Here is a 113,639-nt window from a genome sequence, read left to right as displayed (position 1 = left end):
ATATGGTCGGCATTCGGCACGGTCGAGCCGGGCCAGGCGATCACCCGTCCGACCGGACGGTCCCAGACGCCGAGCACGCAGCGCGGCACACGATGGTCCGGCCGTGCCTCACGCAGCCGCACCGCATTGCGCCAGGCACCCACCTCGGCCGGATCGACCAGAGCGCAGCCGCGCAGCCCGAACAGGATTTTTACCCCGCGCGGCCGGAAGCCGGTCAGTCGGCACAGCGTCTCAAGCGCCCCGGCGTCGAATACGAAGGGCGTCTCGGCGAAGGGCGCCCGGAGATGGGCGTAGTTGGGCGAGCGGTCGTCATCGTGCCAGGCAGGCGGCATTCGGGTCATCGGCCGAGCAACTCCAGCAGCTTCGCCCCGAAGGCCGGCAGGAAGCGGTCGTTCTGCGCCATATGGGGGCCGACGGTGTAGATCGCGGCAACGGCGCTGCGGCCGGACGGGGTCTCCAGATAGGCCATGTCGTGCCGGGTCTCGCTGGTCCAGCCGGCCTTCGACCACAGCCGGATGTCGCGCGGCAGGCCGCCGCCGAGGAAGCCGCGGACCTGGTCGCGATAATCCGGCCCCAGCACCGCCGGGTCGCGCTCGGGCTCGCGGTCCAGCAGGTCCATCATCCGGCCACAGGCTTCCGGCGAGACCAGCTGCCCGGCAGCGATGCCGTGCAGCAGCGCCGCCGCCGCGCGCGGTGCGATCAGGTTGCCGCCATGGGCGCGGGCGGCCTTCTCGCGGCCATAGGGCGAATCCTCGTAGGTGCTGTGCCACAGCCGCAGCCGCGCGAAGTCCGGCCAGGCCCAGCCCTCGAAGAAGCGCTGGATCTCCTGCCGCCGGTCCCACCACGCCGCCATCTCGGCCTCCGGCAGCGGGCCTCCCGGGGTGGTGCCGGTCATCCGGCCGAACAGATAGGTGGTGGCGTCGTTGCTGGACTGGCGGATCATGGCGGACAGGGCCCGCAGATCCTCGGCATCCGGCTGCAGCCGCCCGGTTTCGACCCAGTGCTGGAAGGCGACGAGATAGAAGCTCTTGCTGGTGCTGGCGGGGTAGACCGCGACCTCGTCGCGATAGCCGAACACCGGACCGTCGGAATAGCCGCCGGCGGCGCCGTCGCGCAGCCGGCCGGGATAGAGCCGGAAGGTCAGGCCGAAATCCTGCGGCCCGACCTCGCCCTCGAACTGGTCGAGCAGGTCCCGGACCAGCTGCGGCCCGGCCGCCGCGGCGGCGCTTTCACAATCGGTCATCGGATCCTCAGGCGGCGCAAGCGGCGACGAAGGCGGCAAGGATGGCGCGGTCGGCCTCACCGCGCAGATATTCCGGGTGCCATTGCACACCGAGGCAGAAGCGTTGGCCGGGGTGTTCGATCGCCTCGACCACCCCGTCCGGCGCGGTGGCGGAGACGATCAGAGTCGGCCCGGCCGACTTCACCGCCTGGTGGTGCGAGCTGTTGACGCCGAAGCTTGCCACCCCGGTGATGCGGGCCAGCAGGCTGCCGGGCGCCACCGCGACCTCATGCGCCGCCACCGACCCCACGGGGTCGTGCACCTTGCGCTCCGGGCTGTGGTCCAGCGCGTTCTCGATCTCCGCCGGGATGTGCTGCACCAGGGTGCCGCCCAGCACCACGGCCAGCAGCTGTTCGCCGCCGCAGATGCCCAGCACCGGCAGGTCGCGCGCGATGGCGCCCTGCACCAACGCCCATTCGAACTGGGTGCGCACCGGCTTGGTCTTCACCGTCTCATGCACCGAGCTGGCGCCCCAGAGCGCGGGGTCGACATCGAAGCCGCCGCCGGTGACGACCACGCCGTGGCACAGGTCGAGATAGCGGTCGACCGCGTCGACCAGATGCGGCAGGGCCAGCGGCGCGGCGCCGAACTCGGCCAGCGACCCGCAATAGTTCTGCCGCAGCGCGTACCAGGGCGCGGAGGAATAGCCGCCCGGCTGCTCGGCATCCAGGGTGACTCCGATGACGGGCTTGGCGCTGGGCATGGCAATCCTGCGGGGTCTGGCGGGTCCCTCGGTGATGCCCCTCGCTCCAGCCGCTGTCAAATTCCCGCCGGTTATGCGGTCCGCACCAGATGTTATCTCCCCGCTGAAGGCAAAGGCTGCGCCGGCGCAGCCTTTGCCTTCAGCGACGAGCGGAGCGGGTGCGGCGGGTCGGCTGCCCGGTGAGGTGGTCGAGGAACAGATGCGCCGAATGCGACAGCGGGTAGTTCTCGTGGTGCAGCGCCGTGATCGGCAGCGTGATCTCCGGCACGATGGCGCGGACCGCGACGTCGGGCACCGCCCAGGCCTGGGCGGTGTGCTCGTCGACGATGGCCGAGCCGGTGCCGTAGCGCACCAGCGGCAGCGCCAGGTAGTAGGTCTGGATCAGGTTGCGCGGGGCGTAGCGGATGCCGGCGGCGGCGAAGGCCTCGGACAGGGTCATGCCGATCGAGGTGTCGGGGTCGACGCCGATCAGCGTGTCGACATCGATGCGGTCGAGGGTGATCTCGGCCGCCTCGCCCGGCGCCAGCGGCACGGTCGACAGATGCACCAGCCGCGACGTGCCGATCGGCACCTTGCGCATGCCGGGCGGCAGCACCGGCTCATGCGCGATGGCGAGGTCGAGGCTGTTGGTCGCCACCAGCTCCAGGATCTCACGGGTGTGGTGGGTGCGCAGGTCGAAGCTGACGCCGGGATGCAGGCGGTGGAACTGCGCCACCTGGTCGGTCATGAAGCCGAAGCCCAGGCTGGGCAGGCAGGCGACGCTGACATGGCCCTCGCGCCCGCGCCGCAGGTTGGCGGCGATGCTGGAGATCCGCTCCAGCCCGGCGAAGGTGCGGTCGATCTCGACCTCCAGCAGCTTCGCCTCGCGGGTCGGCACCAGCTTGCCCTTCACCCGTTCGAACAGGCGCAGGCCCAGCTGGTCCTCGGCGTGGCGCAGCAGCTTGCTGACCGCGGGCTGGGACACGTTCAGCAGCTCGGCCGCGCCGGTGATCGACCCCGCCTTCTGCACCGCCTGCAACGCCTCGATGTGCCGCAACCTGATGGTCATCGTCGCCCCCTTGGGGCCGATCCGGCCCGGACCCGGGATCGCACAGCGGCGCGGGCATGACAAGCGCGCCCCGTCCGTGCGAGGGTCCGACCACCATGATCCGCATCACCGCCCGCACCCAGATCGACGAGCGCGACATCGAGGAGAGCTTCATCCTCGCCTCGGGCCCGGGCGGCCAGAACGTCAACAAGGTCGCGACCGCGGTGCAGCTGCGCTACCCGATCGACCGCGCCGACATGCCCGAGGACATGCGCGCGCGGCTGGTCACCCTGGCCGGGCAGCGCCTGACCAAGGACGGCGTGCTGGTGCTGACCGCGCGGGAGTACCGCAGCCAGGAGCGCAACCGGGCCGAGGCGGTGGCCCGGCTGGTCGATTTGTTCCAACGCGCGGCGGTGGCGCCGAAGAAGCGGCGGCCGACCCGGGCGACGCTGGGCAGCAAGATCCGGCGGCTGGAGACCAAGGGCAAGCGCGGGACGGTGAAGCGCCTGCGCGGCAGCCCGGGCGAAGACTGAAGCACCGTCCCGCCATGCGCGGCGCCGAAGCCTGACCGGCGCCGGCCGCGCCGAAATTCGCTTCAAATTGCCATGATCTTTGCTGCTTATGGCGGAATTGCCCTGTGCCTGCGGCGAGACCGCCTGCGCCCGGGGGACTGGCTATTGGGGGGATAGTCATGGGGTTCGCTGTTTCGCCGCGCGTGGCCGCGGCCGTGGTGGTGCTGGCCTGGGCCGGCGCCGCCGCCGCGCAGACGCCGACATCGAACACGACGCCGGCCGATCCGGCCGCCGCGATCAAGGCCGAGCAGGAAGCCGCCTGGGTCGCCGCCGACAAGGCCGCCCAGCACGGCCCGAAGGACATCCCGCTGATCGACCAGGGCACGCTGGCCCTGCCGGCCGGATACACCTTCGTGCCCAAGCAGGAGGCCAACCAGATCCGGCACGCCTGGGGCGGCAACGCGGATCCGGACCTGATCGGCATGGTCTGGTCGGACGCTGCGGGCGAGGACTGGTACGCGCTGATCGACTTCACCAAGGAAGGCTACATCCGCGAGGACGATGCCAAGGACTGGAATGCCGACGAGCTGCTGAGCAGCCTGAAGGACGGCACCCAGGCCGGCAACCAGGACCGCATCGCCCGCGGCTTCCCGCCCCTGGCGGTGACCGGCTGGATCGAGGTGCCGCAATACGACGCCGCCACCCATCGCTTGGTGTGGTCGGCCAAGGTGGTCGAGACCGACAACGCCGCCGACGAGGGGTCGGCCAACTACAAGACCTATGCGCTGGGACGCGAGGGCTATATCGGCCTGAACATGGTCACCTCGACGGCCGCGATCGAGGGCGAGAAGAAATATGCCCGCGAGTTGCTCAATTCGGTCAGCTACACCACCGGCAAGCGCTACGAGGATTTCACCGAAAGCACCGACCGGGTCGCCGAATACGGGCTGGCGGCGCTGGTGGCCGGCGTGGCGGCGAAGAAGCTGGGGCTGATCGCCATCGCCGGCGCCTTCGTGCTGAAATTCGCCAAAGTCATCATCATCGCGCTCGGCGCCTTCGGCTTCGGGCTGACCAAGCTGTTCCGGCGCAAGCCGCGCGACGGCGGCACCGCGTGAACACCGTCAGGCCCTGCCCATGATCCGGACCCTCCTGCTGCTGGTCGGCTTCCTGAAGTTCGGCAAGATCGGGCTGACCGGCGGCACCATGCTGCTGTCGCTGGCGACCTACGCCCTCATCTTCGGCTGGGGCTATGCCGCCGGCTTCGTCCTGCTGCTGCTGATGCATGAGATGGGGCACTACATCGCGGCCAAGCGGCGCGGCCTGGATGTCGGGGCGCCGACCTTCATCCCCTTCATCGGCGCCTGGATCGAGCTGAAGCAGCAGCCGATGGATGTCGAGACCGAGGCCTATGTCGCCTTCGCCGGCCCCTTCATCGGCACGCTGGGTGCCTTCGTCGTCTACTTCTGGGCGCGCGAGGTCGACAGCCGGCTGCTGCTGGCCGTGGCCTATTCCGGCTTCTTCCTGAACCTGATCAACCTGCTGCCGGTCTCGCCGCTGGATGGCGGCCGGATCACCGCGATCCTGTCGCCGAAGGTGTGGCTGCTGGGCGCGCCGATCATGCTGGGCCTGCTGCTGTGGCGGCCCAGCCCGGTGCTGCTGCTGGTGGCGCTGATCGCGGCACCGCAGGTGCTGAAGGCTTGGCGCCACGACCCCAACAGCCCCGAGGCGCTGGCCTATTACAACGCACCGCTGGAGGCGCGGATCGAATACGGTGTGCTGTATCTCGGCCTGACTGCGCTGCTGGCGATCATGACCTACAGCGTGCATGGTATGCTGGAGGGCACCCGCGCCTTCTGAAAGCCGGCATCCGGCACGGCCCTTGCGTCCCCCTCCTTCGGTTTGCGACCACCGATCGGAGAGGATGCCGCGATGAAGCGTGAGGACCTGACCGAGAAGATCCTGGACATCAAGCGCGAGAAGGGCTGGAGCTGGCGCGAGATCACCGCCGCGATCGGCGGCCATTCGCCGGTGCTGGTCACCGCCGCCCTGCTGGGCCAGATGAAACTGACCAAGCCGCAGGCAGCCGAGGCCGCCACCCTGTTCGGCCTGACCGCGGCGGAGCAGCGGATGCTGAACGAGCCGCCCTATCGCGGGTCGTTCCAGGCGCCGCCGACCGACCCGCTGATCTACCGCTTCTACGAGCTGGTGATGGTCTACGGCACCACCTGGAAGGAGCTGATCCAGGAGGAGTTCGGCGACGGCATCATGTCGGCGATCGATTTCGACTTCGAGATGGAGCGCCTTCCCGATCCCAATGGCGACCGGGTGAAGCTGACGATGTCCGGCAAGTTCCTGCCCTACCGCTATTACGGCGCCACCGGCAATTCCCCGCGATTCGGCTACCGGGAGGAGTGAGGGGGCTTTCCCCCTACTCCGCCTTCCATGTCCCCCACAGGATCGGCTTGCCGCCGGCCCAGGGGTGGTAGCCCCTGAGCTTCGGGCCGGACGCGTCGACCACCACGTCGTAATACAGGCCGAGGGTCGGCACCTGCTGCGCCATCAGCGCGTGCAGCTGGTGCAGCACCGCCTTGCGCGCCACCGGGTCGTCGGTCTGCACCGATTGGGCCAGCAGCGCCGCGGCCTGCGGGTCGTCCCATTGCGAAGTCGGGGTGTCCGCCTTGCTGCCCACCAGGATGCCGTACATCAGCGACGGGTCCAGCCGCGCCGAATAGCTGAAGGATTGCAGCTGGAACTTGCCCGCCGTGTAGTTGTCGAGCTGGGTCGCCCAGTCCAGCACCTCGAGCCGGGCATCGATGCCGACCGCGGCCAGCATCGCCTGCACCAGGAGGGCGTTGTTGTACATGCCGTCATAGCGCTTGTTGGTCTGGATCGTGATCGGCTGGCCCTTGTAGCCGGCCTCCTGCAGCAGCGCCTGGGCCTTGGCCGGGTCGTAGTCCGGCCAGGCCAGGAAGCCGTCGTCGAAGAAGGCGCTGGCCTTGGCCACGCCGGAGGGGTTGGCCTCCGCCAGCCCATAGGTCTGGGCCTGGGCGATCTGCTTGATGTCGATGGCATGGGCCAGGGCCAGCCGCATCCGCAGGTCGGACAGCAGCGGATCGCTGGTCTGCACCAGGATCGCCGACCAGCCGAGGCCCGAGGCGGTCTCGACCGTGCCGCCATTGGCCTTCACCTCGTCGATCTGCGACGGCGCCAGGCTGGGCAGCAGGTCGACCTGGCCGGCGGCCAGCGCCGCCTCCGCCGTCGACGGGTCGGGCACGATCTGGAAGCGGATGGTGTCGGCATAGGCGATGCGGGCGCCGGCATAGCCGCTGCCGGGTTCGGACAGCGGCTTGTAGCCGGCGAATTTCTGCAGCGTCACCGCCTCGCCCCGCTTCCACGCGGCCAGGGTGTAGGGGCCGGTGCCGATCGGTGTATTCCAGCTGCCGTCCGGGTTCAGGCTGTCGGGGCTGATGGTGCCGCTGGCGAAGCACTGGAAATTGGCCAGCTGCGCCAGGAACAGCGCGTTCGGCGCGGCCAGGCGGAAGCGGATGGTCTGCGCGTCCGGCGTCTCCACCGCGTCGACCTTCAGCCCGGTGGTGCCGTCGAAGATCCGCCGGCAGGACCAGGCGGCGTCGGCCCAGCGGCGGTCCCAGCTCCACTTCACCTCGGCCGAGGTGACCGGCTTGCCATTGTGGAACAGCGCGCCCTGCCGGATCTTGAAGTCATAGGTCCGGCCGCCATCGGACACGGCCCAGGATTCGGCCAGCGCCGGGCCGACGGTCAGATCGTTGCGGTAGCCGACCAGCGATTCGACCACATGCTGCAGCACCGTGTCGGTGTTGCCGTCGCGGTTGATGCCGGGATCGGTGCTGCGGATGTCGGCGTTCAGCGCCACGGTGATGGTGCCGCCCGGACGCGGCGTGTCCTGCGCCGCGGCGGCCGCCGCAAAGCCCAGGGCCAAGGCGAGCGCCAGCCCCCCGATTGCCGTCTTCATACCTGCCCCCTGTCGGTTTCGTTTTTGGTTGTCTCTCCGGCCGTGGCCGGTCTCAGGCTGCTTTCCGCCGGTCGGTCAATACATCGGCGAAGAAGCGCTTCACCGCGTCGAGCATGGTGCGGTCGTCATGGCCGACGCCCGGGATGGTGTCCTGCTGCACCGCGACGCCCTGCGCCTCCAGGCTGCGGCGCAGCGACCGCATGCGGTCCTGGCGGTTGGCCCCGGCGATGCCGGCGCCCGGCATCCACCAGGCGTTGCCCGGCTCGATCGTGATCTCCCAGGTCTGGGTGTCGTCGCCGCCGACCAGCATGTGCACCGGCACGCGGCGGATGGCGTCGAGGTCCAGCTTCTTGCCGAACACCGCCTCGAAATTGCGCACGCCGACCCACCAGTCATGGTCGAAGTCGAGCAGCGTGACCACGCCGGGCGCGCCGATCGAGGCGCCCAGCAGCCGGTCCGGGTGCAAATAGAGGAAGCGGTGGGTGAAGTGGCCGCCGCCGGAGAAGCCGTACATCAGCACCCGGTCGCCCGCGACCCGGTACTTGGCCTGCATCTCGGCGATCATCGCCAGCAGCACGGCGTCGTAGTGCAGGGGGCCGGCGCGCATCAGCTTGTAGCTGGAGAGGTCGCCGGGTTCGGTGATGCCGACCGGGAACAGCGGCGCCAGCACGATGACGCCATGCCGCTCCGCAAAATCGGCGAAGCCGTCGCGATAGGCCTGCATGCCGCGTTCGGTGCCGTGCACGATCACCGCCAGCGGCCAGCTGTCGCTGCCGTGCTCGTCATAGGCCTCGGGCACATAGGCGCAGTAGCTGAAACGCTGGTCCAGGCCGCAGGCGAACACTGTGGTCGCCCCGAAATCATAGGATGCCAGCCGCGTTCCATGCCCGTGCGGTCGCGCCATGATGCCCCCTTGTGCCTGTTTGACGGAAAGTGAGACATGTTTTTGTGATCATGAAAAGCACAATCTGACGAGTTTTCCTCACAGCGGCGATGTTCATGCTCAGGAAACGCAGCAGCCGGCCCAATTCGCAGAAATCGTGAGCCATCGCGCCGCCCGAACATTTCCCTGTCGCCGAAAACCGGCCGGCGCTTATGGTGGCGGCCCGGCCACATCGCCTGCGACCATGACCGACCCGAAGCCCAGCCTGGGCGAATGCCTGCGTGACCTGCGCCGCCGCAACGACTGGACCCTGGCCCAGGTCAGCGCCATGACCGGCCTTGCCGTCTCGACCCTGTCCAAGGTCGAGAACAACCAGATGTCGCTGACCTACGACAAGCTGCTGCAGCTGGCGCAGGGCATGAAGGTCGACATCGCCGAGCTGTTCGGCACCCGCGCCCCCGCCGGCTCGGCCGGTCGCGGCCGCCGCGCCCTCAGCCGCCAGGGCGAGGGCCGGGCGATCCAGACCCGGACCTACGACTACCTCTATGTCTGCGCCGAGCTGTCGCGGAAGAAGATGGTGCCGATGATCGGGCTGGTGCGGGCCCGGTCGATCGACGAGTTCGAGGACCTGATCCGCCATCCCGGCGAGGAGTACACCTATGTGCTGGAGGGCGAGCTGGACCTGCACACCGAGCTGTACGCCCCGACCCGGATGAAGGCCGGGGATTCGATCTATTTCGACAGCACCATGGGCCATGCCTATGTCAGCGTCGGCGACCGGCCGGCCCGGATCCTGTGCGTCTGCACCATGACCGAGCAGGACCTGACCGCCGCGGTGCTGGAGGCCGAGGGCATCGAGCCGCTGCCGGCTTGAGGACGCCAGCCAGGGACATGGCGATATAAAGATGTCTTTATATCAGCATTGACGCGCGCGCCCCGCCTGGGCACACTCCGCCGGTTCGTGGTTCTCCGGGCCCATTCGCGGGCGCCGGAGCTAAGAGGGAATCCGGTGAGCCGCAGGGCGATGCCGGAGCTGCCCCCGCAACTGTGAGCGGCGAGCCGAGGTCCATCTTGCGTCACTGAAGCCGGAAGGCTTCGGGAAGGCCGGACCGGAGCGACGACCCGCAAGCCAGGAGACCTGCCGCGAACACGCACGTCCCTGGGCGGGGTGTCCCGGTGGTTCGCCTGCGATCCTGCCGGCTGCTCGCCGTCGGGACATGCCGCACGCGTCCGCTCGGCCTTTGCCCCCAATCTTTGGGGTTCAAGCCGATGTCTTCCCTCTCTCTTCCCGTTGCCGCTCTCGGCACGCCGCGGATCGGTCCGCGCCGCGAGCTCAAGACCGCGCTCGAAAGCTTCTGGTCGGGCAAGTCCGACCAAGCCGCGCTGCTGGAGACGGCCGCCGCGCTGCGCGCCGCCAACTGGGCGCGCCAGCACGCGCTCGGCGTCACCGTCATCCCGTCGAACGACTTCTCCTTCTACGACCAGGTGCTGGACACCAGCGTCATGGTCGGGGCGATCCCCGCCGCCTATGGCTGGGCGGGCGGCCCGGTGCCGCTGACGACCTATTTCGCCATGGCCCGCGGGTCCCAGGCGGATGTCGGCGACGCCGCCTGCAGCCACGGTCCTGCCCATGGCCACGGCGTGCCGGCCCAGGAGATGACCAAGTGGTTCGACACCAACTACCACTACATGGTCCCTGAATTCGCCGAGGGGCAGCGCTTCGCCCTGTCCTCGCTGAAGCCGGTCGAGGAGGCCCGCGAGGCCAAGGCGCTGGGCTACCAGACGCGCCCGGTGCTGCTGGGCCCGGTCACCTTCCTCAAGCTCGGCAAGGGCGTGACGGACCCGCTGTCGCTGCTGGACGGCCTGCTGCCGGTCTATGCCGAAATGCTGCAGCGCCTGGCCGCCGAGGGGGCGGAGTGGGTGCAGATCGACGAGCCCTGCCTGGTGCTGGACCTCGACGACGCGGCCCGCGCCGCGCTGCGCCGCGCCTATGCCGCGCTGGCCCAGGCGGCGCCGTCGCTGAATCTGATGGTCGCGACCTATTTTGGCGGCCTCGGCGAGAACCTGTCGACAGCCGTGTCCCTGCCGGTGGCCGGGCTGCATCTCGACCTGGTGCGGGCGCCGAGCCAGCTGGCCGCCGCGATCGACAAGGCCCCGCGCGACCTGGTGCTGTCGCTGGGCGTGATCGACGGCCGCAACATCTGGCGCGCCGACCTGCCGGCGCTGCTGGGCTGGCTGGAGCCGATCGTGGCCGCCCGCGGCGCGGACCGGGTGCAGATCGCCCCATCCTGTTCGCTGCTGCACGTGCCGATCGACCTGGACCTCGAGGACGAGCTCGACGCCGATGTGTGCAGCTGGCTGGCCTTCGCCGTGCAGAAGATGGCCGAACTGTCGACCATCGGCCGCGCCCTGGCCCAGGGCCACGGGGCGGTGGCCGACGCGCTGGCGTCCTCCGCCGCGGCGTCCGCCGCGCGCCGGACGTCGCCGAAGGTGCATGACAGCGCGGTGGCCGGCCGCATGGCCGCGGTCACGGCGGCGATGGCCCGGCGCGGCAATGCCTTCACCACCCGGGCCGAGACCCAGCGCCGGCGCTTCGGACTGCCGCTGTTCCCGACCACCACCATCGGCTCGTTCCCGCAGACCGCCGAGGTGCGGAAGGCCCGCTCGGCGCATGCCAAGGGCGCGCTGACCGATGGGCAGTACGAGAGCTTCCTGAAGGAGGAGACGGCCCGCACCATCCGCTGGCAGGAGGAGATCGGCCTCGACGTGCTGGTGCATGGCGAGTTCGAGCGCAACGACATGGTGCAGTATTTCGGCGAGCAGCTGGCCGGCTTCACCTTCACGAGGCATGGCTGGGTGCAGTCCTACGGCTCGCGCTGCGTCCGCCCGCCGGTGCTCTACGGCGACGTGTCGCGCCCGCGCTCGATGACCGTGGGGTGGTGGAGCTATGCCCAGTCGCTGACCGGGAAGCCGGTCAAGGGTATGCTGACCGGGCCGGTCACCATCCTGAACTGGTCCTTCGTGCGCGACGACGTGCCCCGCAGCGAAGCTTGCCGGCAGATCGCCCTGGCGATCCGGGACGAGGTGCTGGACCTGGAGGAGGCCGGCGCCGCGATGATCCAGATCGACGAGGCGGCCCTGCGCGAGGGCCTGCCGCTGCGCCGGTCGGACTGGAAGGCCTATCTCGACTGGGCGGTGGAGAGCTTCCGCCTGTGCGCCTCCGGCGTCCGGGACGAGACCCAGATCCACACCCATATGTGCTATTCGGAGTTCAACCAGATCATCGACGCCATCGCCGCGATGGATGCCGACGTGATCTCGATCGAGACCTCCCGCTCCAAGATGGAGCTGCTCGACGCGTTCACGACCTACCGCTATCCCAACGAGATCGGGCCGGGCGTCTACGACATCCATTCGCCCCGTGTGCCGGAGGTCGAGGAGATCACGGCGCTGCTCCGGCTCGCCCGGCAGCGGCTGTCCGACCGGCAGATCTGGATCAACCCCGATTGCGGCCTGAAGACCCGCGGCTGGGCCGAGGTGCGGCCGGCCCTGGTCAACATGGTCGCCGCCGCGCGCGACCTGCGCCGGGTGGCCGCGGAATAGCGTCCCGCGCCTGGGACCGGGTAGCGGCGCCGGCCGCCACCCGCTTCCGCTCTCAGCCCGCCCGCGGCTTCGGCGGCTTCTTCCACAGCACGGCGCCGCCTTCCAGCCCGGCATCGTTCGAGGCGATGCTGACGCCCTTCGGCAGGTCGAAGTCGATACGCTTGGCGTTGCCGCCGCTGATATGCAACCGGTCCGGATGCATCAGGATCTCGACGATCTCCAGCATCCGCTGCACCCGCTTGTTCCAGCGCTTCTTGCCGACCTTCTCATAGGCGGCGTTGCCCAGATACTCGTCGTAGGTCTTGCCCTTGTTGGACAGCGGGTGATGCGCCAGCTCCAGATGCGGCGTCAGCTCGCCGTCGCGCAGCACCGCGGTGCCGACCCCGGTGCCGAGGGTGACGACCAGTTCGAGGCCGCGGCCGGTGGCCAGCGCCAGCCCCTGCATCTCGGCGTCGTTGATCATCCGCGCCGCCGGGCCGCCCAGCCGCTTCGACACCGCGTCGGCCAGGCCGAAGCCGGCCCAATCCTCGGTGCCAAGATTGGGGGCGGTGATCACCTTGCCGTTGCGCACCACGCCAGGAAAGCCGATGGCGATGCGGTCGAAGGCGGGCAGCGGCGCCACCAGCGCGGCCAGGGTGTCGAGGAACAGCTTCGGCGGGCAGGGATGCGGCGTCGGCACGCGCTGCCGGTCCGACCGCATCCGGCCGCGATCGTCGATGACCGCGGCCTTCAGCCCCGTCCCGCCGACGTCGATCGACAATATGCCGGGTTTCACGGGCGCTTCTCCCTCGTTTGTCTGCAGCACCATGGCGAGCGCCTTCCGCCAGCGTCAAGCCGCGTGGCCGCTCAGCCGCCGGCGTGGCTGGCGGCGACGCCGGTCTCGCCATCGACCAGGACGGTGAAATCGGCGCCTTCCCAGCGATCGCCGTCGCGCCAGCGGAAGGTGAAGCGGATCACCGTGCCGCTGGGCACTGCCGCGGTCGGCAGGTCGACGACGTGCAGGCCGAAGGCATTCGCCGCGGTGGCGTCGTCATGCGTCGTCGCCCAGCCGTCGATCGTCCAGTGCACGATGGCCGCGTCGGGCAGCTCGATCCGCAGCGCCTTGCCGGCCGGCAGGGCGCGCCGCTTCTGGTTGAAGCGCCAAGCGCGGAACGGCGCGACCACCTTGTCGACCTGGTAGCGCCGCACCGGCTGCGGTGGCAGGTCGAACACCCGGCCGTCGCGCAGCGACCGCAGCAGCTTGATGTGCTCGGAATGGGCCCAGACCAGCGGCATGGCGCTGCCCGAGGGGCGGCCGCGGACCAGTTCGCGCTCCGGGATGTCGTCGTCGTCCCACACCTGTTCCGGCAGCAGCCCGCCGTCGCCGGCCGACTGCTCCAGCGTCGCCAGCAGGGCCTTCGCCGCCGCCACCCGCCCGGCCGCCAGCTCGTAATGCGCGCGCTCGCCGGTCAAGAGCGGCCAGGGCCGGCCGATGCCGGTGCCGTCGAACGGGCCGCCATCGGCGTGTTCGCCATAGCCGTCGTCGTTGTAGCGGTACCAGACCGGACCCTGCGGCAGGTCGGCCTTCAACGTGGCGTCGATCGCCTTCACCGTGTCGACGATGCGCGGATCGTCAGCCGCGCGCAGGCCGAAGCGCACCAGCGCCAGGGCGTCGGGGCTGATCAGCAGGCTGGCCTTGCGCGCATCGTCCCCCGGCGGCCGGTTCTTGACCGGCACGAAGCCGTCCAGCGGCGAGGCCACGTCCGCCGTCTCCACCGGCGCGATCCGGACGTAGTAGCCCTTGAGGCCGAGCCGGGTGCAGATCGCGGTGCCCTCGGCGAAGGTCCAGCGCTCGACCTCGTCGTTCCACACATCCGCGGTCTCGCGGATATAGGCGGCCTCCGCCGCGCCGCCCGACGGCTCCAGGATGTCGGCCGCGGCCAGCAGCGCCGCGATCTCCACCGCCAGGGTGAACGGGGAATAGCCGGCATCCTCCTCCCAGCGGTCCTGGCCGGTGACCGGGCCGTTGCGCAGCACGAAGCTGGCGGCACGCCGCACCATCGGCACGAATCGCTCCAGCTCGGCGTCGGTGAGGTGCCCGCCGCGGCGCAGCATGTCGGCCAAGAGGATCGGGAAGGCGCATTCGTCCATCTGCACCCCGTCCCAATAGGGCGCGCCGTCGAGCCAGACATTCTGCGACCAGTGGCCGTCCGCCTCCTGGATCACCTCGAGGTAGCCCAGGATCGCCTTGGCCTCTTCCACCGCGCCGGCGGCGAGGAAGCCGCCCGCGGTCTCGACTAGGTCGCGCGGCCAGACCAAATGGTAGCCGCCGAGATCCTCGTCGCCCTTGTTGAAGCCCCAAGGGATCGACAGGCTGGCGATCACCGCGCCGGCGAAGCCGAACGGCCGATGGGCGGCCAGGACCGACGTGCTGGTGCGGTAGGCGTTGGGGCCGGAGCCGGCGATGCCGTCCAGCGGCACCAGCCCCGCCTGCCAGCCGCGCCAGGCCTCGACATAGGGGTCGTGCGAGGCGTCGAAGCCGTTCTGCAGGCTGGCCAGCGCATGGTGCGCCGCCTCCTCCGGCCGCACGCCGAAGCCCAGCGCCAGCAGGATCTTGCCGTCGCCGGCCGCCGCCAGGTCGAACTCCCCGGTCAGGGCGACATTGCCATCCTCGGCCCGACGATAGGCCTGGTTCAGCTCGCCACGCTCCGACAGCTCACGCCAGCCATCCGACACGCCGACATAGCCGACCGAGCGGGCGCGCCACGGCACCGAGGCGACCAGGGCCAGCGACACGCCGTTGGTACCGCGGGCGAACAGCATCGGCGTGCCCTTGTAGTCCTCGACCCAGCCGGTGTTGTCGGCGCCGGCATTGACCAGGTGCGGCGCCAGCAGCGCGAACAGCCGGTGGTCGGCCCGCTCACCCTCATGCACGGTGAAGCTGATCTGCTGCAGCAGCACCGGCCGGCGCGGGTCGGTCAGCACCGTCTTCTCGATGCGGTAGCGGCCGTCCTCCGAGGTGTTGACCAGATGGAAGGCCGGCACCCCGGCCTCGATCATCCGGATCTCCGACCGCGTGGCGCGCTTCTCTTCCGAGAAATAGCCGTCGGGCCCGGTGACGATCAGCCCGAGGTCGCGGACGCAGGCGGTGTCGATTCGCGGGAAGTAGACCTCGTTGAGCACGCCGTGGCTGAGCGTGAACCAGATCCGGCTGGCCCCGGTCAGGGCGGTGCCGACGCCGGCCTTGGCGCTGGACGTCCACCGGGCCGGGCCGCCGGGCGCGCCCGGCGGCGTCTGGTCGTCTCGGTCCATTGCGTATCCTCCCTCGGCGCCCGATCGCCGCATCCCCTGTCATTCAGACTCGAAACCGGCGCGATGCGGGCGCACCATCGACGCGTTGATGTGCTGCTAGGCTAGCACCACCGCACCGGAAGAGAACGAAGAGGATCGAGGGTATGCAGCTCGGGGTGATCGGACTGGGCCGCATGGGCGGCAATATCGCGCGGCGGCTGATGCGCGCGGGCCACCAATGCGTTGTCTTCGACCGCAGCGCCGACGCCGTGAAGGCGCTGGCCGGTGACGGCGCGACGCCGGCGACGGACCTGAAGACCCTGGTGGCGGGGCTGACCGCGCCGCGCGCGGTCTGGGTGATGCTGCCCGCCGGCGGGCCGACCGAGGACACGGTGAACGCGCTGGCCGGCCTGCTGAGCCCCGGCGACATCATCATCGACGGCGGCAACAGCTTCTACAAGGACGACATCCGCCGCGCCGCCACGCTGGAGCCGAAGGACCTGCACTATGTCGACGTCGGCACCTCCGGCGGCGTCTGGGGGCTGGAGCGCGGCTACTGCATGATGATCGGCGGCACCAAGGCCGCGGTCGACCATCTCGATCCGATCTTCTCGGCGCTGGCGCCGGGCATCGGCACGGTCGAGCGCACGCCGGGCCGCGACGGGCGCGATCCGCGCGCCGAGCAGGGCTACATCCATGCCGGGCCGGCCGGTGCCGGGCACTTCGTCAAGATGGTGCACAACGGCATCGAATACGGGCTGATGCAGGCCTATGCCGAGGGCTTCGACATCCTGAAGAACAAGGATTCGACCGAGCTGCCGGAGGCGGAGCGCTATACCCTCGACGTCGCCGACGTCGCCGAGGTGTGGCGCCGCGGCAGCGTGGTGTCGTCCTGGCTGCTCGACCTTAGCGCCATGGCGCTGGCCGAGAATGAGAGCCTGTCGAACTACACCGGCTCGGTCGCCGATTCGGGCGAAGGCCGCTGGACCATCATGGCGGCACTGGAGGAGGCGGTGCCGGTCGACGTGCTGTCGACCGCGCTGTACGCCCGGTTCCGGTCGCGCCAGGAGCACACCTTCGGCGAGAAGCTGCTGTCGGCCATGCGCAACAAATTCGGCGGCCATATCGAGCGGCCGGCGGGCGGCTGATCCATGGCTGCGCTGATCTCTCCCGCCTTCGAGAAGCCGGCCGGCACCCCGGCCGCGCCGCCCTGCACCTTCGTCATCTTCGGCGCCTCGGGCGACCTGACCGGGCGCCTGCTGACCCCGGCCCTCTATCATCTGATGCGCGAGGGGCTGCTCGACCCCGGCTTCGAGATCCTCGGGGTCGACCGGGTCGAGAACAACGACGAGGGCTTCCGCAAGACCCTGGGCGAGGCCCTGCACACGCTGGGCGCCGACGCCCAGAGCGGCATCGACGAGGATGCCTGGGGCCGCCTGGCCGCCGGCATCCACTACCTCACCGGCGACTTCGCCGACCCCACGACCTATGAGGGGCTGGCAGCGCATCTGGCCGGGCGCGACAAGGCCACCGGCCACGCCAACGCCATCTTCTACCTGGCGGTGGCGCCGCGCTTCTTCGCCCCGATCGCCACCGCGCTGTCCTCTGCCGGCCTGCTGCAGGAGAGCGACACCGCCTTCCGCCGGCTGGTGGTGGAGAAGCCGTTCGGCACCGACCTCGCCTCCGCCCGCGATCTCAACGCCAAGCTGCTGGCGGTGGCGTCGGAGAAGCAGATCTACCGGATCGACCACTATCTCGGGAAGGAGACGGTCCAGAACATCATGGCCTTCCGGTTCGGCAACGGCATCTTCGAGCCGATCTGGAACCGGGACCATATCGAGCATGTCCAGATCACCGCGGCCGAGACGGTGGGGGTGGAGCGGCGCGGCCGCTTCTACGACGGCACCGGCGCCCTGCGCGACATGGTGCCGAACCACCTGTTCCAGCTGCTGTCCATGGTGGCGATGGAGGCCCCGAACTCCTTCGACGCCGACGCGGTGCGCACCGAGAAGGCCAAGGTGGTCGAGGCGGTGCGCAACCTGACGCCGGAGGACGCGGCCCGGGTGGTGGTGCGCGGCCAGTACGACGCCGGCACCGTGCTGGGCAAGCCCCGCGCCGCCTACCGGCAGGAGCCGGATGTGGCGCCGGACAGCCGCACCGAGACCTTCGTCGCGATGAAGCTGGCGATCGACAACTGGCGCTGGTCCGGCGTGCCGTTCTACCTGCGCACCGGCAAGTCGCTGGCGGTGCGGCGGACCGAGATCGCGATCCAGTTCAAGAAGGCGCCGGCGGTGCTGTTCCGCGACGCGGTCAACGCCCCGACGCCGAACCTGCTGGTGATCAGCATCCAGCCGGACGAGGCCATTTCGCTGCGCTTCGCCGCCAAGGTGCCGGGGCGCGAGATGCGGCTGGGCCAGGTCGAGATGGATTTCCGCTACGCCGAGCACTTCAAGGCGGAGCCGCAGACCGGGTACGAGACGCTGATCTATGACTGCCTGACCGGTGACCCGACCCTGTTCCAGCGGGCCGATAACATCGAGGCCGGCTGGTTCGAGGTGCAGGCGATCCAGAACCTGTGGGCCGGCCTGACCACCCCGCCGGACCTCTATCCGGCCGGCAGCGACGGCCCGGCCTGCGCCGATGAGCTGCTGGAGCGCGACGGGTACCAATGGCTGCCGCTGAACTGACCCCGGCCAGGCCCGCCGCCGGGCGCATCGCCCTGCTGATCTCCGACGTCGACGGCACGCTGGCCGACCCGGACAAGGTGGTGACCCCGGCGTCGGTGGCGGCCGTGGCCCGGCTGCGCGACGCCGGCATCGGCTTCTCGATCGTCTCCAGCCGGCCGCCGCGCGGCCTTTCGGGGCTGATCGGGCAGCTGGGCCTGACCGTGCCGCTGGGCGGCTTCAACGGCGGCACCATCTTCCGGCCGGACATGAGCGTGGTGTCGGCGCTGACGGTGCCGGAGGCGGCGGCGCGGCTGGCGCTGGAGACGCTGCGCCGCTTCGGCGCCGACCCCTGGGTGTTCGCCGACAACCAGTGGATCGCGACCGATCCGGACGGCGAGTATGTCCCTCTGGAACGGCGCACGGTGGGGTTCGACCCGACCATCGTCGCCGATCTCGACCCCTATCTCGACCGTGCCGGCAAGATCGTCGGCGCCTCCGGCGATTTCGACAGGCTGGCGCGCTGCGAGGCGGAACTGCAGGGCCTGCTCGGCGGCAGCGCCATCGCCGGCCGGTCGCAGCGCTACTACCTCGACATCAACCATCCCGAGGCCGACAAGGGCCACGCGGTCGGCCGCATCGCCGCCGCGGTGGGGCTGGACCCGTCGGAGGTCGCGGTGATCGGCGACGCCGCGAACGACATGCCGATGTTCCGCGCCGCCGGCCTGTCGATCGCCATGGGCAACGCCATCGACGAGGCCAAGGCGCTGGCCGATGTCGTCACCGCCAGCAACGCCGAGGACGGCTTCGCCCAGGCCGTGGACCGCTTCGTGCTGCCGCGGGGGCGGCGAGTCGAGTAGGTTGGGTTCGCGTCGCGAACCCAACGACGACCTCACCGGAAACGCCGACAGGGCAAATGCAGGAGGCGGATGTGCTGCGGGTCTATTGCGACCCAATGACGGCACAGAGGACGGTCGCTATTGGATCCTGCTGTACGATGGCAAGCCACTTGAGGACCAAGTGGCCCAACTCGGCCTGAAGGAGGGCGATCGCATTCTCCTCTATCAGGAAGAGGATTTTGAGATCGAGGCCACCTTACTGTTCAAGCAGACCCACGCCTATTTTCTCGGGGAACAGCTCTGCGCCCTTGTCGACGACAGCACCTTCCGGAGGCTCTGACGGGCGGCAGGAAAATTTCAGAGCAATGCCGCGCTCTCTTTCTCTGTCAAGCCGGGCAATGACAGGAAGAGGTGAGCAGTTGGGTTCGCCAACGCGAACCCAACCTACGTCTTGGGGATCCCGCTCTCACCCAGATCCCAGAACAGCCCGGTCATGATCTGCAGCCCCTCGCGCGCGATCGGGGCCAGCAGGTGCTCGTCCGGACCGTGCTGGCGGCAGCCGCCATAGGAATGCGGCACCCAGATCGTCGCCAGGCCCAGCGTGTCGGTGAACACCTCGTTCGGCAGCGACCCGCCGACATTGGGCAGCACCATCGGCGCCGTGCCCACGGTCGCGGCGATCGAGGCGGCGGCCCAGCGCGCCCAGGGGTCGTCGGGGTCGAGCCGCGTCGCCATCATCGGCGTGCCCGACTCGGTCACCACGATGCCATGGATGCCCTGCGCCTCGAGATGACGGGAGATGGTACCGGGCAGGTCCGACACATCGGTGCCGACGACGAAGCGCAGCTGGCAATGCGCCCGCGCCGCCGGCGGGATCGCGTTCAGCGGTGCCGCCGGGTTGCCGGTGGTGAAGGCCAAGACCTCCAGCGCGTTCCAGCCGAACACGCGCTCGGCCGGGCTCAGCCCCGGCTCGCCCCAGCCTTCCGCCAGCGTCTCGCCCTCGGCGTCCCGTTCGATCGGGATGCCGGCCAGGGCGCGGCGCACCGAGTCCGGAATCGCCGGCGGCCGCAGCCTCGGCACCCGGATGGCGCCGCGGGCATCGACCAGCGCGGCGACGGCGTTGGCGATGATGGTGCCGGGGTTTGGCAGCAGCCCGCCCCAGTTGCCGGAATGGTGGCTGCCCTCGCGCAGCGCCAGGGCCAGGTCGAAATTGATCACGCCGCGGGTGCCCAGCGCGATCATCGGCCGGGCGCGGTCGAGCCGCGGCCCGTCCGACGCGATCAGCACGTCCGCGGCCAGCAGGTCGCGATGCGCGGCGCAGATGGCGTCGAGCCCGGGCGACCCGATCTCCTCGCTGGTCTCGACCAGGAAGGCCATGTTGAAGCCGAGGCGCCCGCCCCGCGCGGCCATCACCTGCTCGATCGCGGCGATGTTGATCGAGTGCTGGCCCTTGTTGTCGGCGGTGCCGCGGCCGTACCAGCGGTCGCCCTCGACCGTGATCCGCCAGGGGTCGAGCCCCGACCGCCACTGCGCCGGCTCGCCCAGCACCACATCGCCATGGCCGTAGCACAGCACCCCGGGCAGGCCGTCGCCCTCCTGCCGCCGGGCGATCAGCGCCGGGGCGTCGGGCGCCGCCGGGTTGGGCACGACGTGCAGGGCGAAGCCGAGCCGGGCCAAAGTGGGCCCGATCTCCTGTTCGAGATAGGCGGCCAGGGGCGCACGGTCGGCAGCCTGGCTTTCGGTGCGGAAGCCGATACGGCGGTCGAGATCGGCACGGTAGCCGCCCTCGTCGAAATAGCGCGCCGCCCCGGCGATCGCCCGGTCCCGTGACATGCCCTGCCCTCCGCTGCTGGCCGGGCGCTCACGGCCCGGCCCCCATTGGTCGCAAATGCCGGACGGGCCGCCAAGCCCCTGCGGCGTTCTCACACCTCAACCGTTGAAGCGCGGCCTATCCCTTCGCCGGCCCGCTGCCGGTGGCCGCGATCGCTGCGGCGGCCAGGGCCGGATCGACCTCGCCGCCGTCATGGCTGCGCACGATGACGTCGCGCCGGGCCAGATGGATGCCGGCGGCGTCGAACTCCTCGAGGATGCGCTGGTACAGCTGGCGGCGGATCATGAACTGCTCGCCCGGCCGCGACATGAACTTGATGCCGACCACCATGTTGAACTCTTCGATCTGGCGCACGCCCTGGGACTTCGGCGCGTCGAGCAGATGCGGGCCCAGCACCGGATCGGCCGCGATCTCGGCGCCGATCTTCTTCACGATCTTCTTCACCTGGTCGACATCGGTGTCGAACGGCACCCGGAACTCCATCTTCATCACCACCCAGTCGCGGCTGAGGTTGGTCATGGCCCGGGCCTCGCCGAACGGCACGGTCTGCAGCGCGCCGCGCTGGTGGCGCAGCTTGAGCGAGCGGATCGAGATCGCCTCGACCGTGCCCTTGAGGTTGCCGATCTCGACATATTCGCCGATACGGAACGCGTCCTCGAGCAGGAAGAAGGCGCCGGAGACGATGTCCTTGACCAGGGTCTGGGCGCCGAAGCCGATGGCCAGGCCGATCACCCCGGCGCCGGCCAGGAGCGGCCCGATATCGATGCCGAGCGAGGACAGCACCACCAGGATCGCGATGGTCAGCAGGGTGATGAAATAGGCGTTGCGGAACAGCGGCAGCAGGGTCTTCAGCCGCGCCTGGCGCACCACGTCGGAATGCGACATGGCGGTGGTCGACCGGCTGAGCCGATGGTCGATCAGCGCCCGACCGAGATGCCACAAGAGGTCGACCACGATCAGCGTCAGCACGATGCGCAGCGCGCCGCGCAGCACCATGGCGCCCGGCTCCTCCGCCGCCATCATCGCCTGCATCGATTCGAAGCCCCAGCGCCGGGCCAGGAAGGCCAACGCGCCCAGCAGGACCACCGCCTGCGACACCCGCTCGACCAGCATGGCCAGCGGCTTGTCCTTGCCCTCGATCGATTCCGGCGAGGCCACCGACCGCGCCGCCTCGCGGATCTGGCGCAGGCCCCAGGGCAGCAGCGCGACCACGAAGACGGTCATGGCCAGGCGCACGGCGCCGAGCGCGACGAGGACGGCGACCACCACCATCGCCACGGTGACCACCCAGCGGCCGAGATCGTGCCGGATCCCCGCCCCTTCGGCCGGCGCGGCCGCCCAGGCCCGGCGGCGCCAGGTGAAGGCGACGACCAGGCAAAGCACGACGAACGAGGTCAGCTCGCGGATCAGCAGCGCCGCATCCTCCGGCGCGTCCAACCGCCGCATCAGCCGGGCCAGGAAGACGCCGCCGATCATCACCGTCGGGATCGCCACCAGCCAATGGATGGCCGCGGGGATCATCCGCTCGTCGATCGCGATCAGCCGCAGGTCCGGCCGGCCGGGAGCCAGGCCCAGCCGCAGCACCGCCAGCGCGAGACGGGCGACCAGCACCGTCGCCAGCAGGGCCACGACCAGCAGTTCGAAGCCCTTCGGCCAGGAGAAGGCGAGGAAGATGCCGAGACTGCCGATGCCGAAGGCGACGACATCGCCGACGGCGAAGACCAGCCGCGCGGCGAACACCGCGAGATGCTCACCGATCGCGGCCCCGGGCGCATGGATCAGCCGGCGCCGGATCGACCCGGTCAGGCGGCGGAACAGGAATTCGACCAGGATGCCGACGCCGACGAAGGCGGCCACGGCCAGGACCAGGCCGAGCACGCCGATCATCGCCAGGGCGGCGGCGAGCTTGGCCCCGACCCCGGCCATGATGCCCGGCAGGTCGCGCGCGGTCTCGGCATACCATTGCAGCTTGGTGCGGGTGCGGTCCCGCATCATGTCGATCTCGTCGGTCTCCATCGACCCCGGCATCGGCGCCGGCGCCACCGCGGCGGGCTGGGCCTGCTGCTGCTGGGCCAGCCAGCCCTGGACCTGGGGGTTGCGCAGCAGGTCGAGCAGCTGCTGCACCGGCGCGGGCGGGGCCTGCTCGGTCGTCGGCGCCGGCGCCGCGGGTGTCGCCTGCTGCGCCCATGCCCCCGCCGCGCCGAGCTGAAGCAGCACGGCGACCACAACCCCCGAAAGCCAGCGCATCCCGCCCCTCCCCGCCATTGCCCGCATGCTGTCCCGCAGCGCGCCCCGTGGCAACGGGCTTTGCAGGAAACCGGCCCTTATCGCCCCGGGCGGGCCAGCCGCCGTTCCAGCGCCACCGCCGCCAGGGCGATCGGATAGCACAGGGCGAAGTAGAACAGGGCGACGAAGCCGTAGGTGCGGGCGGAATCGAAGGTGGCGTTGACGATGATGGTGCCGGCCTTGGTCAGTTCGACGAAGCCGATCACCGAGGCCAGCGCCGTGCCCTTCACCACCTGGACCAGGAAGCCGACGGTCGGCGCCACCGCCACCCGCAGCGCCTGCGGCAGCACCACCAGGCGCAGTTGCTGCGGCCAGGTCAGGGCCAGGGCCCGCGCCGCCTCCCACTGGCCGCGCGGCACGCTGTCGATGGCGCCGCGCCAGATCTCGGCCAGGAAGGCGGCGGCGTAGAGGGTCAGGGCGATCGCCGCGGCGGCCAGGGGCGGCAGGTCGAGGCCGACCAGCGCCAGGCCGAAGAAGCACAGGAACAGCTGGATCAAGAGCGGCGTGCCCTGGAACAGCTGGACATACAGCTTGGCCAGCCGCTGCGCCCAGCGCCGGTGCGACAGGCGCAGCAGCAGGATGCCGGCGCCGGCCAGGAAGCCGCCGAGGAAGGCGATCAGGCTGAGGGCCACGGTCCAGCGCGCCGCCAGCAGCAGGTTGCGCAGGATGTCCCAGGTGGTGAAGCCGGTCATGCCGGCACCTGGCGATGGCGGAACAGCCGCCGCGCGACGAGGTCCGACAGCCGGCGCAGGCCGATGGAGAGCAGCAGGTAGATCGCGCCGACCGTCAGATAGGTCTCGAAGCTGAGGAAGGTGCGGGACTGGATGAAGCTGCCGGCGAAGGTCAGTTCGGGCACCGCGATCTGCGACACGATCGAGGAGCCGAGCATGATGATCACGAACTGGCTTGCCAGGGACGGATACACCTTCTCCAGCGCCGGGATCAGGATCACCAGCCGGAAGGTGCGCCAGCGCGACAGGCCGAGGCTGGCCCCGGCCTCCCACAATCCGCGGCCGACCCCGTCCAGCCCGGCGCGCACGATCTCGGTGGCGTAGCCGCCGAGGTTGACGATCATGGCCAGCACCGCCGCCTCCAGGCTGCCCAGCCGGATCCCCAGCCGCGGCAGGCCGAAGAACACGAAGAACAGCTGGACGATAAAGGGCGTGTTGCGGATCAGCTCGACATAGGCGCCGACCGCGATCCGCACGGGCGCATGGCCCGAGCGGCGGCCGAGGGCGCCGAGCACGCCCAGCACCAGCCCGCCGGCGATGGCGATCAGGGTCAGCAGGATGGTCAGGCCGATCCCGCGCAGGATCAGCCCGCCATAGCCGAGCAGGTCGGCGAAGTGGAAGGTCAAGGGGCCGGGGCCTTTGCGGTCAGACCGGCAGGTCGCCCGGCAGCGGGGCGCCGAGCCACTTCTTGCTGATCGCCTCCAGCCGCCCGTCCTGCTTCGCCGCGGCGATGATGGCGTTGACCTTGGCCTGCAGCTTCGGCTCGCCCTTGTTCAGGCCGATGAAGCACGGCGACTGGCTGAGGATGAATTTCGGCTCCGGCTTCACATCCGGGTCGCGCGCCAGGATCGCGGCGGCGACGACGTTGCCGGTGGCGATCAGCTGGGTCTGGCCCGACAGGAAGGCGGCGATGGTGGTGTTGTTGTCCTCGAAGCGCTGGATGTCGGCATCCGCCGGCGCGACCTTCGAGATCGCCAGGTCCTCCAGCGCGCCGCGGGTGACGCCGATGGTCTTGCCCGAGAGGTCCTCGGCCTTCGCCACCGCCGCGTCGGCCGGGCCGAACACGCCGGAGAAGAACGGGGCGTAGGCGCTGGTGAAGTCGATCACCTTCTCGCGGTCGGCGTTGCGGCCGAGGCTGGAGATGATCAGGTCGACCTTGTGGGTCTGAAGATAGGGCACCCGGTTTGCACTGGTGACGGGCACCAGTTCGACCGCCACGCCCAAATCCTGGGCAATCAGATTGGCCATGTCGATGTCGTAGCCCTGCGGCTGCAGGTCGGGCCCGGCCGAGCCGAAGGGCGGGAAATCCTGCGGCACGGCGATGCGGATCACCTTGGCGGCCAGCACGTCGTCCAGCCCGTCCGCCGCCGCCGGCAGCGCCATCGCCGCCAGCCCGGCCGCGACCACCAGGCCCAGCAGCCCCCGTCCCCAATCCACCAGCGCCATCCGACTGTTTCCATCCGTGCCGGCGCGCCCGCCGCGCCCATCGGGTCCCGGGTCAGCAAGCGGCGTGCCAGAAGCGATCGGGCGGGATTGATGCTCGCGGAACCATGTCGCAGGCTGGCGGCAGGAGAGTCGGCGGAGCGGGCCATGGACAGCGTTGCAACCAACCCGCAGGTCTATCTGCACATCCGGGTCATCATCGGCATCGTGCTGGGCCTGTGCATCACCCGGCTGCTGACCGGCTTCGCCCGGCTGGTCCAGCATCCGGGGCGGCAGCGGGTCTATCCGGTCCATCTCGGCTGGGCCCTGTCGCTGCTGCTGGCCGTGGCCCATTTCTGGTGGTGGGAGTTCCGCTTCGCGGTCGCCAGCTGGACCTTCGGCCTGTACCTGTTCATCATCTTCTACGCGGCGCTGTTCTTCCTGCTCTGCGTCCTGCTGTTCCCCGACGACCTGACCGACTATGCCGGCTACGAGGACTATTTCCTGTCCCGCCGGAAATGGTTCTTCGGCATCCTCGCCCTGACCTTCGTGGTCGACGTCTTCGACACGCTGCTAAAGGGGGCGGACTACCTGCGCGGCTTCGGCTATGAATACGAGCTCCGGATCTCCGGCTATCTGCTGCTGTGCGGCATTGCCATCGCCACGCGCAACCGGTTGTTCCATCTCGTCTTCATGGTCGCGAACATCGCCTATCAGCTGTCCTGGATCCTGCGCCTCTACGACACGCTGGGGTGAGCCGCGGGCGAGGCGGCAGCCGCGCCGGGCAACATTCCGTTACACCTCCGGCCTTGCCCCCGGGCGGCGGAGGGGACTAGGCAAGGGCTGGATCCACTGCCGGGCCCGGTCCTTGGTCACGCTGCTGTACGTCCTCGCCTTCCTCTGCCCGCCGCTCGCCGTCTATCTCGACATCGGGGCGGGGCCGGAGCTGCGGCTGAACATCATCCTGACGATCCTGGGCTGGATCCCGGGCATCATCCACGCGCTCTACATCCTCTCGATCCACCCGCCGCATTGAAACGCCCGCCGCTTTCCCTTCGGCCGTCATTCCCGCGAAAGCGGGAATCTCTCGCCGGTGAGAGCGTCACGAGATCCCGCTTTCGCGGGATGAGGGTGGGGGGAGGGCCCCAGGCTGCCGCCTCACTCCGCCGCCGGGACCAGCTCCGGCTCCGCGACCGGCACGGTGCGCGACAGGAAGCCGAACACCACCACGGCCGAGACCACGGTGATGGCGGCCAGCACGAACAGCAGGCCGTGGAACGCGTCGCCATAGGCCTGAACCAGCAGGGCCGGCCCGGCCTGCGGCAGGGTCGCCGCGGCCTGGGCCAGGTCGCCCATCGCCAGCCGCTGGGCCGCCAGGGTCAGCGTCGCCGGGTCGACCGGGCCGGACACCGTCGCCAGGCCGGTCCTGACGAAGCCGGCCAGGATGGCGCCGACCACCGCCAGGGCGATGCCTTCGCCGGCCACGCGGGTGGTGCTGAAGATGCCGGCGGCCATGCCGGCGCGCTCCTTCGGCACCACGCTGACCGCCAGCGCGTCCATCAGGCCCCAGGGCAGGCTGATACCGAGGCCGATCACCAGCAGCGGCGGCACCATCGCAGCCGCGGCCATGCCCGGCGGCACCTGGGACAGCAGCACCAGCCCGGCGGCGGTGACCAGCAGCCCGGCGCCGCACAGCACGCCGGCGGAGAACCAGCGGGTCAGCAGCGCCGCCAGCATCGGCACCACCAGCATCGGCCCGCACAGCGCCATCATCATCCAGCCGGCGCCGACGCCGCCCCAGCCCTCGATGCCGACGAAGCGCAGCGGCAGCAGGATCAGCAGCACCACGAAGGAATAGGCCGGCGCCGCAGCCAGCAGCTGGACGCCGACGAAACGCGGAAAGCGGAACAGCGTCAGGTCCAGCATCGGCCGCGCCGCCCGGGTCTCGATCCGGATGAACAAGGCCGCCAGGGCCACGGTCCCGGCCAGCAGGCCGACCACCCAGGCGCTGCCCCAACCCTCTTCCGGTGCCAGCAGCACGGCATAGGTCAGCAGCGACAGGGCGGTGGTGAAGCTGGCGGCGCCCGGCCAGTCCAGCCCGGCGGCGCCGGGGTCGCGCGATTCGCGCATGAAACGCCAGCCGAAGCCGAAGGCGATGGCGCTGAGCACGGCGGTGCCGAGGAAGATCGCCTGCCAGCCCACGGTCTCGACCAGCAGGCCGGACAGCAGCGGGCCGAAGGCCAGGCCGATTCCGAAGGTGGTGCCGATCAGGCTGAAGGCGCGGGTCCGGGCCTGGCCGTCGAATTCCTGCGCCAGCGCCGCGAGGCCGGCGGAGAAGGCGCCGGCGCCGGCGCCGCCCTGCAGCGCCCGCAGCAGGTCGAGCACCAGCAGGTCGTGCACCACCGTCAGGGCCAGCGAGGCCAGCAGGAACACCGCCTGGCCGATCAGGAACAGCCGCTTGCGGCCGTAGCCGTCGGCCAGCGCGCCCGCGATCATCAGCGAGCTGCCGAAGCACAGCATGAAGGCGTTGGTGATCCAGTTCAGCGCGATCGGGTCGCCGCCCAGCGATCGGGCGATGGCGGGCATCGCCACGGCCGGTCCGGTGAAGTTGAACGGCAGGGCCAGCAGCGACAGGCACACGGCGGCCAGCACCAGCAGCTTCTCCATCCGGCCATGGCCGGCGGAAGACGCGGACGGCGCCGCCGCGGAATCAGGATTCCGGGGCATGGGCAACTCTGATGTGAGGGGGCCGCGTTCCCTCGCGGCGTTGCATGAAAGATAATCCGGCCGTAATGATCGCCCAACCGGCACAAATTCCGCTGTGAACGGAATTCCAGTCCGCAATCGGGATCTTGCAATGGACAACCTGAACGGCCTGGCCGCCTTCGTCCGCGCCGCCGAGACCCGCAGCTTCGTCGCCGCCGGCCGCCTGCTCGGCATCTCCGCCTCGGCAGTGGGAAAGAGCGTGGTGAGGCTGGAGGAGCGGCTGGGCGCCCGGCTGTTCCACCGCAGCACCCGGCGGATCACCCTGACCGCGGAAGGCGCGCTGTTCTACGAACGCTGCCAGCGCATCCTGGGCGACGTGGCCGACGCCGAGGCCGAGCTGCAGCACGCCATGGAGACGCCGCGCGGCCGGCTGCGGGTCAGCGTGCCGGCGGCCCTCCACCACCTGGTGGTGCCGGTGCTGCCGGAGTTCATGCGGCTCTATCCCGAGATCGAGCTGGACCTCGACTTCAACGACCACATGGTCGACGTCATCGCCGAGGGGCTGGACGCGGTGATCCGCAGCGGCACGCTGACCGATTCCCGGCTGATGGCCCGGCGGGTCGGGCCGTTCCGCTTCCACATCGTCGGGTCGCCCGACTATCTCGAGCGGCGCGGCGTGCCGCAGCACCCGGCCGATCTCGAGCACCATGCCTGCCTGCGCTACAAATACCCGACCGCCGGCACGCTGCAGGAATGGGGCCTGCGGACCGACCCGGCGACCCCGCCCTGGCGACTGCCGGCGACCCTGGTGTGCAACAGCGCCGAGGCGCTGATCTCCGGCGCCCAGCGCGGGCTGGGCCTGATCTACATGGCGGATTTCGCGCTGCGCGACACGCTGGCGAGCGGGGCGCTGCGCCCGGTGCTGGAGCCCTATGAGGCGGCGCCGGGCGTGTTCTGGCTGCTGTGGCCGTCCAGCCGCCACCTGTCGCCGAAGCTGCGGGCCTTCGTCGACTTCATGTGCACGAGGCTGATCCCGGCCCCGGAGGGCTGAGCCGCCCGGTCGCCGGCTAAAGCACCATATCCGCCGCGACCAGGCCGATCGTGCCGGTCAGGACGACGGTGAAGTCGGCGACGCCGTCGCCGTTCACGTCGCCGTTGACCGCGGTCAGGCCGCCGCCGCTGACGGCTTGCAACTGGCCGGCCACGCCGGTGAAGGCGCCGGCGCCGATGAAGGCGAACGCCTGGTCGCCGGGCACCGCGGTGCTGGCGTCGATCGCCGAGAGGTCGATCCTGTCGCCCTGGGCATGGCTGAAGTCGCTGATCCGGTCGCCGGAGCCACCCACGCCGGTGTCGCCCGCGGCGAACACGAACCGGTCGGCCCCGGCGCCGCCCGCGAGGAGGTCCCGCCCGGCATCGCCGTGCAGGATGTCGGCCCCGGCGCCGCCCGCCAGCCCGTCATCGCCGAGGCCGCCGGCCAGGGTCAGCCCGATCCGACCGGCCGCCAGGCCCCCGGCGTTGATCCCGTCATTGCCGGCGCCGCCGTCGATGACCAGCCGGTCGCCGGTTTCCGAATGCGTGATCGCGACCACGGCCTTGAGGCCGCCAACGCCGATGCTGGCGGACGAGGACGCGACGGTGACCCGGTCGGCGCCCGCGGTGCCGTCCACCGCCACCGTGTCGGCCTGGCCGTCGCCGGCCGCCGGGTTCGACCCGGCCAGATCGACCCCGACCCGGATGATGTCGGTCCCGGTCAGGTCGTGGACATGGATGGTGTCGGCCCCGCCGAGCGTCTTGATCTGGAGGCGTTCGACGCCGTTCAGGTCCAGGGTCACGGACGCCACGTCGCGGACCAGGGTCGCCCGTGCGCCATTGGCCGAGATGTCGAGAATCTCGTTGACGGCGGCACCGAGGAAGCTGAGGTCGTCGGTGCCGTCCTGACCCTCGACGATGTCGTTGCCGTCGCCCGGCGCCCAGGCGAAGGTGTCGTTGCCGGCGCCCAGCAGGGCAAAGTCGCTGCCGCCGCCACCGATCACGACATCGTTGCCGTCGCCGCCCTGCACCAGGTCGGACACGGCGCCGTCGATCAGGATGTCGTCGCCGGCGCCGCCGTCGAACCTCAGGATGAGCGGCGACGTGGTCACCGCCCGCGCGTCGATCCGGTCGTTGCCGCCCAAGCCGTTGATCGTCAGCTGGTCGACGAAGTCGACATGGTCGACCACCAGCTGCGCCGCCAGTCCGGTCGCCACCACCTGCGTGCCGGACTGGGTCAGGGTCACGGTGTCGGCGACGGCCGAGCCGTTCAGGATCACCGTATCCGCCTGGGCGTCCCCCGCCCCGCCGTTCAGCACGCCTTCCAGGTCGACGGTCACCCGGGTCACGTCGGTGCCGGTCAGGTCGTTGACGGTGATGTGGTCGGCCCCGCCCAGCGCATGGAATTCGATGTGCTCGACATCGTTCAGATCCATGGTGATGGCGGCCACGTCGCGGAAGAACCGCGCCCGTCCGCCATTGGCCGAGATATCGATGTTCTCGCTGATGTTCGCGCCGGCGAAGTCGAGCGTGTCGGTGCCGGCCTGGCCCTCGATCGTGTCGTTGTCATCGCCCGGCGACCAGCCGAAGACATCGTCGCCGGCCCCCATCAGGGCGACATCGTTGCCGTCCCCGCCGGTGACCTGATCGCCACCGACGCTGCCGATCAGCACATCGGCGCCGAGGCCGCCGAGCAGGGTCAGCCCGATGCGGCCGGCGGCCAGCCCGGAGGCGTCGATCACGTCGTCGCCGGCCTGCCCCTGGACCGTCAGCCGGTCCAGCGCCGCCTCGGCATGTTCTACCACGACCGACGCCGCCAGCCCGGTGACCTCGACGGCGGCGGCCGACGAAGTCACCGTGACCACGTCGTTGCCGAGGGTGCCCAGCACGCCGACCGCATCGGCCTGGCCATCGCCGGTGCCGGAATTCTGGGCGGCCTCCAGGTCGACGGTCACCCGGGTGACGTCGGTCCCGGACAGGTCGTTCACGGTGATCCGGTCCGCGCCACCGAACGCGGCGAACTGGATCCGTTCGACATCGTTCAGATCCATGGTCACCGCGGCGACATCGCGGAGGAACAGCACCCGCCCGCCATTGGCCGAGATGTCGATACTCTCGCTGGCGTTGGAGCCCCGGAAGACCAGCGTGTCGATGCCATCCTGGCCCTCGACCACGTCGCTGCCGTCGCCAGGGCTCCAGGCGAAGATGTCGTCGCCCGCGCCCAGCAGGGCCACGTCGTCGCCGCGCCCCCCGACCACGACGTCATTGCCGTCGCCGCCCAGCAGCGTATCGGCCCCGGCACCGCCGAGGAGCGTGTCGTTGCCGGCGCCGCCGTCGAAGGTCAGGCCGATCGCCGCCGTCGCCAGCGGCCGGGCATCGATCCGGTCGTTGCCGCCCAGGCCGTTGACCACCAGCCGGTCGGTGGCCTCGGCGTGGTCGATCAGCGCCTGCGCCGCCAGCCCGACCGCCACCACCGCCGTGCCGGACAGGGCCAGGGTCACAGTCTCGGCCGCTGCCGAGCCGTTCAACGTCACCACATCCGCCTGGCCATCGCCGGCCCCACCGTTCAGCACGCCTTCCAGATCGACCGTCACCCGGGTCACGTCGGTGCCGGTCATGTCGTTGACGGTGACCCGATCGGCCCCGCCCAGGGCATGGAATTCGATGCGCTCGACATCGTTCAGGTCCTGAGTGACGTTGGCGACGTCGCGGAAGAACCGCGCCCGCCCGCCATTGGCCGAGATGTCGATGTTCTCGCTGATGTTCGCGCCGGCGAAGTCGAGCGTGTCGGTGCCGGCCTGGCCCTCGACCACGTCGTTGCCATCGCCCGGCGACCAGCCGAACACGTCGTCGCCCGCGCCCAGCAGGGCCAGATCGTCGCCCCGGCCGCCGGCGACGATGTCGTTGCCGCCGCCGGCGGAGATCACATCGGCCTCGGCGGAGGGCGCCGGCTGCCCGCCGACCGCCGTCACGGTGGGGGACACGAAGCCGGGCGTGATGGTTTCCGGGGCGTCGGTGCCGGTGAATGTGGACATGATCCTGAAATCCCCTTCCGAGAAGGGCCGAGGGCCCCTCCTCTCAATCAGAATGGCGGGACGATGCCGCGCCGCAGGAAAATCACGTCGCCAATATCGGAGCGCCGGCTGCCACTGCGGCCGACCGGCGATCGTTGCAATATAGCCTAAATTCGAGGCGAACGCAGCGGCCGCCCGGATGTTGGCCCGGGCGGCCGCCCCCTTACCGGGTCAGAGGACGAAGTCGCCCGCGGTCAAGACGACCGCGCCGGTCAGGACGACGGTGAAGTCGACGACGCCGTCGCCGTTCACGTCGCCGTTGACCGCGGTCAGGCCGCCTCCGCTGACGGCCTGCAACTGGCCGGCCACGCCGGTGAAGGCGCCGGCGCCGATGAAGGTGAAGGCCTGGTCGCCGGCCACCGCGGTGTTGGCATCGATCGCCGAGAGGTCGATCTTGTCGCCTTGGGCATGGCTGAAGTCGTTGATCCGGTCGCCCGAGCCGCCCAGGCCGGTGTCGCCCGCGGCGAACACGAAGCGGTCGGCCCCGGCGCCGCCCGCGAGGAAGTCCCGCCCGGCATCGCCGTGCAGGATGTCGGCCCCGGCGCCGCCCACCAGCGCGTCGTCGCCGGACCCGCCGGCCAGGGTCAGGCCAAGCTGGCCGGCACCCAGGCCCGCGGCGTTGATCGTGTCATTGCCGGCGCCGGCGTCGACCGTCAGGTGGTCGATCGTCTCGGAATGCGTGATCGCGACCACGGCTTTGAGGCCGGCGATGCCGACGGTGACCGCCGAGGACACGACGGCGACGCGGTCGGCCCCGGCCGTACCGTCCACATCCACCGTGTCGGCCGCGCCGTCGCCGGTCGCCGGATCCGCCGCGCCGGACAGATCGATCCCGACCCGGATGAGATCGGTCCCGGTCAGGTCGTGGACGTTGACGTGATCGGTGCCGCCGAGCGCCCTGAACTGGATGCGTTCGACGTCGTTCAGATCCATGTTGACCGCGGCGATGTCGCGGAAGAACGTCGCCCGATTGTGGTCGGCCGAGATGTCGATGGTCTCGGCGGCATTCGCCCCGAGGAAACTCAGATCATCGGTGCCGGCCCCGCCTTCGACCGTGTCGCTGCCGTCGCCCGGCGCCCAGAAGAAGGTGTCGTTCCCGGCGCCGAGGAAGGCGGTGTCGTCACCCTTGGCGCCGACGACGACGTCGTTGCCGTTACCGCCGATCAGGACGTCCGCCCCGGCGCTACCGATCAGGGTGTCGTTGCCCTCGCCGCCGTCGAGCACGAGGGTCATGGACACCGGCAGTGCCCGCGCGTCGAGCCGGTCGTTGCCGCCGAGCCCGTTGACCGAGAGCTGGTCGTCCGCATCGAAATGGCCGATCGTCGTCTGCGCCGCCAGGCCGTTCACCTGCACGGTCGTGGCCGCGCCGGTGCCCGACAGCGAAAGCGTGATCACATCGCTGGCGGCGGCAGCAGCGCCGTTGACGATCACCGAATCCTCCACGCCGTCGCCGACGGTGCCGCCGGGCGTCCCGGCCAGGTCGATCGCCACCAGCTTGACGTCGGTGCCGGCGAGGCTGTTGACCGTGATCGAATCCGACCCGCCGAGCGCGGCGAAATCGATGCGCTCGACATTGTCCAGGGTCATGGTCACCGCGGCGATGTCGCGGAAGAAGGTCGCCTGCCCGGCATTGCCGAAGATCAGGATGCTCTCGTCGGCATTGGCGCCGTCGAAGTCGAGCGTGTCGGTGCCGTTGCCGCCGTCGACGAAGTCGCTGCCGTCGCCCGGATCCCAGCCGAAGCTGTCATTGCCGTCGCCGAGGTTGGCGATGTCGTCGCCCTTCTCGCCTTCGACCACGTCGTTGCCGCCGAAGCCGTTGATGGTGTCGGCGTCGTCCGTACCGGTGAGAATATTGTTGCCATTGTCGCCATTGATGACGGCCATGATAATCGCTCCCTCTATCGAGGCTGGCCGGGCGGCCGGCCTCCTGGTGAAATCACGACAAAGGTGCCGCACCCCGGGCCGATCCGCGTGTTACCGAGGTCACTTCACGGCGAATTCGGCCGGGCCGGGCAGGAGGCGGGGATGGAGGGGCGATGCGCGAGCTGACGATGCACCAGGTCGATGCCTTCGCCGACCGGGTGTTCGGCGGCAACCCTGCGGCGGTGCTGGTCCTGGACGACTGGCTGCCGGATGCGGTGCTGCAGGCGATCGCCGAGGAGAACAACCTGGCCGAGACCGCCTTCGCCCGGCGCGCCGCGGCCGGCTGGGACCTGCGCTGGTTCACCCCGGTGCACGAGGTCGATTTCTGCGGCCACGCCACCCTGGCCACCGCCCATGTGCTGGCCGCCGAGCTGGGCGAGGCCGGAGAGCTGGCGTTCCACACCCGGGTCGGCCGGCTGGCGGTGACCCGGACGGATGACCGCTATGTGCTCGACATCCCGGCCCTGCCGCCCGAGCCGGCCGACCCGCCGCCATCGCTGGTGGCGGAGCTGTTCGGTGGCCAGGTGCAGGCGGTGTTCCGCAACTTCGAGAACCTGTTCGTCGAGCTGCCGGACGAGGCGGCGGTGCGGGCGGTGGTGCCCGACCTGCTGCGCATCGCCGGGCTGCACCCGCTCGGCCTTGTCGTCACCGGCCGCGGCGCCAGCGCCGACATCGCCTCGCGCTATTTCGCGCCGAGCTACGGCATCCCGGAGGACCCGGTGACCGGGTCGATCCATGCGACGCTGGTGCCGTATTGGGCGGCCAAGCTGGGGCGGACGGTGCTGAGCGCGGTGCAGTGCTCGCGCCGCGGCGGCCGGCTGGGCTGTCGGCTGCAAGGCGACCGCGTGCTGCTGTCCGGCCAGGCCGTGACCTTCATGCGCGGGGTGGTCCGACTGCCGGGGTGACCTAGTCTGTGTTCCAATGCCGCGTTGGTTCAGGAGTCCCGCCATGCTGAAGCAGATCGATGCCGGAGTGCTGACCGTCGCCTATGAGGAGACCGGCGACCCGGCCGGCTGGCCGGCGGTGCTGCTGCACGGCTTCCCCTACGACATCCGCAGCTACGACGCGGTGGCGCCGAGCCTCGCCGCCCAGGGCGCCCGGGTGATCGTGCCCTATCTGCGCGGCTACGGCCCGACCCGGTTCCGGTCGGCCGACACGCCGCGGTCGGGCGAGCAGGCGGCGCTGGGCCATGATCTGCTGATGCTGCTGGATGCGCTGGAGATCGAAGCGGCGGTGCTGGGCGGCTATGACTGGGGCGGGCGGGCCGCCTGCATCGTCGCGGCGCTGTGGCCGGAACGGGCGCGCGGCCTGGTCTCGGTCAACGGCTACAACATCCAGAACATCGCCAAGTCGGGCGAGCCTGCGTCCCCCGAGGCCGAGCTGCGCTACTGGTACCAGTACTATTTCCATGGCGAGCGTGGGCGGCTGGGGCTGGAGCGCAACCGGCGCGACCTGTGCCGCCTGCTGTGGCGGCTGTGGTCGCCGGAATGGCGCTTCGACGACGCCACCTACGACCGCAGCGCCGGGGCCTTCGACAACCCCGATTTCGTCGCGGTGGTGATCCACTCCTACCGCCACCGCTACGCCCTGGTCGACGGCGATCCTGCGGTGGCGGCGGTCGAGCGCCGGCTGGCGGCGCAGCCGCCGATCACGGTGCCGGCGCTGACCTTGGACGGCGACGCCGACGGGGTGATGGCGATCGGCGGCACCGCCGGGCACGCCCCGCACTTCACCGGCCGGCACGAGCACCGGGTGGTCACCCCAGGCATCGGCCACAACCTGCCGCAGGAGGCGCCCGCGGCTTTCGCCGATGCCATGCTGACGGTGAAGGGCTGGGCCGGCTGACGATTGACCGAACGACCGGTCAGCGAATTCCGTACTGCGCGTCGTGCAGCCGGCGATAGATGCCGCGGGCCGCGACCAGGTCCTGGTGCCGGCCCTGTTCGGCGATGCCGCTTTCGTCCACCACCACGATGCGGTCGGCGTCCTGGATGGTCGCCAGGCGGTGGGCGATGACCAGGGTGGTGCGGCCCTGCGACAGCTCGGCCAGCGACTGCTGGATCGCCTTCTCGGTCTCGGTGTCCAGCGCCGAGGTGGCCTCGTCCAGGATCAGGATCGGCGGATTCTTCAGGAACATGCGGGCGATCGCCAGGCGCTGCTTCTGGCCGCCCGACAGCTTGACCCCGCGTTCGCCGATCACCGTGCCCAGGCCTTCGGGCAGGCCGGCGATCATGCCGTCCAGCCGGGCCCGGCGCGCGGCCTCGGCGATGTCGGCGTCGCTGGCGCCGAGACGGCCATAGGCGATGTTCTCGCGGATGGTGCCCGCGAACAGGAACACGTCCTGCTGCACGATGCCGATCTGGCCGCGCAGCGAGGCCAGGGTCATGTCGCGGATGTCGATGCCGTCGATGGTGATGCGGCCGGCCTGAACCTCGTAGAAGCGCGGCAGCAGCGAGCAGATGGTGGTCTTGCCGGCGCCGGAGGGGCCGACGAAGGCGATGGTCTCGCCGGCATGGATGGCGAGGTCGATGCCGCGCAGCACCGGCTTCTCGGCGCTGTAGCCGAAGCTGATGCCCTCGTAGCGGATCTCGCCGGTCAGCCCCGAGACGGCGACGGCGCCCGGCCGGTCGACGATGTCGGGCTCGGTGTCCAAGAGCTGGGTGTAGCGCCGGAAGCCGGCGATGCCCTTGGGATAGGTCTCGATCACCGAATTGATCTTGTCGATCGGCCGGAAGAACACGCCGACCAGCAGCAGGAAGCCGACGAAGCCGCCTTCGCTGAGCTGCCCGGTCAGCACGAAATACGCCCCGGCGATCATCACCACCATCTGGGTCAGCCGCATGCTGAGATAGCTGAGTGAGGTGCTGGCCGCCATGATCCGGTAGGCGTCGAGCTTGGTGCGGCGGTAGCCCTGGTTGTCCTCGGCGAACAGCCGGCGCTCGTGGTCCTCGTTGGCGAAGGCCTGGACCACGCGGATGCCGCCGACATTCTCCTCGATCCGGTGGTTGAAGTTGCCGACCCGGCCGTACAGCGCCTGCCAGTTGCGGGTCATGCGGCCGCCGTAGCGGGTGGTGACCCAGGCGGTCAGCGGCACGATCGCGGCGGTGATCAGCGCGAGGTGCAGATTGACCGAGAGCATCAGCGCAAAGGCGCCGATGAAGGTCATCACCGCGATGAACAGGTCTTCCGGCCCGTGATGCGCGACCTCGCCGATCTCCTCGAGGTCCTTGGTCAGGCGGCCGACGAGATGGCCGGTCTTTTGGTTGTCGAAGAACCCGAAGGACAGCTTCTGCAGATGGTCGAAGGCCTTTCGCCGCATCTCGGTCTCGATGTTGATGCCGAGCATGTGGCCCCAATAGGTCACGATCGCCATCAGCCCGGTGTTGGCGACGTAGATCGCCAGCAGGCCGACCGAGGCGAGCACGATCAGGGTCCAGTTCTGGCTCGGCAGCAGGCTGTCGACGAAGACCTTCACCGCGATCGGGAAGCCGAGCTCGAGCAGCCCCGACACCACGGCACAGGAGAAGTCGAGCACGAACAGCCGGCGATAGGGGCGGTAATAGGCGAAGAAGCGCTTCAGCATCGGATCATCTTATCGGCAAAATCAGGCGCCGCCCTGCCACGCCCGGACCGAGTCGAGCGGGTGGACCAGCATCAGGATGTTCAGGGCCAGGTTGTCGCGGATCAGCCAGCCGGTGAACAGTTCGAAGAAGATGGCGATCGCCACGGTCAGCCACAGCGGCGCCCGCGAGGCGAAGAAGAAACCGAGCAGCATGAAGGAGATGTCGGAGACCGAGTTGATCACGCTGTCGCCGGTGTAGCCCAGCGCGATCGTCGCCTCGCGGTAGCGGTCGATGATGACAGGGCTGTTCTCGGCGATCTCCCAGGCGCATTCGACCAGGATGGCGATGATCGCCCGGGCCTTCACCGGCAGGCGCCGGGCCACCAGCCACAGCAGGCCGAAGAACAGGAAGCCGTGGATGATGTGCGACGGCGTGTACCAGTCGGCGATGTGCTGTGAGTTGTCGGAGCTGAGCACGTCCGACGTCCACAGCTTGACCGTGCCGCAGGTGCAGATCGGCACCCGGCCCATGGCCAGCAGGATGGCCGCCGTCGCCGCGATCAGGCCGAGGCCGATCAGCAGGTAGGCACGCCGCGGCAGCCGGTCGAACCAGGTCACGCTTCGAGACTCCCCCCAGGATGGAACAGACATAGCACGTCCGAATGGCTGCGAACCATTCGCAATGGACGAATCGAACCACCCCGGAGGGCATGGCAGCGTCCTAGAGGTACGGCGAGGCCAGCCAGACCGCGCGGTTGCGGATCCGCTTCAGCAGCGGCCGGGCCCGCAGCGTCGCCAGGGTCTCGGCCCGGGCCGAGGCGATGCGGCGGCGGATGCCGGCGTCGATCTCGCCGGCAATGCCGCGGTCGTAGATCTCGACATCCAGCTCGAAGTTCAGGCGCAGGCTGCGCGGATCGAGGTTCGAGGACCCGATCAGGGCCCAGGCGCCGTCCACCGCCATCAGCTTGGAATGGTCGAACGGGCCGGTCGCCCGCCAGATGCGGCAGCCTGGCGCCAGCAGCTGGTCGAGCTGCGCCGTCATCGCGTAGTCGACCAGGGTGAGGTTGTTGGCGTCGGGGATGACGATGTCGACCGCGATGCCGCGCCGTGCCGCGACGGCCAGCGCGCCGACCAGGATCTGGTCGGGCAGGAAATAGGGCGAGCAGATCCGGATCGACTCCTGCGCCACCGCGATCGCCCCCATCACCAGGCTGTGGTTGGAACCGAGGTCGTGGTCCGGGCCCGACAGGATGGCGCGGGCCAGCACCGATGCGGGCGACCCTTCCGGCGGCGCCGGCACCTGCCAGGCCCGGCCCGACAGCCGCTCGCCGGTGGTGAAGCGCCAGTCCTGGACGAAGGCGGCGTGCAGCGCCTGCAGCAGCGGCCCCCGGATGCGGGCATGGGTGTCGCGGGCCGGCTCGCCGTCGGCATGGGCGGTGGTGAACGCGGCCCGGATGTTCATGCCGCCGGTGAAGGCGGTCTCGCCATCGACGATCAGCAGCTTGCGGTGGCTGCGCAGATTGGCATAGGGCAGCTTCAGCCCGATGATGTTGCTCATGAACCGCGCCGTGGTCACGCCGCCGCCCCGCAGCAGCGGGATGATGGGCGGCCGCGAATAGCGCGCGCCGATGGCGTCGATCAGCACCCGCACCTCGACCCCGCGGCCGCGCGCCTCGATCAGCGCCTCGGCGATCTCGCGCCCGACCGGGTCGTTGTCGAAGATGTAGCTCTGCAGCGCGATCGAGGATTGCGCGCCGCGGATCGCCGCCAGCATCGCCGGATAGGTCTCGTCGCCCCCGTGGAGCAGCACCAGGTCGTTGCCCGGCGTCACCACGAAGGGCGAGATCCGGTCGCCGACCCGCTGCAGCGACGCGAATTGCGGGGCGGAGGCCGGGACGACATCCGCGGCCTGCGCATCCGGCCCGCGGCCGCCCGCCTCGGCGCCGGCCCGGCGCCGGCGGCGCACGATCGCGGCGCGGCGCACCCGGTTGATGCCGATCACCAGATAGATGAAGGCGCCGAGGATCGGGCTGAGCAGGATGACGCCGACCCAGCCGGTGGCGGCGCGCACATCCTCCTTGGTCATCGCCGCATGGATCGCGGCGCCGACGCCGACCACGATGCTCAGCGCCAGGGTGATGTGCGGCCAGTAGGTCGTCCAAAAGGCATTCATCGCCGCTCAAGGTCCTCCGGTTCGCCCTATCCCTCCCAGTATCGGCGGCGCCGGGCAAGGGGCTGCGACGAACGCCCGCTTGACGGTCTCCGCTCGCACCGATAGTTTGGATCCATGGATCCAAACCTGATCGTCGACATGTTGCGGCACGACATCGAAACCCGGGCCCTGCCGCCGGACACGGTGCTGCGGCAGGAAATCCTGGCGACCCGGTTCGGCGTCAGCCGCCAGCCGGTGCGCCAGGCGCTGGACCGGCTGCTGGCCGAAGGGCTGGTGGTGCGCCGGTCCGACCGCGGCCTGGCCGTCGCCGGCCTGTCGGCGGAGGACGCGCGGGAGCTGGCGGCGCTGCGCATCCTGGTCGAGGGCGAGGCCCTGCGCCTGTCCCTGCCCCGGCTGGACGCCCGCGCCCTGCGCCGGGCGGAGCGGCTGGCCGAGGATCTGGTCGAGGAGGAGGACCCGGCGGCGATCGAGGAGCTGGACGTCGCCTTCCACGCCGCCCTCTACGCCGCCTGCGGCAATGCCCGGATGCTGCGCCTGGTCGATTCGCTGCGCCGCGAGGGCCGGCGCTCCTACACCCTGCAACCCCCGGGCTCGGTCTTCCGCGCCACGATGGCGGCGCAGCACGAGAGTATCCTGGCGGCCTGCCGCGACGGCGACTCCGCCGCCGCAATCGCCGCCCTTGCCGCCCATCTGCGGGCAGCCGTCGATCTGCAACCGGGAGACACCCCATGAGCCACTATCAGGCCACCGTGCTGTGGCAGCGCCCGCCGGACATCGCCTTCACCGACGGCCGCTACAGCCGGGTGCATCTCTGGCGCTTCGACGGCGGCGTCGAGGTGCCGGCCTCGGCCTCCCCGCATGTCGTGCCGCTGCCCTTCTCGGCCTCGGAGCCGGTCGATCCGGAGGAGGCCTATATCGCCGCCCTGGCCAGCTGCCACATGCTGACCTTCCTGTCGATCGCGGCCAAGCGCCGATTCGTCGTCGACAGCTACAGCGACACCGCCGAGGGGGTGATGGAGAAGAACGGCGACGGCCGGCTCGCCGTCACCCACGTTGTGCTGAACCCGCGCGTGACCTATGCCGGGACGGCCCCCGACCGCGCCGCCGAGGAGGCGATGCACCATGCGGCGCACGACCAGTGCTTCCTGGCCAATTCGGTGAAGACCGCGATCGAGACCCGCCTGGACTAGAGACCGTCTGTAAATGCTACTGGCGCGGCCGTCTGACGGCGGTTTCTCCGCTTCCGGTGCTCACGCACCAAACGTGCGCTGCGCTCCGGTTCTCGAAACCACCGCCAGCCGACTCACGCCAGCGCATTTCCAAACGGTCTCTAAGGCCGCCGCGCCGTCGCTTGCAGGTGGCGACACGCCCCCGCATCTTGGGCCGCGTTGGCTGATGGGGGATTCGGAGCATCCATGCGGGTTCTGGTGATCGGCGGCTACGGGCTGATCGGCGGCTATGTCCTCAGCCGGCTGCACCGGCAGGGCCATGCCGTGGTCGGCGCCGGGCGCGAGATCCGGATGGCGGCGCGGCGGTTCCCCTATGCGCGCTGGGTCGCGGCCGATCTGGCGGCGATGCGGCGGCCGCAGGATTGGGCCCCGCATCTCGCCGGCATCGACGCCGTGGTCAACTGCGCCGGCGCGCTGCAGGACAGCCCGCGCGACGACCTGCGCGCCGTGCATGTCGACGGCGCCCTGGCGCTGTACCGCGCCTGCGCCGCGGCGGGCATCCGCCGGGTGGTGCATGTCTCGGCCGCCGCCGTCGGCGCCGGGCGCGAGACCGCGTTCAACGCCACCAAGCAGGCGGCAGAGGCGGCGCTGGCCGGCCTCGACCTCGACTGGGTGGTGCTGCGCCCCGGCCTGGTGCTGGCGCCCGCCGCCTATGGCGGCACCGCCCTGCTGCGCGGCCTGGCCGGCTTTCCCGGCATCATCCCCGCGGTCCATGCCGACAGCGTGGTGCAGCTCGTCTCGGCCGAGGATGTCGCCGAAGCCGTGGGCCGCGCCATCGACCCCGCCGCACCGGCCCGGATCGCGCTCGACCTGATGCATCCCGATCCGGTGCGGCTGGCCGAGCTGCTGGTCGCGCTGCGCGGCTGGCTGGGCCTGCCCCCGGCGCCGGTGCTGCGCCTGCCGACGGGGCTGGCCCGGATCTCGGCCGTCGCCAGCGATGCGATCGCCCGGCTGGGCTGGCGCAGCCCGATGCGCAGCACCGCCCTGGCCCAGCTGCGCATGGGCATCGCCGGCGACGGCAAGACCTGGCAGCGGGTGCTCGGGCTCCGCCCCCGATCCCTGGCCGAGATGCTGGCCGGCTGGCCGTCGGGGGTGCAGGAGCGCTGGTTCGCCCGGCTCTACTTCCTCAAGCCGTTGGCCTTCGCGGCGCTGATTCTGTTCTGGCTGGCCTCCGGCCTGATCGGCCTGGCACGCCTCGACCAGGCCGCCGCGGTGCTGCGCGACGCCGGAGTGCCGGCCGGGCTGGCCGTCGCAACGGTGGGCATCGGCTCGGCGGTCGACCTGACGCTGGCGGTCCTGGCCTGTTTCCGGCGCAGCGCCGGGCCGGCGCTGCTCGGCATGGTCGCGGTCTCCGCCGCCTATCTGCTCGGCGGCACCCTGCTGCGCCCCGACCTGTGGGCCGACCCGCTGGGCCCCCTGGTCAAGGTGATCCCCGGCGCGGTGCTGGCCCTGGCCGCCCTGGCGATGCTGGATGAGCGCTGATGGATACCTACGAGCTGCTGAAGACCCTGCATGTGATCGGCGCCACCGTGCTGTTCGGCACCGGCGCCGGCATCGCCTTCTTCATGGTCATGGCGCACCGCACCGGCGACGCGGCGCTGATCGCCCACACCGCCGGGGTGGTGGTGATCGCCGACATGCTGTTCACCGCCTCCGCCGTCGTGGTCCAGCCGATCACCGGCGCGCTGCTGGCGCGGACCGCCGGCTATCCCCTGTTCGAGGGCTGGATCGGGCTCAGCCTCCTGCTCTATCTCGTCGCCGGGGCCTTCTGGCTGCCGGTGGTGTGGCTGCAATGGCGGATGCGCAACCTGGCCCGCGATGCCGTCGCGCGCGGCGCGGCGCTGCCGCCGGAGTACCGGCGGCTGTACCACATCTGGTTCGCCTTCGGCTTTCCCGCCTTCGCCGCCGTGCTGGGCATCCTGTGGCTGATGGTGGCCAAGCCGGAGCTGTGACGGAGCGGCCGGGCCCGCCGATGCCATCCGTTGCATTCGCCCGGCCATTGCCGGCAGGTTGCAGCGTCGGCCTCGTCGCCGGCGGGGCGGGATGCGGGGACCAGGGCAGCGGTGGCAGTCGATGATCGGCCAGGCATGAGCGGCCAGCGCCCCGAGGCGACGCCGACGATCCGCGACATCGCCCGGTTGGCCGGAGTCTCGACCGCCACCGTCTCTCGCACGCTGATGCGGCCGGCGATGGTGGCCGAGGAGACCCGGGCCCAGGTGCTGCGCGCCGTGGCCGAGGCCGGCTACACCCCCAACCTGCTGGCCCGCGGCCTGCGCCGGCACGAGGCGGGCGCCATCCTGGTGCTGGTCCGCGACATCGTGAACCCGTTCTACCCCGAGATCTTCCGCGGCGTGGAGCGGACGGCGCGGCGCCTGGGCTTCAACGTGCTGATGGGCAACACCGACGACGACCCGGCGCAGGAGCGCGACTATCTGCGGCTGGTGCTGTCGCGGCGGGCCGACGGCATGATCGTGCTGACCGGGCGGATCCCCGACCTCGACGACCCTGCCGTGCGGCGGGTGCCGATCGTGCTGGCCTCCGAACCCGTGCCCGGCCACGACCTGCCGATCGTGCGGATCGACAACCGGGCGGCGGCGGCCGAGATCACCCGGCACCTGATCGGCCTGGGCCATCGCCGCATCGCCCATGTCACCGGGCCGCTGGACCAGGCCATCGCCCGCGACCGGCTGGACGGCTGGCGCGCGGCGCTGCGCGATGCCGGGCTGCCGGCCGGGGACGACCTGGTCGCCCCGGGCGATTTCCGGGTGCCGTCCGGGGCGGCCGCCGGCCGGGCCCTGCTGGCCCTGCCCGAACCGCCGACCGCGATCTTCGTCGCCAGCGACGAAGCCGCCATGGGTGTGCTGAGCGCGATCCACGCGGCCGGGCTGCGGGCGCCGCAGGACATCTCGGTCGCCGGATTCGACGACATACCCTTCGCCGAGGCGTTCGATCCACCCCTGACCACGGTCCGCCAGCCGCGGCTGGCGATGGGCGAACAGGCGATGATGATGCTGCACCTCCTGATTGTGGGCGACGCGCCGGCGGAGCGGGTCGTGACCCTCCCGACCGAGCTGATCATCCGCGGTTCCACCGGCCCCTGCCGGTCGCGCTGAGCACCCGATTCGCGTGTATCCGTGGAATTGGGGCGTCGCCTCCGGGGGATTTCATGATGGAAACCTGGGGGACAGCCCGCGAATCACGCCGTTCGGCCCCATACTATGGCATGTGACGCCCGCATGGCGCATATGCAGAAAGCGCATTTAAGAGATATATAGCGCTCAGTTTCGGAAATTAAATTTCCCGCCCTGGATGCTTCCGGAGCTCAGGCCCGCCATCCATTCGCACTTCGCAACGAAGCCGCTCCCGCATGAGACAATTTTCTCCTGCCATGGCATTTCACGAAATAATATTCCTTTCACCAGAAATTATAAAATACTCTGCAGAAATTTTTCACCGAGAAATCGCAATCTGATAATCAAAGCTCCTGCAAATCTTGTCCAAGCAAACAGACCTCCTCCTTTTGTCATGATCCTTTAAGTTGTGTAGCAGCGATGATTTTGTGATCGTAGGTCGAGAAGCGGCGCCGTCTGCCGGCAGCGCTAGGTCACGGTACTAGAACGCGATAGCGGAGAACGATTATGGCACTATCTTTGGACCTCCTGGGGCTGCTGGGCATCAATCTCGAGGACAGCAACGACGACGTCCTCACCGGCGGCAACATCATCGATTTTATCAGCGGCGGTGACGGCAACGACGTGATCGAAGGCAAGGGCGGCGCCGACGTGCTGAGCGGCGGCGACGGCCTCGACACCCTGAGCTACCAGACCTCTCCCGCGGCGGTGAATGTCAGCCTCGAACCCGGCCTGCTCGGCCTGATCAGCCTGTCGAACGGCGGCGACGCCACCGGCGACCTGGTCAGCCTCGGCTTCGAGAACGTGGTCGGGTCGGCCTTCGCCGACAGCATCACCGGCGACGCCACGGCCAACACGCTGGCCGGCCTGGCCGGCGACGACACCATCTTCGGCGGCGCCGGCAATGACCTGCTGATCGGTGGCGCGGGTGCCGACCGGATGGATGGCGGCACCGGCATCGACACCGCGAACTACGTCGAGTCGAGTGCGGGCGTCACCGTCAACCTGACCAGCGAGACGGGTTCCGGCGGCGATGCCCAGGGCGACACGCTGATCGCCATCGAGAACGTCATCGGCTCGCGCTTCAACGACCTGCTGATCGGCAGCGCCGCGGTCAACATCCTCTCGGGCGGCAACGGCGACGACACCCTGGTGGGTGGGGCCGGCGGGGACACGCTGGATGGCGGCATCGGCAGCGACACGGCCAGCTACTCGAACTCCAACGCCGCCGTCTCGGTGAATCTGAGCACCGGCATCAACACCGGCGGCCACGCCTCGGGCGATGTGCTGATCGCCATCGAGAACCTGACCGGCAGCATCTTCAACGACAAGCTGACCGGCGACGGCAACGCCAACACCCTGAACGGCTACAACGGCGACGACGTGATCAATGGTGCCGGCGGCAACGACACCATCGTCGGTGGCGCGGGCGCCGATGCCATCGACGGCGGCTCCGGCATCGACACCATCTACTATTCGAACTCCCACGCCGCCGTGACCGTCAACCTGGCCACCAACATCAACACCGGTGGCGAGGCAGCCGGCGATTCGATCGTCAATGTCGAGAACGTCGCCGGCTCCGCCTTCAACGACGTCATCACCGGCGACTCCCAGGCCAACCAGCTTGGCGGCCTCGCCGGAAACGACATCCTCAACGGCAACGAAGGCGACGACTACCTGGTCGGTGGCGCCGGGGCGGACGTGCTGAACGGCGGCGCCGGCACCGGCGACACGGCGAGCTACGAGAAGTCCTCGGCCGCGGTGAGCGTCGACCTCTCGACCGGCACCGGCATCGGCGGCGACGCCCAGGGCGACACGCTGAGCGGCATCGAAAAGCTGATCGGCTCGCACTTCGCCGACACGCTGACCGGCGACGCCAGCAACAACCAGCTGCGCGGCGGCGACGGCAACGACGTGCTCAGCGGCGGCGCCGGAAATGACGACCTGCGCAGCGGCCTGGGTGCCGACACCCTCAATGGCGGCGCCGGCATCGACACGGCCTACTACTACGAGAGCAATGCCGGCGTGCAGGTGAACCTGACCACCGGCCAGGGCATCGGCGGCCATGCCCAGGGCGACATCCTGATCGATGTCGAGAACCTCGGCGGTTCGAACTTCAGCGACGTGCTGATCGGCGATGCGAACGCCAACTCGCTGCGCGGCTACAACGGCGATGACGCGCTGCGGGGCGGCGGTGGCCGCGACACGCTGGTCGGCGACGCCGGGGCGGACCACTTCATCTACGCTTCGGTCAGCGACAGCACCGGCGCCACCGCCGATCGCATCGTCGACTTCGCGACCAACCAGGGCGACAAGATCGACCTGGCGGCGGTCGACGCCAACAGCGGCGTCGCCGGCGACCAGACCTTCAACTTCATCGGCAACTCGGCCTTCAGCCATGTGGCGGGGGAGCTGCGCTACGAGATCAGCGGCGGCAACACCACCATCCAGGCCGACGTCAATGGCGATGGCGTGGCGGATCTGACGATCCATGCCGACGGTTCGATCAACTTCGCCGCGACCGACTTCGTGCTGTAACCCAGCCGAAATCTGCGCATCAGCAGGGCCGCCCGGTGGGGCGGCCCTTTTCTTTGCCCAGTCTTGCTTTGCCTAGTCGCCGGCGGCCCGCCGCCGGGCCTCGTCGGTCGCACGCCGGAACCGGACGAGCCGACGCGCGGAGCGGTCCGCACGCTCCGGCCGCGGCCGATGGACGGCGCCGATCCGATCCGGCGGCGTCGGCCAGCCCAGCGTCGCCGCGGCGATGCGATAGCCGCCCATCGCCGTGGTCGCGGTCGGCAGGTCGGCGCATTCGACCGTGCGGCTGCAGGCGTCGGCGATCAGCTGCGGCCAGATCCGGCTGGCGCCGCCGCCGCCGGTCAGCCGGATCGGGCCCGGCACCGCCGCCATCGCGTCGAGATTGTTGCGCAGCGCCAGCGCCACCCCGTCCAGCACCGCATAGTGCAGGGCGCCGCGGCCCTGGGTGATGTCGAGATCGAGCAGCGCGCCGCGCAGCGCCAGGTCGACGAAGGGCGAGCGTTCACCCTTGAGATAGGGCAGGAACAGCGTCTCCGGCGGTGCCGCATCCGCCGCCGCCGCCTCGGCGTCCAGCACCGCCAGATCGGCCCCGGCGATCCGGCCGAACCAGCCGGCGGCGTCGCCGGCGGTGAGCAGCGGCGCGATCTCGAGCGCCCAGCCGGCCCGCGGATGCGCCAGCGTGGTGAAGGCCCGCGGCGGCACCGCGGGATCGAGCGGCCGGCTGCGCGCGACCCAACCACTGGTGCCGAGATAGACATGCAGCTGGCCGTCGGCGGCGGCGCCGACGGTCGAGGCTGCGGCGTCGCCGCAGCCATTCACCACCGGGCAGCCCGGGGACAGACCGAGCGCCGCCGCCGCGTCCGGCCGCAAGGTGCCGATCACCGTGTCGGCCGGCCGGATCGGCGGCAGCAGGGCCGGATCGAGGCCGGCCGCTTCGACCAGGACGGCCGACCAGTCGCGCCGCGCCAGGTCCATCAGCCCCACCGTGGTGGCGGCGGTGGGGTCGGTGACGATCTCGCCGGTCAGGCGCAGTGCCAGATAATCCTTCGCCCCCGGCAGGATGGTGGCGACCCGCCGTGCCGCCTCCGGTTCGGCCTGCTGCAGCCAGAGGAATTTGCACAGCGTGTTCAGTGGCCCGGGCGCGTTGCCCAGCACGGCCGCACTGCCCGTGGCCAGCAGCCGGTCGCGGATCGCCGGGAACACCGACCTGCTGCGCCCGTCGCTGTACAGCAGCGCCGGCCGCACCGGCCGGCCATCGACGTCGAGCGGCACCAGGTTTTCCATGGTGCCGACCAGCGCGATCGCCCGGACCGAATCGCGCATCGCTGCCGGGAGACAGGAGCAGGCGGCGGAGGCGGCGTTCCACCAATCCTCCGGATCCTGCTCCTGCCCGCCATCGGGCGTCGCCCGGGTGGGGTATCGCACTTCGACCTGCTGCGCCGGGCGGCCGTCCTCGGCGAAGGCAACCAGCTTCAGCGCGGTGCTGCCGAGATCGAAGACCAGGAGGACGCTCATCGGGCCGCCGCCATGCCGAAGCGGCGCAACATCACCGCGGCGATGATGATCGCGCCGGTCACCATCTTCTGGAAGAAGGGTTCGACATTGAGGATGGTCAGCCCGTTGGCCAGCACCGCGATGATGGCGACGCCGACGGCGGTGCCGAGCATGTTCGGCCGGCCGCCGCGGAACGCGGTCATGCCGAGGAACACGGCGGCATAGGCCGGCAGCAGCAGGCCTTCACCCATGGTGTGCTGGACGCTGCCCAGCCGGGCCGCCAACAGCACCCCGGCCAGGCCGGACAGCCCCGCTGCGATGGCGAAGACGGCGACGATCGGCCGGCCGATCGCCACGCCGGAGAGGCGCGCCGCCTCGCGGTTGCTGCCGATCGCGATCAGCCGCCGGCCGAACACGGTCGCGGCCAGGGTGCCGCCGGCGGCTAGCAGCACCGCCAGCATCCACAGCGTCAGCACCGGCACCGGCCCGGCCGCGGCCCGGGCCAGCACGGTGAAACCGGCCGGGATGCCCTGGAACAGGCTGGCGCCGCCGGACAGCCAATAGGCCAGGCCGGAGACGATGGTGCCGATCGCCAGGGTGGCGATGAAGGACGGTGCGCGCAGCCCGTGCACCACCAGCCCGTTGACCGCGCCGACCGCGGCGCAGGCGCCCAGCGTCAGCAGGATCGACGGTGCCACGCCGAAGCCGGCGGCGAGCAGCTTGACCACCAGCACGCCGGCCAGGGAGGCGACGAAGCCGACCGAGAGGTCGAATTCGCCGATCACCATGACGAAGGTCGCCGCCGTGGCGACGATCGCCAGGATCGCCATCTGCTGGGTGACGGCGAGCAGGTTGGCCGCGGTGGCGAAGGCGTCCGGCCGCGCCAGGCCGAAGCCCAGCGCGATCAGGGCCAGCGCCGCCGGCGTGCCGAAGCGCTCGACCAGCCGGGTCGGCGCCTCAGCCCGCATGTCCCACCCTCCGCCCGGCTGCCAGGGTCACGGGCAGGTCACGCCGAGGCTCTCGCGCGTGATCAGCGTGCCGGGGGCGTACAGTTCGGCCGCATCCGGCGCCGCCCCGGCGAAGACCTTGGCCATCTGCTCGACCGTGATCCGCGACATGTCGGCGAAGTTCTGCCGCACCGTGGCGATGAAGGGCGTGCATTGCCGGATCAGGTCCAGCGCCTGGGGGTTGCCGTCGATCCCGGTGATGACGATGTCGCTGCGCCCGGCCGCCTGCAGCGCCAGCAGGGCGCCGATCCCCGGCTCGTCCCAGGCCGCCCAGACCGCGTTGATCGCGCCCGGCGCCGGGTTGGCCGCCAGCATCGCCTCCATCGCGTTGCGGCTGTCGTCGATCTGGCCCGGCACCTGGACGTAGTGGTCGGCCACCTGGCGGATGCCCGGCGTGGCCTGCAGCGCCTCGTCGAGCGCAATCTCGCGCTGATGCACGCCGGGATGGGCGGAGAAGAAGAAGCGGACGATGGCGCCGTGGCCGCCCAGCCGGCCGAACAGGTAGTCGGTCATGGCCTTGCCCAGGGCGTGGTTGTCCGAGGTGACGTTCAGCGTCACGCCCGGCCCGGCGGCGCCGTCGATGGTGAAGACCGGGATGCCGGCGGCCGCGGCCTTGCCGACCTGGTCCTGGATCTGCGCCGGGTTGAGCGAGACCAGCACGATGGCGCTGGTGCGGGCGTTGACCACATCCTCGACCCGGCTGGCCAGGGCACCGAAATCGCCCGCGGTGTCGACCACCGAGACGGTCCAGCCGCGCGCCGCGGCGTCGGCCTTCAGGGTTTCGACCATCTCGCCGGTCGCGACCGCGGAGAGGTAGGGCGTCAGCACCGACACCGTCTCGGCCGCCGCCGGACCTGCGAGGCCCGCTGCCAGCACCGCCGCCACCATCGCGGCGCCACCCCGTGCCGATCCCCGCATCATCCCCGCCTCTCCCGAAGGTTTCGTCCTGTCTAGCCTCTTTCGACCGGGGCTGACAACGACACCGCCATGCATCGCGCCGGCGCCGCCATCGCTTGCTTCACACCCGCCCCAGCCGGCAGTGTGGCGGCCGATGCGACCGACCCGGAATTGGGGGATGACATGGCCTTCCACAGCGCGCCGCGGGCGACGCCGACCGTGCAGCAGGACGATGATGTCGTCCGGATCACACGGTGGGATTTCGAACCGGGCGCCGCCACCGGATGGCACGAGCACGGTCATCCCTATTTCGTCGTCATGCTGAAGGCCGGGACCCTGCGGATCCACGATGGCGAGACCGAGACGGCGGTGCCGCTGGCCGAGGGCCAGTCCTACCGCCGCCCCGCCGGCATCCGCCACGATGTGATGAACGGATCGCCGCACCCGGTCGCCTTCGTCGAGATCGAGATCAAGCGGCCGGAGGCGCTGGATGGCCGTGCCGTCTGACGCCGGTCGGGGCAGGCCCCGCATCGCCTTCCGGCTGGAAGCGTCGGCCGCGATCGGCGGCGGCCATGGCATGCGCTGCCTGTCGCTGGCCCGGGCGCTGGCGGATCGCGGGGCGGACTCGCTGTTCCTGGTCAACGCGGCGGCGCCGGCGACGGTGCCGGCCCTCGATTCCGCCACGGTCCGCATCGTCGGCCCCGGGCCGGAGGAGACGGTGGCGGCGATCCGGTCGGAATGGCCGGATGGCGCGGATGTCGTGGTCTGCGACCTCTACCGCTGGACCGCCCCCGAGGAACAGGCGGTCGCCGCCGCGGCGCGACGCGTCCTGGTGATCGACGACCTGGTCGCGGCGCCGCATCGGTGCGACCTGCTGCTGAACCAGAATTTCGGCACCGATCCCGCCGCCTACGACCCGCTGCTGCCGGCGGGCTGCCGGCGCATGATCGGCCTGGACTACGCGCTGCTGCGGCCGGATTTCCCGGCGCTGCGGCCGGCGGCGCTGGAGCGGCGGCAAAGCCCCTCGCCGGCCAGGACCCTGCTGGTGTCCCTCGGCCTGACCGATGTCGGCGGCATCACCGGCCGGGTCTGCACCGCGCTGGCGACCATCCCGGATTTCACCCGCGCCGACATCGTGCTGGGCCCCACCGCCCCGAGCATCGCCTGGGTGCGGACCATCGCCGCCGCCGATCCGCGCCTGCGCTGCCATGTCGGGCTGGAGGACATGGCGCAGGCGATGCTGGAGGCGGATGCGGCGATCGGCGCGATGGGCAGCAGCAGCTGGGAGCGGTGCTGCCTGGGCTTGCCCACCCTAGCCTTCATCCTGGCCGACAACCAGCGCCCGACCGCCCAGGCGCTGGACGAAGCCGGCATCGTCGCCCTGGCCGGCGACGCGGCGGCGCTGGACGATGCCGCGATCCGGGACGCGGTCGCGGATTTCCTCGGCGACCCCGACCGGCTGCACCGGCTGTCCCTGGCCTCCGCCGCGCTGTGCGACGGCCACGGCGCCGAACGGGTCGCGGCGGCGATGCTGGCCGGGCTGCACTGACCGGCTGGCCTGAACCAGCCCGGCCGGCGACGCGGCAATCAGCCGAGCGGGGCGGTGCCGGGCAGCTTGTCGTCGTAGCGGAAGCCGAGGCGCACCACGACCTGGTAATGGGCGACCTTGCCGTCCTTGATGTGGCCGCGCATCTCCTTGACCTCGAACCAGTCGAGATTGCGCAGGGTCTTCGACGCGGTGGCGATGGCGCCCTGGATCGCATCCTCGAGGCCCAGTTCGGATGACCCGGCCAGCTCGGTGATGGCGTAGACGTTTCCCATGATCGCTTTCCTCTTCTGTTCGTCTCTTCCGGGGAATGGACGGGTGAAGGTCGGTTCCGCCGCTAGACTGTGATCGCATCGGCCGCGAGGGCCAAGTCCTTGACGAACTCGGCATAGGCCCGCTGCCGCGCCTCCGCGCCCGGCATCCGCAGCAGCGCCGACGGATGCGTGGTGATCAGGCCGCGCCGGCCGTCCGGGAGATCGATGACCTGCCCGCGGCTGCGGGAGATGGTGACCGGCCGCCCGGTCAGCGCCCGCGCCGCGGTGGCGCCGAGGGCCACGGTCAGACACGGCCGGATCGCCGCCAGTTCGCGGTCGAGCCACCATTTGCAGCGGTCGATCTCATAGCTGTCGGGGGATTTGTGCAGCCGGCGCTTGCCGCGCGGCACGAACTTGAAATGCTTGACCGCATTGGTGACGTAGACCCGGTCGCGGGCGATGCCGGCCTCGGCCAGGGCCTTGTCGAAGATGGTCCCGGCCGGGCCGACGAAGGGCCTGCCCTGCCGGTCCTCCTGGTCGCCCGGCTGCTCGCCGACGAAGACGATCGTCGCATCCGCCGGCCCTTCCCCGAACACCGTCTGCGTCGCGGCCCGGTAGAGCGGGCAGCGCTCGCAACGGCGCGCCTGGGCCGCCAGGGTCTTCAGGGATGGCGTGGCCATGCCTGGACAATGGCGAGGCCGCGCGGCCGGTTCCGCGATCAGGCGGGCGGCGGATCCGGCGGCGACGGCGGAAACCGCGGCAGCGACCAGCCGAGCCCGATCGCCAGCGCCCGCAGGCCGAAGGCGGCCCCCGCGCCGAGGCAGGCGGCCAGCAGGGCATCACCGAAGGTGAGCCGCGCCAGCACGTAGACGGTGGCGCCGAAGGCGGCGGCGGTGATGTAGATCTCGCCGCTGACGATCAGCGTGACCTGGCCGATGATGACGTCGCGGATGATGCCGCCGAAGGTGGCGGTCATGGTGCCGAGCACGATCGCCGAGACCGCCGGCGCCCCGGCGCCCAGCGCCTTCTCGGCCCCGGTCACGGCGAACAGCGCCATGCCGACCGCATCGGCCCAGACGATGACCCGGCGGCGGCGGCCGTCCCCGGCCCGGATCGGGAAGGTCGGGTGGCCGAAGAAGACCACCATGGCGACGCCAACGCAGATCAGCAGGTCGACCGGATCGGTGATCCAGAAAACCGGGCCGGCCCCGAGCAGCAGGTCGCGCAGGGTGCCGCCGCCGATGCCGGTGGTGGTGGCAAGGATGGCGAAGCCGATCGGGTCGGCCTGCCGGCGCGCGGCGACCAGCGCCCCGGTGAGGGCGAAGACGGCCACGCCGATCCAGTCCAGCCAAGCCCCGATCGTACCGAGCATCCCATCCGCCCCCCGATGGACTGCGCCATCCGCTTCCGGTGCGGCGGCGCGCCGGCCCGGTGATCCCGCACCGATATCAGGACGGGCGGCGGACGGCGAGCCCGACGACACGGCACCGGCATCATCGCCGCAGCAGGTGATTCGGCGCGGCATCGATGGATCGGCCAGGTCGCTGCATAACGCGGTAGGACGCCGCCCCCTCCACAAGCGCGGCGGCTTTGCAGATCCGTAAGGCGGACGCCCGGTCGCCTGATCCATCTCTTTGATTCGGAAAAGAATTTTCTCCTATGACGATTTTCTTGGGAACATTTCTTCGGAACGCCGGAAATTCCTACTTGCCGACTTTGATCAAAATTACCTAAAATTTATTATAAATCGGATCCAATGCGCTGCCGGGGGGAACCGGGGGCCGCATGGACCGCACATTTCAGATCGCACGACTCGTCCAGCCGGCCCTGCTTTCTCGCGGCGCCGGCGCGGCCAAAGGGGGATGCGGGCTGAACCGGGCAGTCAAGAAGCCCGGGCTGTCACAACACATCTCTGGAGTGGATAATGAAGGCTGTTACCCCGATCCTCGCCGCGGCCGCCCTGGCCGCGACCGGGTGGTTCACCGTCGCGGATGCCGCGACCGCGACCGGCAATCTGCAGGTCAAGATCACCATCACCAAGGAATGCCAGGTCAATGCCGGCAGCGGCGGCACCGGCGCTGGCGACGCCATCCTGGATTTCGGCAGCCACGGCGTGCTGAACAGCAATGTCGACGGCCAGACCTCGACCAGCGGCCAAGGCTCGATCCAGGTGCAGTGCACCAACGGCACCGCCTACCAGATCGGCCTGAACGCCGGCACCAACCCCGCCACCCCGGGTGACGTCACCACCCGTCGGATGAAGACCGGCACCGAATTCGTCAGCTACCAGCTGTACCAGGATTCGGCCCGCACCACGGTCTGGGGCAACACCACCGGCGCCGGCGGCAACGTCGTCTCCAAGACCGCCGACGGCACGGTGCAGAGCAGCCAGGTGTTCGGCCGCGTCCCGCCGCAGACCACCCCGACGGCCGGCGTCTACACCGACACCGTCACCATCACCGTCACCTACTGATCCGGACCCTGAGGACACCCCGATGCGCCGTCTTCTCGCGCTACTCGCGGTTGTCCCTGGGTTGGTCTTCGCGCAGGACGGTCGGGCGGCATCCCTCCAGGTGTCGCCCGTCACCGTCGACCTGACCGCGCCGGCCCAGGCGGCTTCCGTCAATCTCCGCAACAACGGCGACCGCCCGGTCAACGTCCAGGTCCGTGTCTACGGCTGGACGCAGACCGGCGGCGACGACCAACTGGCGCCCGCCAAGGATGTGGTGGCCAGCCCGCCGGCCGCCACGCTGCAGCCGGGCACCACCTACACCATCCGCGTCGCCCGCACTGCGGCGCCCGTCACCGCCGGCGAGGAGACCTATCGCCTGCTGGTCGACGAGCTGCCGGATGTCAACGTCCGGCGCCCGGCCGACGCGGTCAACCTGGTCATCCGCTATTCCATCCCGGTGTTCTTCGCCGACCGCAGCGCCGGCGCCGAGCTGCGCTGGGACGTGCGCCGCGACGGCAGCGGCCTGGTGGTCGAGGCCACCAACACCGGCAACCGCCACGCCAAGATCGCCAATCTGACGGTCGCCTCCCCTGCCGGCCGGGTCTCCTTCGGCCAGGGGCTGAACGGCTACGTCCTGCCGGGCAGCACCAAGCGCTGGACCGCGGCCGCCGGGGCCCAGCGCATCCAGCCCGGCAGCAGCGTCAACATCACGGCCAACGGGGACGACTATGCAGTCAACCAGACGGCGACCGTCGCGGGCCGTTAAGTCGCGCATCGCCGCCTGCTGCCTGCTCGCCATCCTCGCCACCACCGGTGCCGCGGCACCGGCGGCGGCGCAGGACGTGCCGGCGCCCCAGGACGTGTCCCCCCAGGACATGTCCGGCGACAGCCAGGACCTGCTGCTCGGCGTCACCGTCAACGACCGCTCGACCGGCACCCTCGCCACCTTCAAGCGCCTGCCGAACGGCCACCTGGCCGCCACCCCCGGCGACCTGCAGACCGCCGGCATCAAGCCGAAGATCGGCACCGTCGACGATGCCGGGCTGATCCCGCTGGACAGCCTGGCCGGCGTCACCTGGCGCTATGACGAGCCCAGGCAGATCGTGGTCTTCACCGCCCCCGAGGACGCCCGCGTGCCCACCAGCGTCGATGTCGGCGCCGGCAGCCGGCCGGTCGACCTGTCCGCGGTGCGGTCCGACCTCGGCTTCCTGATGAACTACACGCTGTACGGCACGTCCCAGTACGACTGGGGCGGCGGCAGCACGTCGAGCACGCTGAGCGGCAGCTTCGACGCCCGGCTGCTGACGCCCTACGGCATCCTCTCCAACACCGCGCTGGCCCGGGTCAACGCCTTCGACCATCTCGACGATCGCAGCAACGGCCTGACCCGGCTGGACAGCACCTGGCGCTACACCGACCCCGAGAACCTGCTGGTCTACCAGGTCGGCGACACCATCTCCGGCTCGCTGTCCTGGAACTCGTCCTACCGGCTCGGCGGCATCCAGATCAAACGCAACTTCGACATCCGGCCGGACCTGGTGACCAGCCCGGTGCCCAACCTCAGCGGCACCGCCTCGGTCCCGTCCACGCTCGACCTCTACCTCAACAACATCAAGGTGTTCTCCGGCGAGGTCCCGGCCGGGCCGTTCGACTTCACCGGCCTGCCCTTCCTCGGCGGCGGCGGCGACGCCCGCATCGTCATGAAGGATGCGCTGGGCCGCGAGGTCGTCACCCAGCGCTCCTACTTCTTCGCGCCCGACATGCTGCGCGCCGGCTATTTCGACTTCTCCGCCGAACTCGGCTTCGTCCGTCTCGGCTATGGCGACAGCTCGTTCAAATACGACCGCAGCCTCGCCGGGTCGGCCAGCATGCGCTACGGCCTGGACGACTGGCTCACCCTGGAAAGCCATGTCGAGGCCACCCGCGGCCTGGTCAATGGCGGCGCCGGCTTCGTCGCCAGCATGGGCCCCTACGGCGCCGTCAACGCCTCGCTGACCGGCAGCCGATACGGCGGCAAGGATGGGGACGAGACCGGCGGCAAGGTCTCGGCCTTCTACCAGGTCTCGCGCAACGGCTATTCCTTCTATGTCGGCGCCGACCGCATGATCGGCGACTACAACGACATCGGCCTGGTGGTCGACCGCCGCCACAACAACGACGCCCCGATCTCGGCCCGGGCCCGCGAGGTCGACCGCGTCGGCCTGTCCTTCCCGCTCGGCTTCGACCCGTCCTCGCTCAGCCTGGGCTATTCCCGCATCCGCGGCGCCGGCAAGGACGGCGATTCCAGCATCCTCACCGCCTCCTGGTCGCGGACGGTGTTCGACGACGTCTCGGTCTACGTCACCGGCTACGGCGATTTCGACGACCGCAGCAACTACGGCATCTTCGCCGGCGTCACCATTCCCCTGGGCGGCGACATCACCGGCTCGGCCAATGTCTCGCGCACTGGCAACCGCACCAGCTTCGACACCAGCCTGACCAAGTCGGCCCGGCTCGAGGAAGGCTCGCTCGGCTGGTCGGTCCGCGACCAGGAGGCCGTCGACGGCACCGGCAACCGCGCCGCTTCGGTCAACTACCGCGCCGCCGTCGCCTACATGTCCGGATCGCTCGAACAGTCCGGCGACCTCGGCCGCGTCACCGGCACGGTCGAAGGCTCGATCGTCGCCGCCGGCGGCGGGGTGTTCCTGGCCAACCGGGTCGACGACGCCTTCGCCGTGGTCAAGGCCGGCGGCCCCAATGTCGACGTCTCGCTCAACAACCGCCGGGTCGCCACCACCAATTCCGGCGGCCGCGCCTTCGTGCCCTATCTGCAGTCGTACCAGAACAACACGATCTCGATCGATCCGGCCAACCTGGCGCTCGACCTGCAGCCGGACGCGACCCAGACCGTGGTGGTCCCGGCCGACCGTTCCGGCGCCGTGGTCGATTTCGGGGTCAGGAAGGTCGACGCCGCGATCGTCAGCCTGACCGGGCCGGACGGCAAGGCGCTGCCGGTCGGCGCCGTGGTCCAGCTCGACGGCACCGACCAGGCCACCGTCGCCGGCTATGACGGCCGCACCTGGCTGACCGGCCTGGCCGGCCGGAACAGCGTCACCGTCACCCTGCCCGAAGCCGCCGGCAGCTGCCGCGCCAGCTTCGACTACCAGTCGGTGCCGGGCGCCCAGCCCGAAATCGGCCCCGTCCCATGCCGTTGAGAGGAGGATCCATGCGCACCTCGCATCTCATCACCTTGGCTGGCACCGCGCTTGCCCTGGTCATAGCGGTCGCCTGGCTGGCCCTGCCGGCCGCCCGGGCCCAGGGCATCCCGACGCCACTGGTGCCGCAGGGGGCCACCCAGACCAACGGCCTGGGCGGCCTGCCCGGCGACAACCGCAGCGATACGGGTGTGGTCCGGTCGCCGCGCATCGCCGGCCTCTCGGCGCTGCGGATCGAGATCACCATCCGCACCGCCTGCAGCGTCGACCAGGATGCGGCGCTGGCCTTCCCCGCCTGGAAGCCCGGGGACCGGACGGTCGACGGCGCCGCCGCGGTCGCGATCGACTGCTCCGCCGGCCTGCCCTACCTCGTCGCCCTCGACGCCGGCGGCGGCGCGACCGAGGCCGGCCGCCGCCTGTCGGCGCCCGGCCGCGGCGCCCCCGCCATGCCGTACCAGCTGTACAGCGATCCCGGCCGCCTGAGCGTCTGGGGCGACCGGCCGGGCATCGACACGCTGCCGGGCCACGGCACCGGGGTCCCGGTCACCATCCCGGTCTACGCCCGCGCCGTGCCGCCCGCCCGGGGACAGCCGGCGACCTACCGGGACCTCGTCCGCCTCACCGTCGCCTATTGATGCATTCCGGAAAGCCCCAGCCATGACCGCGCTGCTTCGTCCGCTGCTCCTCGCGCTGTCCGCCGCCATCGTGCTGCTGTTCGCGTCGGCCGGCGCCCAGGCGCAGACCTGCACGGTCACCAACATCTCCAATTTCGGCACCACGACGGTCGACATCGTGCCGAACGCATCGGCCACGGCGACCGGGCAGGTCAGCTACAACTGCTCGGGCCGCACGGCGTTCACGGATGTCCGGCTGTGCGCCTATATCCGGGCCACCGGCAACCAGGTCGGCCCGAGCGACTACGCCTTCTACCAGACCCGCGACACCGATTCGCGGCTGGCCTGGCAGATGACCGAGCAGTTCAACCGCCGCTATGCCCGGGACGGCGGCGGCAGCCAGTCGACCGGCGGCATCAAGCTGTATGTCGTCGGCGGCGGCACCACGACGAACATCAACGGCACCAACACGCTGACGCTGAGCTATCTCGACCGGCAGCAGCAGGATCGCGTTCGGCCCGGCACCTACACCGACACCTACCAGCTGATCACCAAATATCTGTTCAATGCCGGCAACGCCAGCTGCGAGGCCGGCCTGACCAGCACGACCGGAACCATCACCACCTCGTTCACCGTGACCTCGATCGTCCCCAAGAACTGCCAGTTCGAGAACTTTCAGAACGTCGATTTCGGCAATTGGGGATCGGTCACGGCGGCGCAGGCGAGTTCGACCGGGGTGCGGGCCTTCGGCAATGTCGGCATGCGCTGCACCTACCAGACGCCCTACAGCATCACGGTCGACAACGGCCAGAACGTCAACGCCGGCACTCGGCGGATGAAGAACGGCACCAACTTCCTGCCCTACCAGCTGTTCCAGCCGGGCTGCAACTCGGCCTGGACCACGGCCTCGCCCTTGGCCAGCACCGGCACCATCGTCAGCGCGATCAACAACCACCAGGTCTGCGCCCAGCTGACCACCCCGATCGCCGTGGCGCCGGCCGCCGGCACCTACACCGATCTCGTCATCGTCACCGCAACCTTCTGAGGACGGGACGGGTGGCCGGATGCGGGCACGACGACCATGACGACGAATGCAGGCGGTTCCCGTGGATAACACTCGCGGCAGCAGCGTGAGCGTGGCGACGAAGGGCAAGCTCAGGCTCGCCGTGCTCTATGGCCGGCGGCCGTCCGACCTCGATCTGATGCGCAGTGAGAACCAGGCCTTCGCCGACCTGTTCGAGATGCCGATCGCCGGCGAATTCATGCCGCAGATCCGCTCGGTCGATCCCGACCTGGTCGTCATCCATCTCGGCTCGGCGCCCGACCCGGCCGATGCCGCCTTCGCCCGCGGCATCCTCGCGGCGCTGCGCGGCGGCCGGCGAAAGCTCATCGTCCTCGGCGACCGCGACCTGCTCACCGACGCCGAGCTCAACATCGACCTGATCGGCCACAGCTTCTACGACTGCCGGATCGGCGGCGAGACCATCCGTCGCCTGATCCGGCGCACCATCGCCGTCCTGGCGGGCTTCAGGCGCAAGGTCGGGCGGATCGATTCCACCCTCAACCGCATGACCGATCTGAGCCAGGAGATCCTGGTCCAGCACGCCGACATGCTGGCCCTGCACCGCGAGGAGATGGCCGACGGCATCCACCAGGCCGGCCGGGCCGACGCCGTGGTGACCGGCAGCGCCGTCGCCGTCATCGACGTCTCGCTCGACATCGTCAAATCGCTGGGCGAGGCCCTGGGCGACGAGTTCATGAGCGTCGACTACTTCCAGATCCTGATGTTCCTGCACCGCAGCACCCTGATCGGCCGCCGCGGCGTGCCGGTCGGGGAGCTGTGCGGGCTGATCGAGGCCCCGTATTCGACCACAGTCCGCCGGATCGACGAGCTGGCTAAGAAGGATTATGTGCGCAAGGCGGTCGACCCCGCCGACAAACGGCGGATCAATGTCGAGATCACCAGCCGGTCGAGCGGGATCGTCGATCTCTTCATCGGCAGGTTCAAGGCGTCGATCGGGGGCCTGCTGGAGGCGGTCGGCGCCCCCCAAATCGGGCGATGACGGACCTATCTCGAACACGCCTTTGCCCTTATGCTTGCCATCCGCGCAAAACGCGCCCATTTATGTGCGGTCATTCTGGTTCGGATGGCCGGCTTGCCACGCCCTTGCGGCCACGGATCGCTGCCTTCCCGGTGACCGACTGATGCGACGCGCATTCCCGCGCGGCGCCACTTCTTTCTGGGAGGCGAGCGATGCCGATCGGCACCGTTAAGTGGTTCAACAGCACCAAAGGCTTCGGCTTCATTCAGCCGGAGAATGGCGGCCCGGACGTGTTCGTCCACATCTCTGCCGTCGAGCGCGCGGGTCTGCGCGGCCTCGACGAGGGTCAGAAGATCTCCTACGAGGAGCAGCTTGACCCGAAGCGCAACAAGTCGTCGGCCGAGAACCTCAAGGCCGTCTGATCCCTGACTTGGGGACCTAGGGAAAAAGCGCCCGTTCCGACGGGCGCTTTTTTCTTGTCCGGCGTCGGGGGGCTGTCCGGCCTATCCCTGCGCCGCCAGCGCGGTGAGGTCGTCCCAGGCGTAGAGCAGGTTGTGCGACCGCCACAGCGGGCCGGGATCGGTGTAGGCGCCGATGCGGCGGCCGCCCTGGGCCTCGTAGAAGGCGATCGCCGGGTCGTTGCCGACCACCACGCCGAGGCCGAACCCTGCATAGCCGCGCGCGCCCAGCGCCGCCGCCATGGCGGCGAGCAGCCGGCGGCCCAGGCCGCGACGGGCGAAGTCGCGCCCGACATAGAGATACTTCACCTCGCCCCGGTCGCCGAAGGCGGCATCGCCCGGCGGCCCGGCCAGGCCGAAGCCGGCCAGGGTGCCGTCGACCTCCACCACCAGGGCGATCTGCGCCGGGTCGGCCAGGATCGCCGCCCAGCGGGCCTCGCGGCGGTCGACATCGAGAGCGCCGGCCGCTTCCGGCGGCGCCAGGTCGCGATAGGTGTCGCGCCACACCGCGACATGCAGCTCGGCGATGCCTCGGGCGTCGGCCGCGACGGCGGGGCGGAGCCGGATGGCGTCAGTAGGGATCGCTGGCCTCCAGGATCTCCTGCCCCATCAGCACGCAGTCGCCGGGGATCTGCGCGTAGAGGAAATGCATGCGGTACTCGGTCTTGATGACGTAGGCCCAAACCTCGAGCACGTCGAAGCGACCCTCGCCGCGCAGCGCCTTGACCGTGCCGGTCAGCTTCGCGGTGTCGTCAACCTGGAAGTCCGGCAGGCCCTCGCCGAAATGGAAGGCCATCAGCGCGCGGGCATGGGTCACGGCATCGGCGGAGCAGGGATGGGCGGTCTCGGCGGCTCGGGCTGAGCCGGCGGAAGCCAGCATCAGGCCGGCGGCGAAGGCGCCCGCGGCGAAGGCGATGGGCTTCATGCCGCGGTCGCCGCTTCGTCCCGGGCCCTGGCCCGCTGCGCGGCCGGGCGGGTGGCCAGAAGCGCGAGATAGGCGGAGATCGTGGCGGAGTCCGGCAGCTTGCCCCAGGCCTGCAGCCATTGCAGCAGCGACCCGATCAGCACGTCGGCGGCGCTGAAACGGGCGCCCAGTAGATAGGGACCACCGGCCTGCAGCGCCTTTTCCACCCGTTCGAGCGCCAGCGCGAAGCTGGGCCAGCCCAGCGCGCTGGGCGGTGCCTCGACCCCGCGCGGGAACACCGCATCGGCGAAGGCGGGTTCGAGCACCGAGGGGCAGTAGCCGAGCCAAGTGGCGTAGGCCGCGCGCTCGGGCGAGCCGACCGCCGGGGCCAGCCCCGATTCGGGCAGCGCGTCGGCGACATAGGCGCAGATCGCCGCGCTCTCGGTCACCACCACGCCGGGCGACCAGTCGCCGGCCGGACCGCGGTCGACCAGCGCCGGCACCTTGCCGGCCGGGTTGAGCGCGAGATAGGCCGGGTCCTTGTGCGTCGCCTTGCTCAGGTCGTGCGGCGCGATGGCGAAGGGCACCCCGGTCTCCTCCATCAGCCACAGGATGCGGCGGGAGCGGGAGCGCGGGGCGTGGTGCAGCGTGAAGCGTGGGGCGTCGGTCATGGCGGGATTGAACCACAGCCTTGGCTTGTGAAGCGAGGGCGTTTCAGCCCTCGGTCACCCGTCCCCACCCTCCGATTCTCCCGAGCGGTCAGCCGGCGAGAGACAGGGATGGCGGCCGCGCGCCTTCGAGTTCGAGCAGCGCTGCCTTGCGGTGCAGGCCGCCGGCATAGCCGGTGAGGCTGCCGTCGCTGCCGATCAGGCGGTGGCAAGGCACCACCACCGCGATCGGGTTGGCGCCGTTGGCGGTGCCGACGGCGCGGATCGCCCGCGGTTCGCCCAGGCGCAGCGCCAGGTCGCGGTAGCTGAGGGTGACGCCGCCGGGGATGGCGCACAGCGCGGCCCAGACCCGGTGCTGGAACGGCGTGCCGAGCGGCGCCAGGACCAGGTCGAACGCCCGGCGCCGGCCGGCGAAGTACTCGTCGAGCTGGGCCCGGACGCGGGCGAGGCCGGGCGAGTCGGGACCGGCCGGCGCCGCCTCCAGCCCGCGCCGGCGCAGTTGGCGCTGGCCGGCGGTCGGGCCGCCATCGTCGCGTTCGAAATCCAGGCCGACCAGGGCGCCGGCGGCATCGACCAGGGCCAGCATGCGGCCCATCGGCGTGTCGATCAGGCCGGCGGTGACGGGGAGGATGGGATCGCTGAACATCATCCCCGCATCAGGCCCCGGGCGGCCGGAGCCGGCAACCCGGATCTTGCGGCCGCCCCCTACTCCGCCGGCTCGGCCGCGCGGGGTTCGGCGGCGGCGCGGTCGGCGCCGGTGACCGAGGTCAGGCGGCCCAGCCGCGGCGCCAGCCAGGCCCGGATGTCGTCCATCACCGTGAACACCGCCGGCACGAACACCAGGCTGAGCACGGTCGAGGTGACCAGCCCGCCGATCACCGCCACCGCCATCGGCCCGCGGAAGCCGGCATCGGCACCGATGCCCAGCGCCGCCGGCATCATGCCGGCGACCATCGCCATGGTGGTCATGATGATCGGCCGCGCCCGGACCAGGCAGGCCTGGACCAGCGCCGCCCGCCGGTCGAGCCCGGCGCGCCGCCCCTCGATCGCGAAATCGACCAGCAGGATCGAGTTCTTGGTGACGATGCCCATCAGCATCAGCAAGCCGATCACCGAGGACAGGTCGAGCGCCGCGCCGTAGCCGAGCAGCGCCAGGATGGCGCCGATCACCGACAGCGGCAGCGCGATCAGGATGGTGACCGGCTGCAGGAAGTCCCGGAACAGCAGCACCAGCACCGCCAGCACCATCAGCACGCCCGCCAGCATGGCCTTGCCGAAGCTGGAGAACATCTCGGCCATGAATTCGGCCTCGCCGACCGGCGGCCGCTCGATCCCGTCCGGCAGCTGCGCCAGCGACGGCAGCGCCTCGATCGCGGCCAGGGCGGTGCCCAGCGGCACGCCGTTGAGGTCGGCATCGACCGAGACCCGGCGGCGGCGGTCGTAGCGCTCAACCTCGGCGTCGCCGGCGCCGAAGCCGATCTCGGCCACCGAAGTCAGCGGCACCGCACCGCGGCCGCCGGCCACGCGCAGCTGGCGCAGCGCCTCGATGTCGCTGCGCGCCGCGCGGTCCAGCACCACCCGGATCGGCACCTGGCGGTCCCCCAGGTTGAACTTGGCCGAATTGGCGTCGGTGTCGCCGATGGTGGCGATCCGGGCCACGGTGCCGATCGCCTGGGCCGAGACGCCCAGCCGCGCCGCCTCGTCCGGCCGCGGCCGGATCCGGATCTCCGGCCGCGGCAGCGGTTCGGTCGACCGGGCGTTGGCCAGCTGCGGCAGCGCGCGCATCTCGCGTTCCAGCGCCTGGACCGCGGCGGTCAGCTTGGCCGGGTCGTCGCCGGTCAGGACGATCGACACGTCCTTGCCGCCGCCCTCGCCGAGGAAGGTGAAGCGGATGTCGGGGATCGGCGCCAGCGCGTCCCGCGCCGAGAGTTCGAACTGCTTGCGCGTGACCTGGCGTTCGCCGCGCGGCTTGAGGACGATCACCAGGTTGGCCTTGGTGACGTCGCCGCCGGAGGCGGTGGCATCGGCCGCCGCGGCGCCGCCGCCCCCGCCGATGGTGGTGAAGACGTGGTCGACGTCCGGCCGCTGGCGCAGCACGGCGGTGATGCGCCGCGCCACCGCATCGGTGTCGGCCAGGGTGGCGCCGGGCGGCAGCTCGACCTGCAGGTTCGAGATCTTGCTGTCGCTGACCGGCAGGAAGCCGGTGGGCAGGAGCGGCACCAGCAGCAGCGACACCGCGAAGATGGCGCCGGCCGCCCCCAGGGTGGTGCGGCGGTGGTCGAGGGTCCAGTGCAGGAAGCGGGCATAGCCGCCGGCCAGGCGGGACGGCGCGGCGTCGCCATGCCCGGCCGGCGCCGGCTTCGGCCGCATCATGTAGGCCGCCATCAGCGGCGTCAGCAGCCGGGCCACCAGCAGCGAGGCCAGCACGGCCACCGCCACGGTCAGGCCGAACTGCTTGAAGTACTGGCCGATGACGCCGCCGATGAAGCTGACCGGGGCGAACACCGCGACGATGGCCAGTGTGGTGGCGACCACCGCGAGGCCGATGGCGTCGGCGGCGTCGATCGAGGCCTGGTACGGCCGCTTGCCGAGATGCAGGTGGCGGTCGATGTTCTCGATCTCGACGATGGCGTCGTCGACCAGGATGCCGATCACCAGGGTCAGCGCCAGCAGGCTGATGCTGTTCAGGGTGAAGCCCAGCAGGTCCATGGCGAAGAACGCCGGCAGAATCGACAGCGGCATGGCCAGGGCCGCGATCAGCGTCGCCCGCCAGTCGCGCAGGAAGACGAAGACCACCAGCACGGTCAGCAGCGCGCCTTCGATCAGCACCGTCATCGCCGCGTTGTAGCTGTCGCGGGTGTATTCGACGGTCGAGGCGATCTCGCTGATGGTGACGCCGGGCGTCTGCGCCTGGAGTTCGGCGAGGCGCTGCGCCACGCCGTCGGCCACCACGGTGTCGCTGGCCCCCTTGGCGCGGTAGACCGCGAAGCCGACCACTGGCGCGTCGTCGAGCCGGGCCGAGGCCCTGATCTCACCGGCCCCGTCGGTGACGGCGCCGAGATCGGCCAGCCGCACCCAGCGGCCATTCGCCAGGGCGATCGGGGTGGCCGCCAGGTCCTCGACCGTGTCGGCGCCGCCCAGGGTGCGGATCGCCTGCTCGCGCGCCCCGATCTCACCACGGCCGCCGGGCACGTCGGCATTGGTGCTGCGCAGCTGGGCGTTGACCTGGTCGGCGGTGACGCCGAGCGCCGCCAGTCGGTCGGGGTCGAGGTCGACTCGGATCTCGCGGGCGACGCCGCCCATGCGCTGCACCTTCTGCACCCCCGGCACCGCCAGCAGGTCGCGGGCGATGCGGTCATCGACGAACCAGGACAGGTCGACGGTCGACAGGCCTGGCGCGTTGACGCCGTAGTACAGGATGGCGCCGCCTTCGACGTCGAGCCGGGCGATGATCGGCTCCTCGATCGCCTGCGGCAGGTCGCTGCGGATGTTGGTGACGGCGTCACGCACATCGGTGGTGGCGCGGTCGGGGTCGGTGCCGATGCGGAACTCGACCACGGTCGCAGACACGCCGTCGCTGATGGTCGAGGTGATGTGGCGGACCTCGGCCAGCCCGGCGACCGCGCCCTCTACCCGCCGGGTGACCTGGGTCTCCAGCTCCGACGGCGCGGCGCCGGCCTGGGTGACCGTCACCGTCACGATCGGGAATTCGAGCTTCGGGTTGGCGTTGACCGGCAGGTGCAGGAACGACCACCAGCCGGCGACGGTCAGCAGCACGAACAGGACGATGACCGGGATCGGCCGGCGGATCGACCAGGAGGAGATGCCCGAGCTCATCGAACCGCCTCCTCCTCCGCCGCTTCCGTCACCCGGTCACCCTCGCGCAGGAAGGCGCCGGCGCCGAGCACGACGCGCTGGCCGGGATCGAGCCCGGACAGGATCTCGGCCCGGCCGTCGCGGCGCAGGCCGACGGTGACCACCCGGCGCGACAGCGCGCCGCCGCTGTCGACCAGCAGCACGCTGCTGTCGCCGCGGTCGTCGCGCTGCATCACCGCACGGTCGGGGATGGTGACGGCGCCGTCGCGGCGTTCGACCATGACCGCGGCCCGGCCGAACACGCCCGGCCGCAGCCGCGGGTCGGCCGGCAGGGTGATGCGGGCGCGGCCCAGCCGGCTGTCGCGGTCGGCCTTCGGCGCCACCAGCCGCACCCGGCCGTCGACCGCATCGTCGAAGCCGGTGACGGTGATGCGGGCGGACTGGCCCACCGCCAGGGCCGGCAGGTCGGCCTCCGGCACCTCGGCCTCCAGCTCGACCTCGCCCTCGCGCATCAGCTTGACCAGCGGTTCCGACCCCGCCATGGCGCCGGCCCGGGCGGCGCGTTCAGCGACGATGCCGGCGGTGGGGGCGCGGATCTCGGCCCGGCCAAGCCGGGCGCGCGCCTCGTCGACCTTGGCCTGGGCCTGGGCCAGCTCGGCCCGCGACACCTCCAGCACCTTGTCGGCGGAGATCGCGGCGGCGTGGCGCTTGTCGTAGTCCTGCGGGTTGAAGGCGCTGGAGCTGCGCAGCTTCTCGCTGCGCTGGAAATTGGCGGCAGCCTCGACCTGCATCGCCTGGTCGCGCGCCAGCCCGGCCTCGGCCCGCAGCACCGCGGCCTCGGCATCATGCAGCGCCGCGGTCAGCAGGTCGGTCTCCAGCCGCAGGATGACCTGGCCGGCCGCGACCCGGTCGCCCTCCTCCACCAGCACCTCGGCGATGCGCTGGCCGTCGACCGCCGCGCTGATCGCGATCTCCTCGCGCGGCACCACGGTGCCGGTCAGCGACAGCACCCGCTCGATCGGGCGGCGCTGGGCCGCAACCACGGTGACCACGGGCAGGCGCAGCCCGTCCGCCACCGCCGCCGGCGCGGTGCCGCGGGCGTCGGTCATCACGGCGAAGAGACCGGCCGCCGCAGCCAGCACCAGCCCGCAGGCCCCGGCGGCCAGCCAGCCCCGCCGGGGCCGCGGCGTCGGGGCGGGCGTTGCGGTCTCGGTCAGCAGCGGACGACTTGCCGGGTTGGTCATGGCCCACTCCTGGTGCGGGTCGCGTCTGGTCATTCTATTAATCGACTAGTCGGTCTACTTAAAGCGCAAATGCGAAGCCGCCGAGTCGAGACGGCCGTGCGGCCGGCAGCGGCAGCAGTCGCGCCCGTCATTGCCGGCCCGCAAGGACGGCCCGAGATGCCTGATGGCGTCGACCATGCAGATCGCCGTCCCGGTCACGGCGACCAGCGCCAGCGCCGCGATCACGGCAACGGCCCCGGCCCGGCGGCCTTCGCCGCGGTGCCGCACCAGCCATGCCGCGACGCCCATGCCCTGCGGCAGCGGCCGGAGCCCCAGCTTGCCCATATCCCTCTCCCGGCCGACATCCGGCCTGCCTCGATCTTTAATCGATCAGTCGGTCTACTAAATAGCCGGACTGTGGCGAGATTGCGTTCGGGCGATGGGCCGCGGCCCGATCGGCTAGGATCGGGACGATTCGAGGGAGGCCGCATGACCATCACCATCGAGCCGATCGAGGCCCGCACTCTGGCCGAGGCCAGAACGATCGACGGCAGCTTCGTCATCGAGTCGCGGCTGGTCCTGGCGGCCGCGGGCGACGTCCCGAGCTTCACCACCGTGCCGCTGCCGCCGCGGACCAAGCGCTATGAGGAGACCGACTATGCCGGCTATGTCGGCCGGCGGGACCGGGCGGCGTTCCTGGCCCGGGCGGACGGACGGCCGGCGGGGCTGGTGGCGTTGTCGAAGAGCTGGAACGGCTTCGCCTGCGTCGACGAGATCCTGGTCGACACGGCGGCGCGGAAATCGGGCATCGGCCGGGCGCTGATCGACGCCGCCATCGCCTGGGCCCGGTCACGGACCCTGCCCGGCATCATGCTGGAAACACAGACCACCAACGTCGCCGCCTGCCGCTTCTACCAGCGCTGCGGCTTCGTCCTGGGCGGCTGGGACCGCTTCCTGTACCAGGCCATCGACCCCGGCACCGACGAGATCGCGCTGACCTGGTACCTGTTCTTCGACCAGGCCGGTGACGGAATGGGAAGGCCCCGATCCGAAAACAAGAGCTAAATTGATTGCAAAAGTAGCCGAGAATCCAGCCCCGGAAATCGTGGCGTAGCGCAGCGGAGCAAGATTGGGCCCCGAAAAGATAGGCCGCAACCGAAGTTGCATGGCCGATTTCGGAGGATAATCCCATGAGCTACCACAGCGTGCAGACGACCCATCGTGTCGACAGGACTTCCAGCCCCGCCCCTCGAAGCAGACCTTACTTCGGTCGTCTTGGCGCGGCGGTCGCCGCGATGGCCCGGTCGATCGCCGAGCACCGCCGGCTGCGGCGCGATGAGCGGCGCCTGCTGGAAATGACGGACCATCAGTTGCAGGACATCGGCCTCCGCCGCGTCGGCCACAGCTTCGGTGCGCAGATCATCGAGGCCGACGATTCGGCTGTGACCGACGCTGCTGTTCAGGCCGGACCGTAGCGCCGGGTTTCGCCGCCCCGCGCCAGCTCCACCGCCAGATCGTCATGGCCGGGGGGCAGCAGCGGGTCGAACACCCGGTCGCCGAAATTCCGGCGCAGGCCGAAGACATGGCGCAGCAGCAGGTTGGTGTAGAGCCCCGGCCCGCTGGAATAGACCCGCCAGCCGCCATCGACGGCGATGGTCCCGTCCTTGACCCGCTGCCATTCCGTGCCGGCGGCATAGCGGTCGGCGAAGGCCGCATCGCTGGAGCTGAAATAGGCGTTGCGCTGGCGCGGCGTCGCGTTCGGCAGGATGTCGGTCACCGCCACCGGATTGGCCAGCAGCAGCGTCCGCCACACCGCATCGGCCTGGCCATGCGCCGCCAGCGCCTCGCCGGTGCGCAGATGCGCGTGGGTGTACATCAGCCCGATCTCGCGGCCGAAATAGGCGGCGGATTCGGCCCGGCGGAACAGCTGCTCGACCCCGCCGTGATAGGCCACCGGCCGATCCATCAGCCGGGCGCCGTCCGGGAACATCAGATGGTCGCGGATGATGGCGAGATGGCGCGGCACCGCCTCGCCGGCGAACAGGCCGGCGATCAGCGCCCGCTTCATTGGCAGCAGCGAATAGGTCAGGCCGGTACGGGTGTCGCTGGGGTGCAGCAGCAGCTCGGCGACAGTGCCTTCGGGCGTGAACACGGCATAGCCGGCCAGCACCCCGTCGCGCATCAGGTGGCGCTGGAGGTCCCAGTGCATCGCGCCGGCCAGGGTCTCGATCTCGCGCGCCTGCGCCGACCGGCCGGCATGGTCGAGCACCGCGGCCCAGCGGCCGAGCTGCTGGATCAGGAGGGCGACGGTCCAGGCGCTGACCATCCAGTCGCGCAGGTGGGGGTCGACCGGCTGCAGCGAATCGTTCCAGTCGCCCTCGCCATAGCGCAGCAGATGGGTGCCGGGGATGAAGCGGTCCTTCACCACCGCGACGATGCGGTCGATATGGGCCGAGACCGGGTCCTGCCGCTCGGTGCGGGTGAAGTCCTCCTCGTTGCGCCAGGCGATGGGCTCGTCGAGGAAGGCGAGGTCGCCGGTCGCCTCGACATAGTCGCACAGCGCCTTCAGCGGCCAGACGATGACGTCGCCATGGGCGTGGCGGTCCTGGATCGGCGAATAGGGTTCGAGCATGAACCATTGCGGCCAGTCGCCCCGGCCGGCGTATTGCTGGGCGAAGACCTTGCGCAGGACCTCCTTGGCCGCGGCGTCGTGCTCCAGCGCCAGCAGGAACTCCAGCGCGCCCTGGCAGACGTCGCGCGTGCCCCAGGCGCCGCCGGTGTACTGCTCCAGCCCGTGCGGCACGGTCAGGTGGATCATGGCGTCATGCGCCAGCCACGGGAAGGCGGCGTCCAGCGCCTCGCCCTCGGCCCCGCCGCCCCGGATCCGCAGGCCGCGGGTGACCTCGGCCCAATGGGCATCGGCCGACCCCAGCATCTCCGCGATCGGAACCCCGGCAGCGTAGCGGTCGGCCAGCGCCGTGGCCGCGGCCGCATCGGTCAGCGACCCGGTGACGGCAAAGCCGAAGCCCGAGACCGACCCGGTGCGCAACGCGATATAGCCGCCGCGCCGGCCCCGGCCGTCGGCATAGAGCAGCTCGTCGCCGCCGATCGCCTCGATCGCCTCCGGCGTCGGGGTGACCAGATGGTAGACCGAGTCGGGATAGCGCTGGCCCCACAGCCAGTCCGGGTCCGGACGGAAGGTGAAGCGCTTGGCGGCCGGATCGATCGCGACCCGCCCGGCCTGTTCGAGTTCACGCTCGCCGAGCACGAGATGGCCCAGCACCAGGAAGCGGCAGGGCCGGCCCTCGACATCGACCCGCCACTGCATCGCGGTGTCGGCGCCGGAGACGGCGGCGCGGACCGTGACCACGCGGCCGCCGAAGCGGTAGATCCAGCGGCTTTCCGCCAAGCCCATCTCGAAGGCCGAGGGCACCGACAGCAAGCGCCACCCTTCGCCGCCATCGACCAGGATGCGCAGGCCGGAGCTGCGGGTGATGTTGTAGGGGTCGCGCGAGACCGAGAACAGCTTGTGGAACGAGGTGTTGCCGACCGTCAGCTGGGCGGCGAAGACGCCATGCGCCCAGACCGTGGCGCAGAGCAGGCCATCCTCCGGCAGCAGCGCCGCGCCGGAGCGCAGCAGCGCGCCATGGCGGCGGCGCAGCCCGAGCTCCTTGGCGCGCAGGGCGACGTGCCGGTTCAGGCCACCATCATCGACGAAGAAGGATTGCAGGACGCCGCCGTCCCATTCCTCCAGCCGCCGCGACGGCCACAGCAGGTCGAGCGCGGCGGCGTCGAGATCCTCGGCCACCAGCGGCGGCGCATTCTGCAGCAGGCCGCGCACCGGGGTCTCGAGCACGACCTCCGCCGGGCGGAAGCCACCGGCGGCCGCCAGCGCCTGGTCGACCACGGCCAGGTCGCCATCGTCGGACGCCGCCTTGTGGTCCGGCACGAACAGGCCGAAGAAGCCCCACCCCGCCGTGGCGCCGGGCGCCAGGCTGGCGGTCTTCGAAGCGATCGCCGGGCAGGCGACCTCGTGCTGCAGCTTCTCGTCCGGCAGGTCGCCGGTGATCTCGGCGCGGTCGCGGAAGCCGGGGCCGAAGCTCTGCGCCGCATCGGTGGCGAAGCCGGACGCGCCGTCCAGGCAACCATGGGCCATCCAGGGAATGCGGCCGCCCTGGGCCAGCGCCTGGCGGCTCATCACCACCGGCCCCAGCCGGTCGTGGCGCGCGACATGGTGGTCCATGTATTGCGAGGCATAGGCCTCGTTGTTCATCAGGAAGCCGCGACTGCCGAGGCCGATGTCCTGCAGCAGCACGGCGGAGACCTCGACCGCGGCGGCGCCCTTGTTCTCGACCTCGACCCGCCAGAGCCACAGGTTCGAGTCGGGCGCCAGCCACAGCGTGACCCGATGCGCCAGTCCTTCGGCCTCGCCGGCCCAGACGAAGCGGTCGGTACCGGCGCCGACCGTTAGCCGCGCCGTCGGCCCCACCGCCTCGACCACCCGGCCGCCGGCCAGCCGCAACAGCACCCGGCCGATGCCGCCGGACAGCGGCGATCCCAGCACCTGGTTGACCAGCACCGGATCGCCCTGGCCATCCAGCTGGTGCGACAGGGCGAACAGCGCGCCGTTCGGCAGCAGGCTGGCGGCCAGGCCGGTGCCGTTGGCGATGCGCCGCAGTCCGAGATCGGTGTCGCGCGGGAGGATGAATTCGGTCGTCGGGCCTGTCATCGGTGCCGCTCGCTCCAAGCTGCGCGGACGTTCGGCCGCGGCGACGCGGCGCTCCGTCCTGGTCCGGAGTCTTCTACCCCGCCGCGATGATGCTGCCTATGGGGCCTCTCGACCCACCGGCCCCCTGTTCGCAACGACGGATTGACGGGCTATGCCGCTTCCACCCGGTGGATCAGGTTCATGATGCCCTCGCTCATCGCCCGGTAGTCGCGGGTGTTGGTGATCTCGCCCTCGATGCGGTAGGCGTTCATCACCACGATGCGGTCGGCCAAAGTGATCATCTCCGGCATGTCGCTGGTGATCAGCAGGATCGCCGTGCCGGTCTCGGACAGCTCGCGCAGCAGCTGGTGCAGCTCGGCCTTGGTCTTGATGTCGATGCCGACCGACGGCTCGTCGACGATCAGCACCTTCACCCCCGCCGCCAGCCATTTGGCGACGCTGATCTTCTGCTGGTTGCCGCCGGAGAGGTTGCCGACCAGCTGGTTCAGCGACGGGGTGCGCACCGCCAGCCGGCGGATGAAGGGTTCGGTCTTGGCCCGCACCGTGCCGTCGGTCAGGAAGCCGAAGCGCGACGCCAACTGGCGCCACACGGTGATGCCGGCATTCTCCAGCACCGTGTGCATCAGCACGAGGCCTTCCTGCTTGCGGTCCTCGCTGACATAGCCGATGCCGAAGCGGTGGATGGCGTCGGCGACGTTGCCGGCCTTGGCGGGCTTGCCCTCGACCTCGACCGTGCCTGCGGTCACCGGGAACTGGCCCAGGATGCATTTCGCCAGCTCGGTCCGCCCGGCCCCGACCAGCCCGTAGAGGCCGACGATCTCGCCCTTGCGCACCGTCAGGTCCACCCCGCGATGGCCCAGCGCGGTCGCCACGCCCTGCAGCTTCAGCGCCGCCGGCGCCCGGTCATGGTCGCGGGCCGGCCAGTCGGCGATCAGCTCGCTGCGGCCGATCATCAGCCGCACCAGATCCTGCCGCCCCAGCCCGTCCATCGACTGGCTCTCGCAGGCGTTGCGACCGTCGCGCAGCACCGTCACCCGGTCGCAGATCGCCTGCACCTCCTCCAGCTTGTGGCTGACGAAGAGCATGCTGACGCCCTCGTCCCGCAGCCGGCGCAGCAGCGCGAACAGGATGTCGGTCTCGTGCGGGGTCAGGGCCGCGGTCGGCTCGTCCAGCAGCAGCACGCGGGATTTCAGCGACAGCGCCCGGGCGATCTCGACCAGCTGCATCTTGGCGACGCTGAGCTGCGACACCGGGGTGCGCGGGTCGATGTCGAGGTCGAGCAGCTTCAGCCAGTGGCTGGCCGCCGCGTTCAGCCTGGCATAGTCGATCCGGCGCAGCGGATGCGCGGCCAGCTGCTCCAGCGCGATGTTCTCGGCGACCGAGAAGCGCGGGATCAGATTGCGCTCCTGATGCACCACGCCGATGCGGTGGGCGGTGGCGTCGCGCGGGCCGCCGAGCTCCACCGGCTTGCCGTCCAGCAGCAGCTGCCCCTGGTCCGGCCGGTAGACGCCGGTGATGATCTTGATCAGCGTCGACTTGCCGGCGCCGTTCTCGCCCAGCAGGGCGTGGATCGACCCCTGCTGCAGGGTCAGCGACACCTCCTGCAGCGCCTTCACGCCGGGGAAGAACTTGCTGACGCCGCGCGCCTCGAACACGGTGGCCGCCATGGTCAGATCCTCACCGCCGATTTGCTCATCTTGAGCTCGCGCAGGCGGTTGACGCCGACGGCCCACAGGATCAGGCCGCCGAGCACGACCTGCACCAGGAACGGGTCGATGTTGAACAGCACCAGGGCCTGGGTGATGATCGCGACGATGACGACGCCCAGCAGCGTTGCCGACACGCTGACATGGCCGCCCGACAGCACCGCCCCGCCGATCACCGGCGCGGCGAAGGACAGGATCAGCCAGTCGTCGCCGATGGTCGGCTGGCCGATCTGCAGCCGCCCCACCAGCAGGATCCCGGCCAGCGCGGCGAGGAGGCCGGAGATGGCGTGGGCGCAGACCACGACGAAGCCGACCGAGATGCCCGACAGCTCCGCCGCATGCGCATTGCCCCCGACCGCCAGGATCGAGCGGCCGAGCGCCTGCCGGTTCAGCATCGCCCACAGCCCGACGGCGACCAGCGCGGTGGGCAGCACCAGCCAGGGCAGCGGGTCGATGAAGTTGGTGTTGCCGAACGCCTTCACCGCGTCCGGGATGTCGTAGAAGGGCTGGGCCTGGGTGATGCCGAGATTGATGCCCTTGAACATCGACAGGCTGGCCAGGGTGATGACGAAGGCGCTGATGCCGGTCCAGGCGATGAAGATGCCGTTGACCATGCCCGCGGCCACGCCGATCAGCAGCGCCAGCACCGCCGCCACCGGCGCCGGCAGGCCCCACACCTGCATCATCCCGGCGAAGCTGATCGCCGCCAGGCCGCCGATGGCGCCGACCGACAGGTTCATCTGGCCGACCGCGATGATGATCATCTGCGAAAAGGCGATCAGCGCGTTGACCGATATCGCCAGCAGCAGCACCTGGATGTTGAGCGGCGACAGGAAGGACGGGTTGAAGGCGCCGACGATGACGATCGCCAGCACCGTGACCAGCAGCGGGCCGAACCAGTCGGTCCGGGCATAGCGGGCGAGCGGGCCCATCGCATCCTTCCCCATCACACCATCCTCCGGCGGGCCAGCACCGACCGGCGCGCCATATCCATCAGCACCGCCAGCAGCAGCAGCAGGCCGAGGAAGGACTGGACCCAGAATTCACCGATCTGCAGCAGCAGCAGGCCGCTGGTCAGCAGCGTCACCAGGAAGGCGCCGAGGAAGGTGCCCACCACCGACACCCGGCCGCCGGACAGCAGCGTGCCGCCCAGCACCGGGCCGAGGAAGGCCGGCAGCAGCCAGTCCTGCCCCAGCTGCCCGGCCATCGACGGGATGGCGGCGCCGTTGCGTGCCACCAGCATCAGCGCGGCGATGCCGGCCAGGATTCCGGACAGCATGTGGCACAGGATGAAGATGCGGCCGACGCGGATGCCCGACATCTCCGCCGCCTCCGGCCGGGCGCCGGCGGCCAGCATCTCGCGGCCGGTCACGGTGAAGCGGTACAAGACCACCAGCAGCAGGGCCACGACCACCGCCACCAGCAGCAGCGGCGACACCACGCCGCCGAACAGCTTCAGCCGGCCGAAGGCGGCGAAGGCCGGCGGCAGCTCGCGGTAGGATTCCGCCCGGGTCAGGAAGATCATCAGCCCGAAGAAGATGCTCATGCTGGCCAGGGTGATGATGAAGCTGTGCAGCCCGGACCGCACCACGGTCCAGCCGTTGATCAGGCCCAGCACGGCGCCCAGCGCCAGCCCGCCGACGATCGCCAGCGGCCAGGGCACGCCGGCATCCTGGATCAGCCAGCCGCTGGTCATGGCGGCGCAGACGCCGATGGCGCCGACCGCCAGGTTCAGCCCGCCGGTAACGATCACCACCATCATGGCCAGGCCGATCATGACGTTGATCGCCGAGGTGCGGCCGAGCGCGAACAGGTTGAACGGCGACAGGAAGCCCGGGGTCAGCAGGCCGAAGGCGGCGACGAACACCGCGATCAGCACGATCAGGCCGAATTCGTTGGTCAGGTAGAAGCGGGGCCGGCCCGTCGGCTCACGCGGGATCGCCTGCGGGGACCCCAGCTCGGCCGGGGACGGGGTCGCGGCGCGGTCTTCGACATGCATCAGTCGGACTCTGGACGGAAAAGCGGTCGGCGGCGGCGCTCGCCACCCTGGCGGGACCCGGCCGGGCAACCCTGCCCGGCCGGACGAGACCCCGCTAGGCCGGGCAGTCGAGATAGGTCTTGGCGAAGTCGGCGAGCAGCGCCTTGGTGATATCCTGCATCGCGGTCACGTAGGTGTCGACCTTGTCGGCCGCAACGAAGACCGTGCCCGAATCGATGAAGTGGTTGGTCAGCGCGTTGGTCTTCCACGGCGCGTCGGCCTTGACCTTGCAGCCGTTGCGCAGCCGGTCGACGACGTAGGAGCCGATATAGGCCTGGCCGTACGGGTTCTGCAGCATGGTGCCGTGCAGGAAGCCGTCCTTGATCGCCTTCAGCACCACCTCGTCATGGTCGATCGCGACCATCTGGATGCGCTTGTCGCCGATCCGGCGCAGCGCGTTGGCGGCGACCACGGACGGCACCCAGGCGGTGCTGATGATGCCGTCGATGTCGCCGGCATGGGCGGCGAGGTAGGCGTTGATCTTCTCTTCCGCCGGCTCCGGCGCGTCGATGTCGGCGATCACCTGCACGACCTGGGCGCCGTCTTCCTTCGCCGCCTTCTCGACCGCGTCGATGCGGAGCTGGGTGTTGGGGTCGACCAGGAAGCCGGTGACATGAAGGATGCGCTTCTTGCCGGCCATCGCCTTCAAGAGCTCCTTGGTGCCGAGATAGGCGGAGTTGCCGACATCGGTGCCGAGGCAGAACTGCGCTTCCGACGGGTCCTTCAGGCAGCCGGCGGTGGCGATGATGGGCGCGCCGCTGTCGGCCAGTTCGGCCACGGTGCTGACGCTGCCGACGGGGTCGCCGGGGAACAGCAGGAAAGCGTTGTAGCCCTGGGTCACCAGGCTTTCCAGCAGCTGGTTCTGGGTGCTCAGCTCCCACTTCTGCGGGACCTTGTAGTCCGCGGCGCCGAGCTTGAAGTCGCGGGCGGCGTCCTTGCCGGCCTGTTCCCAGGCCGAGAAGTACGGATGCGGGCCGCCGGGCACCAAGGCGACCTTGGTATCGTCGGCTGCGGCGGTGCCGGCCCCGGCCAGCAGCGCCAGCGCGGCCAGAACGGCCTTCCGGACATGACGGGACATACCCATTCCTCCCTTGTTTCTTGTCGAGTGCCGCGCGGCGATCGGCGCCCTTGCGCGACGCCCCGAGACGCTAGTATCCAAGTGTGCAAGGCGCAATCGAATTGTGGCCCCTGCGACCAAACAAGTCGGACAATTGGCTCGCAGGGCCGGCGCCGCATGGGGAGGACCAGATGCCGCACGTCGCGCCGTCCGACGCGCTGCCCATCGCTGCCGCGGCCGACTCCGTGGAGGAGCGTGCCGGCGGGCTGCCGGACATCCGTTTCCAGCTCGACCGCCGCCTGCCGGTGGCCGACCAGGTCTACGGCGCGCTGCGGCACGCCATCGTCGGCGTCCATCTGCTGCCCGGCACCCCGATCAGCGAGAACAGCATCAGCCGGCAGTTCGGCGTGTCGCGCACGCCGATCCGCGCCGCGATCCAGCGGCTGGCGGAGGAGGGGCTGATCGACGTCTACCCGCAGCAGGGCAGCTTCGTCGCCCCGATCCGGCTCAGCGGCATCGGCGACGCGCATTTCGTGCGCCGGGCGCTGGAGGTGGCGGTGCTGCACGAGACGGTGAAGATCTGGACCCCGGCGATGAGCGCCGCGGCCCGGGCCGTGCCGGCGCGGCAGCGGGCGCTGCTCGATGCCGGGGACACGGACGGCTTCCACGCCGCCGATGCGGAGTTCCACCACCTGCTGATGAGCTTCGCCAACCGCGAGGGGGTGTGGACCACGATCCAGGCCGCCTGGACCCGGCTGGCCCGCTTCATGCGGCTGTTCGGCAGCCCGGAGCGGCTGCCGCTGGTGATCGAGGAGCACATCGCGATCATCGATGCGCTGGATGCCGGCGACGTGGCGGCGGCGGAGGCGCGGCTGGTCTATCATATCGACCGCACCTTCGTGCTGCTGGACCAGTTGCCCGACCGCTACCGCCGCTACGTCTCGGACTGAGCCGCCCCGACCCCAGGACCGCAATCCTCCGATCTGCCTTGCGGGCGTCGCAATTCGTCCCTTTACTCCGCGGCAACCGCAACTCCTCCAGGAGATCGAGTCATGACCCGCTTCCGCCGCAGCGCCCTTGCCTTCGCCCTGCTCGCCGCCGTCGCCGTGCCGGGTGCGATCGCCGCTCCGGCATCGGCCGTGGCCGCCGAAGCACCGGCCACCCGCGTCGCGACCCTGTCGATGAGCGGCCAGGGCAGCGCCAGCGCCGCCCCGGACCAGGCCACGGTGACCAGCGGCGTCGCCAGCGAGGGCAAGACCGCCCGCGAGGCGCTGGATGCCAACAGCAAGGCGATGTCCGCGCTGATCGACGCCTTCAAGAAGGCCGGGATCCAGTCGGCCGACCTCCAGACCAGCGGCTTCTCGGTGCAGCCGCGCTACGCCCAGCCGAAGGAAGGGTCGAGCGAGGCGCCGCACATCGACGGCTACCAGGTGAACAACCAGGTGACGGTGCGGGTGCGCGACCTGACCAAGCTGGGCGCCCTGCTGGACACTGCGGTCTCGACCGGGTCGAACCAGATCAACGGCGTCGGCTTCGACCTGGCCGACCCGGCGCCCGTGCTGGACAAGGCGCGCGAGGCCGCGGTGGCCGACGCCCGGCGCAAAGCGGAGCTGACCGCCAAGGCGGCGGGGGTGAAGCTGGGCCGCATCCTGACCATCGCCGAGCCCGGAGCCGATACCGGCCCGCGCCCGATGATGGCCGCCTACGCCATGGACAAGCGGGGCGGCGCCCCGATCGAGGCCGGCGAGACCGAATTCCAGGCCCAGGTGGTGGTGACGTGGGAGATCGGGGAGTAACGAACCGAAGGCAGGCCGCAGCGCCCGCGCTGCGGCCGCCCCTTCACTGCGTCTGGATGATGTGGATGGCCTCGTACACCCGGCGGACCTGGTCGGCGTAGGACCGGCCGGCCGCCAGGTTGTCGGGGCCGGCATTGTAGGCGGCGACGGCGGCCCAGATGTCGCTGCCGCCGGTGGCCACGCGCATCTCGCGCAGGATCTCGCCGCCGACCAGCAGGCAGACGCAGCGGTCGGCCAGCAGCTGGTCGCGGGTGACGCCGAGCGCGGCCAGGCGGGGGTAGTGCACCGAGTTGATCTGCATCATGCAGACATCCTCGCTGCCGTTGCTGTTGGCGCCGTTCACCGCCTCCTGCCGCCACTTGGTCTCGACATAGGACATCGCCAGGATCAGTTCGGTCTCGACCCCGGCCAGCCGGGCGGCACGGGCCATGCAGTCGCTGGCCGAGGCCGCCGCCGGCTGCAGCGCTGCGGCCAGCGCCAGCACCGCCGGAAGCAGCCGGATCCTGCGACGCCCCCGGGCGATCATCGCGCGCCTTCTGCCATGACGGATCCCGGATCCCCTGCCCCGAAAAGGAGCGAAAGCCTACACCCTGCGGCGCGTCGATCAACCCAGCCGCCGGCCCCGTTCGCAGCTTTGGCTTGATCGCGCCGTGGACCGGGACGAGAGAATGCGGGGGAACCGGGACATCCCGCCCAGGACGACAAAGGCATGGACCGCACCGTGGCGCCACCCGCTTCCCCGACCGACGACCGCCGCCGTTGGATCGAACGGGGTCTTGAGCATCTCGCCTGGCTGCTCCTGCTGGTTGCGCTGGCGGTGTTCTCGGCTTCCATCCCGGGCTTCTCCAGGGCCGACACCCTGATCGGCATCCTCGACCAGTCGGCCGCCACCGGCATCCTCGCCGCCGGGCTGGCGCTGGTGATCATCGCCGGGCAGATCGACCTGTCCGGCGAATCGGTGGCGGGGCTGGCGGCGATGGCCGCGGCGATGGCGTTCGGCACCGGCGGGGTCGGCATGGGCTGGACGATCGACCCGGCCTGGCTGGCGGTGCCGGCCACCCTGGCTGGCGCGATCCTGATCGGCGCGCTGGCCGGCCTGGTCAACGGGGTGCTGGTGGTGCAGGCCCGGATCAACCCCTTCATCGTCACCCTGGGCGCCTACATGGTCCTGCGCGGCGTCACGCTGTGGATCTCGGGCGGCCATCGCGCCGCCGGCCTGCCGGCCGAGATCCTGGCCGTCGCCACCGGCCGGGCGCTGGGTCTCCCGATCCCGGCCTGGATCCTGGGGGCTGTCTTCCTGGCCTTCGGCGCCGTCCTGCGCTGGACGAACTTCGGCCGGGGTCTCATGCAGGTCGGCGGCGACCCCCAGGCCGCGGCCCATGCCGGCGTCCGGGCCGGACAGCTGGTGGTGGTCGCCTTCGCCCTCGCCGGCGGCCTCGCCGCCCTGGCCGGCTGGCTGCTGCTCGCCCGCGCCACCATGGCCACCGCCTATCTCGGCTTCGGCCTGCTGCTCCCGGCCTTCGCCGCGGTGGCGATCGGCGGGGTCAGCCTGAAGGGCGGCGCCGGCCGCCTGTCCGGCGTCTTCGCCGGGGTGCTGCTGCTGGGCGCGATCGACGCCGCGATCCGGCTGACCGGCCTGCCTGCGGAGACCGCCCAGGTCGCCCAGGCCGCGCTGGTGCTGGCGGCGGTGCTGCTGGAGCCGCTGAAGACGACGATCCGGGAACGCCTGAGGTAGCGGCGGACCTACGCAGCCCCCTCCAGCGCCGCCAGGAAGCGGCGGCGCCAATGGCCGATGTCGTTGGCGCGCAGCACCCGCATCATCGAGGCGTGGCGGTCGCGCCGCTCCTCGACCGGCATGGTCAGGGCCCGCTCCAGCGCCTCGGCCACCCGCTCGACGTCGAACGGGTTGACGATCAGGGCGGCGTCCAACTCCTCCGCCGCGCCGGCGAATTCCGACAGCACCAGCACGCCCGGATCCTCCGGGTCCTGCGCCGCGACATACTCCTTGGCCACCAGGTTCATGCCGTCACGCATCGGCGTCACCAGCCCGACCCGGGCGGAGCGGTAGAAGCCCAGCAGGGTCTTGCGCGGCACGCTCTTGTTCAGATAGCGCAGCGGCACCCAGTCGATGTCGGCGAATTCGCCGTTGATCGACCCGGCCAGGCTTTCCAGCTGGTGGCGGATCTCCTGGTAGTCGGCGACCTCGCCGCGGGTCGGCGGCGCGATCTGCATGAAGCTGACCCGGCCGCGCCGGTCCGGCCACCGCTCCAAGAGCGTGCGGAACGCCTCGAAGCGCCGCGGCAGGCCCTTGGAATAGTCCAGCCGGTCGACGCCGATGATCAGGTCGCGCCCGACCAGGCTGTCGCGCAGCCGGTGCGCCGACCGCATATTCCAGGCCGCCGGGGCGTCGGCCGCGATCTCCTCGGTCTCGATCGAGATCGGGAAGGATTCGACCACGATGCGGCGGCCGCCGATCTCGATCCGCCCGTCCGGCGTCTCGCGCCAGCCGCGATGCCACGCCGCCAGCAGGGCGTCGCGGTCGCGCGTGGTGTGCAGTCCGACCACGTCATAGGCGGCGAGGTCCTGCAGCAGCACCTCATGGGTCGGCAGGGTGCGCAGCACCTCGGGCGTCGGGAAGGGGGTGTGCAGGAAGAAGCCGATCGGCGCCGTCACGCCGCGGTCGCGCAGCAGGCGGCCGAGCGGGATCAGCTGGTAGTCATGCACCCAGATCCGGTCGCCCGGCCGCAGCAGCGGCAGCAGCGCGTCGGCGAACTGGGCGTTGACCCGGCGGTAGCCGTCCTCCGCCGCCCGGCTGTAATGGGCCAGCTGGATGCGGTAGTGGAAGATCGGCCACAGCGTCGAATTGGCATGGCCGTTGTAGTAGAGGTCGAAATCGGCCTGGGCGAGGTCGAGCATGGCGTAGGTCAGCGACCCCGCGCGCTTCAGCTTCGGCGCCCCGCCCGGCGCGTCCAGCAGCTTGCCGCTCCAGCCCAGCCAGACGCCGCCGGCCTCCTTCAGCGCCGCGAGCACGGCGACGGCCAGGCCGCCCTGCGGCGCGGTGCCCTCCTCGACCGGGGCGATGCGGTTCGACACGACGATCAGGCGACCCATTCCGACTTTTCTTTCTCAACGGGCAACGGCCGCGATCCAGGCGCGCGCGGCCGCCGGATCAGTCAAACGGTGCGTCGCGACGGTCGGTTCCCTGTCGCCGACCTGGACCGCCGCGCCGCCATGGCGCAGGGCCGCGGCGAAGGCGTCCTCGTCGGTGACGTCGTCGCCCAGCGCCAGCGGCCGGCGCCCGGCGAAGGGCGACACGGCCAGGAAGCGGTCCAGCGCCGCGCCCTTGTCGACGCCCGAAGGCTTCAGCTCGACCACCATCTTGCCGGCCATGGCGTGCCATCCCGGCGCCTCGGCCATCAGGCCCTCGGCGAAGGCGATGACATCGGGGCCCAGGGCCGGCGCCAGGCGGTAGTGGATCGCGACCGCCGCGCCCTTGGGCTCGACCCGCAGGCCCGGGTCGCGGCCGGTGTAGCCGCGCAGCGCCGCCTCCAGCCGTTCGAGCACCAGCCGGTCGACGGCGACGCGGTCGACCGGCCCGGCCGGGGTCGCCCGCCATTCCAGCCCGTGCTGCCCGGCGGCGGGCAGGCGCAGCGGCGCGAACAGCCGGTCGAGATCGGCGATCGCGCGGCCGGAGACCAGGGCCAGGGCGCCGCCGACCCGGGCGGAGAGCCGGCCCAGCACGGCGACCAGATCCGGCGGCACCACCACGTCTTCGGGCCGTTCGGCCAAGTCGATCAGGCTGCCATCGACATCGAGGAACAATGCCGATTCAGAAATACCTTCGGCGAAAGCGGTCATGTCGATGGTCTGCGGCGCCATGCGCGGTCAAATCTCCATGTCAAATTTCCGTAAAGATTGTCCATCCGAAACGAATTCAGACAAGACGACCGGCGCACCGCCGCCGTGTCTGGACGGCAACCGATGCGCCTGTCTTCTGTTTTAGGGATGATTGGCGATCGTTTCAAGGGAAGCGGCTGAAATTCCGCCCGGCCCGGGTGCAGCCGTAGGGCTACTTCAGTCGTCGTAGCCGATGCGGGCCCGGACGAAATCGCCCTTGATCGACACCAGCGGCCGGCCGCCGGCGCTGGTGGGAATCTCGCTGTCGACCATCGCGACCTTGGCGTCGACCGAGTAGCCGACCGGGGTGCCGCGGCGGAAGCCGAGGTCGATATCGGCGGCCTTGGCCTCGATGCGGATGGCTTGGCCCGGATCCGGGCTGGTGTTGTGGATGGTCGCCTTCAGCGCCTTGGCCGAGACGTCGAGCGCCCAGACCCGGCCGGTCAGCGACAGCTCCGCCGCCTGGGCGGTGACCGCGACCGCGCCGAAGCGGCCGCTCAGCGTGGCGGACACCGCCGCCGGCCGCAGCACGAGGTCGGCGCCGGGCCGCAGGTTCACCGCCAGCGTCGGCCGGCAGTCGCGCGGCCAGAACGAGGCCTGCCGGATGTCGACCGTCAGCCGGCGCCCCTCGACCCGCATGGTCGCGGCGCAGCCCTCGGCCTGGTCGAGCGTCGCCACCAGCGACCGCCCGGCATCGGTGCTGGCGGCGACGGCCACGCCGCCGCCGGTCACCTCCACCGCGTCGACCTGGGTCAGGTCGACCGGCGCGAACCGCTCCGCATCGGCCGGCTCGGCGGGGAAGCCGAGGCCCGCCAGGAAGGCCAGTGTCGTGAATGCTCCCATCACAATCCCTCCTGCAATCGGCCGGCCGTGTCGGCCCGGCTCCAGTTCAGCGGTACAGCGGGCGGCCGTTGGCGACGGCGAGCCAGCCGCGGATGATGCGGTAGACGGTCCAGACCCACAGGATGGCGAGCAGCGGCCAGCCGATCACGACCCAGACCAGGGCCCAGAACAGGAGGCCGAGCAGCAACGTCGCCCAGAAGGTGCGGATCGCCCAGGTGAAGTGGTCCCAGCCCACGGTGCCGCGGGCGTCGCCGCGGGCGAGATAGGCGATGACGACGCCAATCAGCATCGGCAGGCCGGTGAACAGCGACAGGGCGTAGATGGCGTAGACCACGTGGCCGACCGTGCCGAGGCTGCGGCGCGAGCCGCGCGGCGAGACGATGTCGTAGTCCGGTCGGTAGGAGGCGGCCATTGCTGGCTCCTTTCTTCGGGTTGCGATCTAGCGGACTCAGCGGCCTTCGAGGTCGCGGAAGTCCCGGTTGAGCTTGAATTCGGCGGAGGTGACGTAGCGCTCCATCCCGGCCAGGCGCTGCTCCAGCTCGCGGAAGTTGTGGCGGATGGCGGAGAAGGTGTCGGCCGGCTGGACCGAGACCGAGCGCCAGAACACCTCCTCGTCCCGGTTGCGATACAGCAGGGTCGGCCGGCGCTTCAGGAACACCGCGGCCGCCAGATAGGCGATCACGATGTGCGGGAAGAAGATGAACGCCAGGACCACGGTGCCGAAGCGGACCTTGCCGGGCGAGACCCCGAAATAGGCGGCGAGGCCGGCGCAGACGCCGAGGAACACTCCGTTCTCCGGATCGCGGTAGAGGCGATGCGGGTTCGGCGATTCGGTGAAGCGTCCGGTCATGGTCCCGGCCTCCGCCACTGCGGTGCCTCGGCGTCGAGGATCTTCTCGAGCGTCTGGATCCTGAGCTCCATCCGCTTGGCGCTTTCCCACAGGTCGACCAGCATGCGCTCATCCTCGCGCGACAGCGTCCGGGACGATCGCCAGCGGGTGACGTAGTGCAGCACCAGCCAGATCGGCGCCACGATCACCAGGAAGATGATGACCGGGACGAAGACGATAGCGTGAAACATAGTCTTCCTTGCGTCTGCGGCCCGGCGGCTAGCGCCGGGCCGGTTTGACGAAACCGATCAGCCGCCGGTGCGGCCGAGCCGCGCCTTGATCGCCTGCAGCTCCTTCTCGACGCCGCTCTCGGCCTCGAGCTCGGCGAACTCGTCCGACAGGGTCTTGCGCCGGCCGAGATCGAAGGATTCGACCTGGCCCTCGACGGTGTCGATCTTGCGCTCGATCTGCTCGTAGCGGGACAGCGCCTCGTCGATCCGGCCGTCATGCAGCTGGGTGCGGATGCGGACCTGGTCGCGCGCCGCCTCATGCCGGATGGCGAAGGATTTCTGCTTGTTCTTGGCCTCGGTCAGCTTGGCCTCGAGCCGGCCGAGATCCTCGTTGGTCTTGGCCAGGGCGGTCTCGATCGCCTCCAGCTCACCGCGCAGGATCCCGATCGTGGTCGCGGCCTGGGCCTTGGCCACCAGCGCGCCCTTGGCCAGGTCCTCGCGGCCCTTCTCGACCGCCAGCTCGGCCTTGCGCTGCCATTCGGCCTGCCCGGCCTCCAGCTGGTCGACCCGGCGCAGGATCTCCTTCTTGTCGGCGATCGAGCGGGCGGCGGCGGACCGCACCTCGACCAGCGTGTCCTCCATCTCCTGCACGATCAGCCGGACGATCTTCTCGGGATCCTCGGCGCGGTCGAGCATGGAATTGATGTTGGAGTTGATGATGTCGCCAAGGCGGGAAAAGATACCCATCATTCGGTCCTCATATGGTCGCTTGCAGGCGGGGCGTCACAGGAACAGCCAGCCGATCAGGGCGCCGGCGCCGAAGAACACCCAGTTCTCGGCCGGCCGGCTGCGGATCCAGGCGAACAGGCGCTCGGCGGTGCGCTGCCAGTCGCTGGTCCGGCCGCCCCCGAACGGGCCGGCCGAGCGCCGGCCAAAGCGGTCGAAGGTGCCGGTTGGGTCGGGTCGGTGGCTCATCTCGTCTTCCTCCTGCCCGAGGGATTCGGGGGTCGCTTCCCTGGTTTGCAAACGGCGTGCCAAGTCCGATTTCCGCAGAATTCTGCGGTTTGGCTCAAACAGCCCCTTGCCTGATCGGCGAAAATTCCCGAATCTCCGGCGAAATTCACCGAAGCGGTGCCCGATGACCAACGCGCTGCCGCAGATGATGGGCGAGGCCCCCGCCTTTGCCGACCTGCTCGACCAGGTCTCGGCCGCGGCGCCCCTGGACCGGCCGGTGCTGGTGATCGGCGAGCGCGGCACCGGCAAGGAGCTGATCGCCGCCCGGCTGCACTACCTGTCGCCGCGCTGGGACCGGCCCTTCGTCAAGCTGGACTGCGCCGCGCTGTCGCCCGAGCTGCTGGAGAGCGAGCTGTTCGGCCATGAGGCCGGCGCCTTCACCGGCGCGGTGCGGCGCCATGCCGGCCGGTTCGAGCGCGCCGATGGCGGCACCCTGTTCCTGGACGAGCTGGCCAATGCCGGGATGCGGGTGCAGGAGAAGCTGCTGCGGGTGATCGAATATGGCGAGATCGAGCGGGTCGGCGGCACCCAGGCCATGACCGTCGACGTCCGCATCGTCGCCGCCACCAATGTCGACCTGCCGACCGAGGTCGAGGCCGGGCGCTTCCGCGGCGACCTTTTGGACCGGCTGGCCTTCGACGTGCTGACGGTGCCGCCCCTGCGCGCCCGGCCGGAGGACATCGCCCTGCTGGCCGGCCACTTCGCCCAGGCCATGGCCCACACCCTCGACCGGCCGGGCTTTCCCGGCTTCGCGCCGGAGGCGATGGCGGCGCTGCAGGGCCATGGCTGGCCCGGCAACATCCGCGAGCTGAAGAACGCGATCGAGCGCGCGGTCTATCGCAGCCCGCCGGACCGGCCGGTGGAGGAGATCGTGCTCGACCCCTTCGCCTCGCCCTGGCGGCCGCAGGCGAAGGCGGCGGCGCGGTCAGATGCCGAGCCCGCGCCCGCCGACACCGCGCCGGCCCTGCCCTATGATTTCCGGGCCGGGATCGCGGCGGTCGAGAAGAGCTGGCTGGAGGCGGCGCTGGCCGCCCAGAGTGGGCACCAGGGCCGCGCCGCGACGGCGCTGGGCCTCGGCTACGACCAGCTGCGCCACCTGCTGCGCAAGCACGGCATCGCCACACGGCAAACACCGCCGTCCGATTGATTTATGGAAGAGGGGTTTGGATGCCCGCCACTTTCCATTGTCATGCCACGGCTTGACCGTGGCATCCAGGAGCGGCCGGAGCGGCTCTTGACGGCCCCTGGATTGCCCGGTCGAGCCGGGCAATGACAGGAAAGCTCTAGAATCGACGACCCGAAAAGCTCGACCGGACAGCGATGCGCGACAGGGGGACCATCGGGTGACCACGACCAAGACAGTGCTGATTACCGGCTGCAGCTCGGGCTTCGGCTTCGCCTTCGCCCGGCGGTTCGCCGAGGCCGGCTGGTCGGTGTGGGCGACGCTGCGCGGCCCGCTGGACCGGCCCGAGGCGGCGGCGCTGGCCGCCATCCCGGGCGTGACCGTGCTGGCGCTCGACGTCACCGTCGCCGCCGAACGGGCCGCGGTGGTCGCCGCCATCGGGCCCGGCGGCCTGGACTGCCTGATCAACAATGCCGGCTATGGCCTGACCGGCCCGGTCGAGGCGCTGGAGGACGGCCAGATCCGCCGCCAGATCGCCGCCAACCTGGAAGGCCCGATCCTGCTGACCCGCGACCTGCTGCCGGCGCTGCGCCGGCGTCGCGGGCGGGTGATCAACATCTCGTCGCTGCTCGGCTTCGTCGGCACGCCCTTCATGGCGCTGTACTGCGCCACCAAGCATGGCATGTCCGGCTTCAGCGAGGCGCTGCGCTTCGAGCTGGCGCCGCATGGCGTGCAGGTCTGCGCGGTCGAGCCCGGGCGGCACGACACCGGCTTCAACCGCCGGCTGGACCACCCGGTGCTGACGCCGGACCTGCCCTATCACAGCCTGTTCGGCCGGGCGCTGGCCCATCGGGAGTCGCGGGGCGCCGTGGCGCCGGACCGGGCGGCCGCGGTGAGCGACCGGGCGGCACGGCGCCTGCTGCGCCTGGCCGAGGCCCGGCGGATGCCGGCCAAGCTGCGCCTGGGGCGCGACGCCACGGTGCTGTTCTGGGCCCGGCGGCTGCTGCCCGAAGGGCTGTTCGACCGGCTGATGATCTACGCGACCGGCCGCGGAGCAGCCTGAGAGACCGTTTGTAAACGTGCCCGCGCGGCCGTCTGATGGCGGTTTCTGCGCTTCCGGTGCTCACGGACGACCATGTCCGCTGCGCGCCGGTTCTCGAAACCACCACCAGCCGACTCACGCCAACCCGTTTCCAAACAGTCTCTGGAGACAGCAGGCCCGGTCAGTAGTTCCACAAGGCCGGCACCCAGCGATAGCCGTTGCCGACCGCGGCCACCCGGCAGATCGACGGGAACGGCAGGTGCGTGCCCAGGAGCGGCTCGCCGCTCGCCGCCAAGTCCCGCAGCAGACGGGTCCGGACGCGGACCGCCTCCTCGGGGTCGTGCTCGAAGCCGTTGTGCCACTCCTGATGCTCGAAGCTGTGCGGCAGCACAGCGTCGCCGACGAAGGTCAGGCGGTCGCCGCCGGATGCCAGGCGGACCACGCTGTGCCCGGGGGTGTGGCCGCCGGTGCGGGTAACGACCACGCCCGGCGCCACTTCGGCATCCGTCTCGAAGGTCTGCAGCTTGCTGCCGTACTGGGCCAGGAACCGCTTGGCCGCCGACCGGATCATGTCCGTCATCGCCCCCGGCATGGCGGTGCGGGAGAAATCGGGCGCCTGCCAGAATTCGGCCTCGGCGGCCGACGCGTGGATCCGCACATCCGGACGCAGCTGGTCCTGCACCCCGTCCACCAGCAGCCCGCCGACATGGTCGAAATGCATGTGGGTCAGCACCACGTCGGTCACATCGGCAAGGTCGATGCCGGCGGCCTCCAGCCGCGAGGACCACCGCCCGGTCTTCGGGAAGCTCGGGGCCTCCAGCCCCAGCCCGGAATCGATCAGGATGGTCCGGTCGCCGCTGCGGACCACGACCTCGTTCAGCGCCCAGTCCATCACCTCCGGCTGCAGCCGCTCGTGCAGCCAGGCCGACCGGACGGCCGGGTCGGCGTTGGTCGCCATCGCCTCGGCCGATATCGATATGATCCCGTCGCTGACCACCATGACGTCGATCTCGCCGACCCGCAGCGCGTAGCGCGACGGAACCAGCTCGTCGTACCCCGGTCCGCCGGAGTGCGAGGTGTTGTCCTGGCCCATGTTCGTCTCCTGTTGGCCGCCTTACCCACGGCAGGGAGACGCTACGGCGGGGCGTGTTCGCGATCGATTGGGTCGAGGGAGAGGCCGGACCATACCGGGGAATAGGTCCTGTCATTCGGAGGGGCAGGCCGGCGAAGGCGGCGCGGCCGCATCGAAATCCCCTCGCCTCAACTGTAAAATCCAGGCAATTCCCATGGCTAGATCGGCCCGTGGCCGGACCCATCACGTGGATTTCATCCCGCACTGCGAGATGGCGATTGCGCCGCGTGCCCCGACTCAGGCAGGGTTTCGAAAATCCTTAAAATCCTTGCGAATGAAACGTTTCTCGGGAGGCACCATGAAGCGATATGCTGTTGCCGCGGGCCTGCTGGCCGCCGGCCTCGCCCTGCCCGCCGCGGCCCAGGTCTCGGGCAACGTCGTCAAGATCGGCGTGCTGAACGACCAGTCCGGCGTCTATGCCGATTACGGCGGCAAATGGTCGGTCGAGGCCGCCAAGATGGCGGTCGAGGATTTCGGCGGCAAGGTGCTGGGCGCCCCGATCGAGATCGTGTCCGCCGACCACCAGAACAAGCCGGATATCGGGTCGAACATCGCCCGGCAGTGGTTCGACGTCGACGGCGTCGACATGATCAGCGAACTCACCACCTCCTCGGTCGCGCTCGCCGTCCAGGCGCTGGCGGCCGAGAAGCACAAGGTCACCATCACCTCCGGCGCCGTGACCGCCGACCTGACCGGCAAGGCCTGCTCGCCCACCGGCTTCCACTGGGCCTTCGACACCCATGCGCTGGCGGTCGGCACCGGCGGCGCGCTGGTGGATCAGGGCGGCGACACCTGGTTCTTCCTGACCGCCGACTACGCCTTCGGCTATTCGCTGGAGGACCAGACCACCAAATTCGTGACCTCCAAGGGCGGCAAGGTGCTGGGCAGCGTGCGGCACCCGCTGAACACCACCGACTTCTCGTCCTTCCTGCTGCAGGCCCAGGCCTCCGGCGCCAAGGTGGTCGGCCTGGCCAATGCCGGCCTCGACACCGCCAACGCGATCAAGCAGGCAGCGGAGTTCGGCATCGTCGCCGGCGGCCAGAAGCTGGCCGGCCTCTTGTTCACCCTGGCCGAGGTCCATGGCCTGGGGCTGCAAGCGGCGCAGGGGCTGGTGCTGACCGAAGATTTCTACTGGGACCGCAACGACGAGAGCCGGGCCTTCGCCCAGCGCTTTTTCGCCCGAACCCAGCGCATGCCGAATTCGGTCCAGGCCTCGGAATACTCCTCGGTGCTGCAGTATCTGAAGGCGGTGCAGGCCGCCGGCACCGATGACGGCGACAAGGTCGCCGCCAAGCTGAAGGAGCTGCCGGTCGACGACGTCTTCGCCCATGGCGGCAAGGTCCAGGCGGACGGCCGCATGGTGCACGACATGTACCTGTTCCAGGTCAAGGCGCCGGGCGACAGCACCAAGCCCTGGGACTACTACAAGCAGCTGGCCACCATCCCCGGCGACCAGGCCTTCCTGTCGGCGGAGACCAGCGGCTGCCCGGCGACGGCGAAGAAATAGCAGGCGGATGACCGAAGCGATCCTGGTGGCGGAGGGCCTGACCAAGGCCTTCCGCGGCTTCGTCGCGGTGAAGGGCGTGAACCTCGCCGTGCGCGAGGGCACGATCCACGCCCTGATCGGCCCGAACGGCGCCGGCAAGACCACCGTGTTCAACCTGCTGACCAAGTTCCACCAGCCCACCGCCGGCCGCATCGCCTTCCGCGGCGAGGACATCACCCGGCTGAAGCCGGCCGAGGTGGCACGGCGCGGGCTGGTGCGGTCGTTCCAGATCTCGGCGGTGTTCCCGCATCTGACGGTGCTGGAGAACGTCCGGGTGGCGCTGCAGCGGCCGGAGGGGCTGGCGCGCCAGTTCTGGCGCTCCGCCGGCGTGCTGCGCCGGCTGGATGAGCGGGCGCTGGCGCTGATCGAGGCGGTCAATCTCGGCGACTTCGTGCGGACCACCGCGGTCGACCTGTCCTATGGCCGCAAGCGGGCGCTGGAGATCGCCACCACCCTGGCGCTCGACCCGCCGATGCTGCTGCTGGACGAGCCGATGGCCGGGATGGGGCATGAGGAGATCGGCCGCATCGCAGAGCTGATCGCCAAGGTCGGCGCCGACCGCACCGTGCTGATGGTCGAGCACAACCTGTCCGTCGTCGCCGACCTGTGCGACCGGGTCACCGTGCTGCAGCGCGGCGAGATCCTGGCCGAGGGCAGCTACGCCGAGGTCTCGGCCGATCCCCGGGTGCGCGAGGCCTATATGGGGTCGGAGCATGTCTGAGCCCCTGCTCCACGTGCGCGGGCTGCAGGGCTTCTACGGCGAAAGCCATGTGCTGCACGGCGTCGACATCGACGTGTTCCCGGGCGAGACCGTGACCCTCTTGGGCCGCAACGGCGCCGGCAAGACCACCACGCTGCGCGCCATCATGGGCATATTGCGCCGGCGCCAGGGCACCATCCGGATGGGCGGGACCGACCTGCTGGCGACGCCGCCGCACCGCGTCGCCCGCGCCGGCATCGGCTATGTGCCGGAGGAGCGGGGCATCTTCGCCTCGCTGTCGGTGGCCGAGAACCTGACGCTGCCGCCCAAAGTGGCCGAGGGCGGCATGAGCGTGGCCGAGATCCACCGCCTGTTCCCCAACCTGGCTGAGCGGGCGGGCAGCCAGGGCACCAAGCTGTCGGGCGGCGAGCAGCAGATGCTGGCGATCGCCCGGGTGCTGCGCACCGGGGTCAAGCTGCTGCTGCTGGACGAGCCGACCGAGGGGCTGGCGCCGGTGATCGTGCAGCGCATCGGCGAGCTGCTGCGGGCGCTGAAGGCGCAAGGCATGACCATCCTGCTGGTCGAGCAGAACTTCCGCTTCGCCAGCGCCATCGCCGACCGCCACTACGTGATGGAGGACGGCCGCGTCGTCGCCGAGATCCGGCGCGAGGAGATGGCCGACAAGATGGACCTGCTGCATGAGACGCTGGGAGTCTGAGATGGAGTGCATCCCATGATCCCGCTGCTCGGCATCCCGGTGCAGGTGCTGTTCGGCCAGCTGCTGCTGGGGCTGATCAACGGGTCGTTCTACGCCCTGCTCAGCCTCGGCCTGGCCGTGATCTTCGGGCTGCTCAACGTCATCAACTTCGCCCATGGCGTGCAGTACATGCTGGGCGCCTTCGCCGCCTGGATGCTGCTGAACTTCCTCGGCATCGGCTACTGGCCGGCGCTGGTGCTGGCGCCGCTGATCGTCGCCCTGTTCGGCATCGTGCTGGAGAGGCTGTTCCTGGCCCGGCTGTACCGGTTGGACCCGCTGTACGGCCTGCTGCTGACCTTCGGCGTGGCGCTGATCCTGGAGGGGGTGTTCCGCAGCCTGTACGGCACCTCGGGCCAGCCCTACGCCCCGCCGGCGGCGCTGACCGGGGCGGTCAATCTCGGCTTCATGGTGCTGCCGATCTACCGCGGCTGGGTGATCCTGGCCTCGGCGGTGATCTGCTTCGCCACCTGGTTCGTGATCGAGAAGACGCCGCTGGGCGCCACGCTGCGCGCCGCGACCGAGAACCCGGTGCTGGTCCAGGCCTTCGGCATCAACGTGCCGCGCATGGTGACCCTGACCTATGCCTTCGGGGTCGGCCTGGCCGGGCTGGCGGGGGTGCTGGCCGCCCCGGTCTACCAGGTCAGCCCGCTGATGGGGTCGAACCTGATCATCGTCGTCTTCGCCGTGGTGGTGATCGGCGGCATGGGGTCGATCATGGGCGCCATCGTCACCGGCTTCGCGCTCGGCATCCTCGAGGGGCTGACCAAGGTGTTCTACCCGCCGGCCTCGAACATCGTGGTCTTCGTCATCATGGCCGTGGTGCTGCTGATCCGCCCCGCCGGCCTGTTCGGGCGGGAGCGCTGAGATGGAACGCGGCACGAAGACCGCCGCGGCGCTGGCGGTCCTGATCGTGGTGCTGGGCGCGCCCCACCTGCTGTACCCCGTCTTCCTGATGAAGCTCTTGTGCTTCGCCCTGTTCGCCTGCGCCTTCAACCTCCTGATCGGCTATGTCGGCCTGCTGTCCTTCGGCCATGCCGCCTTCTTCGGCGGCGCCGCCTATGTCACCGCCCATGCCGCCAAGGTGTGGGGCTGGCCGCCGGAGCTGGCGATCCTGGCCGGCACCGCCGCGGCGGCCGTGCTGGGGCTGGTGATCGGCTTCCTCGCCATCCGCCGCCAGGGCATCTATTTCGCGATGATCACCCTGGCGCTGTCGCAGATGGTGTTCTTCGTCGCGCTGCAGGCCCCCTTCACCGGCGGCGAGGACGGCATCCAGTCGGTGCCGCAGGGCCGCATGTTCGGGCTGTTCGACCTGTCCGACACCCTGACCTTCTACCATGTCGTGCTGGCGATCTTCGGCCTCGGCTTCTTCATCATCTGGCGCATCGTGCACTCGCCCTTCGGCCAGATCCTGAAGGCGATCCGCGAGAACGAGCCCCGCGCCATCTCGCTGGGCTACCGGGTCGACGCCTACAAGCTGACCGCCTTCGTGATGTCGGCGGCGCTGGCCGGGCTGGCCGGCGGCACCAAGGCGCTGGTGTTCCAACTGGCCTCGCTGACCGACATCCAGTGGCAGATGTCGGGCGAGGTGATCCTGATGACGCTGCTGGGCGGCATCGGCACGCTGGTCGGCCCGGTGGTCGGCGCCGGGCTGGTGGCGGCGCTGGAGAACTACCTGGCGGAATCCGCCCTGCCGGTCACGGTGGTCACCGGCGCGATCTTCGTGGTGGTGGTGCTGCTGTTCCGCCGCGGCATCGTCGGCGAGGTCATCCACTGGATGAAGCGCAAGGGATAGGGGCCCTATTGCCCTGAGAGCAATGTTCCGATTCCGCCGGCCCCGGCATCGGACCATCTTGCCGGCATCATGCTGGACCTGACCGTCGCCACCATCCTGGTCGCCTTTGCCGGCGTCTTCCTGATCTCCCTGCTGCGCGGCGCGTTCGGCGGCGGCTTCGCCATCATCGGCATCCCGCTGCTGTCGCTGGTGATGGACCCGGTCACCGCCGGCGGCCTGCTGGCGCCCCTGTTCGTCGCCACCGACCTGGTCGCGCTGCGCTACTGGAAGCCCTCGACCTGGTCGCGGCCGGACCTGGTGCTGCTGCTGCCCGGGCTGGTGGTCGGCGTCGGGCTGGGCACCCTGCTGTTCACCGTGCTCGACCACCGCGCCATCGCCATCGTGATGGCGGCGGTCACCCTGGCCTTCGTCGGGCTGTGGTTCGCCAAGGGCGCGACCGTCACGATCCGCCCGCGGTCGACGCCCAAGGCGATCGCGGCCGGTTTCACCTCGGGCATGACCACCATGGTGGCGCATTCCGGCGGGCCGCCGCTGGCGATGTACCTGCTGCCGCTGGGCCTCAGCAAGGCCCTCTATGCCGGCACCACCAGCCTGTTCTTCACCGTCGGCAACGCGCTCAAGGCGGTGCCGTGGCTGCTGCTGTCGCAGCCGACCGCCGGGGTCTGGACCCTGATGGCGCTGTGCCTGCCCGCGATCCCCGCCGGCGTCTGGCTGGGCTGGCGGCTGCACGGAAGGCTGGACCAGCGCCAGACCTACCGCACCTGCTACGGGCTGCTGGTGGTGACGGCGCTGAAGCTGCTGTGGGACGGCGTCTCCGGCTACCTCGCGTGAGCCGCGTCACCACCTCAGCCCCGACCCCTCACGCCGCCGGCTGATAGCCGTATGCTGCGCCCGCGCGCACCACGCGGCCGATGCCCGGCCAGCCGAGATGCGCGCCGGCGATCCATGTCCCCGCCTCGGCCGCGTCGGCGAAGACCTTCAGGCGGGTGGCGCGTGCGGTCGGCTGATCGTCGTCATAGCCCCAGCTGAACGCGGGGTTGCCGAACTGCAGGGCCGGCACATGAACGACGTCCCCGAAGAACAGGAAGCGGTCCTCGCCCGTATCGAACGCATAGCCGGTGTGGCCGGGGGCATGGCCGGGCAGGGCGACCGCCCTCAGCCGCTCGGCCACCAGCTCGCCATGCCGGACGGGCTTCAGCAGGGGCCCGAACCGCGCCAGGCGTGCCTCGGCGAAAAAGCCCTCCACGGCCGCCTCGGGCATGACGATCGCCTGCAGGTTCGGAAACAGCACCCGGCCGTCCGGGGTCAGCAGCCCGTGCACGTGATCCTGATGGGTGTGGGTGAGCGCCAGGAGCGTGATCGAAGCCGGGTCGATCCCGGCGTCCGCCATGGTCCGTTCGAGACGGCCCACCGTCGGGGCCCAGCCCCCTCCCCCGCTGTCGATCAGGACGCCGTCGACGCCCGGGCCTGCAAGCGCGAAGCAATTGACCGACAGGCGAAGCGGCGCCCCGGCCGGCGCAGCCTGCGGCACCGGGTTGTCCTGCGGGTCGCGCAGAAGGTCCGCCGGCATCTCGAGGGTGCCGTCCGAGAGCGACCAGACGCGCCACGCCCCGGACGTGATGCCGAGGACGGTGCTGCTGCGGGATGTCACGATCATGAGGTCCCCTGTCGCAAAGGCACATGGAGGATCGGCGGTCGTTCTTGGAACGACGGCGACGGTACACGAATTGGGACGACGGAGCCCCTCCCACTGGTCACCACCTCGACCCCGATCCCACCCAGTCCAGGCTGGTGTCGTAGGTGCCGCCGTTGCGCTGGCCTTCGAGGGCGTAGCGCAGGGCGTCGATGGCGTGGTTCTCGCGGTCCTCCAGCTCGGGCAGGATCTCGCCGCTGCGCGGGTCGGTGCGCCAGCTGTAGAGCGCCAGCTCGTCGACCAGGTGGCGGCACCGGGGATGCACCACGATGTCGTGGCTCAGCAGGAACTCGACGCCCTCCTTGACCGACCCTGCGCCCTTCGCCGCCGCCCGCAGCCGGGGGAAGCCGTGGCGCTGGAGGAAGCTGATGGTCTCCGGCCGGGCGCTGTCGGCGATGATGGTCCAGTCCCGCGCCCCCGGCACCGCGTCGAACAGGGCCGGCGTGCGGTCGATCTCGCAGCCGATGCGGTAGGCCTCGTGGTCGACATAGAGGGTGCGGCCGGCCAGGAAGCAGCGCAGCAGCACGGTGGGGTCGCGGGCGAAGCCCCAGTCGGCACCGAACAGGAAGCGGGACCCGGGCGGGGTCTCGAAGGCCTCGACCTTCCAGTTGCGGAACACCCGGGCCTCGCTGGCCCTGCGATAGCCGCCGAGCCAGACATGCTGGTACTTGTCGGGATCGCGGTCGCGGTCCCATTCCATCTCGGCCTTCAGCACCTTGGGGAAATGCGGGTTGGCGGTCCAGTTGGCCTCGATCAGGGTGGTGCCGGGCGGCGGCTTGCCGTGGCGGAACAGCTGGTCCACCGGGTCGTCCGGCCGGGTCGGGTTCCAGGAGAACCACAGCTCCGACCCCGGCCGGCGGATGGTGGGGCGCAGCAGTTCGAGGCTGCGCCGGGACAGCGACTGCGCCTCCTCGACCCAGGCGATGTCGTAGCCCTCCAGCGACTTGATGCTTTCGGCGGTGTGGTTCTGCATGCCCTGGAAGATGATGCGCCCGCCCTGGGCCCCGCCGGGCCCCGGGGGACCCAGGATGCGGTCGGCCTGGACGGTGAAGGCGGCGCCGAGGCCGAGCGCCTGGATCTTGTCCTCGATCAGCCGCTTGACCGACTGGTCGAGCGAGCGCTGGACCTCGCGGATGCACACGGCGCGGGTGGGGGCGGCGAAGCAGCGCCGCACCAGCAGCTCGGCGAAGACATGCGACTTGCCCGAGCCGCGCCCGCCATGCAGCGCCTTGTAGCGCGACGGCTTCGCCAGCCGGCCGAAGGCGCGTGCCAGCTTGAGCGGCGGCGGGGCGAGCGGTGCGATCTCGTCCACCTCTCCTTGGGGAGAAGGCGAAGCCGCCTTCCCCCGGGGAGAGGTCGAAATCGCCTCGGCGATTTCGGGGAAGAGGGCTTCGCCCTCTCCCCGGGGTGAGGGGGCGGCTCCGCCCTCCCCGCCCTCCCCAACGCCGACCACCACCACCGCGGCCCCATCCGCCCCCCTCCGGCCCTCGTCCAGCCGCAGGGCGAGGCGGAACAGCCGGTACGCCTCCGCGACCGTCGGGAGGCCGTCGAAGCGGTGTTCGTTCACGCCTTTGGCGAGGCTGGCCGGGGCCATCTCGCGCAGCCGGCGCACCAATCGCGCGACCGGCCTGTGCCCATCGGCCGCCATGGTGGCTGCCTTCACCAGGCAGGCGGCCAGGATCCCCGGCCACAGCAGCATGCGGGCGCCGCGTTCGGAATATCCGGCCTCCCGCGCCGCCCGGTACCCATTGCCATGCTGGACGAAGCATTCGGCCAGATAATCTTGGCTCTCGCTCAGCGTCTTCGGCTTCATCCCGACCTCGCACAAAAAAGCCCGCCGCGGCGGGGCCGGGCGGGCGCAACTGTTGGACTCTGCCTGAACTATGCCGCGTGAGGCGGCCTCACGTCAAGAACAAAAAGGGAACACAAAAGATTGCCTCTCCCGCTTGCGGGAGAGGTCGGAGACGCGAAGCGGCTCCGGGTGAGGGGGTTTTGTCGAGGCCGGTGCCCGCCCTCACCCGGTCTCGCTGCGCGAGCCCGACCTCTCCCGCCAGGCGGGAGAGGCAATTCGATCATGTCCTTGCCCGGCCGGACGGACGCAGACGCCCGCCCGAAATGCGCTGTCATCACAGCCGCGCCCCGCGGTGCTAAGCTCCAGGCCCACCCCGCCCGCTAGGGATAGGCGCCATGAAGATCCTCGTCGTTCTGACCTCGCATGACCAGCTCGGCAACACCGGCAGGAAGACCGGATTCTGGCTCGAGGAGCTGGCGGCCCCGTATTACGCGTTCAAGGACGCCGGCGCCGAGATCACCCTGGTCTCGCCCAAGGGCGGCCAGCCGCCGCTCGACCCCAAGAGCGACGAGCCGGGCTTCCAGACCGACCTGACCCGGCGCTTCAACGCCGACGCCGCCGCCAAGGCGCAGCTGGCCGCAACGCTGCGGCTCGACAGCGTCGCCCAGGAGGATTTCGACACGGTGTTCTATCCCGGCGGCCACGGCCCGATGTGGGACCTGGCGGAGGATGCGGATTCGATCCGGCTGATCGAATCCTTCGTCGCGGCCGGCAAGACCATCGCCCTGGTCTGCCACGCGCCGGGCGTGCTGCACCGGGTGAAGACGCCGGACGGCAAGCCCTTGGTCGCGGGCCGGCACGTCACCGGCTTCACCAATGGCGAGGAGGCGGCGGTGGGCCTGACCCAGGTGGTGCCCTTCCTGGTCGAGGACGAGCTGCTCGGCCTCGGCGCCATCTTCTCCAAGGTCAAGGACTGGGGCGTGCACACCGTGGTCGACGGCAAGCTGATCACCGGCCAGAACCCCGGATCCTCCGGCCCGACCGCCGATCTTCTGATCGACGCCCTGCGCAAGCAGGGCCTGTAGGATTCTTATGACGAGAATTGCGATGGCAGTGCACGAATTGGTTGGCGGCCAATCTCATGCTCACGGCAGACACGGCAAAGCCCTTAGCGTTGTCACCGCAATATAATCAGCCTATAAGCAAGGCAGGCATATGACTGATAGGGCGTACTTGGCAGAGCCTTGCACGCAGCATTACATGCCGCGTAAGTCGCGGGACGATTAACAATTATAAAATTGTGGAGAACGCCATGGTGTCAAATAATAGAGGAATAATAATTTCCAATCCTATCACTATTTCAGAAGGACACGTAAGAAGCTCTGGAGCCCAATTGGACCCTGATTACCTACAGTTCTGCATTTTATTTTGGGATGAGTTAATTTGGCCTCACAATAGAAATTTTTCATTTATCTCACCAAATCAAACATCACTATTAGAACAAGAAGGAATTTTAAAAAGACCAGAATATACAATATCTGGCTGGGTCAACGAGATTATCCCCAAGACATATCTTGCGGCTTTCATAGATATGGATAGGAGAGAGCCGGGAAGGTGGAGCCTCTCATCATCTGCTTCAACTATTATAGGCCTATCTACATCGATAATTCCGAATATGGGTATGGAGTTCTCTCTGTATCAGGCTTTAGAGATCCCAAGCGGTAGCGTTCCACAGAACGAAGTTCTTGAATTTAAGTTTAAAAGAAAAGATGAATTACTATCACTTCGGATCTATATAGACGATATATTAGAATATATTTCTAAATCTGGCAACCCAGATCGCGCACTATTGAGCAAACTGGGAGAAATAGAGCTTAAAATAAAGGATCATAAAAAACTTATGAAAGAACAGACTTTTCCAAGAATGCTAACAAATATCGATATCGGAATAAATCTCGCACCCACGGTTGGCGCAGCCATTGGGGCGGCTGTAGGAAATCACTTTGGTCATCCAGAGCTTGGAGCAGTTGCAGGGTCGTCGTTGATAATTGGGATTAAGAGATCATTTGGCTTTGCAAGAGACGACGCAGCAAAATTCAAACCGTTCGAATACGTTACTTCTATTAACAAGCACCTCAATATGAAGGCGACCTAGTTTCATTATTATGGTGATAGTGCACCATTGAACATGACTCTGAATGTCAGTGACCGCATGTCTTTAGCGAATTGACGAGTGCAGCCACCCGCGGATCGTCGGCTTCGATGTGGTCGTAGATGGCGAGACGATCGGCCTCGGCGGCCGGACGCCACCGCAGTTTCAAGATTTGTCCGTGGCCAGCCTGCGCCGGGTTTCCGCCCGCCGCGCAGCGAACCTGGCTTCGACCTCCTCATGCGGGATGTCCGGCCGCGGATCGTCGAGTGCTTCCCGCACCTTCGCGCGGACCCACGCGTCATGGGTCGCCGGATCGACCGCCAGCCCGGCCGGCAAAGCCCCCTCATTCGCGACCCGGGTGAGCAGCATCCGCACCGCGTCGGACACGGTCAGCCCCATCTGCGCCAGCACCAGGGACGCCTTGTCCCGCAAAGCGGGGTCGATGCGGGTCTGGATCAGTGCGCTTGCCGTCATGTCGATCCTCCTGTGCGGCCACACTGTCATTCAAACGCATTACGTGCCAAGCCGGAACCGGTTGGAGGATCTCCGCGGCCAGCGGCACTGTTCTCCTCGCGTGGCAGAGGCCGGAAGCCCGCCAACAGTGCACTGGTGTCGTAATTCCCGGTTTTGCTTGACCGTCTGGAATGATCAGGTGTCCACTAGCGCATTGCTCGCGATCACATTCAGTTACATTGCATTCGAGATTTGCGATGTCCACATCTAATATAGAGTCGATACTCGACATCATTGGATCATATTATGACGCGGCCTGCGAACCAGAAATGGACGCGGTGGCGCTGTCGAGAATTATGCAGCTAGTGTCTGCGGATCGAGGCTATGAATGTGTAACGACCTCATCCGGGGATCATTCGATCCTCGCATCTCAGGGTTTCTGGACGCCAAAGGAAATGGCCGTCTATGAGGCGGAATTTGCATCGCAAGACCCTTGGGTCAAGGCAACGCCAATAAATCAGATTGGTGTTGTTCGAATATGCAGTGAATTTGTTTCGGTCGAAGATCTTAAACGTACGGCGTTCTATAACGATTTCCTTCGCACAGTGGATTCAAAGGCACCATGGGTCACTGGCGCGATTATTCCAATCGGCAGAAGTGACAAGCTAATATTTGGACTTCACCGAAATGGAGACAGGATCGATTATACCCTCGACGAGGCGAGGTTGCTACAAGTAGCCGTTCCTCATATCGCGCGAGCCTTGCATCTTCGTGACAGATGGCGGTTCTGGCAAGATACAGCACCACTGTCCGCAGCTCTGGATCGCGTGCAGACAGCACTTATGGTTATTAATTCGCGCTCACGCATCGTCTATGCCAATCCAGCCGCGCTCCGATTGATAGAACAGCAAGACGGAATTGCGCAGTCTCGCGGCCAGTTGGACTTGGAGGATCCAACGGCAGCAAATGAGGTGGAGTACGCGTTGGCTGCTGCTCTGTCGCGCTCGATGGGGATTGATACCCCGCTGTCGGTTCGCGTGCCACGCCGCCGTCGCCGTCCGTTGCTAGTCTCCGTCTATCCGCTGGTTTCCGCGGAACCCTTTAGCGACGCCATTGGTCGAGCAGCCCTGGTGATTCTGGTCGATCCGATATCCCGTCCCCCGATATCAACTTCTGCGCTCGCAGCATTATTTGAGCTAACGGAAGCAGAAATTCGACTGGCCGAACACTTGGCTCATGGTGTTCGTCTAGAATCAGCCGCCATTTTGCTTTCTATATCGCGCAACACTGCCCGAAACCATCTAGCCTCGATCTTTACGAAGACCGGCCTTAATCGCCAAACCGATCTGGCTGCGCTGTTGCGATCGCTGACGGTTGGATAGTGAGCAGCTCGAGTAGAGCAATAAAATCCCCCCCCCTCAATCGAAATATACTTCTCTCCTATTTATAATTACAATAGAGGCATATAATTCTAACTTTATACTTAAGAATAAAGCAGATCAGCGAAGTAGATTTCTGGGATAGTTTGTCTGAATATGCGCCTGAACGAACTCCTGAGAATAAAATCAAATCTTAAATTGCACTATCACCGAGTCGAAACTCTTGAGTTGAGTTGATCCGCTGTCAGCGCACAACACCACTGATCCGCCGGCATCGGATTCTCCTCGACCATATGAACCAAGCGGGAGGCGTGTGACCAAGTGGCGACGCTTGGTACAAACGCACTATGCCGACCGAGATGATCAGGCTGCAAAATCATACCGCGTTCGCCCCTAGGGCAACCGGCCTCCCGCCCACGCCAGGCGAGGCGGAAGGCAATCAGGGATACACTGGCGACGTGGGAGATAGACTGAAATGAGCGAACAGGAAGATATCGAATTCGTTCGGCTACATATGAAATGGTGCGAGAAGGATTGGGGATTTAACGAAGGCGCCCAAGAGGCGATCAATTATATCAATACCGCAGCGGCAGCAGGCTACGGCGATCAAGTCGCAGCGATGGTTTCTATAATCAACAATCTTCCCGCGGGCATCGGCTACCACATTGCCGGAAATGCGCTCAAACGCCCGCCGATAATTGAGGCGGCCAAGGCGTTGGCACATGTAGCGCCCGATCTTGCCTTTGACCTGGCAGCAACTGGCCAAGCTCACAATCCGGAGGTCCGTGCTGGATTGGGTGCCCGTCGGTCATGGGTTATCAAATGGCTCAAGGGCGAGATCTAGGCGCCTACCCGCTTAGCGGAGCCTGCGCGGTTCCAGGCCAGAAGCCAGGAACCGCGCTGCTACCCACCATAATCAACTACGGCAATGCCTGATTCGGCTGAAGGACTGGCCTACAGCGCATCCCTTAACATCGCCACCAGCGGCTTGTCGGCCGGGGGCATCGGGTAGTCGCGCAGCTTGTTCGGCGCCACCCAGGCCAGGGCCTGGCCCTCGCGCGGCTGCGGCGTGCCCTGCCAGCGGCGGCACAGATACAGCGGCATCAGCAGGTGGAAGCGCTCGTAGCGGTGGCTGGCGAAGGTGAAGGGCGCCAGGCAGCTTTCCTGGGTGTCGACCCCCAGCTCCTCGCGCAGCTCGCGGATCAGCGCCGCCTCCGGCGTCTCGCCGGGATCGACCTTGCCACCCGGGAACTCCCACAAGCCCGCCAGCGACTTGCCCGGCGGCCGCTGGGCGATCAGCACCCGCCCGTCGGTGTCGACCAGCGCCACGGCGACGACCAGGAGCATCGGCAGGGCAGGCAGGGGCTGAGGCTCGGGGGAGGCCGACGACGGCAACGCCGTCGCGGCGGCTGACGGCGGCGTTGCCGCCGCAGCGGGTGCGGCTGACGGCGGCAGAGCCGCCGCAGGAGCCGACGACGGCTTCGCCGTCGCGGCGGGGGAAGCTGACGACGGCTGCGCCGTCGCAGCGGGCTGCGCCGTCGCGGTGGGGTTCTTAGGCGGCATAGATCTTCGAATAGTCCTGGCGGCTGAGGGCGAAGAGCGGGCAGGGCACCGCCTGGCCCAGCGCCTTGAACTCGATGGTCTTCACCCCGTCGGTCATCAGCCCGGCCTTGACCAGGACATGGCCCGACGGGGCGTTGTCGGGGTGGTAGGCCGCCTGGATCCGCTCCAGCCCCAGGTCGAGGAAGCCGAAGGCGATCACCGCCTGCGCCGCCTCGGTGGCAAAGCCCTGGCCCCAGTAGCGCCGGCCGAACCAGTAGCCGAAGCTGCCGACCCGGCCGTTGGTCGCGATCGACATCCCCATATGGCCGATCACCGCGCCGCTGTCGGCCAGCGTCGCCACGAACTGGTAGTCGCGGCCGGCGATCCAGCGCTTCTCCGCCGTGCGGATCCAGTCCTCGGCATCGCTGAAGCGGTAGGGGAACGGCACGTCGGACAGCCAGCGCACCACCTCCCAATCGTCCAGCAGGTGGGTGATCTCGCCGGCGTCGGACGGGCGGTGACGGCGCAGCCTCAGGCGCTCGGTCTCGAGCTCCTCCGGCAGGTCGCTCACTTGGGAGACCGCCTGCCAGCGCGCCGGCGCGGCCGCCTGGCGGCGGCGTCTACGCTTCCGGTGCTCACGGACATGACGTCCGCTGCGCGCCGGGTCTCGACGCCACCGCCATGCGACTCACGCCGCCACGCTGGCAAACGGTCTCCCGGGGCGGGGCGGGCGGGTGTCGCCTCTCTCTTGTCCCCCCTCCCCTTGCGGGAGGGGGTAGGGGGAGGGGTCTGGGCGCGTCCGCGCGCGAATGCGTCTTGCCAGGTGAAGGCTGCTGGGCGGCGGAGGACGGCCGGCCCGGGCGGCGGAAACCCCCTCCCCCTACCCCCCTCCCGCGAGGGGAGGGGGGACTCGATCAGCTTCGACGGCCGGGGCCAGCCCTCACCCGGTCTCGCTATGCGAGCCCGACCTCTCCCGCCGGGCGGGAGAGGCAATGTGAAGACGTTCGATAAACTGCCCTTGCCCCGATGCACTGGCGTGACCCGACCTCAGTTCGTCCGCGCCAGCCCTGCTTCAGCCCGGGCTAGCTTCTGTAATCCGCATTTATGGAGATATACCCATGCGTGAGGTCGCAGGTCCAGACCGTGGCGCGGCCGCGGCCGATGCCGATGTCGACCGCGATGTCGATCGACCCGGTCTTCATATGCGCCGCCACCGGCGCCTCGTCATAGCCGTCGACCACCATGCCGCCCTGCGCCACCTGGACGCCGCCGATGGCGATGCCCAAGCGGTCGCGGTCCGCCGGCTCGCCCGACTTGCCCACCGCCATGACGATGCGGCCCCAATTCGCGTCCTCGCCCGCCACCGCGGTCTTCACCAGCGGCGAATTGGCGATGGCCAGGCCGATGCGCCGGGCCGAGCGGTCGGAGATCGCGCCCGAGACCGCGATGGTGATCAGCTTCTGCGCCCCCTCGCCGTCGCACACCACCTGGCGGGCGAGGTCGGCGGTCAGGTCGTTCAGCGCGCGCTGGAAGTCGGCGAGGCCGGCCGCATCCGCAGGCCCCCCTTCACTCGGGACTGGGTTGCCGGCCTTGGCCGTCGCGAACAGCATCAGCGTGTCGCTGGTCGAGGTGTCGCCGTCGACCGTGATGGCGTTGAACGACTGGTCGACCGCGGCGTTCAGCGCCCGCTGCAGCAGCGGCGCCGGGATCGCCGCGTCGGTGAACACGAAGGACAGCATCGTCGCCATGTCGGGCGCGATCATGCCCGACCCCTTGGCGATGCCGGTGATCGCGACCGGGGTGCCGCCGATGGTGGCGGTGCGGGTGGCGGCCTTGGCGAAGGTGTCGGTGGTGCGGATGGCTTCCGCCGCCGCCGCCCAGTCGGTGCCGAACGCCCCGGCCAGGTCGTGCAGGTGGCGGGCGACGCGGTCGGCCGGCAGCGGCTGGCCGATCACGCCGGTGGAGGCGACGAACACCTCCTCCGGCCTGCAGCCCACTTCCTTGGCCGCGGCGGCCACCGTGGCCTCGACCGTCACCACCCCGGCCTTGCCGGTGAAGGCGTTGGCGTTGCCGGCATTGACCACCACCGCCCGGCCGGACCCGGCGGGCAGCGCCTTGCGGCACCAGTCCACCGGGGCGGAGGGGCAGCGCGAGCGGGTGAACACGCCCGCCGCCGTGGTGCCGGGGTCGAGGGCGACGAACAGCACGTCCGGCGCCCCCGTCTTCTTCAGCCCGCAGGCGGCGGCGGCGAGCCGCACGCCGGCGATCGGCGCCAGATCCGGCAGCCGCTCGGGCGCGAGCGGCGAACGCGGCAATGCTCCGGCCATGGTCCCCTCCCCCTTCGGCGTGTCGCCCGGTTACTTCGCCGGCGCGGCCGGCGGCTGGTCGCCCGCGGCGGGCGGGGCCGCCGGGTCGGTGCCCGGTGCGGCGCCGGGGGCCGGGGCGTCGGTGCTGGGCGGGGGCAGCGGCTTGCCGTCCTGGCCCATCACCACGATGGTGGCGCCCTTCTTCACCTCGGCGATGATCTGCGGCACCAGCGACTGGGACAGCTGCTCCTCGAGCTGCGGCTTGACCTCGTCCAGGGTCGGCTGCGGCAGGGTGCGCTTGTCCTCGACCAGGATGACGTGCCAGCCGAACTGGCTCTTCACCGGGGTGGTGGTGTACTTGCCCTTCTCCAGCTTGAAGGCGGCGTCGGCGAATTCCGGCACCATCTGGTCCTTGGCGAACCAGCCGAGGTCGCCGCCGGATTCCTTGCCCGAGGGGTCGGTGGTGTTGGTGTTGGCCAGCTCCTCGAACTTGGCGCCGCCCTCGAGCTTCTTGATCAGGTCCTTGGCCTTGTCCTCGCTGTCGACCAGGATGTGGCGGGCCTTGACCTGCTCCTGCGGCGGGTTGTCGGCCAGGTACTTCTTGTAGGCGTCCTGGATCACCTGATCCGTGATCCGGGCCTTGATCTGGCGCTGCAGCCAGACGTCCTGGATGATGCGGCGCTCCGCCGTCTCCAGCCGCCCCTTGACCTCGGGGTCGTTCTGCAGGCCGTCGGCGATGCCCTTGTCGGCGACCAGGCGGGCGGTGGCCACCTGCTCGGCCATCAGCGGCACCAGCATCTCGACCGGCATCTGGCGGTACTGCTGCGGCAGGCCGTTGATCGCCTCCAGCACCTCGGAGCGCAGGATCGGCTGGCCGTTGACGGTGGCCGCGACCGGATCGGCATCCGCCGGGGCCGCAGTGGCTGGGGCGGCTGCCGCCGGAGTTTCCGCGGGCTTGGCCGCGTCCTGCGCCATGGCGGGGCCGGCGGCGAGGAGGGAGAGGGCAGCCGCGCCGGCGAGCAGGCGAAGGGCAAGGGAAGACATCGAAACGCGTCCTTTCCGAGGTGTGGGACGAGCGGCGCCCTGCCACGGGCGGCAGGCATCTGGTCATGGGATCGCGGCGGCGCCAGCTGCGCGACGTGGCCGACAGGTAAAGCACAGGGCGAAACCCGGCACAAGCCGACGGCGGGGCCCCGTCATCAAAGCTTCACTTGGCCTGCAGCGGGGCGAAACCGCAGAAAGCTCGGCAGACCGGCAGGTCTCCGGCCGGGTTGCCGCGACAGGCGGCACCCGACGTGACAAAGATTTAAGGAGAGGTACATGGCGTTCCGTCTCGCCGCCACCACGCTGCTGCTCTCGACCCTGGCCGTCCCCGCCGCGATGGCGGCCGAGACCGTGACCGTCTACCGCAGCGACGACCCGAAGCTGGCGCTGGGCAGCATGTCGGTGCCCGGCGGCACCACCCGGGTGCTCAACGTCGGCATCGGCAGCGGCGCCGGCCGCCGCGCCGACGATCCGCCGCTGACCTTCTGGACCATCTCGGACCGCGGCCCCAACTTCACCTGCGGCGACGTGAAGGACGTGTTCGGGGTCGACGGCAAGACCATCTGCGGCGACGTCAAGGGCGGCCGCATCTATGCGCTGCCGGACTACTCCCCCTCGATCTACCGCATCACCCTGAAGGCCGGCGGCAGCTTCACGGTCGACACCGTGCTGCCGCTGCGCGACGGCGCCGGCACCCCGGTCAACGGCCTGTTGAACCCGCTGACCCATGCCTCGACCGAGCAGCCGCTCGACCTCGCGGGCAAGAAGCTGCAGCAGAACCCCGACGCGGTCGACGCGGAAGCGGTCGTGCCGCTGGCCGACGGCAGCTTCTGGGTGTCGGAGGAGAACGGCCCGTCGCTGCTGCATGTCGCCGCCGACGGCAAGATCCTCCGCCGCATCGTGCCCGCGGGCACCGAGGGCGACTTCACCGGCGCGCATTACCCGGTCGATGGCGGCCTGCCGGCGGTGCTGGCCCGGCGCTTCCTCAACCGCGGCCTGGAATCCCTGGCGATCACGCCCGACAACAAGCGCCTGGCCACCATCATCCAGAACCCGCTGGCCAACCCCGACGCCGACACCTACCGGGCGGCCAAGAACGCCCGGCTGTGGACCCTGGACCCGGCGACCCTCGCGGTGACCGGCGAGTACGTCTACACCCTGGACGACCCGCAGAGCTTCCGGCTGGACCCGTCAAGCAAGCAGAGCGACCCGCGCATCAGCGAGATGATGGGGCTGGGGCCCGACCGCTTCCTGGTGCTGGAGCGCACCGACGGCACCACCAAGCTCTATGAGATCTCACTGGCCGGGGCCACCGACCTGCACGGCACCGCCTGGGACGGCCTCGACACCCTGCCGAGCCTGGAGCAGACCAAGGACCTCGCGGCCGCCAAGATCGTGCCGGTGACCAAGACCCTGCGCTTCGACAGCGCCGACCACCCCGAGGTGCCGGTCAAGATCGAAGGGCTGGCCCTGGCCGGCGACGGGTCACTGATGATGATCAACGACAGCGATTTCGGCATCAGCGGCGAGGTCACCGAGGTGGTGCTGCTGAAGGGCAGCGCCATCGCCGCCGACCCGGCGAAATAGCCCGCCTGCGCAGCCGGACCGCCCCACTCCGGCGGTCCCGCCTGCGGCTATTGGCGGCCATTGGCAGGGCGGAACCCTTCGGCTATGGTGCCGCGCCCGCAGGCCGGGCATTTTGACCGCAGCGCCGCGGCGACGGCGGGGGCTGCGCGTTGAAAGCTCGGCCGCGCGGCCCCAATTCTCTGGGAGGACGCGACGTGGCGTTCTCCCATCCAAGTCGAGGTTTCGATGTTCGGTGCGCTCGCCCGAAAGCTGTTCGGTTCATCCAACGATCGTTGGGTCAAGCAACTCATCACCGGCCCGGTGGTCGAGACCAATGCCCTGGAACCCCAGGTCCAGGCGCTGAGCGATGAGCAGCTGCAGGGCCGGACGCAGGAGTTCCGCGACCGGCTGGAGAAGGGCGAGTCGCTCGACGACCTGCTGCCCGAGGCCTTCGCCACGGTGCGCGAGGCGGCGCGGCGGGTGCTGGGCCAGCGCCACTACGACGTGCAGCTGGTCGGCGGCATCGTGCTGCACCAGGGCAAGATCAGCGAGATGAAGACCGGCGAAGGCAAGACGCTGGTCGCCACCCTCGCGGTCTATCTCAACGCGCTGGGCGGCAAGGGCGTCCATGTCGTCACCGTCAACGACTACCTCGCCCAGCGCGACAGCGGCTGGATGGGCAGGGTCTACAACTTCCTCGGCCTCTCGGTCGGCTGCATCGTCCACGGGCTGACCGACGACGAGCGCCGCCAGGCCTATGCCGCCGACATCACTTACGGCACCAACAACGAGTTCGGCTTCGACTACCTGCGCGACAACATGAAGTTCCGGCTGGAGGACATGGTCCAGCGGCCCTTCAACTACGCCATCGTCGACGAGGTCGATTCGATCCTGATCGACGAGGCGCGGACTCCGCTGATCATCTCCGGCCCGGCGGAGGATTCGTCGGAGATGTACATGCGGATCGACGCGCTGATCCCGAACCTGGTGGCGGCCGAGGATTACGAGCACGACGAGAAGCAGAAGACCGTCGCCCTGACCGAGGCCGGCCAGGTCAAGATCGAGCGGCTGCTGTTCGAGGCCGGGATGCTGCAGGGCGACAACCTGTACGACATCCACAATGTGAGCATCGTCCACCACGTCACCCAAGGCCTCCGCGCCCATGTGATGTTCCAGCTCGACCGCGACTACATCGTCAAGGATGACAAGGTCATCATCATCGACGAGTTCACCGGCCGCATGATGGAGGGCCGGCGCTATTCCGAGGGCCTGCACCAGGCGATCGAGGCCAAGGAGCACGTCCAGATCCAGCGCGAGAACCAGACCCTCGCCTCGATCACCTTCCAGAACTATTTCCGCCTCTATCCCAAGCTGGCCGGCATGACCGGCACGGCGCAGACCGAGGCGGCGGAATTCGGCGAGATCTACGGCCTCGAAGTGGTCGAGATCCCGACCAACGTCCCGGTCACCCGCAAGGACGAGGACGACGAGGTCTACCGCACCGTCCGCGAGAAATACGCCTCGATCGTCACCCTGATCCGCGAGTGCAACGCCCGGCAGCAGCCGGTCCTGGTCGGCACCGTGTCGATCGAGAAGTCGGAGACGCTGGCCGCGCTGCTGCAGCGCGAGAAGATCCCGCACAACGTGCTGAACGCCCGCTTCCACGAGCAGGAAGCCTACATCGTCGCCCAGGCCGGCCGGCCGGGCGCCGTGACCATCGCCACCAACATGGCCGGCCGCGGCACCGACATCCAGCTCGGCGGCAATGTCGAGATGCGGGTGGACCTGGAGCTCGCCGGCATCGACGACCCGGCCGCCCGCGCCCAGCGCGAGGCCGAGATCCGGGCCGAGGTGGCGGCGAACCGCGAGATCGTGCTCAAGGCCGGCGGCCTCTACGTGGTCGGCACCGAGCGGCATGAGAGCCGCCGCATCGACAACCAGCTGCGCGGCCGGTCCGGCCGCCAGGGCGACCCCGGCGGGTCGAAGTTCTTCCTGTCGCTGGAAGACGACCTGATGCGCATCTTCGCCTCCGAGCGGCTGGACGGCATCCTGCGCCGCTTCGGCCTGAAGGAGGGCGAGGCGATCATCCACCCCTGGATCAACCGGGCGCTGGAGAAGGCGCAGGAGAAGGTCGAGGCGCGCAACTTCGACATCCGCAAGAACCTGCTGCGCTTCGACAACGTGATGAACGACCAGCGCAAGGTGATCTACGAGCAGCGCCGCGAGATCATGCAGGCCGACGATGTCGGCGCCATGGTCAGCGACATGCGGCAGGAGGTGGTGGCCAACATCGTCGCCCGCGCCATCCCCGAGAACAGCTACGCCGAGAAGTGGAACCTCGACGGGCTGCACGAGGAATCGCTGCGCCTGTTCGGCATGGACCTGCCGGTCAAGGAGTGGGGCAAGGAAGAAGGCATCGCCAACCGCGAGATCGAGGAGCGGATCCAGGACGCGGTCGAGGCCAAGATGGCGGCCAAGGTCGAGGCCTACGGCCAGGAAATCATGCACATGGCCGAGAAGAGCCTGCTGCTGCAGATCCTGGACCAGAGCTGGAAGGACCACCTGCTGACCCTCGACCATTTGCGCCAGGGCATCAACCTGCGGGCCTACGCCCAGCGCGACCCGCTGCGCGAGTACCAGGCCGAGGCGTTCAACCTGTTCGAAGAGATGCTGGGCGCCCTGCGCGAGAACGTCACCCAGGTGCTGTGCCAGGTCGAGCTGCGGATCAACCGGCCCGAGGATATCGAGGCCCAGCAGCAGGCGGCGATGCAGCGCGAGATGCATGAGAGCCGCTTCGACCCGGCGCTGGGCGCACCGCCGGAGATGGCGACCGCCGGCGGCGCGGTGGCGGCGGCCAGCGCAGCCTTCGCCCTGAACCCGGACTGGGAACACACCCCGCGCAACGCCCCCTGCCCCTGCGGCTCGGGCAAGAAGTTCAAGCACTGCCACGGCGCGGTGGTGTAACCATCCGCGGCGAGACGGTGTAACCATCCGAGCTTGGGGTGTCACCGCCACAGCGTGATGGTGTAACCGACCATAGCACTCTGGTGTAACCGTTGCAGGTCGGCGGCGTGACCGTCTCGGTTAACCGGGACGCACGACACAACAAGGGCCGGCCGGCGAATCCCATCGCCGCCGGCCTTTGCTTTTGCCAAGCTGCCCGCCGACGGGGGCGCCGAAGGTCCCCGAAACGGGAGCGGATCCGGATGACGGTGGCACTGACGACACGGGCGGACATCACGCTGGACGCCCTGCACCGCGTCGCCTGGCAGGGCGAGGGCGTGCGCCTGACCGAGGCGGCGCTGCGGCGGATCGCGGAGTGCCGCGCCTCGTTCCTGCAGCTGATCGACATCGATCCGAACCTCGTCATCTACGGCGTCACCACCGCGATGGGCGAGTTGGCCGACCGGCGCCTGCGGCCGGAGGAGCGCGACCGCCACGCCCGGATCAAGGCCTTCGCCGCCGCCACCGCCTTCGGCGACCCGCTGCCCGACCGGGTGGTGCGCGGCATCGTCCTGGCCCGGCTGGCCAACTTCCTGGAGGGCCACGCCGCCACCACGCCGCGGATCGCTTTGGCCGTCGCCGCCATGCTGGACGGCGGCCCGCTGCCGGAGGTGCCGGCCGCCGGCCAGGGCGGCGCCGGCGAGATCCTGGCGCTGTATCCGCTGTTCGCCGCGCTCAGCGCCGGCTTCGAGCTGGAGGTCAAGGAGCGGGGATCGCTGATCAACGGGTCGCCCTGCGCCGCGGCGCTGGTGGCCGACGCCGCCCTCGCGGCCCGCCGCCGGGTCCGGCTGGCCGAGACCGTGTTCGCCCTGTCGATCGAGGCCTTCCGGGCGCCGCTGGAGCATTACGACGCGGCGCTGGAGGCGCTGTGGGGCGACGCGCACGAGGCTACGGCCCTGCGCGGCCTCAGGGCGTTTCTCGACAGCTCCGGCGACGGCCGGCGCGGCTACCAGGCCCCGGTCAGCTACCGCATCGTGCCGCGGGTGCTGGGCCAGGCGCATCGCGCGCTGGCGACGGCGGAGCGGGCGGCGACGGTGTCGCTGGCCTCGGCCTCGGACAACCCGGTCTACATCCCGCCGGACGAGGCGGGCCCGGGCCATCCCCATGGCCGTTGCCTCAGCACCGGCGGCTACCACAACGCCATGGCGACCCCGGCGCTGGACGATCTGGCGGCGATCTGGGCCGATCTCTGCCTGTTGTGCGACCGCCACAGCTCGAAGCTGCTGGCCGGCCGGGTGTCGCACCTGCCCGACCTGCTGATGGTCGGGCGCGACCCCAGCGACAGCGACGGCCATGGCAGCCTGGGCTATGTGCCGATGGCGGTGACCGGGTATCTGGAGCAGGCCAAGGCGGCGGCGCAGCGCACCTTCATCCCCGGCACCGAGGCGGCGGGCTCCGGCCAGGACGACGTCGCCACCACCGCGTTCCCGGCCTGGTCGAAGGAGGAGCGCGCCGGCCGCTGCCTGGACGCCGCGCTGGCCATGCTGGCCGTGGTCGCGTCCCAGGCGCTGCATGTCACCGGCCGCGCGGCACCGCCGGCCCTGCGGCCCTTCGTCGACGAGGTTCGGGCCGTCGTGCCGCCGGTCGCCGAGGACCGGGTGCTGGGCCCGGAGCTCGGCCGCCTCGCCCAACGGTTCACGCAGCGGGTGTTCGCCACCGCCTGACGGCGCCATCCCACAATCCGAATGGCACCTTTAGGCGGGCCTGCGGGACGATACGGGCCCTTTCCACCGCCATTACGGACCCATGGCCACAACCCTGATTGTCGTCGACGACCCGGATGGGCTGTCCGACGACCTGCCTCCCAGTTGCCGCGTCGTCACCCCCGACGACCTGCTGGACGGCCACCACCTGCCCGAGCTTGGCGCCGTGCGCGGCGCCATGGTGGTCAATCTGTGCCGTGACCAGCGCCCCCTGTCCTTCGGCTACTACGTCTCGCTGATCGCCGAGGCCCGCGGCTATGCCGTGACCCCCACCGCCGCCGCCCTGGCCGACCAGGCCGACGACCGGCTGGCCCGCAGCCGCCGCGCCGCGGTGGATCGCGCCCTGGCGGCGCAGCACCACCATCAGGGCGGCAACGGCCGCCTGGCCGTGCCCCGGCGCCTGTTCGTCGCCCTGGGCCGCTGCGACCGGCCGCATCTGCAGGAGGTGGCCGAGGCCGCCTATGAGGCGTTCGGCCTGCCGCTGATGACCCTGCAGATCGACCCGGCCCGCGCCCAGCTGCTGCAGGTGGTGGCGGAGCCGCTGCCCGGCCTGGACCCGCGGCAGCGCCGCCTGCTGCACGCCGCGCTGGAGCGGCTGGCCGGCACCCCGCCGACGCCGCGCCCGTTCCGCCGCGCCCGCCGCCTGGCGGTGCTGGTGAACCCCGAGGAGGCGCTGCCGCCGTCGCGGCCGGCCACCATCGACCGGCTGCGCGACGTCGCGGCGTCGATGGGGGTCGAGACCGAATGCCTGGGCCATCGCGACCTGCCCCGACTCGGCGGCTTCGACGCGCTGTTCATCCGCGAGACCACCGCGCTGCAGACCCCCAGCTATGTCTTCGCGGAAGGCGCGGCGCGGCTGGGCCTGCCTGTGATCGACGACCCGGTCTCGATCCTGCGCTGCTGCAACAAGGTCTATCTGCACGAGCGGCTGAAGGCCGAGGGCGTGGCCCAGCCGCGCACCCTGGCGGTGCGGTCCGACACCCTGCTGGCCGCCGGCGAGGCCTTGGGCTTCCCGCTGGTGCTGAAGATCCCCGACGGCGCCTGCTCGCGCGGCGTGGTCCGGGTCGACACCCCGGCCGAGCTGCCGGTGGCGGGGCGGCGGCTGCTGCGCCGGTCACGCCTGATCCTGGCCCAGGAATACCTCTACACCAGCTTCGACTGGCGCATCGGCGTGCTGGCCGGCCAGCCGCTGTTCGCCTGCCGCTACGGCATGGTGCATGGCCATTGGCAGATCTTCCGCCACGGCCGCGACGGGCGCAGCGAGGAGGGCGCGACCGAGGCGGTGCCGCTGGATGCCGTGCCGCCGGCGGTGCTGTCCGCGGCGCTGGCCGCCGCCTCGCTGATCGGCACCGGGCTCTACGGCGTCGACCTCAAGGAGACGGCGAACGGACCGGTGGTGATCGAGGTCAACGACAACCCGAACATCGATGTCGGGATGGAGGATGCCTGCCTGGGCGACGCGCTGTACCAGCGGCTGGTGACCCATTTCCTGGAGCAGATCGAGGCCGGGGAGCGGCAGCAGCCGGAGCCGGCGCGGGCCGCGGCGTCGATCTGGTAGCCGGCTGTTATCCGCGTCGGACCCGGTCCGACGCTCCAGGGGCCGCCGCGGGCGGCCCTTGCCGTTTCCGGCTCAGGTCCGCCGGCGCCTTCGCGCCTTGACCGTCATTCCCGCGAAAGCGGGAATCTCTTCCCGGACAAAGCCTTGCGAGATCCCCTGACTTCACAAACGAAGTGCAACACCCTTTGAAGGGGGTGTTGCGATGGGACGAAGCTACCGACAGTTCAGCCTCGAGGACCGGTG

General features: G+C 69.9%; 104 protein-coding genes, 1 pseudogene and 1 riboswitch (1 of these 106 running past the window's edge). Of the genes and pseudogenes, 51 read left to right on the top strand and 54 right to left on the bottom strand.

The genetic code is table 11. The annotated features are described in order from the left end of the window. The 4 genes from E9232_RS33370 to E9232_RS33355 all read right to left on the bottom strand — a co-directional run. Positions 1-341: the start of a peptidoglycan-binding domain-containing protein gene (locus E9232_RS33370; RefSeq protein WP_309801599.1), read on the bottom strand. Its footprint begins 679 nt before the window's first position; the window shows 341 of its 1,020 coding nt (coding positions 1-341); it begins with the start codon at positions 339-341; its stop codon lies off the left edge, out of view. Beyond that, entirely contained in the window at positions 338-1,243 is a 906-nt protein-coding gene (locus tag E9232_RS33365) for a serine hydrolase (RefSeq protein WP_309801598.1), read from the bottom strand. Before E9232_RS33365 ends, E9232_RS33370 begins: the two co-directional genes overlap by 4 nt. A 7-nt stretch (positions 1,244-1,250) precedes the next feature. Then, on the bottom strand, positions 1,251-1,985 hold the full coding sequence (locus E9232_RS33360; RefSeq protein WP_309801597.1) for a gamma-glutamyl-gamma-aminobutyrate hydrolase family protein: 735 nt from the start codon (positions 1,983-1,985) through the stop codon (positions 1,251-1,253). Positions 1,986-2,124: 139 nt separating this feature from the next. After that, on the bottom strand, positions 2,125-3,033 hold the full coding sequence (locus tag E9232_RS33355) for a LysR family transcriptional regulator (RefSeq protein ID WP_309801596.1): 909 nt from the start codon (positions 3,031-3,033) through the stop codon (positions 2,125-2,127). 95 nt (positions 3,034-3,128) lie between these two features. Between E9232_RS33355 and arfB the strand changes: the two genes are divergently transcribed. The 4 genes from arfB (at position 3,129) to cynS (ending at position 5,939) form a co-directional block, all read left to right on the top strand. Then, positions 3,129-3,545: an alternative ribosome rescue aminoacyl-tRNA hydrolase ArfB gene (arfB, locus tag E9232_RS33350; protein ID WP_309801595.1), complete on the top strand. Its 417-nt coding sequence runs from the start codon at positions 3,129-3,131 to the stop codon at positions 3,543-3,545. Between the two features lie 158 nt (positions 3,546-3,703). Then, positions 3,704-4,639 (top strand): DUF2167 domain-containing protein, encoded by a 936-nt coding sequence (locus tag E9232_RS33345; RefSeq protein ID WP_309801594.1) that lies wholly within the window; start codon positions 3,704-3,706, stop codon positions 4,637-4,639. A 19-nt stretch (positions 4,640-4,658) separates the two neighbouring features. Continuing rightward, positions 4,659-5,381, top strand: coding sequence for a site-2 protease family protein (locus E9232_RS33340; protein WP_309801593.1), 723 nt, complete (start codon positions 4,659-4,661; stop codon positions 5,379-5,381). 72 nt (positions 5,382-5,453) lie between these two features. Further along, complete coding sequence (cynS, locus tag E9232_RS33335) at positions 5,454-5,939, top strand: cyanase (protein ID WP_309801592.1); 486 nt, start codon at positions 5,454-5,456, stop codon at positions 5,937-5,939. A 13-nt stretch (positions 5,940-5,952) separates the two neighbouring features. On the opposite strand, the gene E9232_RS33330 is transcribed toward cynS, so the two are convergent. Then, entirely contained in the window at positions 5,953-7,515 is a 1,563-nt protein-coding gene (locus tag E9232_RS33330) for an ABC transporter substrate-binding protein (protein ID WP_309801591.1), read from the bottom strand. Positions 7,516-7,567: 52 nt separating this feature from the next. Continuing rightward, complete coding sequence (locus tag E9232_RS33325) at positions 7,568-8,419, bottom strand: alpha/beta hydrolase family protein (protein WP_309801590.1); 852 nt, start codon at positions 8,417-8,419, stop codon at positions 7,568-7,570. A gap of 223 nt (positions 8,420-8,642) precedes the next feature. Between E9232_RS33325 and E9232_RS33320 the strand changes: the two genes are divergently transcribed. Both E9232_RS33320 and metE read left to right on the top strand, forming a co-directional pair. After that, positions 8,643-9,272 carry a helix-turn-helix domain-containing protein gene (locus E9232_RS33320; RefSeq protein ID WP_309801589.1) on the top strand — a complete coding sequence of 210 codons (630 nt, stop codon included), beginning with the start codon at positions 8,643-8,645 and terminating at the stop codon, positions 9,270-9,272. A 71-nt stretch (positions 9,273-9,343) separates the two neighbouring features. Then, a riboswitch (cobalamin riboswitch) is annotated at positions 9,344-9,558 on the top strand. A gap of 109 nt (positions 9,559-9,667) precedes the next feature. Next, a complete protein-coding gene (gene metE / locus E9232_RS33315) occupies positions 9,668-12,001 on the top strand; it encodes a 5-methyltetrahydropteroyltriglutamate--homocysteine S-methyltransferase (RefSeq protein WP_309801588.1) in 2,334 nt (777 codons plus the stop codon). A gap of 52 nt (positions 12,002-12,053) precedes the next feature. On the opposite strand, the gene E9232_RS33310 is transcribed toward metE, so the two are convergent. Together E9232_RS33310 and E9232_RS33305 are read right to left on the bottom strand one after the other, a co-directional pair. After that, a complete protein-coding gene (locus tag E9232_RS33310) occupies positions 12,054-12,776 on the bottom strand; it encodes an ROK family protein (protein WP_309801587.1) in 723 nt (240 codons plus the stop codon). A gap of 71 nt (positions 12,777-12,847) precedes the next feature. After that, a complete protein-coding gene (locus tag E9232_RS33305) occupies positions 12,848-15,292 on the bottom strand; it encodes a glucan 1,4-alpha-glucosidase (protein WP_309801586.1) in 2,445 nt (814 codons plus the stop codon). Positions 15,293-15,417: 125 nt separating this feature from the next. Here E9232_RS33305 and gnd point away from each other — a divergent pair. The 4 genes and pseudogenes from gnd to E9232_RS33285 all read left to right on the top strand — a co-directional run. Continuing rightward, positions 15,418-16,419, top strand: a pseudogene (gnd, locus tag E9232_RS33300) (phosphogluconate dehydrogenase (NAD(+)-dependent, decarboxylating)); the annotation flags it as partial. A 3-nt stretch (positions 16,420-16,422) separates the two neighbouring features. Continuing rightward, a complete protein-coding gene (gene zwf / locus E9232_RS33295; RefSeq protein ID WP_309801585.1) occupies positions 16,423-17,958 on the top strand; it encodes a glucose-6-phosphate dehydrogenase in 1,536 nt (511 codons plus the stop codon). Then, positions 17,940-18,794 (top strand): HAD family hydrolase, encoded by an 855-nt coding sequence (locus E9232_RS33290; protein ID WP_309801584.1) that lies wholly within the window; start codon positions 17,940-17,942, stop codon positions 18,792-18,794. The genes zwf and E9232_RS33290 overlap by 19 nt, the downstream gene beginning before the upstream one ends. Before the next feature lies 1 nt (position 18,795). Next, complete coding sequence (locus tag E9232_RS33285; RefSeq protein ID WP_309801583.1) at positions 18,796-19,113, top strand: hypothetical protein; 318 nt, start codon at positions 18,796-18,798, stop codon at positions 19,111-19,113. Between the two features lie 104 nt (positions 19,114-19,217). On the opposite strand, the gene E9232_RS33280 is transcribed toward E9232_RS33285, so the two are convergent. From E9232_RS33280 to E9232_RS33260, 5 genes are all read right to left on the bottom strand, one after another. Continuing rightward, positions 19,218-20,606, bottom strand: a complete 1,389-nt coding sequence (locus E9232_RS33280; RefSeq protein WP_309801582.1) for a M20 family metallopeptidase — start codon at positions 20,604-20,606, stop codon at positions 19,218-19,220. A gap of 115 nt (positions 20,607-20,721) precedes the next feature. Beyond that, the gene (locus E9232_RS33275) at positions 20,722-22,851 is read right to left on the bottom strand and encodes a mechanosensitive ion channel family protein (protein ID WP_309801581.1); all 2,130 of its coding nucleotides are present in this window, start codon (positions 22,849-22,851) and stop codon (positions 20,722-20,724) included. Positions 22,852-22,928: 77 nt separating this feature from the next. Next, positions 22,929-23,582 carry an amino acid ABC transporter permease gene (locus tag E9232_RS33270; protein ID WP_309801580.1) on the bottom strand — a complete coding sequence of 218 codons (654 nt, stop codon included), beginning with the start codon at positions 23,580-23,582 and terminating at the stop codon, positions 22,929-22,931. After that, positions 23,579-24,247, bottom strand: coding sequence for an amino acid ABC transporter permease (locus E9232_RS33265; protein WP_309801579.1), 669 nt, complete (start codon positions 24,245-24,247; stop codon positions 23,579-23,581). The genes E9232_RS33270 and E9232_RS33265 overlap by 4 nt, the downstream gene beginning before the upstream one ends. Before the next feature lie 19 nt (positions 24,248-24,266). Further along, a complete protein-coding gene (locus E9232_RS33260; protein ID WP_309801578.1) occupies positions 24,267-25,067 on the bottom strand; it encodes a transporter substrate-binding domain-containing protein in 801 nt (266 codons plus the stop codon). Positions 25,068-25,211: 144 nt separating this feature from the next. On the opposite strand from E9232_RS33260, the gene E9232_RS33255 reads away from it, so the two are divergent. Together E9232_RS33255 and E9232_RS33250 are read left to right on the top strand one after the other, a co-directional pair. Continuing rightward, entirely contained in the window at positions 25,212-25,799 is a 588-nt protein-coding gene (locus E9232_RS33255) for a hypothetical protein (protein WP_309801577.1), read from the top strand. Between the two features lie 112 nt (positions 25,800-25,911). Next, entirely contained in the window at positions 25,912-26,079 is a 168-nt protein-coding gene (locus E9232_RS33250; RefSeq protein WP_309801576.1) for a YqaE/Pmp3 family membrane protein, read from the top strand. A gap of 122 nt (positions 26,080-26,201) precedes the next feature. Here the strand turns inward: E9232_RS33250 and E9232_RS33245 are convergent, their stop codons facing one another. Beyond that, positions 26,202-27,770: an MFS transporter gene (locus tag E9232_RS33245; protein ID WP_309801575.1), complete on the bottom strand. Its 1,569-nt coding sequence runs from the start codon at positions 27,768-27,770 to the stop codon at positions 26,202-26,204. Between the two features lie 130 nt (positions 27,771-27,900). Between E9232_RS33245 and E9232_RS33240 the strand changes: the two genes are divergently transcribed. Then, positions 27,901-28,800 (top strand): LysR family transcriptional regulator, encoded by a 900-nt coding sequence (locus E9232_RS33240; protein WP_309801574.1) that lies wholly within the window; start codon positions 27,901-27,903, stop codon positions 28,798-28,800. Positions 28,801-28,816: 16 nt separating this feature from the next. On the opposite strand, the gene E9232_RS33235 is transcribed toward E9232_RS33240, so the two are convergent. Then, positions 28,817-31,813: a beta strand repeat-containing protein gene (locus tag E9232_RS33235; RefSeq protein ID WP_309801572.1), complete on the bottom strand. Its 2,997-nt coding sequence runs from the start codon at positions 31,811-31,813 to the stop codon at positions 28,817-28,819. A 210-nt stretch (positions 31,814-32,023) separates the two neighbouring features. Then, on the bottom strand, positions 32,024-33,736 hold the full coding sequence (locus E9232_RS33230; protein WP_309801571.1) for a calcium-binding protein: 1,713 nt from the start codon (positions 33,734-33,736) through the stop codon (positions 32,024-32,026). 152 nt (positions 33,737-33,888) lie between these two features. Between E9232_RS33230 and E9232_RS33225 the strand changes: the two genes are divergently transcribed. Together E9232_RS33225 and E9232_RS33220 are read left to right on the top strand one after the other, a co-directional pair. Further along, positions 33,889-34,680 (top strand): PhzF family protein, encoded by a 792-nt coding sequence (locus tag E9232_RS33225; RefSeq protein WP_309801570.1) that lies wholly within the window; start codon positions 33,889-33,891, stop codon positions 34,678-34,680. 43 nt (positions 34,681-34,723) lie between these two features. Continuing rightward, positions 34,724-35,620, top strand: coding sequence for an alpha/beta fold hydrolase (locus E9232_RS33220; RefSeq protein ID WP_309801568.1), 897 nt, complete (start codon positions 34,724-34,726; stop codon positions 35,618-35,620). Between the two features lie 19 nt (positions 35,621-35,639). Here the strand turns inward: E9232_RS33220 and E9232_RS33215 are convergent, their stop codons facing one another. The 3 genes from E9232_RS33215 to E9232_RS33205 all read right to left on the bottom strand — a co-directional run bounded on the left by E9232_RS33215 (position 35,640) and on the right by E9232_RS33205 (position 39,510). Then, the gene (locus E9232_RS33215; protein ID WP_309801567.1) at positions 35,640-37,358 is read right to left on the bottom strand and encodes an ABC transporter ATP-binding protein; all 1,719 of its coding nucleotides are present in this window, start codon (positions 37,356-37,358) and stop codon (positions 35,640-35,642) included. A 21-nt stretch (positions 37,359-37,379) separates the two neighbouring features. Continuing rightward, complete coding sequence (locus tag E9232_RS33210) at positions 37,380-37,955, bottom strand: DUF2585 domain-containing protein (protein WP_309801566.1); 576 nt, start codon at positions 37,953-37,955, stop codon at positions 37,380-37,382. Between the two features lie 103 nt (positions 37,956-38,058). Further along, complete coding sequence (locus E9232_RS33205) at positions 38,059-39,510, bottom strand: phospholipase D-like domain-containing protein (RefSeq protein WP_309801565.1); 1,452 nt, start codon at positions 39,508-39,510, stop codon at positions 38,059-38,061. A 114-nt stretch (positions 39,511-39,624) separates the two neighbouring features. On the opposite strand from E9232_RS33205, the gene E9232_RS33200 reads away from it, so the two are divergent. From E9232_RS33200 to E9232_RS33175, 6 genes are all read left to right on the top strand, one after another. Next, positions 39,625-40,242: a GntR family transcriptional regulator gene (locus E9232_RS33200; RefSeq protein ID WP_309801563.1), complete on the top strand. Its 618-nt coding sequence runs from the start codon at positions 39,625-39,627 to the stop codon at positions 40,240-40,242. Continuing rightward, positions 40,239-40,700 (top strand): OsmC family protein, encoded by a 462-nt coding sequence (locus E9232_RS33195; RefSeq protein WP_309801562.1) that lies wholly within the window; start codon positions 40,239-40,241, stop codon positions 40,698-40,700. Before E9232_RS33200 ends, E9232_RS33195 begins: the two co-directional genes overlap by 4 nt. Positions 40,701-40,925: 225 nt before the next feature. Then, positions 40,926-42,221, top strand: coding sequence for an SDR family oxidoreductase (locus tag E9232_RS33190; protein WP_309801561.1), 1,296 nt, complete (start codon positions 40,926-40,928; stop codon positions 42,219-42,221). Then, positions 42,221-42,691: a DUF2269 family protein gene (locus E9232_RS33185; RefSeq protein WP_309801559.1), complete on the top strand. Its 471-nt coding sequence runs from the start codon at positions 42,221-42,223 to the stop codon at positions 42,689-42,691. Before E9232_RS33190 ends, E9232_RS33185 begins: the two co-directional genes overlap by 1 nt. A 135-nt stretch (positions 42,692-42,826) precedes the next feature. After that, positions 42,827-43,852, top strand: coding sequence for a LacI family DNA-binding transcriptional regulator (locus E9232_RS33180; protein WP_309801558.1), 1,026 nt, complete (start codon positions 42,827-42,829; stop codon positions 43,850-43,852). 525 nt (positions 43,853-44,377) lie between these two features. Beyond that, a complete protein-coding gene (locus E9232_RS33175) occupies positions 44,378-46,408 on the top strand; it encodes a beta strand repeat-containing protein (RefSeq protein WP_309801557.1) in 2,031 nt (676 codons plus the stop codon). Positions 46,409-46,480: 72 nt separating this feature from the next. Here the strand turns inward: E9232_RS33175 and E9232_RS33170 are convergent, their stop codons facing one another. Genes E9232_RS33170 through E9232_RS33160 form a run of 3 tightly spaced genes read right to left on the bottom strand, consistent with a single transcriptional unit; the run spans position 46,481 to position 49,827 of the window. Then, entirely contained in the window at positions 46,481-47,920 is a 1,440-nt protein-coding gene (locus E9232_RS33170) for a xylulokinase (protein WP_309801556.1), read from the bottom strand. After that, positions 47,917-48,867 (bottom strand): ABC transporter permease, encoded by a 951-nt coding sequence (locus tag E9232_RS33165; RefSeq protein ID WP_309801555.1) that lies wholly within the window; start codon positions 48,865-48,867, stop codon positions 47,917-47,919. Before E9232_RS33165 ends, E9232_RS33170 begins: the two co-directional genes overlap by 4 nt. Positions 48,868-48,894: 27 nt before the next feature. After that, on the bottom strand, positions 48,895-49,827 hold the full coding sequence (locus E9232_RS33160; RefSeq protein ID WP_309801553.1) for a substrate-binding domain-containing protein: 933 nt from the start codon (positions 49,825-49,827) through the stop codon (positions 48,895-48,897). 159 nt (positions 49,828-49,986) lie between these two features. Between E9232_RS33160 and E9232_RS33155 the strand changes: the two genes are divergently transcribed. Beyond that, positions 49,987-50,310 carry a cupin domain-containing protein gene (locus E9232_RS33155; protein ID WP_309801551.1) on the top strand — a complete coding sequence of 108 codons (324 nt, stop codon included), beginning with the start codon at positions 49,987-49,989 and terminating at the stop codon, positions 50,308-50,310. Then, positions 50,294-51,352: a UDP-2,4-diacetamido-2,4,6-trideoxy-beta-L-altropyranose hydrolase gene (gene pseG / locus E9232_RS33150; RefSeq protein WP_309801550.1), complete on the top strand. Its 1,059-nt coding sequence runs from the start codon at positions 50,294-50,296 to the stop codon at positions 51,350-51,352. The genes E9232_RS33155 and pseG overlap by 17 nt, the downstream gene beginning before the upstream one ends. Before the next feature lie 38 nt (positions 51,353-51,390). Here the strand turns inward: pseG and E9232_RS33145 are convergent, their stop codons facing one another. From E9232_RS33145 to E9232_RS33135, 3 genes are all read right to left on the bottom strand, one after another. Beyond that, complete coding sequence (locus tag E9232_RS33145) at positions 51,391-51,624, bottom strand: dodecin (protein ID WP_309801549.1); 234 nt, start codon at positions 51,622-51,624, stop codon at positions 51,391-51,393. 62 nt (positions 51,625-51,686) lie between these two features. Then, a complete protein-coding gene (locus E9232_RS33140) occupies positions 51,687-52,283 on the bottom strand; it encodes a UdgX family uracil-DNA binding protein (protein WP_309801547.1) in 597 nt (198 codons plus the stop codon). A gap of 38 nt (positions 52,284-52,321) precedes the next feature. After that, positions 52,322-52,975, bottom strand: coding sequence for a trimeric intracellular cation channel family protein (locus E9232_RS33135; protein WP_309801546.1), 654 nt, complete (start codon positions 52,973-52,975; stop codon positions 52,322-52,324). 552 nt (positions 52,976-53,527) lie between these two features. Between E9232_RS33135 and E9232_RS33130 the strand changes: the two genes are divergently transcribed. From E9232_RS33130 to E9232_RS33100, 7 genes are all read left to right on the top strand, one after another. Next, entirely contained in the window at positions 53,528-54,076 is a 549-nt protein-coding gene (locus tag E9232_RS33130; RefSeq protein ID WP_309801545.1) for a Csu type fimbrial protein, read from the top strand. Positions 54,077-54,098: 22 nt separating this feature from the next. Then, the gene (locus tag E9232_RS33125) at positions 54,099-54,821 is read left to right on the top strand and encodes a fimbrial biogenesis chaperone (protein ID WP_309801544.1); all 723 of its coding nucleotides are present in this window, start codon (positions 54,099-54,101) and stop codon (positions 54,819-54,821) included. After that, positions 54,784-57,249 carry a fimbria/pilus outer membrane usher protein gene (locus E9232_RS33120; RefSeq protein WP_309801543.1) on the top strand — a complete coding sequence of 822 codons (2,466 nt, stop codon included), beginning with the start codon at positions 54,784-54,786 and terminating at the stop codon, positions 57,247-57,249. The genes E9232_RS33125 and E9232_RS33120 overlap by 38 nt, the downstream gene beginning before the upstream one ends. 11 nt (positions 57,250-57,260) lie before the next feature. Next, positions 57,261-57,884, top strand: a complete 624-nt coding sequence (locus tag E9232_RS33115) for a Csu type fimbrial protein (protein WP_309801542.1) — start codon at positions 57,261-57,263, stop codon at positions 57,882-57,884. A gap of 22 nt (positions 57,885-57,906) precedes the next feature. After that, positions 57,907-58,908, top strand: a complete 1,002-nt coding sequence (locus E9232_RS33110; RefSeq protein WP_309801541.1) for a Csu type fimbrial protein — start codon at positions 57,907-57,909, stop codon at positions 58,906-58,908. 61 nt (positions 58,909-58,969) lie between these two features. After that, on the top strand, positions 58,970-59,926 hold the full coding sequence (locus tag E9232_RS33105; protein ID WP_309801539.1) for a winged helix DNA-binding protein: 957 nt from the start codon (positions 58,970-58,972) through the stop codon (positions 59,924-59,926). A gap of 191 nt (positions 59,927-60,117) precedes the next feature. Beyond that, on the top strand, positions 60,118-60,327 hold the full coding sequence (locus E9232_RS33100; RefSeq protein ID WP_309801538.1) for a cold-shock protein: 210 nt from the start codon (positions 60,118-60,120) through the stop codon (positions 60,325-60,327). 81 nt (positions 60,328-60,408) lie between these two features. On the opposite strand, the gene E9232_RS33095 is transcribed toward E9232_RS33100, so the two are convergent. The 7 genes from E9232_RS33095 to E9232_RS33065 all read right to left on the bottom strand — a co-directional run bounded on the left by E9232_RS33095 (position 60,409) and on the right by E9232_RS33065 (position 67,319). After that, positions 60,409-60,870 (bottom strand): GNAT family N-acetyltransferase, encoded by a 462-nt coding sequence (locus E9232_RS33095; protein ID WP_309801537.1) that lies wholly within the window; start codon positions 60,868-60,870, stop codon positions 60,409-60,411. Between the two features lie 64 nt (positions 60,871-60,934). Further along, complete coding sequence (locus E9232_RS33090) at positions 60,935-61,288, bottom strand: hypothetical protein (protein ID WP_309801536.1); 354 nt, start codon at positions 61,286-61,288, stop codon at positions 60,935-60,937. After that, positions 61,285-61,938 (bottom strand): glutathione S-transferase family protein, encoded by a 654-nt coding sequence (locus E9232_RS33085; RefSeq protein ID WP_309801535.1) that lies wholly within the window; start codon positions 61,936-61,938, stop codon positions 61,285-61,287. The genes E9232_RS33090 and E9232_RS33085 overlap by 4 nt, the downstream gene beginning before the upstream one ends. Before the next feature lie 88 nt (positions 61,939-62,026). After that, a complete protein-coding gene (locus E9232_RS33080; protein WP_309801534.1) occupies positions 62,027-62,581 on the bottom strand; it encodes a methylated-DNA--[protein]-cysteine S-methyltransferase in 555 nt (184 codons plus the stop codon). Positions 62,582-62,640: 59 nt separating this feature from the next. Continuing rightward, positions 62,641-65,772 carry an efflux RND transporter permease subunit gene (locus E9232_RS33075; RefSeq protein WP_309801533.1) on the bottom strand — a complete coding sequence of 1,044 codons (3,132 nt, stop codon included), beginning with the start codon at positions 65,770-65,772 and terminating at the stop codon, positions 62,641-62,643. Further along, positions 65,769-67,028, bottom strand: a complete 1,260-nt coding sequence (locus tag E9232_RS33070; RefSeq protein ID WP_309801532.1) for an efflux RND transporter periplasmic adaptor subunit — start codon at positions 67,026-67,028, stop codon at positions 65,769-65,771. The genes E9232_RS33075 and E9232_RS33070 overlap by 4 nt, the downstream gene beginning before the upstream one ends. A gap of 21 nt (positions 67,029-67,049) precedes the next feature. Next, positions 67,050-67,319 carry a hypothetical protein gene (locus E9232_RS33065; RefSeq protein ID WP_309801531.1) on the bottom strand — a complete coding sequence of 90 codons (270 nt, stop codon included), beginning with the start codon at positions 67,317-67,319 and terminating at the stop codon, positions 67,050-67,052. 144 nt (positions 67,320-67,463) lie between these two features. Between E9232_RS33065 and E9232_RS33060 the strand changes: the two genes are divergently transcribed. Further along, the gene (locus E9232_RS33060) at positions 67,464-68,039 is read left to right on the top strand and encodes a GNAT family N-acetyltransferase (protein ID WP_309801530.1); all 576 of its coding nucleotides are present in this window, start codon (positions 67,464-67,466) and stop codon (positions 68,037-68,039) included. Positions 68,040-68,164: 125 nt separating this feature from the next. Next, complete coding sequence (locus tag E9232_RS33055) at positions 68,165-68,449, top strand: YjiS-like domain-containing protein (protein WP_309801529.1); 285 nt, start codon at positions 68,165-68,167, stop codon at positions 68,447-68,449. On the opposite strand, the gene E9232_RS33050 is transcribed toward E9232_RS33055, so the two are convergent. The 5 genes from E9232_RS33050 to E9232_RS33030 form a co-directional block, all read right to left on the bottom strand. Beyond that, positions 68,434-71,703, bottom strand: a complete 3,270-nt coding sequence (locus tag E9232_RS33050; RefSeq protein ID WP_309801528.1) for a hypothetical protein — start codon at positions 71,701-71,703, stop codon at positions 68,434-68,436. The two genes, E9232_RS33055 and E9232_RS33050, sit on opposite strands and share 16 nt — an antisense overlap. Positions 71,704-71,852: 149 nt before the next feature. Continuing rightward, complete coding sequence (locus tag E9232_RS33045) at positions 71,853-73,370, bottom strand: sugar ABC transporter ATP-binding protein (RefSeq protein ID WP_309801527.1); 1,518 nt, start codon at positions 73,368-73,370, stop codon at positions 71,853-71,855. 2 nt (positions 73,371-73,372) lie between these two features. Next, positions 73,373-74,356 (bottom strand): ABC transporter permease, encoded by a 984-nt coding sequence (locus E9232_RS33040; protein WP_309801526.1) that lies wholly within the window; start codon positions 74,354-74,356, stop codon positions 73,373-73,375. Beyond that, positions 74,356-75,408 (bottom strand): ABC transporter permease, encoded by a 1,053-nt coding sequence (locus E9232_RS33035; protein ID WP_309801525.1) that lies wholly within the window; start codon positions 75,406-75,408, stop codon positions 74,356-74,358. The genes E9232_RS33040 and E9232_RS33035 overlap by 1 nt, the downstream gene beginning before the upstream one ends. A 94-nt stretch (positions 75,409-75,502) precedes the next feature. Then, the gene (locus tag E9232_RS33030; RefSeq protein ID WP_309801524.1) at positions 75,503-76,525 is read right to left on the bottom strand and encodes a sugar ABC transporter substrate-binding protein; all 1,023 of its coding nucleotides are present in this window, start codon (positions 76,523-76,525) and stop codon (positions 75,503-75,505) included. A gap of 170 nt (positions 76,526-76,695) precedes the next feature. Here E9232_RS33030 and E9232_RS33025 point away from each other — a divergent pair, with 170 nt between their 5' ends. Together E9232_RS33025 and E9232_RS33020 are read left to right on the top strand one after the other, a co-directional pair. After that, positions 76,696-77,454, top strand: a complete 759-nt coding sequence (locus E9232_RS33025; RefSeq protein ID WP_309801522.1) for a GntR family transcriptional regulator — start codon at positions 76,696-76,698, stop codon at positions 77,452-77,454. Positions 77,455-77,556: 102 nt separating this feature from the next. After that, positions 77,557-78,300 (top strand): SIMPL domain-containing protein, encoded by a 744-nt coding sequence (locus E9232_RS33020; RefSeq protein WP_309801521.1) that lies wholly within the window; start codon positions 77,557-77,559, stop codon positions 78,298-78,300. Between the two features lie 43 nt (positions 78,301-78,343). On the opposite strand, the gene E9232_RS33015 is transcribed toward E9232_RS33020, so the two are convergent. Further along, positions 78,344-78,826: a lytic transglycosylase domain-containing protein gene (locus E9232_RS33015; protein WP_309801520.1), complete on the bottom strand. Its 483-nt coding sequence runs from the start codon at positions 78,824-78,826 to the stop codon at positions 78,344-78,346. A 183-nt stretch (positions 78,827-79,009) separates the two neighbouring features. Here E9232_RS33015 and E9232_RS33010 point away from each other — a divergent pair, with 183 nt between their 5' ends. Then, entirely contained in the window at positions 79,010-80,035 is a 1,026-nt protein-coding gene (locus E9232_RS33010) for an ABC transporter permease (RefSeq protein ID WP_309801519.1), read from the top strand. Between the two features lie 8 nt (positions 80,036-80,043). Here E9232_RS33010 and E9232_RS33005 read toward each other — a convergent pair whose 3' ends face one another. The 8 genes from E9232_RS33005 to E9232_RS32970 all read right to left on the bottom strand — a co-directional run bounded on the left by E9232_RS33005 (position 80,044) and on the right by E9232_RS32970 (position 85,074). Next, positions 80,044-81,411 (bottom strand): alpha,alpha-trehalose-phosphate synthase (UDP-forming), encoded by a 1,368-nt coding sequence (locus tag E9232_RS33005; protein WP_309801518.1) that lies wholly within the window; start codon positions 81,409-81,411, stop codon positions 80,044-80,046. Positions 81,412-81,426: 15 nt separating this feature from the next. Beyond that, a complete protein-coding gene (gene otsB, locus E9232_RS33000; RefSeq protein WP_309801517.1) occupies positions 81,427-82,179 on the bottom strand; it encodes a trehalose-phosphatase in 753 nt (250 codons plus the stop codon). 195 nt (positions 82,180-82,374) lie between these two features. Then, on the bottom strand, positions 82,375-83,040 hold the full coding sequence (locus E9232_RS32995; protein ID WP_309801516.1) for a hypothetical protein: 666 nt from the start codon (positions 83,038-83,040) through the stop codon (positions 82,375-82,377). 46 nt (positions 83,041-83,086) lie between these two features. After that, on the bottom strand, positions 83,087-83,452 hold the full coding sequence (locus E9232_RS32990) for a DUF4870 family protein (protein ID WP_309801515.1): 366 nt from the start codon (positions 83,450-83,452) through the stop codon (positions 83,087-83,089). A 36-nt stretch (positions 83,453-83,488) separates the two neighbouring features. Then, entirely contained in the window at positions 83,489-83,890 is a 402-nt protein-coding gene (gene pspC, locus E9232_RS32985) for an envelope stress response membrane protein PspC (RefSeq protein ID WP_309801514.1), read from the bottom strand. Beyond that, the gene (pspB, locus tag E9232_RS32980; protein ID WP_309801512.1) at positions 83,887-84,120 is read right to left on the bottom strand and encodes an envelope stress response membrane protein PspB; all 234 of its coding nucleotides are present in this window, start codon (positions 84,118-84,120) and stop codon (positions 83,887-83,889) included. Before pspB ends, pspC begins: the two co-directional genes overlap by 4 nt. Before the next feature lie 57 nt (positions 84,121-84,177). Next, positions 84,178-84,846 carry a phage shock protein PspA gene (gene pspA, locus E9232_RS32975; protein WP_309801511.1) on the bottom strand — a complete coding sequence of 223 codons (669 nt, stop codon included), beginning with the start codon at positions 84,844-84,846 and terminating at the stop codon, positions 84,178-84,180. Positions 84,847-84,882: 36 nt separating this feature from the next. Further along, the gene (locus E9232_RS32970) at positions 84,883-85,074 is read right to left on the bottom strand and encodes a hypothetical protein (RefSeq protein ID WP_309801510.1); all 192 of its coding nucleotides are present in this window, start codon (positions 85,072-85,074) and stop codon (positions 84,883-84,885) included. A 163-nt stretch (positions 85,075-85,237) separates the two neighbouring features. Here E9232_RS32970 and pspF point away from each other — a divergent pair, with 163 nt between their 5' ends. Both pspF and E9232_RS32960 read left to right on the top strand, forming a co-directional pair. After that, positions 85,238-86,260, top strand: coding sequence for a phage shock protein operon transcriptional activator (gene pspF, locus E9232_RS32965; protein ID WP_309801508.1), 1,023 nt, complete (start codon positions 85,238-85,240; stop codon positions 86,258-86,260). Between the two features lie 196 nt (positions 86,261-86,456). Continuing rightward, positions 86,457-87,299, top strand: a complete 843-nt coding sequence (locus E9232_RS32960) for an SDR family NAD(P)-dependent oxidoreductase (protein WP_309801507.1) — start codon at positions 86,457-86,459, stop codon at positions 87,297-87,299. A 160-nt stretch (positions 87,300-87,459) separates the two neighbouring features. On the opposite strand, the gene E9232_RS32955 is transcribed toward E9232_RS32960, so the two are convergent. After that, positions 87,460-88,371 (bottom strand): MBL fold metallo-hydrolase, encoded by a 912-nt coding sequence (locus E9232_RS32955; RefSeq protein WP_309801506.1) that lies wholly within the window; start codon positions 88,369-88,371, stop codon positions 87,460-87,462. A 337-nt stretch (positions 88,372-88,708) separates the two neighbouring features. Between E9232_RS32955 and E9232_RS32950 the strand changes: the two genes are divergently transcribed. The 6 genes from E9232_RS32950 (at position 88,709) to E9232_RS32925 (ending at position 94,036) form a co-directional block, all read left to right on the top strand. Beyond that, positions 88,709-89,917, top strand: coding sequence for an ABC transporter substrate-binding protein (locus E9232_RS32950; protein ID WP_309801505.1), 1,209 nt, complete (start codon positions 88,709-88,711; stop codon positions 89,915-89,917). A gap of 7 nt (positions 89,918-89,924) precedes the next feature. After that, entirely contained in the window at positions 89,925-90,677 is a 753-nt protein-coding gene (locus tag E9232_RS32945) for an ABC transporter ATP-binding protein (RefSeq protein ID WP_309801504.1), read from the top strand. Beyond that, positions 90,670-91,374 (top strand): ABC transporter ATP-binding protein, encoded by a 705-nt coding sequence (locus E9232_RS32940; RefSeq protein WP_309801503.1) that lies wholly within the window; start codon positions 90,670-90,672, stop codon positions 91,372-91,374. Before E9232_RS32945 ends, E9232_RS32940 begins: the two co-directional genes overlap by 8 nt. A 15-nt stretch (positions 91,375-91,389) precedes the next feature. Next, complete coding sequence (locus tag E9232_RS32935; protein WP_309801502.1) at positions 91,390-92,277, top strand: branched-chain amino acid ABC transporter permease; 888 nt, start codon at positions 91,390-91,392, stop codon at positions 92,275-92,277. A gap of 1 nt (position 92,278) precedes the next feature. Continuing rightward, positions 92,279-93,205 (top strand): branched-chain amino acid ABC transporter permease, encoded by a 927-nt coding sequence (locus E9232_RS32930; RefSeq protein ID WP_309801501.1) that lies wholly within the window; start codon positions 92,279-92,281, stop codon positions 93,203-93,205. A gap of 69 nt (positions 93,206-93,274) precedes the next feature. Continuing rightward, on the top strand, positions 93,275-94,036 hold the full coding sequence (locus E9232_RS32925; RefSeq protein ID WP_309801500.1) for a sulfite exporter TauE/SafE family protein: 762 nt from the start codon (positions 93,275-93,277) through the stop codon (positions 94,034-94,036). Between the two features lie 28 nt (positions 94,037-94,064). On the opposite strand, the gene E9232_RS32920 is transcribed toward E9232_RS32925, so the two are convergent. Further along, positions 94,065-94,856, bottom strand: coding sequence for an MBL fold metallo-hydrolase (locus tag E9232_RS32920; protein WP_309801499.1), 792 nt, complete (start codon positions 94,854-94,856; stop codon positions 94,065-94,067). A gap of 103 nt (positions 94,857-94,959) precedes the next feature. Next, positions 94,960-96,711, bottom strand: a complete 1,752-nt coding sequence (locus tag E9232_RS32915) for a PBSX family phage terminase large subunit (RefSeq protein ID WP_309801498.1) — start codon at positions 96,709-96,711, stop codon at positions 94,960-94,962. A 374-nt stretch (positions 96,712-97,085) separates the two neighbouring features. Here E9232_RS32915 and E9232_RS32910 point away from each other — a divergent pair, with 374 nt between their 5' ends. Together E9232_RS32910 and E9232_RS32905 are read left to right on the top strand one after the other, a co-directional pair. After that, entirely contained in the window at positions 97,086-97,775 is a 690-nt protein-coding gene (locus E9232_RS32910; protein ID WP_309801497.1) for a type 1 glutamine amidotransferase domain-containing protein, read from the top strand. Positions 97,776-98,002: 227 nt separating this feature from the next. Further along, a complete protein-coding gene (locus E9232_RS32905) occupies positions 98,003-98,845 on the top strand; it encodes a DUF6236 family protein (protein WP_309801496.1) in 843 nt (280 codons plus the stop codon). A 162-nt stretch (positions 98,846-99,007) separates the two neighbouring features. Here E9232_RS32905 and E9232_RS32900 read toward each other — a convergent pair whose 3' ends face one another. Further along, the gene (locus E9232_RS32900; protein WP_309801495.1) at positions 99,008-99,316 is read right to left on the bottom strand and encodes a type II toxin-antitoxin system RelB/DinJ family antitoxin; all 309 of its coding nucleotides are present in this window, start codon (positions 99,314-99,316) and stop codon (positions 99,008-99,010) included. A 236-nt stretch (positions 99,317-99,552) separates the two neighbouring features. Here E9232_RS32900 and E9232_RS32895 point away from each other — a divergent pair, with 236 nt between their 5' ends. Beyond that, positions 99,553-100,677 carry a helix-turn-helix transcriptional regulator gene (locus tag E9232_RS32895; RefSeq protein ID WP_309801494.1) on the top strand — a complete coding sequence of 375 codons (1,125 nt, stop codon included), beginning with the start codon at positions 99,553-99,555 and terminating at the stop codon, positions 100,675-100,677. Positions 100,678-101,149: 472 nt separating this feature from the next. Next, the gene (locus tag E9232_RS32890) at positions 101,150-101,518 is read left to right on the top strand and encodes a hypothetical protein (RefSeq protein ID WP_309801493.1); all 369 of its coding nucleotides are present in this window, start codon (positions 101,150-101,152) and stop codon (positions 101,516-101,518) included. A 110-nt stretch (positions 101,519-101,628) separates the two neighbouring features. Here E9232_RS32890 and mutT read toward each other — a convergent pair whose 3' ends face one another. The 4 genes from mutT to E9232_RS32870 form a co-directional block, all read right to left on the bottom strand. Beyond that, positions 101,629-102,021, bottom strand: coding sequence for an 8-oxo-dGTP diphosphatase MutT (mutT, locus tag E9232_RS32885; RefSeq protein WP_445351997.1), 393 nt, complete (start codon positions 102,019-102,021; stop codon positions 101,629-101,631). A 205-nt stretch (positions 102,022-102,226) separates the two neighbouring features. Further along, positions 102,227-102,787 (bottom strand): GNAT family N-acetyltransferase, encoded by a 561-nt coding sequence (locus E9232_RS32880; RefSeq protein ID WP_309801492.1) that lies wholly within the window; start codon positions 102,785-102,787, stop codon positions 102,227-102,229. Between the two features lie 511 nt (positions 102,788-103,298). After that, the gene (gene argJ / locus E9232_RS32875) at positions 103,299-104,543 is read right to left on the bottom strand and encodes a bifunctional glutamate N-acetyltransferase/amino-acid acetyltransferase ArgJ (protein WP_309801491.1); all 1,245 of its coding nucleotides are present in this window, start codon (positions 104,541-104,543) and stop codon (positions 103,299-103,301) included. Between the two features lie 30 nt (positions 104,544-104,573). Next, positions 104,574-105,566, bottom strand: coding sequence for a peptidylprolyl isomerase (locus tag E9232_RS32870; RefSeq protein ID WP_309801490.1), 993 nt, complete (start codon positions 105,564-105,566; stop codon positions 104,574-104,576). Positions 105,567-105,842: 276 nt separating this feature from the next. Between E9232_RS32870 and E9232_RS32865 the strand changes: the two genes are divergently transcribed. The 4 genes from E9232_RS32865 (at position 105,843) to E9232_RS32850 (ending at position 113,396) form a co-directional block, all read left to right on the top strand. Continuing rightward, positions 105,843-107,153: an esterase-like activity of phytase family protein gene (locus tag E9232_RS32865; protein WP_309801488.1), complete on the top strand. Its 1,311-nt coding sequence runs from the start codon at positions 105,843-105,845 to the stop codon at positions 107,151-107,153. Positions 107,154-107,378: 225 nt separating this feature from the next. Next, on the top strand, positions 107,379-110,096 hold the full coding sequence (gene secA / locus E9232_RS32860) for a preprotein translocase subunit SecA (RefSeq protein ID WP_309801487.1): 2,718 nt from the start codon (positions 107,379-107,381) through the stop codon (positions 110,094-110,096). Positions 110,097-110,338: 242 nt separating this feature from the next. Next, complete coding sequence (locus E9232_RS32855; protein ID WP_309801486.1) at positions 110,339-111,799, top strand: aromatic amino acid lyase; 1,461 nt, start codon at positions 110,339-110,341, stop codon at positions 111,797-111,799. A gap of 82 nt (positions 111,800-111,881) precedes the next feature. After that, positions 111,882-113,396 carry a RimK-like ATPgrasp N-terminal domain-containing protein gene (locus E9232_RS32850; protein WP_309801485.1) on the top strand — a complete coding sequence of 505 codons (1,515 nt, stop codon included), beginning with the start codon at positions 111,882-111,884 and terminating at the stop codon, positions 113,394-113,396. Positions 113,397-113,639 lie beyond the last annotated feature (243 nt).

This window comes from Inquilinus ginsengisoli (assembly GCF_031453975.1).
Taxonomy (GTDB): Bacteria; Pseudomonadota; Alphaproteobacteria; order DSM-16000; family Inquilinaceae; genus Inquilinus; species Inquilinus ginsengisoli_A.
This window is presented reverse-complemented; position numbering and strand designations above follow the sequence as displayed.

Coding starts and splice junctions, on each gene's coding strand:
- E9232_RS33365 (WP_309801598.1), bottom strand. CDS start 1,243: ATGACCGATTGTGAAAGCGCCGCCGCGGCGGCCGGGCCGCAGCTGGTC.
- E9232_RS33360 (WP_309801597.1), bottom strand. CDS start 1,985: ATGCCCAGCGCCAAGCCCGTCATCGGAGTCACCCTGGATGCCGAGCAG.
- E9232_RS33355 (WP_309801596.1), bottom strand. CDS start 3,033: ATGACCATCAGGTTGCGGCACATCGAGGCGTTGCAGGCGGTGCAGAAG.
- arfB (WP_309801595.1), top strand. CDS start 3,129: ATGATCCGCATCACCGCCCGCACCCAGATCGACGAGCGCGACATCGAG.
- E9232_RS33345 (WP_309801594.1), top strand. CDS start 3,704: ATGGGGTTCGCTGTTTCGCCGCGCGTGGCCGCGGCCGTGGTGGTGCTG.
- E9232_RS33340 (WP_309801593.1), top strand. CDS start 4,659: ATGATCCGGACCCTCCTGCTGCTGGTCGGCTTCCTGAAGTTCGGCAAG.
- cynS (WP_309801592.1), top strand. CDS start 5,454: ATGAAGCGTGAGGACCTGACCGAGAAGATCCTGGACATCAAGCGCGAG.
- E9232_RS33330 (WP_309801591.1), bottom strand. CDS start 7,515: ATGAAGACGGCAATCGGGGGGCTGGCGCTCGCCTTGGCCCTGGGCTTT.
- E9232_RS33325 (WP_309801590.1), bottom strand. CDS start 8,419: ATGGCGCGACCGCACGGGCATGGAACGCGGCTGGCATCCTATGATTTC.
- E9232_RS33320 (WP_309801589.1), top strand. CDS start 8,643: ATGACCGACCCGAAGCCCAGCCTGGGCGAATGCCTGCGTGACCTGCGC.
- metE (WP_309801588.1), top strand. CDS start 9,668: ATGTCTTCCCTCTCTCTTCCCGTTGCCGCTCTCGGCACGCCGCGGATC.
- E9232_RS33305 (WP_309801586.1), bottom strand. CDS start 15,292: ATGGACCGAGACGACCAGACGCCGCCGGGCGCGCCCGGCGGCCCGGCC.
- zwf (WP_309801585.1), top strand. CDS start 16,423: ATGGCTGCGCTGATCTCTCCCGCCTTCGAGAAGCCGGCCGGCACCCCG.
- E9232_RS33290 (WP_309801584.1), top strand. CDS start 17,940: ATGGCTGCCGCTGAACTGACCCCGGCCAGGCCCGCCGCCGGGCGCATC.
- E9232_RS33280 (WP_309801582.1), bottom strand. CDS start 20,606: ATGTCACGGGACCGGGCGATCGCCGGGGCGGCGCGCTATTTCGACGAG.
- E9232_RS33275 (WP_309801581.1), bottom strand. CDS start 22,851: ATGCGCTGGCTTTCGGGGGTTGTGGTCGCCGTGCTGCTTCAGCTCGGC.
- E9232_RS33270 (WP_309801580.1), bottom strand. CDS start 23,582: ATGACCGGCTTCACCACCTGGGACATCCTGCGCAACCTGCTGCTGGCG.
- E9232_RS33260 (WP_309801578.1), bottom strand. CDS start 25,067: ATGGCGCTGGTGGATTGGGGACGGGGGCTGCTGGGCCTGGTGGTCGCG.
- E9232_RS33255 (WP_309801577.1), top strand. CDS start 25,212: ATGGACAGCGTTGCAACCAACCCGCAGGTCTATCTGCACATCCGGGTC.
- E9232_RS33245 (WP_309801575.1), bottom strand. CDS start 27,770: ATGCCCCGGAATCCTGATTCCGCGGCGGCGCCGTCCGCGTCTTCCGCC.
- E9232_RS33240 (WP_309801574.1), top strand. CDS start 27,901: ATGGACAACCTGAACGGCCTGGCCGCCTTCGTCCGCGCCGCCGAGACC.
- E9232_RS33235 (WP_309801572.1), bottom strand. CDS start 31,813: ATGTCCACATTCACCGGCACCGACGCCCCGGAAACCATCACGCCCGGC.
- E9232_RS33230 (WP_309801571.1), bottom strand. CDS start 33,736: ATGGCCGTCATCAATGGCGACAATGGCAACAATATTCTCACCGGTACG.
- E9232_RS33225 (WP_309801570.1), top strand. CDS start 33,889: ATGCGCGAGCTGACGATGCACCAGGTCGATGCCTTCGCCGACCGGGTG.
- E9232_RS33220 (WP_309801568.1), top strand. CDS start 34,724: ATGCTGAAGCAGATCGATGCCGGAGTGCTGACCGTCGCCTATGAGGAG.
- E9232_RS33215 (WP_309801567.1), bottom strand. CDS start 37,358: ATGCTGAAGCGCTTCTTCGCCTATTACCGCCCCTATCGCCGGCTGTTC.
- E9232_RS33205 (WP_309801565.1), bottom strand. CDS start 39,510: ATGAATGCCTTTTGGACGACCTACTGGCCGCACATCACCCTGGCGCTG.
- E9232_RS33200 (WP_309801563.1), top strand. CDS start 39,625: ATGGATCCAAACCTGATCGTCGACATGTTGCGGCACGACATCGAAACC.
- E9232_RS33195 (WP_309801562.1), top strand. CDS start 40,239: ATGAGCCACTATCAGGCCACCGTGCTGTGGCAGCGCCCGCCGGACATC.
- E9232_RS33190 (WP_309801561.1), top strand. CDS start 40,926: ATGCGGGTTCTGGTGATCGGCGGCTACGGGCTGATCGGCGGCTATGTC.
- E9232_RS33185 (WP_309801559.1), top strand. CDS start 42,221: ATGGATACCTACGAGCTGCTGAAGACCCTGCATGTGATCGGCGCCACC.
- E9232_RS33180 (WP_309801558.1), top strand. CDS start 42,827: ATGAGCGGCCAGCGCCCCGAGGCGACGCCGACGATCCGCGACATCGCC.
- E9232_RS33175 (WP_309801557.1), top strand. CDS start 44,378: ATGGCACTATCTTTGGACCTCCTGGGGCTGCTGGGCATCAATCTCGAG.
- E9232_RS33170 (WP_309801556.1), bottom strand. CDS start 47,920: ATGAGCGTCCTCCTGGTCTTCGATCTCGGCAGCACCGCGCTGAAGCTG.
- E9232_RS33165 (WP_309801555.1), bottom strand. CDS start 48,867: ATGCGGGCTGAGGCGCCGACCCGGCTGGTCGAGCGCTTCGGCACGCCG.
- E9232_RS33160 (WP_309801553.1), bottom strand. CDS start 49,827: ATGATGCGGGGATCGGCACGGGGTGGCGCCGCGATGGTGGCGGCGGTG.
- E9232_RS33155 (WP_309801551.1), top strand. CDS start 49,987: ATGGCCTTCCACAGCGCGCCGCGGGCGACGCCGACCGTGCAGCAGGAC.
- pseG (WP_309801550.1), top strand. CDS start 50,294: ATGGCCGTGCCGTCTGACGCCGGTCGGGGCAGGCCCCGCATCGCCTTC.
- E9232_RS33145 (WP_309801549.1), bottom strand. CDS start 51,624: ATGGGAAACGTCTACGCCATCACCGAGCTGGCCGGGTCATCCGAACTG.
- E9232_RS33140 (WP_309801547.1), bottom strand. CDS start 52,283: ATGGCCACGCCATCCCTGAAGACCCTGGCGGCCCAGGCGCGCCGTTGC.
- E9232_RS33135 (WP_309801546.1), bottom strand. CDS start 52,975: ATGCTCGGTACGATCGGGGCTTGGCTGGACTGGATCGGCGTGGCCGTC.
- E9232_RS33130 (WP_309801545.1), top strand. CDS start 53,528: ATGAAGGCTGTTACCCCGATCCTCGCCGCGGCCGCCCTGGCCGCGACC.
- E9232_RS33125 (WP_309801544.1), top strand. CDS start 54,099: ATGCGCCGTCTTCTCGCGCTACTCGCGGTTGTCCCTGGGTTGGTCTTC.
- E9232_RS33120 (WP_309801543.1), top strand. CDS start 54,784: ATGCAGTCAACCAGACGGCGACCGTCGCGGGCCGTTAAGTCGCGCATC.
- E9232_RS33115 (WP_309801542.1), top strand. CDS start 57,261: ATGCGCACCTCGCATCTCATCACCTTGGCTGGCACCGCGCTTGCCCTG.
- E9232_RS33110 (WP_309801541.1), top strand. CDS start 57,907: ATGACCGCGCTGCTTCGTCCGCTGCTCCTCGCGCTGTCCGCCGCCATC.
- E9232_RS33100 (WP_309801538.1), top strand. CDS start 60,118: ATGCCGATCGGCACCGTTAAGTGGTTCAACAGCACCAAAGGCTTCGGC.
- E9232_RS33090 (WP_309801536.1), bottom strand. CDS start 61,288: ATGAAGCCCATCGCCTTCGCCGCGGGCGCCTTCGCCGCCGGCCTGATG.
- E9232_RS33085 (WP_309801535.1), bottom strand. CDS start 61,938: ATGACCGACGCCCCACGCTTCACGCTGCACCACGCCCCGCGCTCCCGC.
- E9232_RS33080 (WP_309801534.1), bottom strand. CDS start 62,581: ATGTTCAGCGATCCCATCCTCCCCGTCACCGCCGGCCTGATCGACACG.
- E9232_RS33075 (WP_309801533.1), bottom strand. CDS start 65,772: ATGAGCTCGGGCATCTCCTCCTGGTCGATCCGCCGGCCGATCCCGGTC.
- E9232_RS33070 (WP_309801532.1), bottom strand. CDS start 67,028: ATGACCAGACGCGACCCGCACCAGGAGTGGGCCATGACCAACCCGGCA.
- E9232_RS33065 (WP_309801531.1), bottom strand. CDS start 67,319: ATGGGCAAGCTGGGGCTCCGGCCGCTGCCGCAGGGCATGGGCGTCGCG.
- E9232_RS33060 (WP_309801530.1), top strand. CDS start 67,464: ATGACCATCACCATCGAGCCGATCGAGGCCCGCACTCTGGCCGAGGCC.
- E9232_RS33055 (WP_309801529.1), top strand. CDS start 68,165: ATGAGCTACCACAGCGTGCAGACGACCCATCGTGTCGACAGGACTTCC.
- E9232_RS33050 (WP_309801528.1), bottom strand. CDS start 71,703: ATGACAGGCCCGACGACCGAATTCATCCTCCCGCGCGACACCGATCTC.
- E9232_RS33045 (WP_309801527.1), bottom strand. CDS start 73,370: ATGGCGGCCACCGTGTTCGAGGCGCGCGGCGTCAGCAAGTTCTTCCCC.
- E9232_RS33040 (WP_309801526.1), bottom strand. CDS start 74,356: ATGGGGAAGGATGCGATGGGCCCGCTCGCCCGCTATGCCCGGACCGAC.
- E9232_RS33035 (WP_309801525.1), bottom strand. CDS start 75,408: ATGCATGTCGAAGACCGCGCCGCGACCCCGTCCCCGGCCGAGCTGGGG.
- E9232_RS33030 (WP_309801524.1), bottom strand. CDS start 76,525: ATGTCCCGTCATGTCCGGAAGGCCGTTCTGGCCGCGCTGGCGCTGCTG.
- E9232_RS33025 (WP_309801522.1), top strand. CDS start 76,696: ATGCCGCACGTCGCGCCGTCCGACGCGCTGCCCATCGCTGCCGCGGCC.
- E9232_RS33020 (WP_309801521.1), top strand. CDS start 77,557: ATGACCCGCTTCCGCCGCAGCGCCCTTGCCTTCGCCCTGCTCGCCGCC.
- E9232_RS33015 (WP_309801520.1), bottom strand. CDS start 78,826: ATGATCGCCCGGGGGCGTCGCAGGATCCGGCTGCTTCCGGCGGTGCTG.
- E9232_RS33010 (WP_309801519.1), top strand. CDS start 79,010: ATGGACCGCACCGTGGCGCCACCCGCTTCCCCGACCGACGACCGCCGC.
- E9232_RS33005 (WP_309801518.1), bottom strand. CDS start 81,411: ATGGGTCGCCTGATCGTCGTGTCGAACCGCATCGCCCCGGTCGAGGAG.
- otsB (WP_309801517.1), bottom strand. CDS start 82,179: ATGGCGCCGCAGACCATCGACATGACCGCTTTCGCCGAAGGTATTTCT.
- E9232_RS32995 (WP_309801516.1), bottom strand. CDS start 83,040: ATGGGAGCATTCACGACACTGGCCTTCCTGGCGGGCCTCGGCTTCCCC.
- E9232_RS32990 (WP_309801515.1), bottom strand. CDS start 83,452: ATGGCCGCCTCCTACCGACCGGACTACGACATCGTCTCGCCGCGCGGC.
- pspC (WP_309801514.1), bottom strand. CDS start 83,890: ATGACCGGACGCTTCACCGAATCGCCGAACCCGCATCGCCTCTACCGC.
- pspB (WP_309801512.1), bottom strand. CDS start 84,120: ATGTTTCACGCTATCGTCTTCGTCCCGGTCATCATCTTCCTGGTGATC.
- pspA (WP_309801511.1), bottom strand. CDS start 84,846: ATGGGTATCTTTTCCCGCCTTGGCGACATCATCAACTCCAACATCAAT.
- E9232_RS32970 (WP_309801510.1), bottom strand. CDS start 85,074: ATGAGCCACCGACCCGACCCAACCGGCACCTTCGACCGCTTTGGCCGG.
- pspF (WP_309801508.1), top strand. CDS start 85,238: ATGACCAACGCGCTGCCGCAGATGATGGGCGAGGCCCCCGCCTTTGCC.
- E9232_RS32955 (WP_309801506.1), bottom strand. CDS start 88,371: ATGGGCCAGGACAACACCTCGCACTCCGGCGGACCGGGGTACGACGAG.
- E9232_RS32950 (WP_309801505.1), top strand. CDS start 88,709: ATGAAGCGATATGCTGTTGCCGCGGGCCTGCTGGCCGCCGGCCTCGCC.
- E9232_RS32945 (WP_309801504.1), top strand. CDS start 89,925: ATGACCGAAGCGATCCTGGTGGCGGAGGGCCTGACCAAGGCCTTCCGC.
- E9232_RS32940 (WP_309801503.1), top strand. CDS start 90,670: ATGTCTGAGCCCCTGCTCCACGTGCGCGGGCTGCAGGGCTTCTACGGC.
- E9232_RS32935 (WP_309801502.1), top strand. CDS start 91,390: ATGATCCCGCTGCTCGGCATCCCGGTGCAGGTGCTGTTCGGCCAGCTG.
- E9232_RS32930 (WP_309801501.1), top strand. CDS start 92,279: ATGGAACGCGGCACGAAGACCGCCGCGGCGCTGGCGGTCCTGATCGTG.
- E9232_RS32925 (WP_309801500.1), top strand. CDS start 93,275: ATGCTGGACCTGACCGTCGCCACCATCCTGGTCGCCTTTGCCGGCGTC.
- E9232_RS32915 (WP_309801498.1), bottom strand. CDS start 96,711: ATGAAGCCGAAGACGCTGAGCGAGAGCCAAGATTATCTGGCCGAATGC.
- E9232_RS32910 (WP_309801497.1), top strand. CDS start 97,086: ATGAAGATCCTCGTCGTTCTGACCTCGCATGACCAGCTCGGCAACACC.
- E9232_RS32905 (WP_309801496.1), top strand. CDS start 98,003: ATGGTGTCAAATAATAGAGGAATAATAATTTCCAATCCTATCACTATT.
- E9232_RS32900 (WP_309801495.1), bottom strand. CDS start 99,316: ATGACGGCAAGCGCACTGATCCAGACCCGCATCGACCCCGCTTTGCGG.
- E9232_RS32895 (WP_309801494.1), top strand. CDS start 99,553: ATGTCCACATCTAATATAGAGTCGATACTCGACATCATTGGATCATAT.
- E9232_RS32890 (WP_309801493.1), top strand. CDS start 101,150: ATGAGCGAACAGGAAGATATCGAATTCGTTCGGCTACATATGAAATGG.
- mutT (WP_445351997.1), bottom strand. CDS start 102,021: ATGCTCCTGGTCGTCGCCGTGGCGCTGGTCGACACCGACGGGCGGGTG.
- argJ (WP_309801491.1), bottom strand. CDS start 104,543: ATGGCCGGAGCATTGCCGCGTTCGCCGCTCGCGCCCGAGCGGCTGCCG.
- E9232_RS32870 (WP_309801490.1), bottom strand. CDS start 105,566: ATGTCTTCCCTTGCCCTTCGCCTGCTCGCCGGCGCGGCTGCCCTCTCC.
- E9232_RS32865 (WP_309801488.1), top strand. CDS start 105,843: ATGGCGTTCCGTCTCGCCGCCACCACGCTGCTGCTCTCGACCCTGGCC.
- secA (WP_309801487.1), top strand. CDS start 107,379: ATGTTCGGTGCGCTCGCCCGAAAGCTGTTCGGTTCATCCAACGATCGT.
- E9232_RS32855 (WP_309801486.1), top strand. CDS start 110,339: ATGACGGTGGCACTGACGACACGGGCGGACATCACGCTGGACGCCCTG.
- E9232_RS32850 (WP_309801485.1), top strand. CDS start 111,882: ATGGCCACAACCCTGATTGTCGTCGACGACCCGGATGGGCTGTCCGAC.